The organism is Rouxiella sp. T17 (assembly GCF_036663475.1).
Classification (GTDB): Bacteria; Pseudomonadota; Gammaproteobacteria; order Enterobacterales; family Enterobacteriaceae; genus Rouxiella.
The window spans coordinates 1-115,343 of record NZ_JAWUEA010000011.1; the positions used below are offsets into that span (position 1 = coordinate 1).

Genomic DNA, 115,343 nt, shown 5'->3' on the forward strand with positions numbered 1-115,343 from the left:
AGCCGCAGTGAGACTGGATGCTTCATAATGGTAACCCTTCAGATTCTGGAAGTGTCCAGGATCTGGGGTTCAGTGCATAAAGCGATACCCTCGTTAATTAACAACCTGAAAACATTTTTAACCTGACCTTTATGCCCCGTGGCTCCCCGCGCTTGTTCACAGCGTTGCCCTCGCTTTTTGCTTTTTGCTTATAACTTTATGCTTATCGCTTTTTACTTATAGTTTTTTGCTTATAAAAGACTCATCCCACCGCGCTTAACGTGGCGCTGCGATTGCCGCGGCCCGGAATATGACTCAGCAGCTGACGCGTGTAATCGGTTTGCGGATCCTCAAAAATTTGCTCGACCGCCGCCTGTTCGACCACCTTGCCCTGTTGCATCACCACCACATAATCTGAAATCTGTCTGACCACCGCCAAATCGTGGGAGATAAACAGGTAGCTCAGGCCAAGCTCGCGCTGGAGTTTGTCCAGCAACGTCAGAATTTGCGACTGCACGGCGGCGTCCAGCGCGGAAACCGGTTCGTCGAGCACCACCAGCTCGGGTGAAATGGCCAGCGCACGCGCAATGGCTACGCGCTGACGCTGGCCGCCGGAAAGCGCCGTCGGACGCAGCGCCAGCAGCCGTCGGGGCAGCTCGACGCTGTCCATTAACCACTCTGCCCGCTCGCGCTGGCTCTGACGATTGCCAATTTTAAAGGCTTTCAGCGACTCGGTAATGATCTCCTCCAGCGTCATTTTCGGATTCAACGAGGCATACGGATTTTGATACACCACCTGCACCCGTCGGCGAAACGCCTGCCTTTCCGCGCGACTTGGCGCGCTAAAATCCTGGCCGTCGAATTCAATCCTGCCGCCGTCGGGCGATTCTAGCCCTAACAGCATGCGTACCGTGGTCGATTTCCCCGACCCTGACTCGCCCACCAAACTGGTGGTTCCGCCGCGCACCACCGGAAACGAGACGCTGTCGACGGCGATAAAATGTTCGCCACGGCTTGAGGTGAAGCGTTTGCTGAGGCTTTCGGCGCGCAGCAAGACGGATTGTGAAGCCAACGCAGGACGTCGCGGCACCTCGAAAAATTCCGGTGACGCCTGCAAAAGCTGACGGGTGTAGGCGTGACGCGGCTGACTAAATAGCGTGGCCGCCGGACCCGTTTCGACCACTTTGCCGTGCTGCATCACCATGACGCGATCGGCACGTTCCAGCGCCACCTGCAAATCGTGGGTAATTAGAATCAGCGCAATGCCTTTGCTGCGCACAATGCTGTCGAGCGCGTCGAGCACCTGTTTCTGCACGGTGACGTCGAGCGCGCTGGTCGGCTCGTCGGCAATGATCAGTTTCGGATGGTGGCTCATCGCCATCGCCAGCAGCACTCGCTGACGCATCCCGCCCGAAAGCTGGTGCGGAAAACTGTTTACCACGCGCTGCGCGTCTTGCAGCCCCACGTCGGCGAGCAGCGTTTCTACCCTCAGCGCGGCCTGCTTTTTAGTGACGCCGTGCAGAGTCAGCGCCTCCAGCATCTGCTTGCCGATGCTTTGAATCGGGTTCAGCGATTGGCCCGGATCCTGCGGCACAAAGCCGATTTCCAGCCCGCGCAGCTGCTGCCAGCGGCGTTGACCGGCGTTTTCTAGCGCTTCGCCCGCCAGAAAAATCGAGCCTGACGCGCGCCGCGCCTGCTTGCCGAGCAGCCCAACCAGCGCCGACGCCGTGGTCGATTTCCCAGAGCCGGAGCCGCCCACAATCGCCAGCACTTCGCCCGGCGCAATTTGCAGGTCAAGCTGGTCGACGGCGCGTAGCGTTTGTCCCTCTTTATCAACGTAATCAATGGATAGCTGTTCAACCGACAGCAAGGCTGCGCGAGGGGTTTGGCTTATAAAGTTGCTCGTGGAATGGCTCATGCTTCCTCCGATCTGTCTTGGATAAATCCGGCAACGCGATTGGTTGCCAGCACCGCCAGCACAATCATCAGGCCCGGCAACGAGGTGTACCACCAGGCGGCGGCGATATAATTTCGGCCTTCGGAAACCAGCAGGCCCCATTCAGGCTGCGGCGGCGGTGCGCCAAAGCCAAGGAAGCTCAGCGCCGATACGGAGAGCAGCGCGAAGCCCAGCTCAAGCGCCGCCAGCGACAGCACGGGAGCCAGCGCGTGAGGAATAATATGGCGACGAATAATCGTCAGATGACTCACACCGCCCGCCTGCGCCGCCTCGACAAACAGATTGACCTTGCTTCGCAACACTTCGCCGCGAGAAAGCCGCGCAAAGGTTGCAATCGACGACAGTCCAACCGCAATCGCAATGTGCAGCGTGCCGAAGCCTAAAACGGTAACAATCGCCATCGCCAGCAGCAGGTTCGGAATCGCCATCAACACGTCAATCACGCGCATAAACAGCTGGTCGACCCGTCCACCGACGTAACCCGCGATCACGCCGATGGTCGCGCCTATCACCAACGCGATCGCCACCGAAAACAGCGTCGCTTTTAACGTCAGCGCGGTGCCAAACACGGTGCGGGAATAGATATCACGCCCGAGGTGATCGGTGCCGAACCAGTGTGCAGTGGAAGGTGGTTGCAGCGCCTGCAAAGGGTCACCAATCAGCGGATCCTGATGGGTAAAAATCGCGGGAAAAATTGCCCACAGCGCCACCACCAGCAGAACGCCGAGGCTTAGCCAGAGAGTTACGGCGAAACGTTGACGCCTCGCACGCACGCCGTCGACAGGTAAAATCAGGCTCATTTTCCCCCTCCCGATGAGACAGTGCCCAAACGCGGATCGAGCAGCGGATAGAGTAAATCGACCACAAAATTGACCACCACGAACACCGTCGCCGCCGTCAGCACTACGCCCTGCACCACGGGAATATCCTGCGTTGAGACCGCGCCCTGCGCCAATCGTCCCAGACCTTCGCGCGAGAAAATGGTTTCGGTGACGACCGCGCCCGCCAGCAGATGTCCAAAAATCATGCCGGTTAGCGTCAGCAGCGGAATCGCCGCGTTGGGTAAAACATGGCGCCACAGCAGGTGCGCGGTACTCGCCCCTTTAAGGCGCAGCGCGTCGATAAACGGCCTGCGCCAGACTTCGGCCAGCGAGCGGCTCATCACCTGCGCCAGCGTCGCCGCCGTCGGCACGGCCAGCGTCAAGGTCGGCAAAACCAGCGACTGCCAGCCCTGATTGCCCATCGCGGGGAACCAGGCGTGACTAAACGAGAAGGCCTGCAACAGCAGCAAACCGAGCCAAAAGGTAGGTAGCGCCGCGCCGAGCGAAGGCAGCGCCAGCAGCGCCGATTTCATCCGGCCCGCAGGCATTACGCTGACGCCCGCTGCCAGCCCGCCGCCGATAATAATCGCCAGCAACAGCGCGCAAAACGCCAGCAGCAATGTAGGCGGCAAGGCCTGCAAAATCAGCCGCGTCACGGGGTCACCGCTGACGATAGATTTGCCGAGATCAAAATGCAGTACGTCCCACAGCGACCAGGCGTACTGCACATAAAACGGCTGGTCGAGATGATAAAGCGCCTTGAGCGCGTTGACCTGCGCAAGATCCACCGTGCTCTGCTCGCCCTGATTGAGCATGATGGTGACGGGGTCCGACGGCAGAATATAGAGAATCAGAAACGTCAGCGTGTAGGCCGCCCACAGCACGGCCACGCTCATTAGCACCCTTTTCAGCTGCCAGCGGTGCTTTAACCCGCCTCTGTTTAGCCAATGTGCGTGCGGCGGACGGGCGTTTATCTCGATCGGATTATCTGAAATCCAGCCTTTATCGGTCATCGCGCGGCTCCTTGGTTAAGACTTTGGCGAAAGCCAGGTGTCGTAAAGCTGGAACCGCGACGAGGCGTCGTAACGGAACCCGTGTACGTTGCTGCCCGTGGCGATAACCGTCGCCAGCTCGACCAGCGGCACGGCGTCACCGTCGGCGATCAGCCCTTTGGCCGCGTCAGTGATAAGCTGCTGACGTTTAACGTTATCCAGCGTCTGGCTCGACTGTTGCAGGTAAGTATCGACCTGACCCACCGCGCGTTTATTGACGTTGCGGCCGTTTGGACCCGCATCGAAAACGGTGCGCAGCACGTCGGCGTCGGAGCGCGTCAGGTTGTAAAACTCGGCCTCCTGCGCGCCGCTCGACTGAAGCGCGATCACCTGCCCGATCGGTGCTTTATTCAGCTGCATGTCGATGCCCACCTTTTTCAACTGCTGCTGCACCAGCTCGATAAACGGCGCGGACTGCCAGTAAGTCAGCGTAAAGCTCAGCCGCTTGCCCTCTTTTACGCGCACGCCGTCAGGTCCGGTAATCCAGCCACTGTTTTGCAGCAGCGTTTCGGCGGCCTGCGGATCGTATTTTAATTCGCTGCCAAGGTCCTGATACAACGGCGTCGTTTTCGCCAGCACGGAGCTGGCCGGAGACTGGTAGCGCGACAAAATCGGTTGCAGCGCGGCGCGATCGATAGCCAGGTTCAGCGCCTGACGCACGATTTTATCGCCCATCAACGGCTTGGACTGATTCGGATAGAGGCTGTAAACCAGCCCCGGATTGCTGCGCGCAATAATCGGCAATTTTTTAGCCAGAATCAGCGGCTCATCCTGCGGCGTCACGCCCGCGTTAAGGTCAAGCTGACCCGAAACCAGACTGCCAAATCGCACGCCGGACTCTGGGATCACGCGATATTCGATGCCATCGAGATAGCTATCACCCTGATGTTTTGCCAGCGACGAAGGCCACTTGTAGCCCGTGCGGCGGGCAATATCGACCTTCTGATTGTGAACGAAAGTTGAGAGTACAAACGGCCCGGTGCCGACCAGATTGCCCTGACAGCGCGCCTCGGGCGTGGCCTTGACCGTTTTATCGGCGAAAAAGCCCAAGCTCATGGTTGAGGTGGCCTGCAAGAACTGCGCGTTCGGCTGGGCGAAGACTATGGTGACGTGCTGCGGGTCGGGCGTCTCAACCTGGGTCAGCCCTTTGAGATAGGTCGACGCCAGCGAGGCGCGCGCGCCCATCGCCACAATGGCGTTCAGATTGTCTTTCACCGACTGGGCATTGAACGCCGTGCCGTCGCTAAAGGTCACGCCTTCGCGCAGGGTAAAAGTAAAGCGGCGATTGTCGTCGCTGACCTGCCAATCGGTGGCTAACCACGGCACGATTTTACCGGTAGCGGGGTCCTGATCGGTCAGCGAATCGGTTAACTGGCGGCCAATGTTCAGCGAATTATTGTTGCCGACCTGTTGCGGATCGAGACAGTTTGGATCGGTGTCGATAGCCACCACCAGCTTGCCGCCGGAATGCGGCGCGTCGGGCGCGGGTTGACTGGCATGGGCGGCGGCTTCGGGCTTGTCGCAGCCTGCCAGCGCCGTGGCGATTAAAAGGGGCAAAACTAACTGGCGCAAACGCGCGCCAGCTTTTGAAGAGGTATTGAAATAACCTTGGGAAGAAGTATTGAAATGACCTTGCACGTCGCTATCCTTATTATTTTCCGTAGCTGGCCGCTACATTGTCGGCATCGGCGTTAGCGACTGAATTCACGACACTTTTGCTCTTGGCGGAATAGCGGTTGGTTTTGAACGGAATATCCAGACGTTCGCGCAACGTTTTAGCTTCGGTAGTCGGATGCCAGTAGCCGCGCTCGGCCAGAATTGGCAACACAAGGCGAGTGACGTCGTCCAGCGCTTCGGTCAATACCGGGCCGCTGATGATAAAGCCGCTCGCGCCGCCCTCTTCGACCCAGCGAATAAAGGTGTCGGCGACCTGTTCCGGCGTGCCGAAGAATTCGCCTTTTGGCAGCGTGGTCTGGAAGGCGATGTCGCGCAGCGAAAGGTTCTCTTCTTTGGCGCGGCGTTTAATCTGGTCGGTGGTGGAGCGGAAGGTATTTTGTCCCAAATCGCCGACGTCGGGGAAAGGTCCGTCAATCGGATACTGTGAAAAATCATGGTGATCGAAGAAGCGGCCGAGGTACGCCAGCGCGTCTTCTACCGACAGCAGCGACAGCAAATACTGATATTTGGCTTCGGCTTCTTCTTCCGTGCGGCCGACGATTGGGCTGATGCCCGGGAAAATCCCGACCGGATGACGATGATTTTTCGCCACTTCGCTCTGCAATTTGGCCGAATATTCCCTCGCTTCTTCGAGAGTGCGTGCGTTGGTAAACACCGCGTCGGCAGATTTCCCGGCCAATCCGATGCCGGTATCGGACGCGCCTGCCTGGAAGATTACCGGCTGTCCCTGCGGCGAACGTTGAATATTTAGCGGACCCGCGACGGAGAAGAAGCGGCCCTCATGGTTGAGTTTATGCAGCTTGGAGGCGTCGAAAAACACCCCGCTTTCGCGGTCGCGAGTGAAGGCGTCGTCCTCCCACGAATCCCATAAACCCTGCACCACGTTGATATATTCCTCAGCAATCTGATAGCGCAGCGCGTGTTCAGGATGCTCCTTGCCAAAGTTTTTCGCCGAACCGGCCAAGGGCGAAGTCACCACGTTCCAGCCTGCGCGACCGCCGCTGATATTGTCCACCGACGCCAGCTGGCGCGCGACGGTAAAGGGATCGCTATAGGAGGTGGAAATCGTCCCTGCAAGGCCGATGCTATGGGTCGCCGAGGCCAGCGCAGAAAGCAGCGCAATCGGCTCGAAACGATTCAGAAAATGCGGCAGTGATTTTTCATTGATGTGCAAACCGTCGGCCACAAACAGGAAGTCAAAATTGGCCGCTTCGGCACGCAGCGCCAAATCGCGAAAATACGGGAAGTTCACGCTGGCGTCGGCCGGCGCTTTGTTGTGACGCCATGAGTTCATGTGTCCACCCGCGCCGTGCAGCATCAGGCCCAATTTAATACTTTTTTTTGACTGGCTCTTTTTTGACTGGCTCATAGTAAGCGTCCTTATACGGAGAGGTTTTATCTGATATTTCCATAAAACCGGATGCCCGCTAAATATAAAAACCGCCTTACTAATCCCTCTATTTAGCTTTAGACCTCAGCCCTCCTTTTGACGCATTTTCAGCCTTTTTCACTTTCTCAATTTAGATAGTTAATTTTGTTGTTTTACTTCGAGTTAGGGCTCGGGAATAGTGCCATCAACAGCGTAATCAGTTAGCAAACAGGATAAATAATAACAATGACACATCGCGTAAGAACGTTTAGAACAGCCACGGCTGTTGCCGCGTTACTGAGTATTTCGTCGCTCGCCAATGCGGCGACCACGGGTATTGACCTTGTCGCTAACGAAACGCCGATTAATACGCCAAAAAGCGCCGCCGCCGCCGCGAAAATTCCGGCCAACTTTAAATTCGTTAATCCGGGATATTTAACCGTCGCCGTTGCCGTGCTCGGCAGCTCGCCGCCTTTTGGCCTGTTTGCCCGCGATAACAAAACCGTGATTGGCAGTGAGGCGGATATCGCCCGTCTCGTCGCCGATGGCCTCGGATTGAAAGTCAAACTGGTGCCCGCCTCGTGGGAAGACTGGCCGCTCGGCGTGACCTCCGGCAAATACGATGCCGCCGCCTATAACATTACCGTCACCAAAGAACGCAAACAGAAATACGATTTCGCCACTTATCGACTAGATACGCTCGGCTTTTATGTCAAATCCACCAGCGACATTACCTCGATTAAGTCCGCGCCGGACATCGCCGGAAAACGCATCATTTTGACCTCGGGCACCAATCAGGAATCGGTCCTGCTGGCGTGGGATAAAGAGAATCAGGCGAAAGGGCTGAAGCCGTTTACGCCGGTTTATGTCACTGACGATGCTGCCGCCACGCTGGCGCTGCAATCGGGCCGTGCCGATGCCACTTTCGGGCCTAACGTTGCGGCGGCTTATAAGGCCAAGCTGACAGGCAAAACCAAACTGGTCGGCATCGTGCCGGGCGGCTGGCCGAAAACTGCCAACATTGCCTTCACGTTGAAAAAGGGCAACGGGTTGGTTGACGCCGTACAGACCTCGATTGATAGCGCGATTGCCAGCGGCAGCTATTTGAAAGTGCTGGATCGCTGGGGTGAAAGCGATGAAAAAATCGATCATTCAGAAATAAACCCGCCGGGCCTCGGCGACTGATTGCAGGAGTAAAGCCATGAGCCAGGATAAATTTATTCACACGCGACCTGACGACGCTTTGATTGTGCCGGTCATTGAAGGCCTGTTTGGCGAATACAGCGCCCGCTACGGCGACTATTTTGCCAAGCACAAAGAGGAAGATCCGTTAAGCGCCTATGCCCAGCCCGACGGCGATTTTATTGTGCTGCTGCGCGACGGCCGCCCCATTGCGATGGGTGCTTACAAACGTTATGACGAAACTACCGCCGAGTTAAAACGCATCTGGACCGACAGCACTCTGCGTCGTCAGGGTCTGGCGCAAAAAGTGGTGCAGGAATTGGAAACGCTGGCGCTAAATAATGGCTACACGCGCGTCTATTTAACCACCGGTTTCCGCCAGCCCGAGGCGGTGCAGCTTTATCTGTCTCTCAGCTATGAGCCGCAGTTTGATATCAACGCCGACAGGGAGTCGCTGGCGTTGCCGCCTCACGACGGCCGTTTACGCTTTATCAAGCCGCTAACCCGCGTCGCGGCGGCAGTAGAGTTAGCGACCCACCAGCCCGACGTTGCTGCCGTTGCTGATTTAACTGATGTTGCTGATAACGCTGATGTTATTGACCCTGCTATTGACCATAAAGTCAGCCACAAGAGTGTCACGGAGAAGGCCTATGAGTGATCTCACTTCCCGCTCCCTTACCTCCGCGCCGCTGAAAGTCGTGCCGGCGCGCTACCCGCTGCGGCTGCTGGGCGGTGCATTTGCGGTGTTTATCCTGCTGGCGATTGTGCAATCTATCGCCACCAATCCGCGCTGGGAATGGAACGTTTTCCGCCAATACTTCTTTGAGCCAGCGATCCTGTCCGGCCTCTATCGCACGCTGCTGCTCACGCTGCTGGGCACCTTTTTCGGGGTGATTTTCGGCACGCTGCTGGCGCTGGCGCGGCTGTCGAAATCTTATCTGCTGAATTCGCTGGCGTGGGGTTACATTTGGCTGTTTCGCTCGCTGCCGCTGCTGCTGGTGTTGATCGTGCTCTACAACTTTTCGTATCTGTACGACAGCCTGTCGCTCGGCATTCCGTTTACTCATCTTGAATTCTTTAAACATCCGACCGTCGTTCTGCTCGACCAATTCACCGTCGCCGTGCTCGGGCTTTCGCTGGTGCAATCGGCGTATACCGCCGAAATTATTCGTGGTGGCATCGTTGGCGTTGAGCAAGGTCAGCACGAAGCCGCCGCCGCGCTGGGTTTACCGGCCTATCGCCGCACCTTCCGCATTATTTTGCCGCAGGCGCTGCGCGCCATTATTCCGACCGGCTTCAATGAGGTGATCGGTCTCGCGAAAGGCACGGCGATCGTTTATGTGATTTCAATGCCCGAGCTGTTTTACACCGTGCAGATTCTCTATAACCGCAACCAAGAGGTGATTCCGCTGCTGATGGTGGCGACGGTGTGGTATCTGGTGATCACCACCGTGCTGTCGGTGCTGCAATATTACGTCGAGCGCTATTTTGCCCGTGGCACTACGCGTCAGGTCGCCCTGACTCCTCTGCAACGCCTGCTGCAATGGCGCACGGTTAAACCTTAACGGGTGTAACGTCCTGTTTATTTAGGCAAAAAACCAGGTTACTGGAGCAAAATACCATGTCTGAAGCCTTTGATCTTTTTGTGAAGCCGCCAGCGAAATCATCGCTACACCCTTTCACGCGCCCTGCCCCGTCTCAACAAAAAGCGGGCCGCATCGAAATCAGCAATTTGGGTAAATCCTATGGCCAGTTTAAAGCGCTAAATAATGTCAGCCTGACCATCGAACCCGGCACGGTTACAGTGATCCTTGGCCCTTCCGGCTCGGGTAAATCCACCCTACTGCGCACCATTAATCATCTGGAACGCGCCGATGAAGGCTTTATCCAGATTGACGGCGAGTACGTGGGTTATCGTCGCAAGGGCGACAAACTTTACGAGCTGAAAGAGAAAGCGATTCTGAAACAACGCATCAACTGCGGTTACGTGTTCCAGAACTTTAATCTGTTTCCCCATATGACGGTGCTGGATAACATCATTGAAGCGCCGATTGTCCATGGCTTATTGACGCGCAAGCAGGCGATTGAACGCGCCTACGAGCTGCTCGATACCGTTGGACTGCGCGACAAGGCCAACGCCTGGCCGCGTCATCTCTCAGGAGGACAGCAGCAGCGAATTGCCATTGCACGCGCGCTGGCGTTGAATCCGAAGGTGATGCTGTTTGATGAACCGACCTCCGCGCTGGACCCCGAGTTAGTCGGCGAAGTGCTGGACGTAATCAAAAAACTGGCCGAATCGGGCGTGACGTTGGTGGTCGTAACGCATGAAATCGGCTTTGCACGCCAAGTTGCGGATCGGGTGGTATTTATGGTCGACGGTGCCGTGGTGGAAACCGGCAGCGCCTCGCAGGTGCTGGATAGTCCGCGTCACCAACGCACCCGCCGTTTTTTAGAAAAAGTGCTGTAAAAAGGTTTTCCCAAAACCACGGTAGAAAGTGGCATACAGGTCTAAAAAGCCAGCGCGCTACGTTAGGGGCTGGCCTTCAAATACTAAATCCCCATTCTCATTTTTGCCTGCCCCTTTTATTAAGATATTTTCAATATATAGATAAGAAGTGTATTTATATTATTGATAGTCTATAGTCCTATCCTATTTGATCAGGGATAGAAACATAATGAATACATCATTTTTCAAAAATGAAAACATCAATAATATTATCAAGGATTATCTAGATAAAAGATTGAGGGATTTCGCAGGAATAAATTATGCTTATGCCATAGTCAGTAAAAAAGAACCCGCAAACACCACCATTATTACTAATAAGAGCGATTGGGCTGAAATTTATATCGAGAACAAATATCAGCTGACTGACCCTGTTATCATCACGGCTGCTAGTAGAATCCTGCCTTTTACCTGGGATGAAAATATCGTCCTCACCTCAGGTTTAAAACTTCCAAAAGTATTCAACATGGCAAAAGACTATAACATCGTCAGCGGTTATACTTTCGTCGTGCATGATGTTAATAATAACTTTGGTTTACTTTCTTTAATGATTTACGATTTTAGCGATCCTGATTTAGATAAAAAGATAGTAAACCAGCAAGAAAGACTGCAAATGTTACTTATGCAGGTTCACGATAAACTGCTTTCGCTCTATAAAGAAATGCGTAGCATTGGCGAAAAACCAGAACTTCACCCCATGGTATTTTCCAAACGAGAAAGTGAAGTTCTTTATTTTGCCAGCGTAGGTAAGACGTATAAACAAATTGCTGTATTACTCGGAATTCAATTGACTACCGTGAAGTTTCATTCACGTAATGCACTGAAAAAGCTGGGGGTTAGCAATATCCGTCAGGGTATAAAAATTGCTCATGAATTAAAACTTATCACGCTATCGTCCTGTGAGTAGAAGCATAACGGAACGGCTGCAAGATCCTTTGTGTCCAGGAGCGTTTTACTGTACACCTCTGCGCAAAGGATCTGCTGATTTATCTTATCTGTTGGCAGGAAAATTAAATAGACTCGCTGACGCTTCTCGGAAATTCCTTTTTCAACTACCGATATTTGCCAACCTGACTTTTTGATAATCATCATCATCGAGTGACTGACGATGGCATAAATACCTTCATACTTATTTTCTATGGCATAATTAATTACTGTTAAATAGAGCATCGTAGTGACAGGTTCTTTAGAGATATTTAATTCTTTAATTTTTGTCTTATCTACGAAAAAACGACTCGCTTCGATAAAGTGACCGGTAGGAAGAGTAATATTATTAAAAAAAGAGAGGAAGGTTCCCATAATCATGGTCGGGAATTTAGTTTCAATTAAACGTAGACTGCATGCCACTTCTTCCTCACACACCCCCATAATATACGTCGTGTTTTCATTATCGTATTCGTCAAATTCCATATCCTCCGTACATTTAACCTGCCAGTTTAAACGGTCTTTAAATACTTTCTTTCTTAGTGAATATATTTCCGTTGAAGTTTCATTTGTTAAGTCGCGGTAATTAATAGCTTTAAATTCTATCATATTGTCTTCCATTCCATAATGACTGTGTGGGTTTGCGTGAAGACAATATCCGAGTATCAATAAAACAGCCAGTAAAAATACGCGTTATAATTAATTGGCATCCTTAAAGGTTTAGATATTTAGCCAAACAATAAATACAATTAATTTAATTAAATAAATAGGCGAACCCTCTTATCTTAATTAAATAATTTCTTAAACAAAGAAGCCAATTAATGAGTTTTGGTAGCTCATTAATTGGCTTCTTTGAAACAGACTTCGACCTTAATTTTTTCTTTGTACGCTTAACTGACCGCCAGCAACGGACGAACCTCTTCGCGTTCGCGGTTATTCGCCACCAGCGCCAGCAGGATTTTTTGCACGGCTTGCGCAGGCTGGGAAAGCGGCAGGTGATCGGAAACACAAAGTGACAACGGTGCCTGAATCGACGGACTGCCAATGCAAGACATCCAGGCATTGGCCGGTCCGACAATCGCCCGCGCGGCAGACTCGGGCAGAATCGTTGCGCCTAATCCGCTGGCAATCGCCGCTGTCAACGTGGTGGCAGACTCAATCTCGCCAATCACTTTTGCCGACAAGCGGCGCAGCGCCATCGCGTCGTCTACCAGTTTGCGCAGCACGTCGTTGGTGCGCGGCAAGAATAAATTCAGCTTGGCGACTTCGGAGAGCTCAATATATTTGCCCGGATTTGGCACCGAATGGGTGGCGACCAGATAGAGATCTTCTTTAATCAAGGGCACAAAAGAGAGGCCCGGAATCGCTTTGTTTCCATATAGCACCGCCATGTCCATGCGGCCATTGACAGTTTGATCGGTTAATTCGCTGCCGAAATTTTCATTTAAATAGAGCAGGATACCCGGATGCTGCTCGCGCACTGCCTGAAGCAGCGGCAGAGCCAGCATCGACGCCGCCGTGCCGGGCGCCATGCCCACAGAAACCTGTCCATTCAGCGCCAAACCTGCGCAGTTAACCGCGCTGTGCGCCTGTTCACACTGGCGTAAAATAGTTTGCGCATGAGCATACAAAATGTTGCCCGCTTCCGTGGGCGTTACGCCACGTTTAGTGCGCACTAGAAGCTGCTGTTTTAATTCCCCTTCAAGCGTAGCAAGTTGCTGGCTCAGGGCCGGCTGGGCGATATGCAGCACGTCTGCGGCCTGCGTGAGACTGCCAATATCGACGATTTTCACGAAGTACTTCAAGCGTCTGAGATTCATCTCTGTCTCCATCGAACCTGGTAGCGATAACCTTGAAAAGGGTTGCCCCTAAAGGAAGCAAAACATCTTTATCATAACTTCCGCGAATACTTCATTCGTCGGAGTCTGTCTTACCCTGTCATTGTAAGAAGCAAGATCAGGGCCAATTACCGACCTGATTAAGCAATCCTCAGGAAAAAATCAGGTAATACTCTCTTTTTTAAGTAAAAATCAGGTTATACGTTGCAGGAAAGGGGCAGAAAGATGGCGAGCAAGATAGGTTAAATAAATAGCGGCAAACGGTGGCGAACTAAAATTGCAGCGTCTATGCACCATCATAATGCAATCTTATGGATAGCTTTCAGCTGTGAAACGTCGGCAGGTAGAAAATTGACAGTCATTAAGATGAACAACGCTGCCGTAAAATAAATACGGCAGCGAGAGGCAGATTATATAGAAGGGATCATGCCGCCATCGACGCGAATCACCGAGCCGGTCATATAAGATGCCTGACGGCTGGCAAGGAAAGCGGCGACGGCACCATACTCTTCCGGCTCGCCGTAACGCCCAACGGGAATGGTCGCGGCACTTTTTTCTGCCACCTGTTCAACAGAAAGACCTTCGCGCCCTGCCCGTGCTTCATCCAGTTGTCCGAGGCGCTTAGTGGAAATACGGCCCGGCAAGATAACGTTTACGGTAATGCCTTCGCTGGCAACTTCGCCCGCCAGCGTTTTCGACCAGCCGACCAGCGCCATGCGCAAAGTATTGGACATCCCAAGATTTGGAATCGGCGTCACTACACCGGATGAGGTGCTGGTAATAATGCGCCCCCACTTGAGGCTGCGCATGTCCGGCAACACTTTGTCGGTAAGCAGAATCAGCGAGCTAACCATGGTTGCAAACTGGCTTGCCCACGTCTCGGGTGCAACACCGCTGGCTTTCGACGGCGGCGGTCCACCCGAATTATTGACCAAAATGCCAATCGGGCCGAGATATTGATGGATCCCGGCTAAAACGTCGTCAAATTTCTCCGGCTGGGTTAAATCCATCACAAAAGCCTTGGCCTTGCCGCCGTTGGCTTTGATCATGTCTGCCGTTTCAATTAACGAAGCCTCGGTACGGCCACAGACCGCCACCACTGCGCCCTCTGCGGCCAGCGAAAGCGCCATCGCGCGCCCTAAACCACTTCCGGCACCGCTAACCAGCGCCACGCGTCCCGTAATACCAAAATCCATCACATTCCCCTGTCGTTTGATTTACTGACTTTGTTTAAAACCATTTGATACGCCGATTGAAGGTGATGGCGCATCATCTCCGCCGCCTCACTCATCCGCTCTTCAAGCACGGCGTCGATAATGGCGACATGCTCCTGACACCACTCGCGCACGCGCTGCTTGTTGGTATAAGTGCCAAATTCCAGCAGGCGGCGCAGGCGGTTTTGCTGTTGAATCGCCTGTAAAACAAAAATATTGCCGCTGAATTCGGCGAGCATTTCATGGAAGGTGGCGTCGGTTTCAAAGATCTGACGACTGTCCACTGCCAAGATATCCGGATGATTAATGAGATAAATATGCTGTAAACGCAGGCGTTTTAGCGCGCTTTTGTCCGCTCTGAAACTGGTAGAAACCAGCCCGCCCGGCTCAATCATCAACCTGAAACCGTAGCCATTGCTTAATGCCACGTCGCTGTTGAGCGTTGGTAAAAATGACCACCCATGGCCTTTATTTCGCGCAATTAATCCATCTTCGGCGAGGCGCAACAGCGTGCGAGACATCACGCCGCGATCGGCATCATAACGCTGAGCAATTTCGATTTGAGTCAACGAATCAGGCAGTTTGCCCGCAATCCGGTCTTTAACTAATTGCTCGTACAGCTCCTGGTCACTGCTGGTCGGCACATCAATGCTGATTCGTTGCAGCTGATCGTAGGCTTTAAGCAGGAAAAACCCCTGATTCCGCCGTGCTTCGATAATGCCCAATTCGCTTAATAGTTTGAGCGCCGCGCGAACCGGCGTACGGGAAACGCCCGCCATATCGGCCAGCTGTTGCTCACGAAGATGGTGGCCTGGCTCAAATTTTGCTTCGCGTATCAGGTCGAGGATCTGGTTTGCCAAGCGCCTTCCACTGGCGGTTGCTGTTTGTGTCATAAAAGCAGGCACCTAAAGTATTTATTGCGATAAAAATACAATATCACACTGTTTCACATTGGTGAAGCTTGTGCGTAAATCCCCCAAATCGTGCATTTATGCACCAAAAAAGAGCCTTGACTCACAAATTTAATTGTATTTAATGATACACAAAGAGCAATCATGCTCACCTCAAAATGGAGTCTGTCATGCTGAAAAGAACTTTTTTGCGTCGATATGCCACCGCCTCTCTGGCCACTTTTTGCCTGAGCTTTCCGCTGTTGAGTCACGCGGCTTCTCCCGCAATGGTGACCAAAGGTGAATTGACCTACGGCACCGCCGCGACCTTTATGCCTTTCGAATTCACCAAAAATGGCACGCTAACCGGTTTTGATATCGATCTGATGACCGCACTTTCTCAAAAGCTTTCGCTGAAACCTGCGCCGATGTCAATGGAGTTCAAGGGGTTGATCCCCGCCTTGCAAGGCAAACGTCTAGACGTAATTAACTCCGCGATGTACATCAATCCGACTCGCGCCGAACAGGTGGATTTCGTGCCGTACCTCAAAATCGGCAGCCGCGTCATCGTTGCAAAAGGCAATCCCGAGAAGATTACTGGCCGCGACCTTTCGCTGTGCGGCAAGAATATTGCGGTGACGCTGGGCGGCATCGAAGAGAGCCAGGCGCGCGTCGATAATCAAAAATGCCTTGATGCCAAAAAACCGGCCATTACCGTGCTGACCTTCCCAGCGGCAACCGATTCTGCCGTGGCCGTGGCGCAAAAACGCGCTGACGCGGAATTTCTGTCAACGCCGGGTGCTGTTGCGCTGTTAAGTGAAAAAGGTGACACCTTCGAGACCACCGGACCGGAATTCGAAGCTGATACGCACATCGGTTTTGCGGTGCGTAAAGGAGATAACGAAATGAAAACGCTGCTGGAAACTGGCCTGAAAGAGATGGTTGCCGACGGAAGTTATCAGCAATTAATCAAGAAATGGCAATTCCCGGCGTCTGTTTCGATTTTCTAATTATCATTTTGTATTTTTTGCAGCAAAGCGCACACCTGCTCATTTTAAATGCACGTGCTGCTTTCGGACATTGAGGAAAGTTCATGTCTTTTGACTTGGTCTGGCAATATTTGTTATCACCGGCATTCTTTCAGGGTGCCTTGATGACGCTATTAATTACCGTATGTTCGCTGTTTTTCGGCATCGTGACGGGATTAATATTGGCGTTATTACAGGAGTCGCGCTTTCGGGCAGGCACACTCCTCGCGTTCTTCTATTTATGGTTATTCCGCGGTACGCCCGTGCTGTTTCAAATCATTTTTGTTTACAACGTACTGCCAAGTTTTGGCCTGCGTTTTACCGCTTTTACCTGCGCCGTACTTGCACTTTCACTTAATGAAGGCGCGTACATGGCAGAGATCCTGCGTTCAGGCTTGCAGGCCGTAAGAAGCGGGCAACGCACGGCGGGTATGGCGCTTGGCATGACCAAAGGCCAGATCATGCGCAAGATAGTGCTACCTCAAGCAGCGCGCATCGTGCTTCCTCCAATGGGTAACCAGATGATTAGTATGCTGAAATCCAGTGCACTCGTGTCTGTTATCGCCGTACAGGAACTGTTGCTGATAGCGAATCAGACCGCCAGCGCCAGCTTCCGTTATTTCGAATCGCTCTGTGCTGCCGGTATTTATTACCTCGCGTTAACCACGATTTTCATGATGGGTCAGGCATGGCTCGAACGCGCTCTGGATCCCAAAAAACGTAAGAAACCCGCCCTCTCCATGACAGAACGCCTGCTGCGCAGCAGCACGCCCCACTGAGGAAAGCAGATGAAAAATGCAAAACCGCTGCTGGAGATCATCGGCGTCGATAAACATTTCGGTAACCAGCAGGTGCTTAAAAATTGCAGCCTCAGCGTCAATGAGGGCGAAACCGTGGTGCTGATTGGTCCTTCGGGTTCCGGCAAGTCCACCCTGCTGCGCTGCGTCAATTTGCTGGAAACGATTGAAGGCGGCAGCATATTTTTCCGGGAAAACAACATCACCCAAAAGAGCACCGAACCGCACCGTTTGCGTCAGGAAATCGGCATGGTTTTTCAAAACTATGAGCTGTTTTCACACCTGACCGCGGCTGAAAACATCATGCTCGCGCCCATGACCGTGCTCGGCGTGAGCCGCGCGGAAGCCGAAGCGCAGGCGTTGACATTGCTGGGCAAGGTGCGCATTCCGGACAAGGCCGACAGTTTTCCCGACGAGCTTTCAGGCGGACAGCAGCAACGCGTCGCTATTGCCCGCGCACTGGCCATGAAACCGCGCCTGATGCTGTTTGACGAGCCCACCTCTGCATTGGATCCAGAAATGATCCGTGAAGTGATCGACGTGATGGCTGACCTGAGCGCCGAAGGAATGACCAGCATTGTGGTAACGCACGAGATGGGCTTTGCCCGCCGCGCCGCCAATCACATCGTGTTTATGGAAAACGGTGAAATTATTGAGAACGCGCCAAGCGACCAATTTTTTGGAGGAGAAGTTAGCCAGCGAGCTCAACGTTTCCTCGACCAGATCCTGCACTGATGTGTATTTAAATTTTTATATTGCTGCCGAAACGTGTGCCTCACCAGGGCAACTAAACCAGATGGAGACGCCGATGAATTGCTCATCGCCAGATATAAATAGAATGAAACGTGACCTCGCCGCGCTGGTGGCGATCAATACTGAAAACCCGCCCGGCCGCGAACGCGAAGCCGCCGAACTGATAAGCGCGTGGCTCGAAGCGGCGGGCTTTGACCTTACGCTGAGTGAATATCAACCCGGCCGCACCAACGTGATTGCTCGTTTCGAAAATGGCGAAGGTCCCTGTTTCGCCTTCAACACGCATATAGATGTGGTGCCCGCCGGCGGCGGCTGGAGTCAGGACCCATTCACGTTAACCGAGCGTGACGGCAAGCTGTTTGGCCGTGGAGCCTGCGATGCAAAAGGCCCGCTGGTGGCAATGATTGAAGCCATGCGCATGCTGGTGGCCAACGCGAAAAACTGGTCTGGCACATTGATGGGTATTTTTGTCGCCGACGAAGAGGTTGCCAGCGAAGGGGCCAAGTTTTACGTGCGTGAAGCGCCGGCCAAAATCGATTATGCGGTGATCGGTGAACCGACCTCAAACACCACTTTTTCGGCACATAAAGGCAGTCTGCGTCCGCTGGTCCGCGTGCACGGGGTAACCGCGCATTCTGGTACGCCGGAATTGGGTGAAAACGCGATTTTTCGCGCGGCGCAACTGCTCGGACTCGTTGAACAGCAGCATGAGCAGAGTGTGCGCTGCCGCTGCCATCCGCTGGTCGGATCGGCCAGCCTGACCGTGACACGCATTTCAGGCGGTCATGCCGACAACGTGCTGCCCGACAGCTGCGAACTGTTGCTGGATCGTCGCATGGTCCCCGGGGAAGATGAAGAACAGGTCAAACAGGAGCTGCGCGATCTGCTGGCGCTTGCCGAAGAGAAGTTTGGCGTGCGCAGTGAAATTGTGACCTTTAAACCCACCACCGGCGGCGCAACGGAAACGGCAGTAGACGAGGCTATCGTGTTGGCGGGCCTCGACGCCTGTCGGGCGCAGGGCCAGACAGAGCCGGGTCCTTTCGGCTTTCAGGGCGGATGCGATTTAGTGCATTTTCGCAGTTTAGGGACCAAAGGGATTGTTATTGGTCCGGGTTCGCTCTCCGTGGCGCATAAACCCGACGAATTCGTCCCCGTCGATGAGTTTATTGCCGCCAGCGATATTTACTGCGACGTCGCATTAACGCTGTTGAAAAAGGGCTAAGCCTGTGAAAGCTTCGCTTTTTCGTGCCGACCTACGTTATCCACATCTGCAACTGCATACTGCCTCGTCAGGCAGTATTAACGGACTGGATGAGCTCTATTTACTGCTGGAAGATAAAAACTGCGTGGGTATTGGCGAGGTGCGAATCAATATCGCTTACCTCAACGGTTACAGCGCGAAGTTAGTGTTAGGTGATGTGATCCACAGCCTGCGCCAGCTGGATTTGCAACGTTCAGCCAGTGAAATTCTGCTCACGCTTGAAACTTTGCTGGCAGACCGACTGGCGCCGACGCGCATGTTATTTGATATGGCGTTTCACGACCTCATTGCCCGTCAGAATGGCTGTAGTGTGGCAAAACTTATCGGATCCGACTTTCCGAATCCGGTCTGCTACGCAACGAATCAAACGCTGTTCTGGTCTTCGCAGGAACAGATGCTAAGTCAGGCCACGGCCTATATGGAACGCGGTTTTAACCATCTTAAACTGCGCATCGGCATTGGTTCGCTGGAAGAAGATTGCGATCGCATGGCTGCCCTGCGCCGTCGTTTTGGCAGCGAAGTGCATCTTTCGGCCGATGCCAATGGCCAATGGCATCCTGAACAGGCGCGTAGCAATCTCCTTGCCTTGCAAAAGTTTGAATTAAGTTATCTCGAGCAGCCTGTTGCGGATACTTACGCGCACTATTATCCCGCCCTCGCCGACGCCAGCCCGATTCCGTTAATGCTGGACGAAAGCATGAGCACGGCTGCCGATCTCGAACGCATTCTAGCCATGAAAGGAAAAGTCTGGGCGCATCTCAAGTTGGTGAAAATGGGCGGGATTGCGCCTACCGTCCGCGCCGCGCGTCGTCTCCATGCTGCCGGTGTTCCTTTCATGGTGGGTCAAATGAATGAAGGCGCAGCAGCGACAGCGGCCGCGCTTCACGTTGCCTACGCCTGCCAACCGGCTCATGCCGAACTCTATGGCGCAGACGGCTTAAGTAATGATCCTGTCTCCGGTTTGAATTATCAACAGGGACTGGTTAGCAGCAGCGACATTTCCGGCTTGGGCATCGAATTCGATCCTGATTGTGCCGAGCTAATACAAACCTTTTCTTCTTAAAAACCTGATTTTTATCTGAGAATGAGAGTTGATGATGAATAAAATTGAATTGCCAGACCTTGGCCGCGTTGTGCCAGGCGCTGAGTCGGCCTTTGCCGAGTCGGAATATAGGCTGCGCATTGAGCGCGCCCGTCAGTTATTAACTGACGCGGGTCTGGATCTGATGATCATTACCAGTCCAGAGAATATTTTTTATCTCACCGGACAACAAACTCCGGGCTATTACACCTTCCAAACGCTGGTTTTGCCGGTTGAAGGCGATCCGGTGTTTGTTATCCGCCAACTCGAATACTTTAACTTTATCTCAAATACTTTTATTCGCGATGCTGCGATTTATACCGACGGTGATAATCCGGTAAATTTCCTGCTCGACGTTTTAAAAGCTCGTGGCTGGACAAAAAAACGCATCGGTATCGACAAGCGTGGCTGGTTCTTGCCGATCGCGGTATATGAAGCCTTACAGACAGAATTGGGCACAATTCACGACGCAGCAGGCGTTATCGAGCAGCTGCGCGCCGTTAAATCCGCCGCAGAATTGGAAAAAATGGCCCACGCTGCACGCTACGTCGACGCAGGAATGTTAGCAGGACGTCAGGCCATTGCCGCCGGGGCGACCGAAAATGATCTGGTTGCCGCCATGATGGGCGCAGCGATTGGCGCTGGCTCTGAATATATGGGCATGGAACCGCTGGTTTCTTCGGGTCCGCGCACCGGCGTACCGCACGGCACCTGGCGTCGTCGTCGCATTGTCGAGGGTGATCCCATTTTTCTCGAAATGGCCGCTACGCACGACCGCTATCACGCCGCGCTGATGCGCTCTGCCTGGCTGGGCAAGCCCCCTGCCGCCGCTGTCGACATGGAAAAAGTTTGTCAGGAAGCCTTGCAGGCAGCGCTTGATGCCATTAAACCGGGCGCAACCTGTGAAACGCCCCACCTTGCCTGCCAGAAGGTTATCGACCGCGCGGGATATACCGATAATTTCAAAAAACGTACCGGCTATTCAATAGGCGTTTCTTTCGCACCCGACTGGGGCGAAGGCGCGATCCTCAGCTTGTATAGCGGCATTAAAACCGAGCTGCAACCGGGCATGACCTTCCATATTCCACCAGCACTGCGGATTTACGGCGAGTTCACGGTCGGAGTAAGTGAAACCATCGTGGTGACGGAAAGCGGCTATCGCGTTTTGGGCTCCATCGACCGTCCGCTGTTATTACTTTAGTCAGTATTGAATCAGGCAAGGAACAAGAGAATGAAAGATATTTTTGAAAGTCAGGCGCGTCTAAAGGGCATTTTTAACATTACCGTGACGCCTTTTACCGCGAGCGGCGAATTCGATTTTGACGGGCTGGCGCGCAACATCGAACGCGTTATCGCATTAGGTTACGACGGAATTTTGATCGGCGGCACTTATGGCGAATTCCCGGCCATGACCACCGACGAACGCGCGATGATGTTCCGTAAAGTGATGGCCGTAGTGGGCGATCGGGTGCCGGTGATGTTGTGCAGCGCAGGTTCCGACGCGCGCGCCGTAAGTGAATTGACCACGTTGGCAGGCGAACTTGGCGGATTACCCATGGTAACCCCGCCGTTTGTTTCAGAAGTCACGGACGCGCAAATTGTCAGCTTTTTCCGCAAGATGGCTCCTCTTTCACGTACCGGCATTCTGGTTTACAACGCGCCGGGTATCGGCATTACCCTGCCGCCTGCCGTGCTTGAACAGCTTGCAGATATAGAAGGCGTCGTTGGCATCAAACAGGGCGACTTGAATCCTACGGCTATTGATCAAATTGCTAACCGTCTGGGTGGCCGCATTCGCCTGTTCTGCGCCTCGGACCTGGCTTTCCTCGGTCCGATGATGTGCGGTTTCGACGGCATCAGCACCACCAACAGCGGCGCGCTGCCCGAGCTGATTCTCGCCACCTATCGCGCTTTGGAAAAAGGCGATGCCGCCACGGCGCGTGAGTTGCACCAACTGTGGTATCCGTATCGCGCGCTGGCGCGTCGTCACGGCCAGCCTCAATTAGTTAAGGCCGCAATGAATTTACGAGGATTTGATGGTCAGCACGTGCGTGCGCCGTTAATCGACCTTGAAGGTTTGGTCATTGAAGACGTTAAGACTGAACTGCTGCGTCTGGCGGCGGATCCGCGCACGGGCGTAACCCTCGCATAAAAACCCTGGTAATTTGTCACCTTAATAGCCTCGCTGTTCACCACAGAGAGGCTTTTTTATGACTGTCTACCCCAATTTTTTACTGCAAATCTGCTGCCGCTCGCAGAAAAGCGCTGATTAATGGATGCGGCTGCTCAACGCTTGAGGTCAATTCTGGATGACCTTGCACGCCAAGATAGAAAGGATGCGCTGCGTGCTCAATGCCGTCGGCAATTGTCCCGCTCCTGTCTGTTCCTGAAATAATCAGTCCGCTACGGGCCAAATCGTCTTTAAAAAGCGGGTTCAGATGGAAACGGTGGTTATAGCGCAGTTGAGTGTTGTTGCCCAAAACGGCGGCTAAATGCGTTCCGGCGGCAAGAAACATGTTGTCGTCACCCAGTCGATGAACGGGATTTCCGGGCATCGCGGCTAAAGGGACAAACGTTTTAAATGCAGCCTGCGGATCGGCCTCGGCCAAATTAGCCTGTGTGTTACCTAGCATTTGCTGAATGGCGGCCGTGGCCATCGTTTGCATTCCCAGACACAGGCCAAGTATCGGTTTTTTATGGTTTAAACAGTAATGCGCCACCCTAATTTGTCCGGCGACGTTGCGCATGTCGGACCCACCGGGCAGCACAACACCGTCAACGGACGCTAACGTATTGGCGAGAGTTTGCGCCGAACTTTGCGGCGGTAGAAAGATAACCTCGACATTAAGCGCCATAGCATCGATGGCATCTCCCAACGCGGCCAGCGTAGCGGGATAACTGCCTTTCTGATCCTGATAACTGCCGACCAGCGCAATTCTCAGACGATGAGCAGAGGTTGAATTAACCAAACGTTGATGGGTAATAAAACGACCATAGCGATCGCGCCTCCAAATTTTGCTGATTTCTCCCTCTTTAGCAGAATTAAAATGAAATCCTTTGGCAGACTCTGAAATTTCAATCACCTGATAATCAATAGAAAAATCTCTTGCGAGCTGCGCAAAACGATTGAAGGTTACCTGCTGCGACGGTGCAAGCGGCACGATTAAATCCTGGCTGCTGGACGAATTTATAAGAGATTCCAGCGGCCAGAAATTTTCCGCTGATTTGCCGTTTAGCCGCTCATGCCACAGCAGTCCACTGGTTACCAAGTGGCCGTTAGCCGTCACGTGCTGACAGGCATCCGCATAGGCTGCCTTATTCCAGTCCACGGCCAAATGCGCTAACGGTTTACCTTGCTGCCCGGCCAAAATCGCTGCCATCGCCCCATAAAGCGCGGGTTCAGGCGTATCGTGTGACACAAAAGTTAAGGTCATAACATTTTCCTAAGCAATATCTGAAGAAAACCTGAGCAAAACCTGAAGAACATCTGATCTAAACCTGAGTAAAACCTGAGTAAAAACTGAATAAGTCAGGTAGAAACCATGAGCAATATTTTATCAGCCATGATAGTTTAAATTGGTTTTATTGATACAGATAATACAATAAATTGTTCATTCTTATTTCTCGAATCTCTTCGAAATACAATATTTTTCTTAAAACAATATAGGGGTAAAAGATGTCAGCTGAATTTACTGCGTCTCGTCTGCGACGTGTACGCCCTTCGCCAACGGCGGTTATTGCCGATCGCGTGCGCGCGCTAACGGCGGCGGGAATTGATGTTATCAATCTTGGCGAGGGGGAACTGGATTTTGATACACCGCCTCATATCAAGCAGGCTGGCATCGATGCGATTGTACAAGGTGACACAAAATACACGGCGGTAGCAGGCACGGCTCAGCTGAAAACGGCGATCATCAACAAGTTTGCGCGTGAAAATCAGTTAACTTATCAGGCCAACGAAGTCATTGCCGGTAGTGGTGCCAAGCAGCTGATATTCAATGCCTTCATGGCAACAGTTTCAGCGGGTGACGAGGTGATAATTCCTGCACCGTATTGGGTTTCCTATCCTGATATGGTATCGCTTGCCGACGGCGAATTCCGCCTCGTTCCTTGCCTCGAACAAAATGGCTGGAAACTGCAGGCTGCCGATCTTGCTGCGGCAATTACCCCCAAAACACGCTGGCTGATTCTCAATTCGCCTAACAATCCGACGGGTGCAATTTACAGCGCCGACGAACTGCGCGCCCTGGCCGAGGTATTGCTGCAACGCCCTCACGTGCTCATCATGGCCGACGATATTTATGAACACATCAGCCATCCACCGGCACTGTTTGCTACGCTCGCGGAGGTTGAACCGCGCCTTAAGGATCGCATTTTGACCGTCAACGGCGTCTCAAAGGGTTATTCGATGACCGGCTGGCGAATTGGTTACGCCGGAGGCCCTGCCTGGCTTATTTCCGCCATGCAAATTTTACAGTCGCAAAGTACCTCGAACCCGAGCTCGATTTCTCAGGCAGCGGCCGTCGCAGCGCTGGAACAGGACAGCAGTTTCCTTGCGCAGTGGCGGGGCATTCTGGCGACGCGCCGTCAAAAGATTATGCAATGCATTGAAAGTATCGACGGACTGCATGCCGATCTGCCGCCGGGCGCGTTTTATGTTTTTGCCAACTGCACGGGCATGATCGGCAAGAGAACGCCAAAGGGGCAAACCATTAACAACGACGTCGATTTCGTTGAGTATCTGCTTGATTCCGCTCATGTTGCGACGCTACAAGGCTCGGCATTCGGCGCTTCGCCCTATCTGCGTATCGCTTATGCTATCGATGATGCGCGTCTCGACGAAGCCTGCGCTCGAATAATCCGCGCTTGTGCTGCGTTAGCGTAAAATATTGTAGATTCAAGAACGATTAACTCTGGCGATTGATGAGCGTACACAATGCTGAATTGGACAATTAATGGACTACTGCGGATGAAAAAGCCGATGATTCGGCAAAAATCTCAACAACTTGTGCAAACTATCAGCAGTCGAACACAATATTGCAGTTGTCCTTTGACATGCACCGCAGCAATCGCTATTATTCGCCCCGTTCAAACGATTCCTCTGTAGTTCAGTCGGTAGAACGGCGGACTGTTAATCCGTATGTCACTGGTTCGAGTCCAGTCAGAGGAGCCAAATTTAGAGAAGCCCGCATCAGGAAACTGACGCGGGCTTTTTGTTTTCTATCGCACGCCTCGCTACGTTAGCTTGAAACAGCTGCCGATTCCCTTCTCGGTTATCCCCTACGCAAAAACTCTCAAAATAAACCCCTTACTTTTCAATGTCTTTATGTAAGAAAACTCCTAATTGTAATCAATAATCATTCTCATTATAATTCTGCTTCTTATTTACATCGTTTTTAACACAGGGCAGGTGTTGGCTATTATGGGGAAAGTTACCTTTAAATATTCGCTTTTGAGTTCGCTCATTGCGGGAATTCTGGTCGTACCTTTGGCGCAGGCAGATGAAATTAGCGCCGGAACAACTCAGGTACAGCCGCAAACGAATGTGAACGATCAGCAGAAACAGGGGAATGTTTCCACGACAGGTGAATCAAAGAAAAAATCGGTGGTTGCCGACGATAAGAGCAGTCATGAAGATACGATGGTGGTTACCGCCCGAGAGCAGACGCTGCAAGCGCCGGGGGTGTCAATCATCGACAGCGAAGCTATCAAAAAGCACCCTATCCAGCGCGACGTTTCAGAAATTATTCGTACCATGCCGGGCGTGAATCTCACCGGTAACTCCAGCAGTGGTCAGCGTGGTAACAATCGCCAGATAGATATTCGCGGCATGGGGCCGGAGAATACGTTGATTCTGGTGGACGGCATGCCGGTGAGCAGTAAAAACTCTGTGCGCTATGGCTGGCGAGGTGATCGCGATACCCGTGGTGACAGCAACTGGGTGCCGCCCGAAATGATTGACCGCATCGAAGTTATCCGTGGTCCGGCGGCAGCGCTGTATGGCAACGGTGCCATGGGCGGCGTAGTAAATATCATCACTAAACAGGCGGAACCTGCGTGGCACGGTAATTTCAATACCTATTACAACGTGCCGGAACATAAAGAGGAAGGCGCGACAAAACGCTATAACGCCAGCCTGAGCGGTGCGCTGGCGGACAATCTGACCATGCGCCTCTACGGCAACTGGAGCAAGACGCAGGCAGATGGTCAAAACATCAACGCTGGCCACGCGGCGGAACGTACCGGTAAATATGCCGGCCAAATTCCGGCGGGTCGCGAAGGGGTAATTAACAAAAATATCAATGGGGTATTGCGCTGGGACTTCGCGCGCATGCAGGCGCTGGAGCTTTCTGCCGGGTTCAGCCGTCAGGGGAATTTGTACGCCGGGGACACGCAGAACACCAACAGCAGCACGCTGGTGAAAGCCAACTACGGTAAAGAAACCAATATTATCTATCGCCAGTCGCTGTCGCTGAAATATACCGGCGCGTGGGACAACGGCATCACCACCAGTAACTATATCCAGTTTGAAAAAACGCGGAATACGCGTCTGAATGAGGGGCTGTCAGGCGGGCTGGAAGGGCTGTTCAGCACCACTGATCCGGGCTTCTCGACCATCACGCTGAACGATACCAACCTGCATTCCGAAGTCAATATCCCGTTCGAACTTGGGGTTCCTCAGACCGTCACCTTCGGCGCGGAAATGAACCATCAAACGATGGCGGACCCGACCTCCAATACTGTGACCACGACCTCGACGGTAGAAGGCGTCTCCAGCACGGATCGCAGCGACTACAGTTCGGCGGATATCTACGGTATTTATACCGAGGATAATATCGACCTGACCGACTCGACACGTCTGACGCCAGGAATTCGTTTTAACCACCAGACTTACACCGGCGGCAACGTTAGCCCTTCATTGAATCTGTCGCAGGATCTGGGCGATAATTTCACGCTGAAAATGGGCATCGCGCGGGCATGGAAAGCGCCAAACCTATATCAAACCAATCCTAACTACCTGTTATACAGCAGCGGCAACGGCTGTTACGCCAGCTCCGTAAGCTGTTATTTGCAGGGCAACAAGGATTTAAAAGCAGAGACCAGCGTCAATAAAGAGATAGGTATCGAGTTCCATCATGACGGCGTTCAGGCAGGTCTGACGTGGTATCGCAATGACTATCACAACAAGATTGAAGCAGGTTACTCTCCAGAATATGACAACGGCACTTCTGACGTCTACAAGTGGGAAAACGTGCCTAAATCGATCGTGCAGGGGCTGGAAGGAACCTTAAACTTCCCGATAAGCGATACGATCACGATGAACAACAACTTCACTTACATCATCGACAACAAGAACGATTCCACCGGCGATTACCTGACCATTATTCCGAAATTTACCATTAACTCGACCCTCGACTGGCAGGCCACCAGCGATCTGGCGGTAGAAGGGACGATGACGTGGTATGGCAGGCAAAAACCGCAGAAATATAACTCTCAGGGCGGCGACACGTCAGACACGGAAACCTGGCAAGTCTCCCCTTATGCGATATTTGGCATGAGCGCGGTTTACAGCGTTAACAAGGATATCGACGTCACGGCGGGTGTCGATAATATTCTGGATGAACGTCACTTCCGCGAGGGTAACGCCCTGACTTCAGGCACCTCTCCTACCTACGCCTATGGTGCGGGCGCGCGAACCTACAATGAGTCGGGTCGCACCTTCTATATGGAGCTGGGCATGCACTTCTGATAGTTCGTTCCGTTAGCCAAAGGCCGCCTTGTTGACAGCAAGGCGGGCTTTGCTGTTGAACTGATAACGTTATTCGTCACGCATTAGTGCCGTTAAAATTGCAAAAAACTAAAATTACTATCCCATTGAATTAATTGAGAATTTTTTATGAGCAAAGTTTATATGAGCAAAGTATTGTATCGCTGGAGAAACCGGCGCATCGCGAGTCAGCTTGTTGCCCTCTTTTTAACGCTCCTCTGTGCCGTAAACAGTGATGCCCGCCCCAACATGACGCCTCTCGGTCCGAATATTGCCGAAAAAGGTTCTGCTTATTATCATTTTTCAGTGAGCACGTTTGACTCAGTTGATGGTAGAAGACATTACAAGGTGTGGACGGGCGTGCCCGATAAACGTCCGCCGCCTTCGGGTTATCCCGTGCTTTATCTGCTCGACGGTAACGCGGCGATGGACAAACTTTCGGAACCTCTTCTCAAGCAGCTTTCAGCGAGTACGCCGCCGGTAATCGTGGCCATCGGCTATCAAACTGCCCTGCCTTTTGACGTGATCGCCCGAGCGTATGATTACACGCCGCCCGTGACGAAAATGCAGTCCCCTGACTTGCATGGCCGCGAGAATGGCGGCGCGCGTCTCTTTCGTGATTTGCTGGAAAAGACTCTTGTGCCAGCCGTCGAAAAGGGTTTGAAAATCGATTCGGCTAAAAGGGGTATATGGGGGCATTCCTACGGCGGGGTGTTTGTTCTGGATACTTACCTCTCCTCCTCCTCGCTGTTTAACCTTTATTATTCAGCCAGCCCGTCATTGAATCAAAATTATGCTGTTTTGGTCGATAGACTCGGGGAAATCAACAGCGCGGAACGCTGCGACAAGCAGATGTATCTTTATGAAGGGGACGACACGCCGGGCAAAAATATCAGGTCTGAAACCGCGCCGGACGTTCTGCTCAAGCTTCACAGCACGCTTGAAACCCTGCATAGCCAAGGTCTGCCGGTCTCCTATTGGTCAGATCCCGCGCTCAGCCATGGTCAAATGTTTACCGCCTCTCTTCCGCGCGCGCTGTTAAATATCGCCATGCAGCAGCCGAGCAACATAATGACGCCCTGCCCGAAATGATTCTTAACCCGACATTGCCAGCGTGGCAATGTCGGGTATCAGATAGCCTACTCGTTACGCGATCACTTCTGCCTCATCATCGATTACTTCAGACGGCTTAATGTCGGAAGCCTGATTTCCCGTGCTGTCACGCCACAGTCGCGCATACATTCCGTCTTTCGCCAGCAGCGCGTCGTGGGTGCCATATTCGGCGACGCGCCCGGCTTCCATCACGGCTATTGCATCGCAGCGGCGGGCCGTGGTGAGGCGGTGCGCAACCACCAGCGCCGTTCGTCCGTCGCGATGCGCGCCCTCGGCGAGTGAGGTCATCAGGGTCTCCTCAGAAGCGCGATCAAGACGGGCCGTCGCTTCGTCGAGCAGCAGAACGTGGGCATTGGCAAGCTGCGCACGCGCCAGAGCAACCAGCTGACGCTGTCCCGAAGAGAGATCTGCCCCGCCGTTATTAACCGGTGTGCGGAATCCTCGCGGCAAGTTTCGTACCGTGTCGAAAAGCCCTGCCTGTTTTGCCGCACGTTCAACTTCCGCGTCGCTGCTTGATGGGCGCGGATAGCGGATGTTTCCGGCGATATCGCCGCTGAACAGTGCCACATCCTGTTCAACTAAGCCGACCTGAGCGCGATAGTCGGCGAGCAGAGTCTCTTCGATAGTACGTTTCCCGATACGAATCTTGCCTTCGGTTGGCGTATAAAGCCCGGCGATGAGCTTAACCAGCGTAGATTTCCCCGCCCCGCTGCGTCCGACAACGGCGACCACCGCGCCCTCGGGAATCGACAGGCTAAGCTTGTCCAGAGCAAGATCGCTGCTGCCCGGATAACGAAACGTGACGTTTTCCAGCGTCAGCGCACCTTTTAAAGGAACGAGTGACGACGGGTCGGACGGCCGCACATCTTCAGCACCTTCGGTCGCCAGTAGGTCATCGATATGTCTGGCACTGGCCGAGGCCTGCTGATAAGCGTCGACAATGCCCGACAGCTGCTGTATCGGTCCGTAAAACTGACCCAGCAACAGGAAGAAGGCCGCCATTACACCGGCCGTCATCTCACCCTCAGCCACGCGCGATGCACCCACCAACAGCACGGCCGCATAGGCCGCTTCAGTACAAAACGTCAAGAACGGGAAGTAGACGGCGAGATATTTTTGCGCCCGTACGCGGGTGGCTCGGAAACGATCGGATAGCGAACGCAAGCGCGCCGCCTCTGCACCCTGCTGCCCGTGAGACTGCACCACGCGCAGCCCCGTAACTTTCTCCTGCAAGCTGCTGTTTACTTTGCCAATCTCGATACGCGCCTTTGCATAGGCGGGCGAACTTAAACGGCGATAAACCAGCGTCGCCAGAATCACCACGGGAACGGCGCTCAGCGCCACACAGGCCAGAACCGGATCGAGCCAGAACATGGCAATCGCGATCGCCAGCATAGTAATCAAACTGGTTGCTGCACCGGCGAGACCGTTTTGCAGGAAACGCGCCAGCGCGTCAACGTCGACGGTCATGCGAGTCAGGCGAGTATCGGCATGCTGTTCGTGGTAAGGCATGCCCAGTCGCAACAAATGTCCAAAGCTGCGTAGGCGAACCGTATGCTGCACGGTTTCCGCCGCGCGCGACGACACCACGGTCTGCAAGGAATAACAGCACCAGCTAATCGCCACCAGCACCAGAGCAAACGCCGCGCAGGTGCCGATAACAGCCAGATTGCCCGCCGCGACGCCCATATCAATGCCTCGTTGCAGCAGCACCAGTACGCCCACGCTCGCCGCCGAATCCACGGCAATCAGCAAGGCGGCAACAATGTACATCCAGGCGACGGGAGATAATAGCGAAGCAACGCGTCTACCCTGACCGTCCTGTGCCATCTGCACTGCCCGTTCCGGCACGCAGCTCATGCGTTCGCGGAACCCCTCGCGGCTTTTGGCAGGCTCGGCGTTGTTATTCTCATTTTCCTGCGAAGAGGCAGGCTCCGGCCACAGCTGCGCGTGAGAAGAGAGCGGCTTCTCGAGTAAATCACTCGCGCCGGACATCAAGGCACGGAACGCCGGACAGCGCGCCTCAAGCTCCTCCTGCGTGCCGACATCGGCAACGCGCCCTTCTTCCAGCACCACAATTATGCTGGCTAACTTCAGAGTCGAACGTCGGCGCGCGATAACCAGCAGCATGTGGCTTTCATCGGCATAGTGCCCGAGCGCGGCGTTGATCTCGGACTCGGTCCCGGCATCCACCGCTGAGGTAGTGTCATCCAGAATCAGCAGGCTAGGTGCGGTAAGCAGCGCGCGGGCCAGCCCAATACGCTGACGTTGTCCGCCGGAAAGATTGGAAGCACGCTCGGCGAGACGGGTTTTGAAACCGTTGGGCAACGCCGAAATAAAGCCCGTTGCACCAGCGGCATCGGCCGCACGACGAATGCTCTCTTCCGTCGCCTCGGGGTGACCGTAGGCGATATTTTCCGCTACCGTGCCCGCAAACAGGAAGGTATCTTCAAACACAACGCCAACGGCACGGCGCAGCGACTCGAGTTGTAAATCAGCAATGTTCTGCTTTCCACGCGAGGTGTCGAGCCACAGCGTGCCCTGGGCCGGGTCATAGAAGCGCGCGAGCAGCATCGACAAGGTCGATTTCCCCGAGCCGGATGCCCCAACGACGGCAATCGTCTCTCCCGCCCTGATAGAAAACGAGACGTTGCTCAGCACGTTGGCACCCTTGCCGTAGCCGAATCCGACATCGTCCAGCGTCAATCCGACGACGTTACCGTCAACTGTCTGCGTGCCGTCCTGCATCTGCGATTCGGTGTCAATCAGAGTGAAAACACGCTCGGCCGACGCCTGCGTGCGTTGACCAATGACCAAAAACGAGGCCAGCACGCGGGTTGGCCCAGTGAGCATGGCGAGGAAACTGGCAAAGGCCACGAAAGTACCGAGGTCGATACGCCCCGCCATCACCGACCAGCCGCCAAATCCGAGCAGCACAATCTGCCCGAGCACCGGCAGTGCCAGCATGGTCGCCCCAGGCATCGCCTGTGCGATGGCCGCGCCGATACGCACCCGCACCATGTGACGCGACTGACTGTCCAGCCAGCGCATCTCACGCAGTTCCGCAACGCAAGATTTAACAATGGAAATCTGCGCCAACACTTCGCGCATGTGTTCTGTCAGGTTGGCAAGCTTGTCGGAGGCCATGCCCGTCTGGGCAAAAACGCGGCGGCGGGCACGCAGCGCGGTAGTGGCTAAACCTGCCAGCACCAGCACGACGATAAGCGTCATCGACGGCGACATCCACAGCATCACGGCAAGTCCCGCGACGTAATAGGTCAGTACGGCCAGCGGAACCGGGCACATTTGAAGCAGCATATGCACCTGTTGCAGGTCACTGTTGGTTCGCGAAATCACCTGCCCGGTACGCAACGCATCTTGCCCGGCGCCATCCAGTTTCTGGATGCTGTCGAAGACGCGGCCCCGCAGCGTGTGCTGGACCCAGAGCGAAAGTTCTCCCGCGTAGCCACGACGTACATAGTTGCCGACGAAATCGAACAGTGCGATGAAAAGCAGTCCACCGGCGAGCCACGGCAACTGTGCCGAATTGCCCGCTAAGGCGTCGTTAACCGCCTGTCGGGTTAATAAAGGCGCTAACGCAGCCAGAAGAATAGTACTGACCGAGGCCAGCACGACGATGAGACTGAGCTTTTTGCGTTCCCAGCACACGCCAGCAAGACGGACTATCCATGAGCCCGCTGGCGTTGAAGAATGAGTAGTGGGCATCAACCCTCCTTTTAATGAGTTGTAAACTAACCAGAAGTAAATGATCAGAATTTGATAATTAGAATTTGATGATCAGAATTTGATGATCAATAGAAAAAAACCCATGACCTGCGCCATGGGACGACTGCAATCAGCCGATTTTCACTTTTATTAGTGGGGCAACAAGGCCACAAGACGTTCCGCTACTTCTGACGGCGTGGCCTGCGCTGCCATCTCTGCGGCGACCTGTACCGATGCCGCGCGAAGTTTGGTGTCACACAGGAAAGTATTAATGAGGTCGCTGCTTAAGCCGTTCTCGCCGGGAATTATCCCGCAGCCTCGATCCACCACCGTTTTGGCATTCACAGGACGATCTGCCCCTTCGCCAAACACTATCTGCGGGATCCCTGCGTGCAGTGCTGTCAGCGTATTTCCCGCGCCTCCGTGATGGATAAACCCATCGGCACCATTAAGAAATACGCCCATCGGGATCCAGTCAACGAGGCGCACGTTGGGCGGCAGCTCTCGCAAATCGGCGCGCGCATTGGCGGAAAGGTGCAGGATGATTTCGGCATCTACCTCGTGGGCCGAATCCATGACCCACGAAATCAAGTCCAGCCCATCAACCATCGGTTTGACAGTGCCTAAACTCACCAACAGACGTTTGCGGCCCGGCGTCCTGTCCCACCACGTTTCCCACACTGCGCCCCCGTTGTACGGCACATACTGCATGGAGATAACCGGCTCACCGTCATTTTGAAGAATGCTCATACTGGGTGGCGTGACGTCTATCCACGCCAGATCGCGCGGCGGCATATCAACGCCGTGACGTGCGTAGGCATCTGAAAGAGAACGGGTTACGCCTTTGATGTGCCAGGGAGTGTGTGCGAAGCCGACGCTTTGCATGACCACGGGGATGTTGAACTTGGCCCCAATTAGAGGCCCGACCACGCCAAGGGGCGGGTAGACAATCAAATCGGGTTTCCACTGGCCCGCAAATTCAATCAGCCGGTCAGCCATTTCTTCACTGAAGAAAGAAAAATTCCCCATTTTAGTGCCGGCGTTACTTTGCTTACGCAGATCTTCGCGACGCCGGTAATCCGCCTCCGAATCAAAGCCGGGGGCGGCATCGAAGGCCACCAGTCCGGCCTCGGCCGCCTTCTGGGCAAATTTCCCTGAACTTGCGATCAGGACCTCATGTCCGTTAACGCGAAAACCCTGAGCCAGAGAAAGCACTGGATATAACAAACCATATAAAGGTGGACCAACAAAAAGAATACGCATGAGAAAATCCCTCTCCTGCCTGACGTACTTATTAGGCAATATTACAAAACCTCACCCCTGCGGAGGCTGCAATACTTTCGCCAGGCTATTATTCGAAAAATAGACATTCCGCCCCCGTTGAATTAAAGAAAATAATCCTTCGATGACGTAAAAGCCTTAAACAATGTAAGCTATTTCTTTTTAACCTGATAAAACCCCTTCCAAGAATAGGTTTAATTATTCCTGTCTACCTACTTATAAAGAGTAATAAAGCTACTTATAAAGAGTAATAAAGTCACCCTATGCTAATGATGATGGTTTCAACGTACGGCACAGAAGGCCGCAACAGGTGAAGCCACGTCAAAGCAAAGCCCAGACTCGCTATCTCGGCATTTATTAATGCAGCAATAATAACGAGACAAAGTGTGAGGAAAATATTTCTTCCGCGCGCTTAATTCTGGACTTCGCTTATTACGCTAGCATAGGACTAGACCGCGTGTAAAAGGTATATCGGCATTATTATTTAATTTCTTAATATTAACCTTTTATTACCGCAGGTTTTTATTTTTATTATTAACCCACTCCCAAAACCGTTATTACCCCTTTATTTACTCGGGGTAATAAATAAAACCCGCTTTTTATTTACATTTAGCAATAAAAGGAAATAACCCTGCTGTTTATCTACTAATTAGATTATCTGCCTATCCCGTTTAAAAAGCACAGCGTTGCATTTTCACGTGACATCGCCCTTCGAACGTTATTTAATAACGCAACGGACGGTTTCTATTTCCGGCCTGAAGTTTTTAACGCCATTACTTTTAATGCAATAATTATTAACGCGCTATTTGTTAATAAGATAAATAACCTTAACGATTTCATGGATGATCAAAATGAGTCATATCCCGCTTTTTCCCCCTCATGATGCCGTCGCGGCTGCACGCTTTATTAAACAGCTGGCAACGCAGAGCTCACTGGATATTGCTCAATTTTGGCATGACGTGGAGTCAGTCGACGTGCCGCTGGTGACTAAAGTTCAGGATAGCCACGATGAACGCGACGTCACCTTTTTATGGCGCTCTTCAAACTCGCTGCAAGGCGTTTATGTTTTCCTGAATCGAGTGACCGATAAAATCAACGTGCCTAAAGGGATGATGACGCGCGTCCCTTCCAGCGATATCTGGACGTTAACGCTGCGGCTGCCCGCGACTTATCGCGGCACATACACCATCACGGAAATTCCACTCGGAACATCACCTGAAATTGTCGCCACGATAGGCGGACGTTTTACGCCGTTTGTGGGTCAACCCGATCCGCTAAATAAGAGCGGAAAAATTAACGTTCGCGGCATTGCAGAAGAATCGATTATTGCGCTCGATAAAGCGCCCGCGCAGCCCGAATGGGCAGAATCACCCCTAACTCCTCGCGGTAAGTTGGTCACGTCCAATCCCGTGGTGGCCGGTCATCAGCGCCGCGTTCGTCTCTATCTCCCAGAGGTTGCAGACACCGCGCCACTGGCGCTGCTGGTGTTGCTCGATGCAGAGAAGTGGTTTGATCACGTCGGTATACTCGGCGCCCTTGACGTTGCTCTGACCAATGGCCGCATCGGACCAACCGCCGTGCTCGGCATCGATAATCTGGATGAGGCCGATCGCGCGGCAATCCTCGGCGGTCAGAGCGAGTTGGTGCTCGACATTGCCGAAAAACTGGTGCCACAGGTCATGGCCGATCACCGGGATATAATCTGGGCGGGCCGTCCAAAAACCGTGCTTTGCGGCCAAAGTCTCGGGGGCGTCACTGCGCTGATGGCCGCGATGCATGCCTCCGACGTTTTTGGCACGGTGCTAAGCCACTCGCCTTCCATGTGGTGGATGCCACAAAAACGTAAGCGTGATCTCGGCTTTAGCGAAAATGATACCTCTTGGGTCAGTGAATATTTGCTCACTACGCCGCCAAAAGAGGTGCGCGTCAGACTCTGCGTCGGATCGTTAGAAGGCTTCACTGTGCCGCATCTCGAGCAGCTGCACCAACGCTTACTCGCCGCTGGCGTTGATAGCCATCTTTCTGTTTACACCGGCGGCCATGATTTTGCATGGTGGCGCGGCGCGATTATCGACGGGCTGGCGGCTTTATAATGCCTTTAATTGTCCTAAGCATTGTCCTAAGCATTGTCCTAAGCATTGTCCTAAGCATTGTCCTAAGCATTGTCCTAAGCATTCCCCTCCGCATTCCCTGCCTATGAACCACCCAATCCGTCACATTAAATTCACAGTTAAATCTTTCTGAAAACATGCTCGTCACATTTGCTGTGATGAGCGAAAAACATCAACGATATTGCCCATTTAAGGCAAAAAATGAACGACACAGGTTCATTTGTGAATGTAGAATGTTCATCACGTGCTTTAGATCACACTTTTATCTGCTACGCTCTTTCTTTAACTCGCTTAACCTGAAGCGGAAAAGCCTAATTTTCCAGCAGAATCATAGTAGAGCTTGACCCTTGGGTTAGAGTTCAGGTTTTTTTATTCATAATTTTCTGGTTTTCATTTATGCAAAATACAATGTCTACTCGTTCAGAAGGCTGGTTCAGAGTACTCAGCCTGGCTCTGGCAGCATTTATCTTTAACACCACTGAATTTGCCCCGGTCGGTTTGCTGACGGACATCGCGCAAAGCTTCTCCATGACGGCGGCGCAGGTCGGCATCATGCTCACCGTTTATGCGTGGGTCGTGGCGCTGCTGTCACTGCCCCTGATGCTGTTGACCGGCAAAATGGAACGTCGCAAGCTGTTGATTGGCGTGTTCGTGGTGTTTATTTCGAGCCACATTCTTTCCGGTTTCGCCTGGAACTTCATGACGCTGATGGTCTCCCGTATCGGCATCGCGACCTCGCACGCCGTCTTCTGGTCGATTACCGCGTCACTGGCGCTGCGCGTTGCGCCTCCGGGTAAAAAGGCGCAGGCGTTGGGGCTATTAACTACCGGTACCGCGCTGGCCATGGTATTGGGCCTGCCGCTTGGCCGTGTTATCGGACAGCTACTCGGCTGGCGCGCGACGTTTCTCATTATCGCGGGCGGTGCTTTTATCACGATGATTTTAATCATCAAGCTGCTGCCTCCGCTGCCAAGCAACAACTCCGGCTCGTTGAAAAGCGTGCCCGAGCTGTTTAAACGCCCTGCGCTGGTGCTGATATATCTGCTGACGGTGCTGGTCTTCGCGGCGCATTACACGGCTTACAGTTATATCGAACCTTTCCTGCAGAAGGTCGCGGGCTTTGGTGAAAACTTTACTACCCTGCTGTTGCTGCTGTTTGGCTTGGCCGGCATCGTGGGCAGTTATATCTTTACGCGCCTTAATAATAGCTTCCCGTCGGGCGTGTTGATCACGGCATTGGTGGTGTTGATGCTCAGTCTGGTGCTGCTGTTGCCGCTGTCATCCAGCTCCACCAGTCTGGTAATTATGTCGCTGTTCTGGGGCATGGCTATGACCATGATTGGCCTGAGCTTGCAGGTTAAAGTCCTCTCTATGGCACCCGATGCGACTGACGTTGCGATGTCATTGCTGTCGGCGATTATCAACATTGCCATTGGTGGCGGCGCGTTGATCGGCAGTCAGGTCAGTACTTATCTCAACATGGAAGACGTCGGCTTTGCCGGTGGCGTTTTCGGGCTGATTGCGCTTGGCGTGGCGATTTACACCCTGCGTCGCTACAGCAAAAACTTTGCCGAATCTGCCATGACTGAAGGTAGCGTGCTGCACTGATACACGGTCCCTTTCGCCTGCTCCCTTATTCGCCAGCGGAGCAGGCGTTTCTTCCGCTATCTCCCCCAAAACTTGATAAACCTTCTCAATGTCGATGTTGGAACCGTCTACTTCACGGTGCCATTTGCAATAGCTCCGAGTGAAAAACACCATCGCAGATTCAAGTTTCTCAAAGATTAATGGCGTTTTATCGGCTATATCTTTGATGACAAACAGATCAGAAATAGGAATGCCCATCCTGTAACACTCGCAAACCGCCAGCCGTTCAAATAATCCATCGTAATTGCGCGCTCTTGGCTGGGTATAAAGCCTGCCGGTTCGTTCAAACATTTGCCAATAAATCTGCTTTCGTTCTTCGCAGGGTTTCTGCAAAAACTTGCCGACATGACAGCTTTCACCTTCGTTGCTAGTGGAGGTAACAGACGCGCCCGCCTCTGAGCCAAGGCGTTTAGCCAAAGGCGAATGCGGTCTTTTGAAGGCGTCAAAAAGGTCAGAAGTCGCGGTTCTCTTTCCTAAAAGCGAACGAGAAGGCGATAGATAAGGTAAATAGCGAGTAGTCGCGCGCGAGCTGTCGGGTTGTCTGGACGAATTTCCCACCTCAAAAATCGACGCAGGCCTGCCATGCTGGGGTTGAGCGAGCAATTGACGGATCATAAAGCTGTCCGAGTTTGACGAGGGAGTGACAGATAAGGAGTTTGGCATAGGTTTAATTTTTTTAACTTATCGATGATTTTCAATGAGCTAACATAAACCTTGGGCGCGATCCGAAACTATTAAATATCAATCATTGCCGATTTGAAGGTTAAATTTGCGAGGGCTATCGTAAATGCATAAAAAAAGCCCGACCAGAAAGTCAGGCTTCGATTTGCGTTTTAGCAACAATAATTTTTAGGGCAATACGTTAATGCACGCGGTGCCGATTAGTTAAAATCGACACCCTGCTCGGCAATATCCATCGCGAAGTAAGAGAGGATAATATCTGCGCCAGCGCGTTTGATTGCACCCAGCGATTCACGCACCACTTTACGCTCGTCGATAGCGCCGGCCTGCGCCGCAAACTTGATCATCGCGTATTCGCCGCTCACCTGATAGGCCGCCAGCGGCAGGCGTGATGCCGCACGAATGTCGCTAATCACGTCAAGATAAGCACCCGCCGGTTTAACCATCAGCGCGTCGGCACCTTCGTGCTCGTCCATCAATGATTCGCGTACCGCTTCACGACGGTTCATCGGATTCATTTGATAGTTTTTACGATTGCCCTGCAACACGCTGCCGCCTGCTTCACGGAAAGGTCCGTAGAGAGAAGAGGCAAATTTGGTTGAGTAGGCCATGATGGAGGTGTCGATAAATCCGGCTTCGTCGAGCGCGCGGCGAATCGCCTGCACCTGACCGTCGGCCGCCGCAGAAGGCGCGATAAAATCAGCACCCGCCGCCGCTGCAACCACGGCTTGACGGCCAAGATTGATGAGCGTTGCGTCGTTATCTACGCCGTGATCATGCAACACGCCACAGTGTCCGTGCGAGGTATATTCGCAGAAACAGGTGTCTGACATGACAATCATTTCTGGCACCGTGTCTTTGCAAATCCGCGCCATGCGGGCCACGAGGCCGTTTTCGTTCCAGGTATCGCTACCGGTCGCATCCATATGATGGGAGATACCAAAGGTCATGACCGAGCGGATCCCCGCTTTGGCGTAACGTTCGATTTCATACGCCAGCTTTGACTCAGGAATACGCAGCACGCCCGGCATGGTCTCAATGACAGCATATTCCGAGGTTTCTTCTTCAACGAAAATAGGCAACACGAGGTCATCAACGCTGAATTGATTCTCCTGAAACAGCGCGCGCAAAGAGTCAGACTGACGAAGACGACGAGGGCGTAAACTTGGAAACTGATTTGACATGACTACTCCAGCAAAAAGCGATTTAAAACTCACTGCGGCTTGAACAGCACGCATTAAGGCGTCAGCGTAACGATCGTTGTGTTAACAAGACTGACCCTGATTTGATGGCGCATATTGTAGAATAATTTTAGACCCGCGCTTTATCTTTACGTAGCAACTTTTGGATTAATTCCCCGTCGCCAATACCCAATGATCGTCGCTGATTTGCCGATAATCGCGCGCGGGCGGCTGATAACCCAGCGGACGCACCGGACTCTTCAACTCCTCCACTTTTTGCTGGCGTCTGATGCCTCGCCTAGCTGGATCAGGCACCGGCACGGAGGCAATAAGCTTGCGGGTATAGGCGTGCTGCGGATTATCAAAAATTGCCGCACGCGGGCCGATTTCGACGATTTCGCCCAGATACATCACCGCCACGCGATGACTCACCCGCTCGACCACCGCCATATCGTGGGAGATAAACAGATAGGAAAGGTTCATGCTTTCCTGCAAATCCAGCAGCAGATTGACCACCTGCGCTTTGACAGAGACATCCAGCGCCGACACCGATTCGTCGGCAACAATCATTTTTGGATTTAACGTCAGCGCGCGTGCGATGCAAATTCGTTGGCGCTGACCGCCAGAAAATTCGTGCGGATAACGCTGCATCATGTCAGGCGACAGGCCGACCTTTTTCAGCAAGTCGGCCGCTCTTTCGCGCGCTTCGACCTTGCCCGCCAGCCGATGCTGAAGGATAGGTTCGACCAGCGCGTCGCCAATTTTCATTCGCGGATTCAAGCTGGCGAAAGGGTCCTGAAAAATCATCTGCACCCGCTGGCGCAGGGTTTGCAGCTCGGGACGGCTAAGATTCATGACGTCAAAACCGTCAAAGGTAATCTCCCCGGCGTGCGGATTCATTAAACGAGTGATCGCCCGCCCCGTGGTCGATTTACCACAGCCAGACTCCCCCACCAGCGACAGCGTTTCGCCCTGATAGAGGTCAAAACTGATATTTTCCACGGCGTGAACCGCGCCAACCGGACGGGAGAAAATCCCGCCCAACACCGGAAATCGCGCCGAAAGATTTTTGACTGAGAGCAAAGGTGCAGTTTGCGTTTCAACCTTGACCCGACTCTCGCGCGGCGGCGTCGACACGCCAGTTTGCATATCAAGGGCCGGAAAACGCAGCGGATATTCGCGGCCACGCATCTCGCCCAGACGCGGCACGGCGGCCAGCAGCGCACGGGTATAAGGATGCTGCGGCGCGGCAAACAGCGTCGCCGTGTCACCACTTTCGACACACTCGCCGCGATACATCACCAACGTGCGATCGGCAATTTCGGCCACCACGCCCATGTCGTGAGTAATAAACAGCACCGCCATGCCCTCTTCCTGTTGCAGAGTCTTGATAAGGTCGAGAATCTGCCCCTGAATCGTGACGTCCAGCGCGGTGGTCGGCTCGTCGGCAATCAGCAGTTTGGGTTTGAGCGCCAGCGCCATGGCAATCATGACCCGCTGGCGCATGCCGCCCGAAAATTGGTGCGGATATTCGTTAAAACGCGCGCTGGCGTTGGGAATGCGCACTTTTTCCAGCAGCCGTAACGTCTCTTCACGCGCCGCTTTTTTACCCATTCCGCGATGCGCCCTGAGCGTTTCGGCAATCTGACGGCCAATGGTAAACGTCGGATTCAGCGAGGTCATCGGCTCCTGAAAAATCATCGCGATGTCGTTGCCGCGCACCTCGCGCATCTGCTTCTCGGAGAGGCCCAGCAAACTGCGCTGATTTAATAGCACCTTGCCGTCAATTTTGCTGCCGCGCGCGTTTAGCAGCCGCATTATTGACAGCGAGGTCACGCTTTTACCCGATCCTGATTCACCCACAATCGCCAGCGTTTCGCCCGGATAAACCTCGAAAGAGAGATTGCGCACCACTGGCAACCACGCCTCGTCGCCTTGAAACGAGGTGGTCAGATTCTCAACCTGCAAAACGGGCTGCGCAGCGGTCATAGTGGTTATCCTTTATAGGCGGAAAGAGACGAGCGGGCCGACAGCAAAACCTTGGGTTCAAAGGCAAAGTCTCTGTCAAAGGGGAAGGTCGGCACGGTTTTTCGCAGGCGCGGCAGGCGTTCGACGAACTGATCGACCACGCCGTTGGAGAGCGCCATCAGGTTAGGTTGGGCGATAGGCGCCAGCTCGGGCGAAAGGTAGCCCGACTTGACCACCACGATTTTCGCCTGCTGCGGCGATAACCCGAGCTGGGTGAAATCGGCAATGTTGTGATAAGGCCTGCGGCGAGCAGAGACCACGACATTGATGCCGTCAATGCGCAGCACGGCCTGACGATCGGCGGCGTTGGCTCCATGATGTAAACGTAGTACGGTAAATTCGCCACTCACCTGTGGGCTTGACGGGTCAAGCGATGCGCCTAGCGTCACATTAAGTTTTGCGCCCTCGCCCGCCTCGAAAGCCGCGTCGGTGGCAGGCAAATCGGTGATTCCCGCCACCAGCGTTTCCGTCGCGCCCTGCGTAATCAATTCGGCCAGCACATCGGCGCGATCGCCCACGCCGCCGCCCGTCGGGTTATCGCCCGAATCGGCCAGCACCACGGGACGCGTCTGGCTGGCAATGGCCTCTCTTACGCAAGCTTCCGGCGTGTCGGTTTGGCAGCCAAAAACAAAATCTTCCCGCGCGTCCCAGTAGGCCTGCGCCAGTGTAGTCGCCTGCTGTTCAAGCACGGCGCGATCGGTGCCGGTAAAAATCGTCGCCGCCGTGGCGCGTGGCTCATCGGCCCACACGTAACCGACCATTAACGAGCTGTCCCAAACGCCGTCAAGCTGGTCAATTTCCGGCAATCGCGCATAAAGGCTTTTCGCGGGTTCATCCTCCGTACTAGTGCGTTCGCCCGGCAACACCACGGGGATCGGCACCCATAACAGCGTCGGTTTCACGCCGGTTTGCAGACTTTTCACCAGCATCGTGACCGAACGCCGCATTGTTTCTTCAACATCTATATGGGGCGCAGTGCGGTAAGTCGAAAACATATCAATCGCATCAATGATTTGCTGCGACACGTTACCGTGCAAATCGTAGCTCACGCTGATGGGGCAGTCTGCACCTGCGACTGCACGCGCGGCGGCTATCCAGTCGCCTTCGGCATCTTCCATGCCTTCCACATACATCGCACCGTGCATCGCTAAATAGATGCCGTCGTACGGTTTTTGCGCTTCCAAACCTGCCAGCATTTCGGCTTTGAAAGCCTCATAAGTGGCGCGGGAAACGGGTCCACCGGCAATAGCGCGGGCATGCACGGTGGGCAGAAAAGTAGCCGGATAATCTTTTAAAAATTCAAAATACGAGGCGGCCAACAGCGCGTCACCACGCACCACGCGAAAATCTTTTTCTTCATTAAGAACAGGATTATAGGTGCTGCATTCTATGTGGATACCGCCTACTGCAATACGCATGATTACCTCAACGAAAGTTCAGGGCCATCCAGAAAACGGTGGGCAGCAATACTCGCCGCAGCGCGCACCCAGGTCTCTTCATCGATGGCAAAAGTTTTCACCGGCGTTAGGCCAGCAAATCCGGGCAAGACGTTGTTTTCAATCGATTGTTGCACCACCGTGCCAAGCAGTCCGTCAAAGGCGGCGGGCTGGTGGGCAATTAAAATCAGGCTGGGGTCGATAATCTGGATTAAATGCGCAATCGCTAAACCCAACGCCGACCCGGCACGATGCAAAATTCTTATCGCCGCCGCCGAGCCGCCTACGGCCAGCTGTTCCAGCGCGAGTAAATTATCTATTTCCAGGCCCTCTTCACGCGCCATATCCGTAATGGCGTTGAGCGAGGCAAGGGTGTCGAGGCAGCCACGTTTGCCGCAGCGGCAGGGCGTGCCGTTTAATTCCATCGTGCAGTGCGCGATTTCGCCCGCACCACCGTGCAGGCCGCGATGCAGTTTTCCGGCGATAAACGAGGCGCTGCCGATACCCGCGCCGTGGCTCACCAGCGTGAAGGTTTCCAGCTCTTTTGCCTGTCCGAAACGTTTTTCACTGACCGCCAGCGCTTTGGCATCGTTTTCAATAAATACGTCGATGCCGGTGGCCTCTGTCACCAGCTCGGCCAGGGGCACGTTTCGCCAGCCCAATAGCGCCGACTGTACGCAAATCGCCTGATTTTCATCGATAAAACCTGAAAGCGTGACGCCCATGCCCTGCACATTTGCGTTGGCGTGTGGATGTTCACGCAGCAGCTCGGGCAAAGTCCTGGCAATATTTTCGGCCAACAATTGGGGATCACGGCTCAGCGCGCCCATTTCAAACTCTGCGCGGGCCAAAATATCGCCGTCTAGATTGATAAGCGCCAGCTGCGCGGGATCCTGCAACAGCGAAACGCCAATAAAATAGGCGCCTTCCGCGCGCAGCAGCAGCTTCACGGCGGGCCTGCCCTGCCCCGTTCCGTTAACCGTCGACGCTTCCCGCAGATATCCGGCCTCCAGCATCTCGCGAATAATTCCGCTCATTGCCGCCTTGCTGAGGCCACAGCGCTGTGCCAATTCGGTGCGGCTTAAGCCACCAGCGGCACTGATCGCACTGAGAATTTGTCGCTGTAGCGAAGTTAGCATTCTGTTTTCTGACTCTCATTTTTAGCTCATCTGCCTTGACATTAAACACCTAAAATGAATATATCAAGGTTAATTAGTTCACAAATTTAACTAAAGAATCATACATAAGCATTTCATATGAAATAAACATCATGACTTTGTAGAGAATGTCTCAAAGGCAATTTTCGCCTCTCCCCTTGGCAAGGAAAATCTATGACAGGTTTCAATACTCTAGGCACTCCGCGTCGTTTAACGCTGCTCGGCTGCGCGCTTTTTGCCGCTCTCGCTTCTCCTTTGCAGGCCGCCACGCTTACGGTGATGCAAAATGAAGCGCCCCGCAGCATGGATCCGGGTAATCAAACCGCCACTTTTACCGCGACGGTGCTGGATCCGATGTATGAAGGATTGCTGAAGATGTCACCCGAGCTGAAGCTGGAGCCGGCGCTCGCCACGGCCTGGAGCAGCGACGCCAGCGGATTGGTGTGGACCTTTACCTTGCGCAGCGGCGTCACGTTTCACGATGGCACGCCGTTTAATGCCGATGCCGTGGTTGCCAACTTTGCCCGCCATCTGGATGTAAAACGCGGGCTTGCGGCCAGCGGACGATTACGCACTTTTATCGACAGCGTCAGTAAAGTCGATGACAACAAAGTGGTATTCAAGCTCAAAAAACCTTATCCCGCGTTTCTAAATCTGCTGACCACCGGCGCATGTTTAATGGTGAGTCCGACGGCGGACAAGGCCGGTACGCTTGACAGCAAGGCGGTCGGCACCGGCCCGTATGAAATGGCGCAATACAAAAGCGGCGAGTTCGTACTGGAACAGAAAAACCCTCATTACTGGGGCAAATCCGCCGGCCCGGATGACATAAAATGGACGTGGAGCGCGGAATCCTCCGTGATGAATATGGCGCTTCAGGCCGGTGAAGCCGACGTTATCAATCCTGTGCCGCCGCAGTTTGCTCGCGTATTGAAAAACAATCCGAAATTCCAGCTGCACGAAAGCCCGGGCGCGTCCGTTTTCTGGGTGGCGCTCAACACTCAGCTCAAGCCATTGGATGACGTGCGCGTGCGTCAGGCGCTTAACTTCGCGACCGACCGCGACGGATTAGTGCGGGCGATCATGTCCGGTTTCGCCACGCCAGCCAACTCGCCGCTCGCGCCTATCACGCCGGGATACGACAAAACGCTCAACCCTTATCCGCTCAATCTCGACAAGGCAAAAGCGCTGCTGAAAGAGGCCGGTTACGCCGACGGTTTCACCATGTCGATCGCCGTGCAGGGCGCTGATGCGCGCATTGGTCAGGTTCTGCAAAGCATGTGGGCCAAGATTGGCGTCAAACTTGACGTTCGCCAGATGGAAAGCGGCGTGTGGACCAAAGCCGCCTTCGCCGACGCGGCCGGTAAAAAAGCCGATGCAACAGGCGCGGTGCTGGCTTCGTGGTCATCCGGCGTAAACGGCGCGGATCTCCAATTGCGCCCGCTTTACTACAGCGGCAGCTTTGCACCGACCGGGGCCAATCTCGGCTTCTTTAGCGATGCCAAACTCGATAAATTGCTCGACGATGCCGCCTCGACGCTCGACGTCAACGCGCGTAATCAGCTTTACGTGCAGGCGCAGCAGGAGATTAACCTTCAGGCGCCGCAGGTGTTGCTCTACTATCAGAACGACCTTTACGCCACCGGTGCCAACGTCTCGAATGTCTGGATGATCCCGGGCGGTAACGTCATCGTCAAAGACGCGCATAAAAGCTAGGACGTGCCATGAAAGCCTATCTCGCCAAAAAACTGCTGGCTTTTCCGGTGATCCTCATCGGCGTGTCGCTCCTGATTTTTGTGTCGATCCGCGCGCTGCCGGGCGATCCTGCGCGCATGATGGCCGGACCGGAGGCCACGCAGGAAGCGGTCGATCATATGCGCACGCGCCTCGGCCTCGATTTGCCGATCGCCGTGCAGTACGGCCATTTTGCCCGCGATATTTTGCACGGTAATCTCGGGCTTTCATTGCAATCACAGCAGCCGGTGACGCAGGAGATTGGCGAGCGACTGCCCTACACGCTGGCGCTGGCGGTGCTGGCCTATTTTCTGGCTATCGTAATTGGCGTGCCAGCGGGCATGGTGGGCGCGGTTTATCGCAATCGCTGGCCGGATTACGGCGTCATGCTGCTGGCCATTGCCGGTGCCTCGATAGCGAATTTCTGGCTGGGGCTGATGGCGATGAACACCTTTTCGGTGCAGCTCGGCTGGTTGCCTTTGCTCGGCGCAACCTCCTGGAAAAGCTACATTTTACCCTCCATTACGCTGGCGGTGCTGCCGATGGCGGTGATGGCGCGCATGACCCGCTCGAGCATGCTCGACGTGCTGTCGGAGGATTATATCCGCACCGCGCGCGCCAAAGGGCTGTCGGCGATGCGCATCTATTGCAGCCACGCGTTTCGCAACGCGCTGATCCCGATTGTGACTATTGTCGCGCTTAACTTTGGCAGTCTGGTCGGCGGCGCGGTGGTCACCGAATCCGTGTTCAACTGGCCCGGAATTGGCCGGCTGCTGGTAGATTCGGTGCGCTATCGCGACTATCCGGTGATTCAGGGCGTTGCGCTGGTGGCCGTCTGCGGCGTGGTCATCATGAACCTGCTGGGCGAACTGATGATCGCCCTGCTCAATCCCAAAATAAGGTTTGATTGATGAGCGCAGTCACTGCTGTCGAAACGAAAAGAAAAAGCCGCAGTCAGCTGTTTTTGCGCTGGTTATGGCGTCATCCGGCCATCACTTTTGGCGGCGCGCTGGTGGCCGCTATCGTGCTACTCGGCCTGTTCGCCCCCTTTATTACTCATTATTCGCCTTACACACAGGATTTGATCGACACCCTGCTACCGCCGTCTGCCGATCACCTTTTTGGAACCGATGACTATGGCCGCGACATCTTTGCCCGCGTGATTTATGGCGCGCGGATATCCATTATCGAGGTGGTGCTTTCAGTCGGGTTGGCGATGATCATCGGCATTCCTCTGGGTGTGCTGTCTGGCATGGCGGGACGCTATATTGACTTGATTATCATGTGGTTGATGGACATGCTGTTTGCCTTTCCGGGCATCGTGCTGGCTATTTTGGTGGTCAGTATTCTTGGCGGCGGACTGATTAATTTACTGATTGCCATCTCGCTGTTTGCGATTCCGGTTTATGCGCGACTGAGCCGTAATCTGACGCTCGGCCTGAAACGCATGGAATACGTCGAAGCCGCGCAGGCGCTGGGCCTGTCATGGTATCGCATCGTGGTTCATTATATTCTACGCAACGCCATCGGGCCGATTATAGTCCAGTCAACGCTGACCGCCGGTACTGTCATTCTTGCCGCCGCCAGCCTCTCTTTTCTTGGGTTGGGCGTACAGCCGCCGCTGCCGGAATGGGGTACAATGATGAGCGATGGTCGAAACTTTCTCGGCATAAATATTTATCTCTCGCTGTTCCCCGGTCTGGCTATCATGCTGACCGTGCTAGGATTTAACGTCTTGGGCGACGGGTTACGCGACTTACTGGACAAGCGTTCATGATGGTTAATACAGGCACGGTGGTATTTTGTGCCGATATCGGTGGTTCATTTATCAAGTTTGGAATTTCGCGTCAGCAGGGTGAAGTCACCGTGCTGGCTAAAGTCGCGACGCCTACCCAATCCTGGGACGAATTTGTGCTCGCGCTGCAAATGTTGCTGACCGAGCACGGCAGCGACGTGCCTGAAGATACGCCGCTGGCGATTTCAACCGCCGGACTGGTGTCGCCGCAAAGTGGTGAGGTGATGGCCAGCAATATTCCGTGTTTTGCCGAACACAATCTTGCCGCCGAATTGACTCAGCAGCTTAAGCGCAGGGTCAGCGTCGCCAATGACGCCGACTGTTTTGCCTTGGCCGAAGCGCACGTCGGCGAAGCGATGGGCATGCCGGTAGTGATTGGCATTATTCTCGGCACGGGCGTGGGCGGCGGCGTGGTATTTAACGGCCAGCTGGTGCGCGGACACGGCGGCGTGACCGGCGAATGGGGTCATGGCGCAATCACTCGCACCGAACTGGTTATCGATAACGAATTAGTCAAGATCCCGCGCCTGCCCTGCGGCTGCGGACAGGTCGGATGCCTGGATATGCTTGGCGGCGCGCGCGGAATCGAGCGTTTACATTTCGAACTCCACCAGCAAACGCTCGACAGCTTTGAGATAATTAGCGGCTGGGAAGAAGGCAACGTGCAGGCCGCACAGACCTTCAAAGCGTGGGTGATGCTGGTCGGCGAGCCGCTGGCGCTGATGGTGAATATTCTCGGCCCCACAAAAGTCGTCGTCGGCGGCGGCCTTGCTACAGTCGTTCCGCTCATCGCCGCCCTCGACCAGCAGGTTCGCGGCGCAACGTTGCACAACTACCCTTCTCCCCTGATCGTCCCCGGCAAATACGCCACCCAAGGCGGCCTCGTCGGCGCATCCGTATTGGGCCGCCAGCGCTGATTACAAGAGTCACAATTTCCTTGCAAGGCTGACTGCCTTTATTACTTCAAATCATAAAAGCAGTCGGCATCGAGGGTGATGGAGGCGATTTTCTGTACCGGGCCGCGCATGTTGACCATGAAATCACCCGAGAATGAGATGGCGAGTTGGCCGCCGGGCATGGTGACGGTGACATTGTCGTCAACAAGTCCGAGTTTGCGCATTGCACTGGCGGCGGCGCAGCTGCTGCTTCCCGAAGCCAGCGTGTAACCCGCGCCGCGCTCCCAAATGCCGATGCTGATATTGGCGCGGTCAATCACTTCAACGAACTGCACGTTAGTGCGCTTCGGGAAAATCGCCAGCGTTTCTATCTCTGGCCCGAGCTGATGCACCAGCGGCAAATCGAGTTTTTCAACGCGCACAACACAGTGCGGATTGCCCATCGACACCAGCGTCACGTTAAGTTCATGACCGCCAACCACTAGCGGCTGGTCGAGCATCTCCTCGCCTTCCACATGTGCGGGCAAGGCCGACGGCGTAAATTTTGCCTGCCCCATATCGACAATAATCTGGTGCGCGCCGTCGGTCACTTCGCAGCTAACCTGTCCGCCGAGCGTGTTTACCAGAAAAGGCGCATGACCGACGCGTTTGATATCAAACAGGTAGCGAGCATAAATTCGCAGGCCGTTTCCGCTTTTTTCCGCTTCGGAACCATCAGGATTAATGATACGAACGCGTGGAACCTCTTCGTCGTCAATATCAATCAGCAAGCCATCGGAGCCAATGCCATAATTTCTGTCGCAAATGCGGCTGATCTGCTCAAGAGTAAACTGCGCCGCGACGCTTTGATGACAAACCAGATAGTCGTTACCCAAGCCATGATAACGGTGAAAAAGTGATGAGTTCATAATACGTTTCGCTCATTGTTAAGGTGTTTTTCAGAGATAAAAAGAGAATACACCAAGGTTTCGACAGGAGGTAGCGGCGCCCGTTTTACGGTTTATTCTATTAACGCCACACGGCTATAAGATTAAAAAAGTTGAAAATCTTGCCCAAGATCAATGAAAAGTTGAATGCCCTTAACATTATTTGCACATCTTAGCTTATAGGCGTACACATGATAGCAGCTCACGTAACCGTAGAAAGCACGAATAACCCTACGATTACGCGCAGCCTCCTGAATGAAAAACACAATACACTCATGAGGATAGCGATATGTCTACAAATGGAAAAGTTGCGCTGGTTACCGGTGCGGGTCAGGGAATTGGTCGAGCCATTGCATTGCGTTTAGCCAAAGACGGATTTGCCGTCGCGGTCGTCGATTTCAATGCTGAAACGGCAAGGAAAGTCGCGGAAGAGATTAATCAGTCGGGCGGAAAGGCCATCGCACAGGTTGCCGACGTGTCGGATAGGGATCAGGTTTTCTCCGCCGTCGACGCGGCCAAACAACAGCTGGGCGGCTTTGATGTGATTATCAATAATGCCGGCATTGCGCCAACCACGCTCATCGAAGACATCACCCCCGAGATTGTCGATAAAGTCTACAATATCAACGTCAAAGGCGTTATCTGGGGCATTCAGGCCGCCGTTAAAGCCTTTAAATCCTTGGGTCACGGCGGCAAAATCATCAATGCGTGTTCCCAAGCAGGCCACGTAGGTAATCCGGAACTCGCTGTCTACAGCTCCAGCAAATTTGCCGTGCGTGGGCTGACCCAAACCGCCGCGCGCGACCTGGCTTCGCTGGGCGTCACCGTCAACGCTTACTGTCCCGGCATTGTCAAAACGCCGATGTGGGAAGAGATTGATCGTCAGGTTTCTGCCGCTGCGGGTAAACCGGTAGGTTATGGCACGCAGGAATTTGCCAAAAATATCACCTTGAAACGCCTTTCCGAACCCGAAGACGTCGCCTCGTGCGTCTCTTACCTCGCCAGCTCAGACTCAGATTATATGACAGGCCAATCTTTGCTGATCGACGGCGGTATGGTCTTCAACTAACGTTGAAATTGACCCATTCTGGGCTTTAACGTGTTTAGTCTCTAACAAAAGGTAAGTTGGCAACGCGTTTAACTGATTTTCTCGCGTTGACCTGACATCGTGTTCCTAGCCCGCAGCCCTCACCGGTTGGCGGGCTTTATTTGGCTTGTAAAATTGTTTGGCTTATAAAAACAGTACACGCTGTTTTTGAAAACCGGCCTGATTGAATGTCTCTTATAAAGCGCACAGTTAACTGATTAAAAAAGGTGAAACTTGAAAAGTTGCGCGCAATAAGGCTACACTGCCAAAGTGAATTTTGTGACGGGGATCGATTAAAACCCGCAATGATTGAGAAGAAGTGTTGGGATTCTGTAAGTATCGGACATTACTAAAGATACTATCAGGAAATTCTGAATAATTTGGTCAAGGCGATAATGTTTTTGAGTAACAAATACTCATAGAATTATTACCTGGACTTAATGACGTTTTTATTTTGGGAGTATCATTTTGTGAACAAAAATATGGTGAAAAATATATTATCGCTCTTTATGATTCAGGGTGCTGGATATATTTTACCCCTCATCACGCTCCCCTATCTGGTCAGAGTCCTTGGACCAAGCCAATACGGTATTCTCGGCTTCTCTTTTGCGTTTGTTCAATACTTTACGCTGATCGTTCAGTACGGTTTCGACCTCTCCGCCACCAATAAAATCGCCATTAACAAAGATAACAAGACCTTGGTCAGTCAGGTTTTTTGGGGCGTGCTGTTCTGTAAAACCGTATTGATTGTGTTGAGCGCCATTGCGATGTTTATCATCGTGCAGTTTATTCCCAGTATTAAAGAATACGCTACGGTCATTGTGGTTTCTTATACCTCGGTTATCGGTGCTGCTTATTTACCCGGCTGGCTGTTTCAAGGCATGGAAAAAATGGGCTGGATGGCGATTTCCAATATTGTCGCCAAAGTCGTTACTCTGCCATTTATATTTATTCTCGTGCATTCGCCTGCCGATACCTGGATTGTCGCCCTCGTTACGGGTATGGGATTCATTTTAGGTTCACTGTTCAGTTTTTATATGATCTATCGCGAAAAATGGATTGAATGGAGTCTGCCAAGTTACCCGCAAATAAAAGAGATGATCCACGACGGCCGCTATATTTTCCTGTCAAATATTGCCGGCAGCGTTTATGTCAACAGTATTCCCGTATTCCTCGGCTTTGCCGCCGGTCCGGTAACGGTCGGTATTTATGTTGCGGCAGACAAGATTCGTATGGCGATTCAAGGCCTGATGGGTCCTGTAACGCAGGTGTTTTATCCGCGAATCAGTTCAGTAATGGCGACCAATAAAGAGCAAGGCTTCAAGATGATCCGCAAGCTGCTCTACGGACAAAACGCCATCGTGCTGGCGATTTCGCTGCTGCTGATGGGCTTTGCTCACGAAATTATTACCGTATTTTATGGCCCGACCTATCTTCCTTCCGTGCCGGTTCTGATGATTCTGGCTCCGATGATTTTCTGTATTAGCGTGAGCACCGTGCTCGGCGTTCAGGGTATGTTAATCATTGGCATGAAAAAGGAATTCAGCCAAATACTCTGGTTTGGTGCGGTGCTGAATACCGTGGTTATCTTCCCGCTTATCTGGCTGTCGGGCGCAAGCGGTGCCGCTATTTCCGTGCTCGCTACCGAAGCCATCGTCGCGCTGTTGATTATATATAAAACCAAATCCATATGGAGACGTTCTTAAATGTCGAGTGAACAAGCTAGCGCCCCGTTAACACCTCTGGCTGGCGTAGTGGTTTGGTTTAATCCAACGGCGATAGAAGTCGAGAATATAAAATCTTATTTAGATTTTGTGCAAAACCTGTACGTGGTAGATAACTCCGCGGGGGATAATTCCTCGTTACTGGCCGAGTTGGACCAGCAAACCGGTAAAGTTGTTTATATCGCCAACCGCGATAACCTCGGTATTGCTACGGCGCTAAATAAAGGTTGCCAGCGGGCGTTGGAGAAAGGTTATCAGTGGATCCTAACCATGGACCAAGACTCCAGCTTTAATTCGCAGGCGATGACCACCTTTATCGCAGAGTTTGAAAGCAAGCGCCTAGAAGACCCGTCTATTGCCGTCTTTACGCCGCTCACTAATGAAGAACAGGCGCCAGGATATTCTTTAAGGGTAATAACCTCGGGCAATTTGCTGAGCCTCGACGCTTATAAAAAAATCGGTGGCTTCGATGACGAGCTCTTTATCGACGAGGTAGACCACGACCTTTGCTATAAGGTGACGCAAAACGGCTACAAGATTTTCAGCTTTGCCAACGTCCATATGGAACACAAGCTGGGAAATACGCAGCTTCATCCTTATCTTTTCAAACGCGCCATGTGGGTGATGCATCACGGCGCGGTGAGAAAATATTATATTGTTCGCAACCGCCTGATAATGCGCGATCGCTTTCCGGAATTCACGCAGGATTACGATAAGTTCAATAAACAGCTGCTGATTGGCGTGATCTTCTTCGAAAAACAGAAGCTGCTGAAACTGCGCTACATGTTTAAAGGTTACCGCGACTATAGAAAAAAACGTCTGGGGAAAATGCGTTAAACGCGGGCTCTCACTGATCTCCAGACTGTTTTCCATGCTGATGTCCCCACTGCTGCACCCTACTCCACGCGCAGCGGCGACATTAAATTAAGCAGGTGCTGAGCCGCCTTTCCCTGGGCGGTTCGTCGCCACGCCAGCGCGATTTGGGTGGTGATTCGCTGATTGGCTAACGGCAGACAACAGACGTTGGCGACGTCGATTCTCCCCAAAGATGCGGGCACCAGCGCATAGCCAAAACCGGTCGCCACCATGCTTAAGGACGAGGCAATTTGCGGACATTGCTGGCCCAATTTCGGCGTAAATCCGGCCTCTTCGCAGGCGGCAATCACGGCATCGTGCAGGCCCGGAGACAGTTCGCGCGGAAAAGTAATCAGCGTTTCATGTTGTAATTCAGCCAGCGACACACTCTCGCCGCGACTCAGCGGATGCATTTTCGGCAGCGCCACCACCATCTCTTCGTCATCAATCACCCGCACGTTAAAATCTTTGCTGCGCTCGCACGGCAGGCGCACAAACGCCAAATCAATCACGCCTTCACTCAGCGCCGTCATTAATCCAGACATATCGCGCTCCTGCGGCTCCAGCGTCACGCCGGGATATTTGTCGCGATAACGATGCAACAACGAGAAAACTTGCGGATTAAACGCCGACGAACTGGCAAAGCCAATACGTAAGAATCCTTGCATGCCGCGCGCCACGCTGCGGGTGCGCTCGAGGGCTGCGTCAGACAATTTGAGAATGATTAACGCGTCTTCATAAAGCACCTTGCCGGCTTCCGTAAGCTCGACGCCTCGTGTTAATCGCTTGAGCAACGACGTGCCCACTTCATGCTCAAGCCGTTGTATTTGCTGGCTCAGTGGAGGTTGTGAAATCCCTAGTCTTTCTGCGGCGCGGGTGAAATTTGCCGTTTCGGCGACGGCAACGAAATAGCGCAGATGGCGAAGTTCCATATCAAAAACGTCTCAAAGTAAACATTCTTTAATATTGGAACCTTAAGGCAAATAGCGTCAACCTTAAGTTAATCTAATTAATGTTGCTGGATATTCCGGAGCGCCAAAATGACCCCTCTTTCTGTTTCCGTTCCCAATGTGCTTTACCAAACTTCGCTAATGAGCGCCCTGCTCAGCGGCGTTTACGAGGGCGAAACCACCATGGCGCAGCTGCGCGAGCATGGTGATTTCGGTATCGGGACTTTTAATAAACTCGACGGCGAGCTGATCGCCTTTGACGGCAATATCTTTCAATTACGCGGCGACGGCACCGCGCGCCGCGCCAATCCGCAGCAGCAAACGCCGTTCGCCACCATGACATTCTTTAATCCGACGAATGAATATCGCATCGAGCGTCCTCACACTCGCGAGGAGCTGCATCAGGTGATCGATAACGTCGTCGCCAGCCAAAACGCCTTCTGCGCCATGCGCATTAACGGCAAATTCAGCCGCGTGGATACGCGCACCGTGCCTGAACAAGAGCGCCCGTACAAGCCGATGCTTGAAGCGGTAAAAGAGCAGCCGACCTTCCATTTCGACAATATTGAAGGTGTTTTGATTGGCTTCTTAACGCCGGAATATATGCAGGGCATCAATGTGGCGGGTTACCACGAGCATTTTATCAATGATGCGCGCTGTAGCGGCGGCCACGTGCTGGATTATCAAGTTGACCACGGCACGCTGACGTTCGGCACCGTCGAAAAACTGATGATTGATTTTCCGCATGACAAAGATTTCCTGCGCGCCGACCTGTCGCCCGAGAATTTGCAGGAAGCCATCCGCGCCGTAGAAAGCTAACAGCCGCCGTTTAGGGAGCAGCAAAATGAACAATTCAGACCACACCGACAACCAAAAAAATGAATGGACCTGCGGCGCAGATCTCGTCGTTGCGCAGCTTGAAGCGCAGGGCGTGAAACACGTTTTCGGCATTCCAGGGGCCAAAATTGACCGCGTTTTCGACTCGTTGGTCGATTCAAAAATCGAAACCGTCGTGGTGCGCCACGAGGCCAACGCCGCCTTTATGGCTGGCGCGGTTGGCAGGCTGACCGGAAAAGCGGGCGTCGCGCTAGTCACCTCCGGACCCGGCTGTTCGAACCTCATTACCGGCGTTGCTACCGCCAATTCCGAGGGTGACCCGATGGTCGCGTTAGGCGGTGCCGTTAAACGAGCGGACCATTTAAAACAGGTTCACCAGACTATGGACACGGTTTCAATGTTTCGTCCGGTGACCAAGTATTCGGCGGAAGTAACCTCCTCTTCCGCGCTGGCCGAAGTGGTCGCCAACGGATTTCGCGCCGCGGAATTCGGCAGACCGGGTGCCTCTTTTATCAGCCTGCCGATGGACCTGATTAATAAGCCAACCCGTGGCAAGCTGCTGACCTCTTATTCGCCGACGCTCGGCAGCGCGCCACACGGCGCAATTTTGCAGGTGTCGCGGATGTTGCAACAGGCGAAAAATCCGGTGCTGCTGCTGGGGTTGATGGCGAGCCAGCCGCGCAATGCCGAGGCGATTCGTCGGCTATTGAAGAAGAGTAATTTGCCGGTGACCAGCACCTATCAGGCGGCGGGCGTGATCGACCAAAGCGCGTTTCATCGCTTCGCGGGCCGTGTAGGATTATTTAACAATCAGGCTGGCGATCGCCTGCTGCGCAACGCCGACTTAGTGATCACTATCGGCTACAGCCCGGTGGAGTATGAGCCGGAGAAATGGAGCAACGGCACGGCCGAGCTGGTGCATATTGATGTCACGCCAGCCGAAACTGACAGCCATTACCAGCCAGAGATTGAACTGGTGGGCGATATCGCCGACACCCTCGACCTGCTTAACGACCAAATCGCCGAGCAAATCGTGCTGAGCCCTGCGGCTATCGACATCCTCGAAGAGCGCCGTTTACAGCGCCAACTGCTGGACCAGAAAGGCCGCAGCCTCAATCAGTTCGCCATTCACCCGCTGCGGTTAGTGCGCGCGATGCAGGATATCGTCAACAGCGACGTGACACTTTGCGTCGACATGGGCAGTTTTCACATCTGGATCGCCCGCTATCTGTACAGTTTCCGCGCGCGTCAGGTGCTCATTTCCAACGGCCAGCAGACGATGGGCGTGGCGCTGCCGTGGGCAATCGGCGCGGCATTGGTAGATCCGGGTAAAAAAGTGGTCTCGGTTTCAGGCGATGGCGGTTTTATGCAGTCGAGCATGGAGCTGGAAACCGCGGTCAGGCTTGGCGTCAACCTGCTGCATATCATCTGGGTCGATGAGGCCTACAACATGGTGGCGATTCAGGAGCAGCAGAAATATCAGCGTACTTCAGGCATCCAGTTTGGCCCTATAGATTTCAAAGCCTATGCCGACGCCTTTGGCGCGAAAGGTTTTGCGGTCACCTCGGCCGATTCGCTGGAACGCACGCTCCACGCCGCCATGGACGTTCAGGGCGTGTCAGTGGTCGCCATTCCGGTCGATTACAGCGACAACGCCCTGCTAATGAGCCAGCTGAATATGAATGAAATATTTTAAGGGACCATTTTAAATAACGAGATTGAAATCTGGAATACCGGCCTCTTCTCTCAACGATCTACTCAGTGAAGGGGCCGATTTGGTGTTGGCGAAATATCATCCTCAGCTGGCGCGATGACAGCGCACCGCCGCGCCTGAAAGATTGACCCGCAAATCTTGCGGCAGCTCACAGCCATTGCCGGCGTACGGGCAGCGTTCGCGGAAAAAACAGCCCTGCGGCAAGTTTCGGTTGCTCGGTAGTTCGCCTTTTCTGTCCTCCTGTCCGTCATCCAGCGAACGTCCCGCTTTGGGCACCGAATCGAGCAGCAAACGGGTATACGGATGCTGAGGATGTGTCAGCACTTTTTCTGCCGGACCCAGCTCGACGATTTGTCCGAGATACATCACCGCAACGCGATCACTCATGTGCCGCACCACGGAAACATTGTGAGAAATCAGCACGTAAGTCAGATTGCGTTCGCGCTGAAGCCGCACCAGCAGATTGAGAATTTGCGCCTGAACCGAAATATCCAGCGCCGAGGTCGGCTCGTCGAGCACGATAATATCCGGCTCTGACGACAATGCGCGGGCAATCGAAATTCTTTGCCGCTGTCCGCCGGAAAACTCGTGCGGCAGGCGATCAAGATATTCCTTGCGGATCCCGACCTGCTCCGCCAATTTTTCGGCCAACGCACGGCGCTCGCTGACCGGATTATGTTTTTGCACATACACCGGCTCAGTGATAATTCGCCAAATCGGCAGGCGCGGATCCAGCGAAGACTGAGGATCCTGAAACACCATCTGCATGCCGGATCCGAACCACGATCGGTCAGATCGCGCGCGCAGCAACTCTCCGCTGCTCGGCTTTTGCAGGCCCATCAATAGCTGCGCCAGCGTACTTTTTCCACAGCCAGACTCGCCGACAATGCCCAGCGTTTCGCCGCGCATGATATTGAGATCCAGCCCGTTTAAGGCGTGAACATAGCCTTTCGGCTTGCCGAGCCAGTTATATTGCGCAGCAAAACGCACTCGAATATCTTGAAGTTCAATTAACGCATCGACATTCATCTCAGCGGCTCCTGAGTCATTTCTGCGGCTTCGCGTTGCGGATGCCAACATGCAACCTGTTGTTGCGAATGAATATAAAGCGACTCGACAGTTAGAGGCGACAACGCGGGCGACTGCTGACACTGCGCGTCGCCGTGGGTGCAGCGTCCGCGAAACGCACAGCCGGTAGGCAGTTTTGCCAGATTAGGCACCGTGCCCGCAATCGCTTTCAGTTCGCTGCGCGGCTCGCCGTTTTCGGGCGCGGCCTGCATCAAACCAATTGAATACGGGTGCGCCGGATGGGCAATGACCTCCTCGGTCGCGCCGCTTTCGATGACGTTACCGGCGTACATCACGTAAACGCGGTCGCAAAGTTGCGAAACCACCGCCATATCGTGCGTGATAAACAGCACCGCCGTGCCGCTAGAACGCGCTTTGCGGCGCAGCAGCCGTAATACCTGTCGCTGCACGGTGACGTCGAGCGCGGTAGTCGGTTCGTCGGCAATAATCAGCTCGGGCTCGCAGGAAAAAGCCATGGCAATCAACACTCTCTGGCGCATACCGCCTGAAAGCTCAAACGGATAACGCTGCATCACCTGCGCCGCATCGCCGATTTGCATCTCTTCCAGCAGGTTTTGCGCCTTTTTCTCGGCCTCTTTTTGACTGATTTTTTGATGCAATCGGATCACTTCACACATCTGTCGGCCAATTTTTCGGGTCGGATTCAGCGCATTCATCGGCTCCTGAAAAATCATTGCAACCCGCGCGCCGCGCAGCGTTCGCATCTGTTTGTCGCTGGCGTTGACGACGTCGGTGCCGAGCAGGCGCAGCGCGCCGGATTTAATAATAAAACTGTCGTCGGGCAGCAGGCGCATCGCCATCATCGCCGTCACGGATTTTCCCGAGCCTGATTCTCCCACCACGCCAACAATTTCACCCGCGTTGACCCGTAGCGACACGTCATTCAGGGCGCTAATTTCACCGCCATAAACCGGAAACGCCAGCCGCAGCCCTTCTATTTCCAGCACCGGCCGATTGTGTTGTTCAGTCATCATAATGGTTAGCGCCCTCGGCTTTTTGGATCAAGCAGGTCACGCAACCCGTCACCAAACAGGTTGAAACCCGTCGCGGTAATCAGGATTGCCATGCCCGGAAAGGCGGAATACCACCACTGATCCAGAATATAGTTACGCCCGTTGGAGACCATCGCGCCCCATTCGGCGGTAGGCTGCTGCGCGCCGAGGCCGATAAAGCCCAGCGTGGCGGCCATCAAAATCGAGGTGCCGATATCCAGCGACGCCTGCACCACCAGCGGCGGCAACACGTTTCGTAAAACGTGCCAGGTGATCAGGTGCCAGCGCGACGCACCAAAGGTTCGCGTTGCCTGCATGTAAGCCTGATGGCGCAGCATTAAAGTCTGGCCGCGCGCCAGCCGCACATAAAACGGGATGCGCACAATCGCGATCGCCAGCATGGCATTAAACAGGCTAGGTCCAAGCGCGGCGGCCAGCGCCATGGTTAATACCAGCGACGGCACGGAGAGCATGATATCCATGCAGCGCATGATCAGCGCGTCAACAATGCCGCCCATCACGCCCGAAAAACAGCCCAGCATCGAGCCGATGCTGCCCGCCAGAATCACCACCGCCAGCCCCGCCGCCACCGATTGCTGGCTGCCCATTAACACCCGGCTAAACAGGTCGCGCCCAACTTCATCGGTGCCGAACCAGTGGCTGCTTGAAGGCGCCTGTAGACGCGCGGTGAGATCAATGGCGTTGGGATCGTGAGGCACCAACCACGGCGAAAAAAGCATTAAAAACAGGACGATCAGCATGATCGCCAAGCCAAAAACGGTCAGCGGACTGCGGCCCAGCTGGTGCGCCGTCTTGCGCCACGAGGCGAAACGCGGTTTAACTTCCGGCGGCACGATATCGGCGCGATGATTGTCGACGCCCGGTTCAATCAATGACATTTTCACCCCACTCTGCCAATACGCGGGTCAATCCACACGTAGAGTAAATCCACCAGCAGGTTCACCAACACGTAGGCGAAAGAGACCACCACGGCGAAGCCCATAACGGCTGGGAAATCAAGCGCCTGAATCGAGCTGACCACGTATGCTCCCATTCCCGGCCAGGCAAAGACGGTCTCGGTAAGCACTGCGCCATACAGCAAATCGCCCATCGCCAGCCCTAAAACGGTCACCGACGGAATCAGCGCATTCGGCAGCGCGTGAGACAAAATCACCCGCCATTTCGACAGCCCGTTGGCCCGCGCGGTACGAATATAGTCTTCGCCCATCTGCTCCAGCATGGCCGAACGAATCTGCCGCGCCACCACGCCCATGTGAACAAAAGCCAGCGTCAGCGCAGGCAGCAGCAGGTGTTGCAAGCTGTTCCACAGCGCCTCGTGATTGCCGGTCAGCAGCGAATCAAGAACATAAAATCCGGTAATTGAGGTCGGCGGATCCAGCCAGTCATCCAGCCTTCCACCGCCCGGCAGCAGGTTTAAATGACCGTAAAACAGGATGATAACTCCAAGACCCAGCCAAAAAGCGGGGGTCGAGATGCCGATAACTGACAGCATGCGCACGATGTGGTCGGGAAATTTGTTGCGATAAACCGCCGACAGCACGCCAAGCGGCACGCCGAAGAGAATCGCCAGCAGCAGCGCGCTAAACGCCAGCTCCAGCGTTGCCGGGAAAAACGCCCGCAGATCTTCCAGCACCGGACGGCCAGTACGAATCGAGGTGCCAAGATTGCCGTGCAGCAGATCCACCACATAGCGATAAAATTGTACGTACAGCGGCTGATCGAGACCGAGCTGCTGGCGCATGTGTTGCACCATCTCGTTGCTGGCGCGATCGCCGGCCAGCAGTCTTGCAGGGTCGCCCGGAATCAGGTGCGAGATGATAAAAGTGATCACGCAGACCCCTATCATCACCAGCACCAATCCCCAGCAACGCTGGCGAATAAGGGTCCAGAAAGTCATCGTTAGCCTCTGAAAATCATCGTTACCCCAAACGAGGCACCGAAAACGGGATTTCGGTGCCGTGAGTGACTTACCTTCCTAAATTACTTCCATAACTCGCCTTTTAAAAATAACTATTTCAAATTAGTGAGTTAGCAACAGGTTTCTACTCTTTATGCATCTGCGCGACGTTAAATACCTGCTCAAGCATGGGATTGAAAACGAAGCCTTTCAGATCTTTATTCATCGCCACCTGATAGTTTTTCTGGAACAGATAAACGTAAGCGGCCTCATCAATCACGATTTTCTGCGCCTGCTGGTAGTAGTCAGTGCGCTGTTTCTGATCCGCGACTGACACCGCTTTCTTCAGCAAATCATCAACCTGCGGATTGGAATAGAAAGAACGGTTGCCCGGCAATCCTTTCTTATCTGATTCAAACCAGTAGTTCATAAACATGTACGGGTCGGCGAAATCCGGGCTCCAGTTACCGATCGAAATGTCATAATCGCCCTGCCCGATTCGGTCGCGCATCGTGGCGTTGGCGAGTTTTTCGAGCTTCACTTTCACGCCTGCCGTCGCAAGACTGGCCTGCACGGAGAGCGCGATCGGTTCCCAGTTCGGGTCGCTGTCGGAATAGAGCAGGTCGAGGGTGTCGGGCGCTTTAGCCTTGGCGAGCTCGGCTTTTGCTTTCGCCGGATCGTTGCTGTACTGCATCGCCTGCGGATCGTATCCCCACATGCCATCAGGGATCGGGCCGCGCATCTGCTTGGCGTTGCCACCCAAAATGCCGTCAACGATCCCTTTATAATCCACTGCGTAGGAGACAGCGCGACGTAAATCGACCTGATTCATCGGCCCTTTTGCGTTATTGAGATACAGATAGGTCACACGCAGCGACGGGTATTCGTTAACCGCGACCTTATCTTCTTTCTTCAACGCCGCCAGCTGGTCGATAGGCAGGGAATCGGCGACATCAAGGTCACCGCGCGACAGCTGCAGGCGACGACTCGAACTTTCGCCGATAATTTTTACCGTCACCCGTTTGAACGAAGGTTTTGGCCCGCTGTAATATGTGTTGGGCACCAGCACCAGCTGCTGGCCTTTCTGCCAGTTGCTGAGTTTATAAGGGCCGGAACCGGCGGTATGACTGGAAAGCCAGGCTTTGCCCTCGTCGGCAGGATTGGCCTTGGCGATGGCCGGATTCACAATTCCCGCGCCGTCATTCGCCAAGGTATAAAGGAAAGGCGCGAAGATAGTTTTCAGCGTGAAACGCACGGTCATCGGGTCGACCACCGCCACCTGCATATCTTTCGGGAAGGCTTCCGACGGACCTTGTGCAATTTTCATCAAACGATCAAACGACCATTTCACCGCCTCGGCATTGACCTCGGTTCCATCATCAAATTTAGCGCCCGATTTGAGTTTGAAGGTCCAGACCAGACCATCGGCAGACGAAGTCCAGCTTTCTGCCAGATCGCCCTCAACCTGTGTCGATCCCGTTTTATAACCAACTAAACGTTGATACGCCGGATAGGTCACCGTCCAGTCGTTGTTATCAATGGTGACGGCCGGATCCAGCGTTTGCGGGTCGGCCGCCTTGCCGATCACCAGCATATCTTTTGGCACCGCGGCGTTGGCAGGCAGAGAACTTCCCGCGAGCGCCACCAGCACGGCAGCGGCTACGATTGTTTGAGTAGTGAATATTGTTTTAGTGGTGAATTTAGTTTGAGAGGTGAACACTTTTTTTGCTGTGAAAATAGGCATCGACAAACTCCCGGTGATTGAATGGCAATAAACATTTAATTTGCAGTAAACAGCTTTAAAACATCAAGTTACCGCCAAGAATCAGGCCAGATCGGTGGCGGAATAGCAGTCAAAAATGTCAGTTAGCAACGGATATGAAATCGAATTAGGCAGCTCAAAGTGCCACCATTCCGTCGGCATGCCGATAAATCCACCGGCCGCCATCACGGCATTGAGCAGCAGCCGATTGCGCTGAATCTCGGCGGGTAAATGCGGATAAAACGGGTGCGATCTTTCGGTCATTTCGTCAAAACCCGCGCCCATATCCAGCTCAACGCCGTGCTCGTCGAGCAGTGTCAAGTCAACCGCCACGCCGCGACTATGATGCGAACCGATGCTGATATCCGCCACGTAATCCGGGTCCGGCAGCACGGCCCAAAAGATCTTTTGCGCCTGCTGTGGCCGATAGGCATCCAAAATCTTGAGGGTAAAACCGGCCAGCTGCGCCACCTCGAAGCAGCGGCTCAGCGCCTTGGCGGCGTCGGGATGCAGCAAACAACGATTTTCGCAGTAGACTTTGCGACCCGTGAGGTTGTCATCGGTGGCGTATTTCATGTCAATCACGGCGAGCGGTAATAGCTCGGCGACATCAATCATGGCAATCTCCTGACCGCCTTCGCCCGACGCATTAATCGCACTTTCACTCTTAAGCTGCTCACTCATAATCAGTTTCACTTCCCCTGTTGAATAAAATTTTCTGTCAGGATTCAAATTGCCCGAACTCTTTCTGCAACAGGCGATTGGTCGCTAAACGCTGTTCAACCTCGTCGCCGCGCAGTTCAAGCACGGCGGAACAGAGTAGGTTAAACAGACAGCTGAGCGGTGCCATCGAATCCCAAAACTGGCCGGTGTCATTTTTTATCTGAAGTAAATCAACCGGATAATCATGCGCCCACGGGCAGTAAATATCGGTAATTAACGCCACGCGCAGGCCACGATCACAGGCGGCCTTGCAATATTTTTGCGCGGTAACGGAATAGGCGCGGGTATCAGTCACCACAATGTAAGGCGCGAAGAACTCGGAATTTAACGACTCCACGTACGTGCCAGACTGACCGTCCGCAAAGTAAACCTGTGGCCGCAGATATTCCAGATTGCTGTAAAACGCATTGGCAATGCCGCGAACCGATTGAATACCAAGGATAAAAACCGCATCAGCTTCAGCCAGCCCACGGCTGATACGACTAAAGCTGTCGCTTTGTGTCAGCTGGTAAACGTGCTGAATAGCTTCAAGCTCAAGCGTCAGACCCTGTTCAAACTTCTGCTGTTGTGGCTGCTCGCTTCGTTTTCGATAAGCGCCAAGCCGGTCGGTCACCACCCAAGGTTGATACAGCGCGCCGCTGCTTTGCTGGCGCAACGTCTGTTTAAAATCATCGAGATTGCGATAACCCAGGCTGCGTAGGTAACGCCCAACCGAGATCCCGCTGGTCGCCGCGCTGCGGGCAATGCTATCAGCGGTTTCAAAAGGGATCTGCGCCAGATTCGCCAGCAAATAACTGGCGATGCGCTTCCCCGTTGGCGTTTGTCCGGCCAGCGAGCCTTGGATTTGTGCAATCACATCGAGATTATCGGCCATACGCCCCTGTTGGTTTGTTATCAGAATCACAGATGCTGTTAGTTGATTAACAAAGCAACCGCCGTGCCAATCTAATAAGCACAGTAAACAAAGGGTCATAAAGTATCGATTATCATGAAAAAATCAGGGGGATTCAGGGGTTTTATCAGATCTCGCTCAGGGAAAAACCCCTGATTTAAGATGTTCGCGGAGAGTATGGAAGGAGATTAGTATTAATTGCTGCACATTAAACAAGCAGAGATTCACAACGAAGGTGCAATAACCCCCCAAGCCTTAACAATCAGGCTTGGGGTGAGAGATTGAATTTGTGCGATTGAATTTGTGCGATTGAATTTAGGCGATTGAATTTAGGCGAATGTATTTAAAGGAATGACTTAGGCCGCGCCTGCTGTTTTGGCCTGCTCGACAAGCTCAGCAAGCGCGTGTTCGGCAAGGTGAGCAAAATAGTGGGCGGCGGGCGCGATCAGGGCTTCGTCAGGATTAAATCCTTCGTGATGCAATCCAAATTCGCTGGCGCTGCCAATGCTGACAAAGGCCCCCGGAACCTGCTGCAAGTAGATGGCAAAGTCCTCGCCGCCGAGGTGTAAGTCGGCCGTTTGCACCTTATATCCGCTATTTTTTGCTACTTCAGCACTGACGCTGGCCCAATGTTCATCGTTGATTAACACGGGCGGGCCGGCAGTCCAACTGACTTCCGCCGTTGCACCGCTGGCTTCGACCAACGTCTGAACCAAATGCTTGACCCGTTGCTGCACCTGCTCGCGCACTTTATTGTCGTGAGTGCGCAACGTGCCGCCAAACATCACCTCTTCAGGCAGCACGTTCCAAGTTTTACCCGCGTCGATGCGAGTAATACTCAACACCAGGCTGTCGAGAGTATTAAAGCTGCGGCTGGTCAACGCTTGTAGCGCCTGAATAACCTGACTGGTCAGCACAATGGTATCGATGCCCTGCTCCGGATGCGCGGCGTGCGCCCCTTTGCCGTGAATGCGAATAATAAAACGATCGGCGTTGGCATAAAACGCACCGCCGCGCGTCGCAAAAGTGCCGGTCGGCAAGCCCGGCTCATTGTGCATACCAAAGATAGCCTGCACGCCTTCGAGCGCGCCAGCCTTAATCAACTGCTTCGCGCCCGTGCAGTTTTCTTCGCCCGGCTGGAATAAAAGCCGCACCCGGCCCGGTAATGTGGCCTCGCGCGCCTTGAGTTGCAGCGCCGCGCCAAGTATCACCGAGGTGTGAATATCATGGCCGCAGGCGTGCATCACACCGGCGTTTTTCGAGGCAAAAGGCAGCTGGGTCTGTTCATGAATAGGCAATGCGTCGATGTCGGCACGTAGCGCAATCAGCGGCTCGCCGTGACCTATCTCGGCCACCACGCCCGTGGAAATCGGGTAATCGACCAGTCGAATATCTGCTGCCTGTAGCCACTCGCGAACGCGCGCGGTGGTTGCCAGCTCCTGATTGGAAAGCTCCGGCCAGGTGTGTAAAGTTCTGCGCCATTCAATAAGCTGCGCAGCAAATGGGTCGCTCATGCGTATCCTCCGTATCCGAAATTGAACGAAGCAGGATCCTCCATTCCTTTATCACTGATAGTGAAGGGGGATTTATTGGGAGTAAAACAACAAATTCGCGCAAAGGAATCACAAAATCGGCAATAGGATTAGCTCAAATCTGGCAAAGCTTATGGCAAATTGTTGGTTCACGCGCGGGCAGCAACTTTGGATGATGTCAGCTTCCGCTGAAGCGGTGAATTAACACTTCCTAAATCTCCGCCCAGCCTGAAATCAAACCGCAGCTTGCCATCAACGCGAGGATAATATGACGGACGCATTTACCGAACAGCTGGTTGCCTGGCGGCGCGAGCTTCATCAATACCCCGAGCTTTCCAATCATGAATTCGCCACCACGGAACGTATTACGGCGTGGCTAAAACAGGCAGATATTCGCATTTTGCCGTTTGGATTAAAAACGGGCGTAGTGATTGAAATTGGGCAAGGCGAGCCGCTGATTGCGCTGCGCGCCGACATTGACGCCCTGCCGATCAATGAGGCTACCGACCTGCCCTTTGCGTCGAAAAACGCCGGTGTGATGCACGCCTGCGGACACGACATTCATACCTCAGTCATGCTCGGCGTCGCTTACCAATTGAAAGCATTGGAGAAAACGCTGGCTGGCCGCGTGCGAATTCTTTTCCAGCCCGCAGAAGAGACCTTTAATGGCGCGCAACAACTGATTGATGCAGGCGCGCTGGAAGGCGTGCAGGCTATCTTCGGCCTGCATAATGCGCCCGATTTACCCGTCGGCACGCTGAAAACCCGTGGCGGCGCGTTTTATGCCAACGTAGACAGATTCACCATAGATATCAATGGCAAAGGTGCTCATGCTGCACGGCCGCACGAAGGGATCGATTCTGTCGTGATCGCCAGCCAGATAGTCACTACTCTGCAAACGCTGGCGAGCAGAATTTATAGCTCGCAGGAATCAGTAGTGGTCAGCGTTACGCGTTTTACGGCCGGAAATACCTGGAACGTTCTGCCGCAAACCGTTGAGCTTGAAGGTACGGTGCGAACGCACAATGATGCGATTCGTGCGCAGATCCCCGTTAAAATAGAGTCACTTATTTCCGGCATTGCCAGCGGCTTTGGTGCCAGCGCTACTTTGAACTGGCAGCCGGGTCCGCCTGCACTGGTCAATACTCAACAATGGGCTGACTTTGCACTCGAGCTCGCCGCTGAAAACGGCTATCACACAGAAGTCGCGACGCCCCAAATGGGCGGTGAAGATTTCGCCTTCTATTTGCAGCAGATCCCGGGAGCCTTTGTCAGCATTGGCAGCGCCAGCGACTATGGTTTGCATCATCCCTCTTTTAATCCTGATGAAGCGATTATTGGACAAGCTGTCGACTATTTTACCGAGTTGGCACAACGCGCCTTGAAAGCGATAAAGCCCCGTTAAAGCGCGGTAATCTTTCTTAACCTAAAACAAAGGGCGTCGAGCCCTTTTTGGATAGAGACAAAAGGGGGAATTTGCAATGATGATGAGTATGATATTTTACTGATTTCCCCTTAAAATTGAGGATATAGAGATGTCTGAGAAACCATTGCAGGCCGACCCGCTCGTTTGGGGCCATGGAAAGAACGTATTTGAAGTGTTTCTAGAACCAACCTGTCCGTTCTCCGTTCGCGCATTCAATAAATTTGATGCGCTGCTCGAAGAAGTCGGTGAAGACAATGTGACGTTGAAAATTCATCTTCAGTCTCAGCCGTGGCACATGTATTCCGGCGTGATCGTACGATACATTTTGGCGGCTTCGACTCTGCCAGAAGGCAAGGAAGCGGCCAAAGCGGTACTGAAAGCGGTGGCCGATCATCGTGAAGAGTTTGAGTTTACCGATCACTGTTCGGGTCCAAATATGGACGCGACGCCAAATGACATTCTTAATCGCCTCGAAAGCTACAGCGGCGTTAACGCGCGCGAAGCCTTTGCACGTCCTGAATTGCAAAACGTGATTAAGTGGCACAGCAAATATTCGCGCCAGAACGGCATCCACGTGTCACCCACCTTTATGGTGAATGGCTTGGCACAGCCGGATATTGGCAGCGGCGACGAAATTTCTTCATGGGCCAAGCGAATTCTGGGCTAAAATTTTCACTCGCAATTTCGGTTGAAACACCTGATTGCGGGTGAGATACGGGCTAGATTGTACAAAAAAACGGGGTTTTGCCGGTTTCTTCAGCACTCGAACGAATTTACGCAGAAACCCCTTTGACAAGCCAGCCGCACCCCGTTAATATTCGCCCCGTTCACACGATTCCTCTGTAGTTCAGTCGGTAGAACGGCGGACTGTTAATCCGTATGTCACTGGTTCGAGTCCAGTCAGAGGAGCCAAATTTAGAGAAGCCCGCATCAGGAAACTGACGCGGGCTTTTTGTTTTCTAGCGTTTATCATTTTCCAGCGTGACAACCCCCAGCAATCACCACCCAGCAATCATAAAAAGCTCATCTTTTTTACAGTCCAAGACTTATAAATTCCAATAGGGTAAAGTCATAAAAACTAATACATCACCTATCAATTCGTTTATTTTTAATTAATTACAATGCCTTAGGAAATTAAAAATATTTCAGGGGAAATAGACAATGCCAAGAATAGACGGGATTAACCTTTATTTTGATCAATATAAAATCAACAATGAAAGTAAAATTGATGTTAGCGCTTTATCATCAAATATAAAGCGAGTAGTAATCAGTTCTGAAATTCCGCTTTCCAGCATTCAATCTACAAGTCAGAACTCAGCCGAAAGCATTCCAAAAATAGCCCACTTTCATTTATATTTAACACCCACAATAACAACAGCAGAAGAAAAAAATTCGGCTAAAGCACCTTCAGAAAAACAACAACAGAGTTTTTCATTTGAAAATACGCCGACGGATCGTAAATACTCTATTAACATCTTAAATGCTTTCAGAAACATTATTGATTTTGTCGAAAAAAACCGGACTCATCAAGTTTGCCTGTGGACCGATGACTCCTCTGAGAAAATAATAAAGAAAATCGCATTAGATAATGAAATTAGTCCCGCACTGTTTAAAAAAATCACCCTGTGTGATATTCATAAATTTTTCGATAACTGGAATTATAACGGTGAGCAGAAGAGCCTCCTTTATAAATTTTTCAGGCAAGAGATGACAGGCCCCGGCAAGAATCTCGCTGCGGCAAAAGATATTGCTCAATACGCGGTGCTGGAAGCCTTCGGAGGCTTAGGCATTGATTGCGATGTTGCTGCCAAGAAGGCAATCAGCAACCTCGAAACACCAAGCGGCATGAGAATTTTTCTGACCGACCAGAAAGATAGCTCCCCGATGATAAGTAATGCAGTGATTGCTGCTGCTCCTCATCATAGTACTATTCAAAAAACTATTGAACACATCAACCACACTTACCAAGGTAATTGGCATGATCTCCCCGAATTGAAATTCGAACAATGGCGCAGTTGCTCTATTTATTTAGATTACCAACCTGAAATACAAGAATTAACTCAGCAAGAATCTTTTGCGCTATTACTTAAAAATATAAATTTAAATAAACGCTTCGACACATCGCCCAAACGAGTGGGAGGAAACAAATACAATTCAGCCAGAGTTGGACTTACCGTAGCGGCAACAGGCCCTAGCGCTCTGCGTTGTGGCATGGATCGCACAGTAGGCATTAAACATAATTTAAAGGATTACCGCTTCGAAAATAATAACGAAATATTTGGTCATATTAGCGATAGCGTAAAACCAAATGATAGATTTACAGCATCAAGGAAAAACATTATACAAGTTGAGTTACAAGATGACGGTAAAAGTTGGAATGCCTCAACGACGATTAAACGACGAGGTTCCTTCTAAAGGAAACATCCTTCTCAAAGAGATTAGTAAGTTTGGTATCATTGTAAAATCCAAAACAGCCCGCATCAGGAAGCGTCGCGGGCATTTTCTTTTTGGTCTCTTCTCAATACTATTAAATTATTAAATAATAACCTGCTTATATCCCCGCCACGCCTCAACCGCTAATTCTTCCACATCGATATGTTGCAGCTTCCCTTGATGCTTGAGGATTTTACCGTCAGCAATGACCGTCTCGACATCACTCGGCGTGGCGGATTGAACCACCGCCGCAACAGGATCGGTAAGGGGGAACATGCCAAGCCGTTGTGCATCAATCAATACTAAATCAGCCCGTTTACCCGGCGTAATTGAACCAAACTGATTGCCAAGCCCCATCATATTTGCCCCGCCCTGCGTCGCCCAATACAATACATCGCGGGCGGTGAGCGCCAACTCATTGCCGGTGATGCCGGTCGCAAGATTGAGGGTTGTTTGCATCACCATAAAAGGATTCGCGTTGCCGCTGAGCACCAACGTATCGATTCCCAAAGCCAGCGGAATGTTTGCCCGATGCATCGCCGCAACCGGTGCCAGCCCATAACCCACGCGCATCTCCGTTAGCGGCGTAAAACAAACCGACGCCCTGCTTTGCGCGATGGCGTTAATATCGTCTTCGTCGGCGTGAGTGGCGTGAACTAACTGGACGGATTCATTAAGCAAATCTTGTTGCGCGAGCTGTTGAATTGCCTTCTTCTTTTGCATTTCGCCTGTTACGGCAATATGGGTGGAGATAGGCAGCCCCTGCTGCCTGGCAAAGGCAAACTCCTGCTGCCAAATTGCTGCGCCCGTTCGTTCGGGTCCGCGGATGGCAAGCCCCAGACTAATGGCAGAAGATTTTTCACTCGACAGACTCGCCTGCACGCGTTGGATATCCTTAAAATCCATGGCCGACGTGGCTGCTAAATCCTGCGCGTAGCCATACCACAATCTCGTGCGCAGGCCGCTTGCCGCCATGGCTTTTAACTCTGCGTCGGCAAAAGCGGGATTACGCAAATTGTGCGACCAGTTATTTACCGTGGTAATGCCAGCGTTCAGTGCTTCGGCCAATCCCATGCGCACGCCGAGTGCAGAGAGTTCAGGCGTGAAGCGAGAGCTGGTTTTAAGCTGCGATTTGAAAAACGTTTCTCCCTGCGGCGAGGGCGAACTGTTGCGTAAAAAGCTGTTCCAAAGGTGCCAGTGGGAATCGACGAGTCCCGGGATAACAATTTTCCCTTTGCCTTCAATCACTAAAGCGCCTTGCACACTCAGGTTTTTGCCGACCGCCACTATCTTTCCGTCGCGCACTTCAATGTCTGCTTGCGACATATCACCGAGTTTAGGATCCAGTGTAATGACCGTGGCATTGCGGATTAACAGATGAGAACCACTGCCCGAGAATAACGGACGCGAGGCGGTGCTATCGGCTTTAGCCTGGACGGCGAGACCTGCGGCCAAACCTGCGCCAAGCTTAAGCAGCGTGCGGCGATCGAAACCTGAATGATGACTCATGCGAGCGTTTCCTTATCGTTTGAATTCATTAAGGGTTTTACTAACTATGTTATAGTTTCTTTATTTCGGAGCATAAAATTAATGGAGTATTATCTTTTAGTCCTCGCGAAATTCGTGATTGGATTTTTGATTGTTATCTCTCATTTGAACTTTTCAGGTAAAACCCAGCTGTCGCAAATGACGCCGGTAGACTTCATTGGCAACTTCGTTTTGGGCGGAATTATTGGTGGCGTCATCTATAACGACGTCATCCCGCTTTACCAGTATGTGATTGTCCTGGTGATTGGCGTGCTGCTTATTTCGCTGCTGAATTCCATCAGTAAGCGCTTCTTTATGTTCCGTAATTTCGCGATTGGTAACCCAATACCGATCGTTAAAGATGGCAAGTTCATCATGGAAAACATATTGAAACGCAGGAACAAGATAGACATTCTCAACGTCGCTTCGCAATTGCATACCCAAGGCATCCATTCCTTTCAAAATTTGAAATATGCTCAAATCGAACCGGGAGGTCAGATTACGGCAATCTGTAAAGGTGCCGAGCTGCCTTCGGTAATTTTGATTAAAGATGGCAGAGTGCGGATTTCAGAACTCGAAGCCATCGGAAAAGCTGAAAGCTGGCTGAAAGACAAACTTGATGGGCTTCAGGTCAGTGATTTGAGTGAGGTGTTTCTGGCTGAGTTTTGGAAAGGGGAAATCACTCTGGTGATGGCCGATGGAAAAGTGCGCCGTTAAGCAAAAATAGGATGAGGCGACGCTAACTGTCGAATTCCCATAAGAAGATAATGTTCAAAAAACACGCTCAACTGGTTGAATATTATAATATTTGTTTACTATATCGGCAGTCGAAAACAAAATAGATTTAACCCTTTGACACGGAGCACGACTGCCATTAATATTCGCCTCGTTCACACGATTCCTCTGTAGTTCAGTCGGTAGAACGGCGGACTGTTAATCCGTATGTCACTGGTTCAAGTCCAGTCAGGGGAGCCAAATTAGAGAAGCCCGCATCAGGAAACTGACGCGGGCTTTTTGCTTTTAAAGCTGGCGATTATACTAAATTAGCTGTGCCTTTTAGATTCTCTCTTGAAGCCGTTTTAATCCGTTAAAACGTGTAAATTAACAGGCGTTGATGCGTCTGTATAATTCCAGTCGGTATAACCCTGTTCGTCAGTAATACCCGCCTCCGTTTGACCATTTTGCAGAATAAGCGTGTAACGACAATCTATCATGGGCTGGTTGTTATCATCGGTACAAAGAAAACGAACGCGGTGTTGGTCGGCATTGACCTGAGTTATCACCTCGGTAATACCGCTATTTTTTGAATAAAGGTTTCCCTCTGAGGTACTGGTATATTGCGTGGCCGAACCAAATACATAGTGATCGTGACAATTACACAGCACGCGATCTCCAGTAGCGACATAAGGTTGCTGCTCGCCCCAATCAGCAGCCGAAGCCAAAATTTGAAAAGTGCCCTTACATTTACTACACCAGGCTCTATCAGCTGATTGTGCAATCGGTTTATCATTTTCAAACCAAGAGGCCGAAGCTGAAATAACCTCCCCATAACTCGTTTTATCTCCCAGACAGACTAATGCTCTCGCCATGATTAAATCCTTTTAAATTATATAGTTAGTGATATTGTCATAACATACTCCTCTATGGCATCTAAATACCACATTTTTTATAGGGTGAATTATTGATTGGGTGATTTATTTAAAATATTAAGAAATGCTTTCTGGAAATATTTTATATTCAACGATTTTTCTTTATAATTATTCAACTCAACAATAAATGATTTAAATAAATAGAGTTAACTCGAGTTGCCACAATTCAGTTCTTAATAATTTTTAGTTATGACTAGTTTATCTACTATCTCAATCGGAATAGTAATCTCTACAAAATTTATCCTAATAAGTACTATGGATAAGTACTATGAATAAGCATTCTGAATTAATTTTCATAACTATGATTTTACATGCATTACTTTATAACCGCTCTTCAAGCTATTATAACGAAGTAATAAGTAATCAAACACTCGTACATAATTAAATACTATTTTAAATTCAAAGAGTTAGGCCCAGCCATTCACGCTAAAAATTTTCTCTTATACACTATTTTACTCCATTATTACCTTTTTGATAATTAAGACTATTCTGGCTCACCCGATAACAGTTAACGTGGTAAATATGTCAGATAGGTCTACACTTATTACAATATTTCACAAATTCACGACTTTTCAGATTCACGTCAAAAAATATTCTTTATTACAGAGGTTTTGCTAACAGGAGGAACTATTTTGACCACCGCTTCACAGGATAATTCGACCGCCACGCCGCCCCCCGTTAATTTGGATGACGGAAAATACGCTTTCTTTTTCGACGTAGATGGCACACTCGCAGAGATCCAATCAGAGCCGGATGCAGTCACAATCCCTTCTCAAGTCCGCGATAACCTTAAATTACTTGCCGATCATTGTAATAGCGCTGTCGCGCTTGTTTCCGGCCGCCCTATTGTTCAGCTCGACAAATTGGCCGCGCCTCTCGTTCTGCCGGCAGCGGGTGTTCATGGTGCCGAATTACGCGATGTAGCCGGTAATTTACACCGTGTGCAGTTGGCGGAAGGCGTTGCCAGCGCGCTGCAAGTTAAATTAGAAACTGCAATGGAAGAGATGCCAGGCACGCTTTTAGAAACTAAGGGCATGGCTTTCGCGCTGCATTATCGCCAAGCGCCTCAATTTGAGAAACAAGTGCTCGCCTTGGCGGAATCTGCGGTGGCGGAGTTTCCAGAACTTACGCTTCAGCCCGGAAAATGCGTCGTTGAAATCAAACCGCACGGCATTGATAAAGGCGCTGCGATTACTGCTTTTATGCAACACGCGCCGTTTAATGGGCGCACTCCCGTTTTTGTCGGCGATGACCTGACAGATGAAAAAGGATTTCATGCAGTTAACGGGCTGCAAGGCATTTCAGTCAAAGTGGGTGAAGGGGCTAGTGCTGCGCACTACCATCTCGACCAGGTAACTGATGTTCACGACTGGATTGCGAAAATTTCATTACAATTACAACAAGATAAAACAGGTAAGGAGTTTACGTTATGAGTCGTCTGGTTGTCGTATCTAACCGTGTCGCTATTCCCGATGGGTCGAAATCAACCGCGGGTGGCTTGGCCGTCGGCGTTTTGGACGCCTTGAAAACTACCGGCGGACTGTGGTTCGGCTGGAACGGAGAAATTAGCGAGTTTTCCGGTGAAGAAGATGATGATCTGAATTTGCTGGAAAATGATGGCATCACCTATGCCTCGCTTCCTTTGAATCAAAATGATTACGATCTTTACTACTGCCAATTTTCGAATGCCGTTCTCTGGCCCGCTTTCCATTATCGAATTGATCTGGTGCAATTTCAGCGTGAAGCCTGGGACGTTTATTGCCAAGTTAATGACATGTTGGCGAAAAAGCTGCAAAGCCTGCTTAAACCTGATGATGTACTGTGGATCCACGATTATCATCTGCTGCCATTTGCCGCCGCGCTGCGTAAAATTGGTGTCACCAATCGTATCGGTTTCTTCCTGCACATCCCTTTCCCTACGCCAGAAGTTTTCAATGCTTTGCCGACCCATCAAGAGCTTTTGAAAATGATGTGCGAATACGATTTGCTAGGATTTCAAACGGAAGCCGACCGTTACGCCTTTATCGAAAACCTTAAACAGCAAAACGCTTTTGAAGAGATAGACGAAAATCACCATCGCGGTTACGGCAATACGTTTAAAACTGAAGTCTATCCGATTGGTATTGCGCCAGATGCTATCAAAGAGATGGCGGAAGGCCCTCTGCCACCGAAAATGGCGGCGATGAAAAAAGAGTTGGGCGACGCGCAAAACATTATTTCCTGCGAGCGTCTTGATTACACCAAAGGTCTGCCTGAGCGTTTTCTGGCTTTCGAAGCGCTATTGGAAAACTTTCCGCAGCATCGCGGTAAAGTGCGTTATTCGCAAATTGCCCCAACCTCGCGCGGTGACGTGCTGGCCTATCAGGACCTGCGCCACCAGCTCGAAATGGAAGTAGGCCGTATTAACGGAAAATACGGAACCTTAAACGGAACCCCGCTGTTTTATCTTAATCAGCACTTTGACCGCCGTTTATTGATGAAACTCTTCCGATTAACCGACGTGGGCTTGGTCACGCCGTTGCGTGATGGCATGAATCTGGTGGCGAAAGAGTACGTGGCCGCGCAGAATCCTGAAAATCCGGGCGTGCTGGTGTTGTCACGTTTTGCGGGTGCTGCCAATGAGCTAACGGCGGCGCTGATTGTTAATCCTTACGATCGCGATGAAGTGGCAGCCGCGCTGGATCAGGCGCTGACCATGCCGCTTGAAGAGCGTAAAGCCCGTTACGAAGAGATGATGGCCCTGCTGCATAAAAACGATATTGCACACTGGAGCCAGAGTTACCTCGAAGATTTACAGGCGATTCCGCTGCATCAAAACGGTCAAGGCGCTTCAGCCGAAGCTACGACGACCTAACATTCTTCTTATTTAGCAGGCTATACGGCCCCGAATCCGGGGCTGTTCATATATTCTTTCAAACGAATATTCGAAAATTTCCACCTAGCGCCTCGGTTCAATTGAGCTACTTTTTCTCGACATCACAATCAGTTATAAGCTTTTGCGCTTTTTGTCTATTTTTAAGAATGTGATGAAAAACACACTATGGCTGTTGATGATAGAGCAAAAGTCTACACTTAAAGGAGAGCAGCTCGGGAAAGATCCCGTTTTTTTGTGACTTGATAAAGAGGTTTGTAGCTTATGCACAACTCTAATTTACAGATGGTAGATCCGGTGGAATTTGATAACGATAAAAATAACCAACATGAACTTGAGCCGCTCGAGTTGATTTTGGAAAGAATGATGGATGCCGAGCCTGAACCAGAGATGATTGAAGGCTTGCCCCCTTCCGATGCCCTGACGCCCGCAGACCGTTATTTGGAACTTTTTGAGAACGTGCAAACGGCACGTATTTTCCCTGACAGCAAAACCTTTCCCGACTGTGCGCCCAAAATGGACCCGCTTGATATTCTGATTCGCTATCGGAAAATTAGGAAACACCCGGAGTTCGACCTGAAGATCTTCGTCGATAAACACTTTTGGATGCCTAAAAATTATGGCAGCGATTATGTCGCCAATCCTCAGGATTCGCTTAAAGATCATATCGATAAACTATGGCCTATCCTGACTCGCGAGCCAGAGCATCATATTCCGTGGTCCTCCCTGCTCACCCTGCCGCAGGCCTATATTGTGCCCGGCGGGCGTTTTAGCGAAACATACTACTGGGATTCCTATTTCTCAATGCTCGGCTTGGCAGAAAGCGGACGCCACGATTTGCTGAAAACCATGGCGGACAACTTTGCCTGGCTTATCGAAATTTACGGCCATATTCCGAATGGGAACAGAACCTATTATCTCAGCCGTTCTCAGCCGCCTGTCTTCGCCTTAATGGTTGAACTGTTTGAAGAAGATGGCGTTCGCGGCGCGCGCCGTTATTTGGAACATTTAAAGAAAGAGCACGCATTCTGGATGGACGGTTCTGAATCATTGGCACCGAATCAGGCCTATCGCCACGTGGTGAGAATGCCCGACGGCGAACTGTTAAACCGTTATTGGGATGACAGGGACACGCCGCGTGATGAATCATGGCGTGAGGATGTTGAAACGGCTAAACATTCAAGCCGACCGGCTAACGAAGTTTATCGCGATTTGCGTGCCGGCGCGGCCTCAGGCTGGGACTACTCTTCGCGCTGGCTGCGTGATAAAGATCGCCTTGCGAGTATTCGTACCACTAAATATCTTCCTATCGATCTCAATGCTTTTCTTTTCAAGCTTGAGAACGCGATTGCCAATATTTCGACGCTGGAAGGCGATAAAGAAACGGAAACGTTATATCGCCAGAAAGCCGATGCGCGTCGTGAAGCCGTTAACCGTTATATGTGGGATGAGGAACAGGGCTGTTTCCGCGACTACGATTGGCATCAGCAGGAGATGGCGCTATTTTCGGCCGCCAGCGTCGTGCCGCTGTACGTTGGTTTAGCTTCGCATAAACAAGCTGACCAGTTGGCCGTTGTCATTCGAAAACGTCTGTTGACCAAAGGTGGCCTGATGGCTACCGAATACGAAACTGGCGAGCAGTGGGATAAACCGAATGGCTGGGCGCCGTTACAATGGATGGCGATTCAGGGCTTCAAAATGTATGGCAATGACACGCTTGGCGATGAAATTGCGCGAAACTGGCTGAGAACGGTGAACAGTTTTTATCAGCAGCACCATAAACTGATTGAAAAATATCATATTTCTGGTGATGACGCCAAAGAGGGTGGCGGCGGTGAATATCCACTTCAAGACGGCTTTGGCTGGACCAACGGCGTCGTTCGCCGTCTAATTGGCCTCTATGGTGAAAACTATGACTGAAACTTTGATTGAAACTTTAATTGAAACTTTAATTGGAAATCCGTTGGGCATATAAATCGCTAATTTTGACAATGAGCCACCGAAAGGTGGCTTTTTTGATTTTATAACCGGCAATAATCTTCATCCATCGACTAAGCAATCTCCTGCCCAAACATCATTCTATGGCCATCCGGCGTCGCGACGGTGAACTCTCGCATTCCGTGAGGTTTATCTTCTGGCGATTGCAGGATGATCGCACCCGAGGAGAGATACTCTTCATATAACGCGTCGACGTTATTAACGTTAAAATAGCCGAAATAGTTATGGTCACCGATTTCGGCAGGCGTTACGCCTTTCGGCGAATGGCCTAACATTATTCTGATACTGCCGCGTGATGCCAACTGCCAGCCTAAATCTTCCGGCCAGGCCAAACTAAAACCCAGTGCATCACGAAAATAAGAGGCGCTTGTCTTGAGGTTGGGCACTGCAAGAACAAAAGATGACGAATGAAGCGTGACTGATGAATCTGCCATTAAATATTATCCATAATATTAGCGAAGGTCAGAGGATTTTATAGCCTACCTTGGCGCAATATAGAAGCTCAATGATGAAGCTCAAATGAGAAGCCTTATTACGCCAATAGTTTGGAAAAACAGACAGCTTCTTCACGACCAACATAAGGTCCGTAATTAGCTTTCTGCTTATAGCCGTGTTTTAGATAAAAGTTTACCGCGCCAACGCCACCTTTACCGCTGTCGCCCGTTATCGTTGCCAATGTATCTGACAACGCTTCTATTAACTTTTGTGAGGCGGCGGAAAATGGATCGTCTTTCTCAACAGTGATCGGCATCTTAATTTACTCATACGTTTTTTACTTGATTAGCCTATATGCAGGTAAGTTCCTGCCGCTAATGCTAGGTTTACTGGATTCATGGACAACATAAAAGAGGGAAGCATGAAATTTCAACATATGCGCATTGCTCGACCTGTCAGCAATTTACAGTTGAGTCTGGAGATATACGCTCAGGGACTAGGTATGAAAGAGCTTGGATCTTTTACAAATCATCAGGGTTTTAGTGGCTATATGCTGGGATATGAAGGGACAAGTTGGCACCTCGAATTTACCCAATTTGATGGACATCCTCTTTCCCCCTCTCCTACGGATGAAGATTTACTTGTTCTTTATATACCTGAAAAAAATGAATGGGAATTTACCTGCGCGACTATGCAACAGGCTGGATTTACCAAAGTGCCTTCTTTTAATCCTTATTGGGATATCGCCGGAACGACCTTTGTCGATCACGATGGGTATAGAGTCGTATTACAGAATAACAATTGGGGCTAACCTGAGGGCAGGTGAAAGACCTGCAAGTAACTTTTTAACTGTGCGGCCGTTTTATGACAGACTTTTGTTCTAGGACGTGCCGCTATTGTCATCTTACTGAACGGCAAACCCACGTTAATGCCCATTTTTCACAACATTCATGCCCCTTAACCTTTAACCCTAGCAGCGGGTATCTATTTCCGCATAGCGGCTTTCGGGCTAATTTCGTCTTACCTGTCGAATATGACAGGGCATCCTTACAATCCGCTTTTCTCACTAATCGTCATCACTATACTCGGGTTTATCGGCCAGCAAATCGCCTACGTCACAATTTTGAAAAAGCCTTGAAGATAATTAGACGCCCTATATTGCATTCCCAAGCGACATTATCTCGACAAGCCATCTCGCTAAATTTTGAAAAAAGAATACTGGAATAACCACCGCAATTAATGCATTGACTAACGGAAGAGAGAAAATGAAAACAATCGTTGATTACCTTAATCACAATGCTGCGCTTTACGCTGATAAACACGCCGTCATTATGTTGAATGATAAAGGTGAAGAGGCTGAACGTCTGTCTTATCACGAATTGCATCAAAGGATCTCTACCGTTGCGGCTTATTTGCAGCAGCATTTTAATAAGGGCGATCGTGCATTATTACTCTATCGCACCGGTATCGAATTTATTATCGCTTTTATGGCCTGTGAATTTTCCGGCTTAATTGCGGTGCCGATGTCTCTGTACGCCAAGAAATCCCCGCATTTTCATCGCATCGAACATATTATGCAGGATGCTACCGTCAGTTTGATATTAACGACAGAAAAGCTGCATGCCGAAGTCAGCGAATGGTTGGTTGAAACGGCCTATTCCACCACGCCGTGTCTCGCCTCGGATACTCTCGAGGGCGACTTGCCTTTAGTTTCCAGCGATGTGCAGCCCGACGATTTGGCCTTCCTGCAATACACTTCCGGCTCGACGGGTAATCCGAAAGGCGTAATGGTCAGCCACGGCAATCTGATTCATAACAGCCTGTTAATCAAACAAAAATATGAACACGACAACCATACCGTGATGGGCGGTTGGCTGCCGTTTTATCATGACATGGGGCTGATTGGCCTGATTTTACAGTCGATGTATCTTGGCTCGACGCTAGTGTTAATGTCGCCTGTCGCCTTCGTCAAACATCCGATGAACTGGCTAAAAGCGATCAGTGATTATCGAATTAACACCTCCGGCGGCCCTAATTTCTGCTTTGAACACAGCGTCGAAAAAGTTAACGACGAGAAAATCGCCGATATCGACCTCTCCCACTGGCGCGCCTGCTTCAACGGCTCCGAGCCGATTAAGTCACAAACCCTCGATCTCTTCTCAGAGCGTTTTGCCCGCTACAACTTTGCCCGCGAACAGTTTTATCCGTGCTACGGCATGGCCGAAACCACCCTGTTTGTCACCGGCGGCACTCCCGGCGTGTTGCACGAATCCCTCAGCGTCGACCGTGAAGCGCTGGCGGCCAATAAAATCGTCTTTCAGCCTGCTGATTCTGAATCCGCCATTACTTTAGTCAGCTCAGGACAAGCCTTTGATCTGGATGTTCTTACCGTCGACCCCGTTACCCGCGAGCCTTTACTCGAAGGCAATGTCGGAGAGATTTGGATCCACGGCGAGAGTGTCGCGCAGGGATATTGGAACAAACCGGAGCTGACGCAGGAAGTATTCCACGCGGAAACGGTGCCAACAGACGGCAAACGTTATTTACGCACCGGCGACATGGGCTTCCAGTATCAGGGCGAGCTGTATATTACGGGCCGTCAAAAAGATTTGGTTATCGTTAATGGCCGTAATATCTATCCGCAGGATATCGAGCAGCGCCTTAAGCAGTCAGAACCTTTATTTGCCAACGGCCTGTCGGCGGCGTTTGGATTAGACAGCGATCGCGGTGAGCGGGTTGTCGTGGTACAGGAAATAGATAAGCGCCACGGACTGGAAAGCGAACAGATGACGCAGCTGCTTAATAAAGTACGTTTTGAAATCAGCCGTTATTTCGAAGTGCCGGTGCAGGTCATCACGCTTATTGCTCGCGGCACGCTGCCACGCACCACCAGCGGCAAAGTTCAGCGCCGACGCACCAAAGAACTCTGGCTGAAAGGCGAATTACCGACGTTATTTGGTTTTGATGAAAATCCGTTAGCCAGTAAAGAATAATAAAAATCTGACTGAATAAATCAGCTTCTTTCATTTGTCCTTATTTCGATTGTCATTTTGATTGATAAAAAATTCGCGTCACCTTTTTGTCTATCTATAAGCCGACAATATTTGCTGCACTGGTGATTAACGAGCCTGTTGATCACCAGATTAATTATGAAAAAGGGTATTTATGAATGTTCTCTTTGAACTCACACAGCGCTATGAATCTTATTTTGGTGACCCAGGCAACGGCGAAAACGGTTTTAGTTATCAAGCCTCGCTAAAGGCCGATCGTCATTCTGAATTTCCGCAGCAAATAAATGACCAGCTGAATCAATGGGGCCTGGCGGAGTATTACGTACCGCAAGATCTCGGGGGTAAATTGGTCGGTTACGATGAACTGTTTCATCTGATTCGGCTGACCTCGCGCCGTGACCTGACCGCCGCCATCGGTCACGGTAAAACCATGCTGGGCGCTATCGCCGTGTGGATTGCAGGGTCACAGCCGCAACAGCAACAGTTAGCCGACTCGATTTTAAACCACGACGCCGTGGCATTGGCCTTAACCGAGCAGCCGCACGGCAGCGATATCTCCGCCAGTGACAGCTTTTGCTCCCAAACCGCGACAGGTTATCGACTCAACGGCAGTAAATATTTGATTAACAATGCCCGTCGCGCGGCGGCCCTCACCGTTTATGCACGCACGGCGGCCAACAATAATGCCCGCGATTTCAGCCTGTTTTTGGTCAAAAAATCCACCCTACCGGACAGCGCGCTGAGCTACGTGCCGAAGCTGTTAACCCACGGAATTAAAGGGGCCGACATCAGCGGCATTCGCTTTCATAACGCGCCCCTCGACGCCTCAGCGCTGATTGGTCAGACCGGTCAGGGTTTGGAAATCATGCTTTGCGGCTTTCAGTTAACCCGCACGCTTTGCACTGCGTTATCCTGCGGCGCGGGCGATCACGCGCTGCGTTTAGCGTGGCAATATGCCCACCAGCGCGAGGTCTATCATGCACCGCTAGCCCAGCTTGCCGTAATTCGCCGTCGGTTAGGCAACGCGGCCCTCGACGTGTTGATTGCCGACACCGTTAGCCTGTTTAGCAGCCGCGCCATCAATATTCTGCCCCAACAAATGAGTATTATTTCCGCCGCCGCCAAGGCCTTTGTGCCCGCCAGCATTGAAGCGATGGTCGATGAAATGGTCGACGTGCTCGGCGCGCGCGCGTATTTGGAAAGCGACGGTCCGTTTAGCAGTTTCAGTAAATTACAGCGCGATTGTCGGCTGGTTAGCCTGTTCGACGGCAGCACGGTGATTAATTTGCAGGCGCTGGTGGTTCAGCTGCCGATGCTGGCGCGTCAACGTCGTCGCCAACGCGTTGATCCAGCAATGAATGCGCAGCTTGGCCTGCTGTTTAGCGTCGATGAGCCGCTCGAAGCACTACAACCTGCGCGTCTCAAGCTCTCCAGCAAGGGTCAGGACTTTATCGTGCAGAGCCTGTATGAGGCCGCGCGTCGGCTTTCGGATGTCGAAGGATTCTCTGCTGAAACGCTGCAAAAACTCACTCGCCAGCTCGGTCAGTTGCGCGGCCAGCTCGATGAAATCGATGAGTTTTTCTTGCAATACCTGCCCACCACCCGCATCAGCCCGCGCGCATTTGCCATGGCGCACGACTACACCCGCGTGTTCGCGGCGGCCTGCTGTCTCCAAGCTTTTATTTATTCGCATCGGCTAATGTCGCCGCAGTGGCGCGACGGCCTCGCGCTTTCGGCCTGTCTGGATCGCCTGACTGCCACGCCCGCCAATCTCGACGATCGCGTGCTGGATCAGCTGCAAACCACCTTGGATAAGCATCAGCTGATTTCGTTCTTCCCCCTGCCGCTGGCGACGTCAAATGAGAGAGGCGCGCGATGAATTCTATTGATATCAATAGCTTTACGGATACGATGAACCAGCTTCATCACCTGCTTGACACCTCGCCGAGCCTGCGTCCGGCGGTGATTTTGGCACTGGATGAAGCGGCGCAAACCAACTATCCGGCCGAAGCGGCGCTCGATGCGCTTGGGATGATGTCGGCGTTGGCGACCGACGAAAACGGCCTGCCGGTAGCCTTAATGCCTGAGCTGATGGCCCTGCTGCGCACGCTGTCGCAACGCGATCTGGCGCTTGGTTTAGGTTATATACTCACGACGTTTATGGCCGCGACCAACGTCTGGGTAGCAGGGTCCGCCAAGCAGAAACAGCAGTGCAATGACCTGCTGGCCGACGGCAAAAAAATCTCGATTGCCTATCACGAGTTGGATCACGGCAATGATTTTGGCAGCAACCAGCTGACGGCCGAGCCGGTGCCAGGCGGCTATCTGCTCAACGGTCGTAAACAGGTTATCAATAATATTGGCCGTGCGGGTGCGCTGGTTTTACAGGCTCGAACCGGTGGCGATCAGGGAATGCGCACCCATTCGCTGATGCTGATTGATTTCGCCGACCTCGACGCGGCGCACTATAAGATCCTGCCGCGCTTCACTACGCAGGGCGTGCGCGGCTGCCAGATTGCCGGCATCGAATTCTCAAACTGTTTTGTGGCGGATTCCTGCCTGCTCGGCAAAGATGGCATGGCGTTTAGCTACGCGCTGACCGCGTTTCAAATCACCCGCGCGCTGCTGCCGGGCGTGAGTCTCGGCACTATCGACAGCGCACTCACGATTGCAACGCGCTATTGCAGCCAGCGTCAGCTTTACGGCGCGGATCTGCTGGCGTTGCCACACGTGCGCGGCGAGCTGAGTCACGCGTGGCTCGAATATTCGCTGTGCGACAATCTCTGCTACGCCGTGGCGCGCGGCCTGCACGTTGTACCCGCTGAAATGAGCGTACTGGGTTCGCTGTGCAAGGCGCAGGTGCCGCTCCGCATGCGCGCGGTGCTCAAAAAGCTCGCGCTGGTGCTCGCCTCGCGCTATTACCTGCGCGAAGGCGAAGCCGCGCTGTTTGAGAAAATTGTTCGTGATTATCCGGTGGTCAGTCTGGGCCATGCCAGCAGCTTGACCTGTCAGGCCGCGCTGGCGCCCCAGTTGCCGCTGATTTTCAAACGTTTCGAACAGCCGCGCGACGACCTGCAACAGAGCCTGCAACAGCTGTTTTCCGCCAACCTTTTGCCGCCGTTTTCACCGCGCGCACTCAAGCTAACGTCTGCCGGTAAGGACCTGTTATTCCAGAGTATTCACTATTGGCCGCAGCACATTACCTCCCTTATTAGCGCCGGATCTCTCACCACCACCGAGGGTTTTGGCATCCTGCAACGTTTGACGCGTTTACATACCCACTGCACTCAACTCTGTCAGCAATCTTTTGCTGCCGACAGTCTGCAAGCCTTTGACGCGGTTCAACATTACGCTTGGCTGCAATGCGCGATGGCGACGCTTGGCCGCTGGTGTTTCGATCCGCAAAGCCCGTTCGCCGGAGAGGTCAATTATTTAACCAGCTGTCTGGATTTTGTCTTCGCTCAGCTGACCCAGCGCGCCTTTTTCTTCGACGAGGAGACCGAGAACGCCATCATCAGTTATTTGCAACAGCACAGCGACGTGGCGACACATCGCGCGCTAACCCATTAATTAATCACTTTTATTATTTCGTTAATTAGCGATTAACTCACAAATTACAGGATGTTTTATGTCAGAGACTTTCACTCAATCACGCATCGTCGATTTTATCCTCGACCGTCTCGCCGTGCAGACTCACCTGCCGAAAGAGAGTATCGACATTCAGTCGCCGCTCGCTAATTACGGCGTCGATTCGATTCACGCGCTGAGCCTGTGCGCCGAGCTGGAAGAGTGGCTAGGCATTGAGATTGAACCGACCATCGCCTGGGATTACCCGACGATTGCGCAGATGGCCGAGTTTTTAGAAACAGAGGTGACTGCCGCGTCCCGTTAATTTTATGCAGAGGTTGCTATGACAAACGATCGACTACAGCACGACACGCTAGCCATTACCGGCATGGCCTGCCAGTTTCCGGGTGCCGAAGATCTCGATGCCTATTGGCAGCTGATTAAATACAACAAGATTGCGACGCGCCCATCTTCGCCGTCTGCCCTGCCTGCCGATTATTGCCGCCGCGAGCTGGCCGGCGGTTTTATCAAAGGTGTCGAGCAGTTTGACGCCGAGTTTTTTGGCATCTCCAACCGCGAAGCGCAGCTGATGGACCCGCAGCAGCGCCTGCTGTTGCAAAATATCTGGCACGCCATTGAAGACGCGGGCATTGCGCCGCCGTCGTTGCGGGGCAGTAGAACGGGCGTGTTTGTCGGCGCGATGGCCAACGACTGGGCGGCGCGATCGATTATCGATAATGACGACCTTAACAGTCAGATGATGACGGGGAACGGGCTGGCGCTGCTGGCGAATCGCACCTCTTATCATTATGATTTTAAAGGGCCAAGCTACAGCGTCGACAGCGCCTGTTCAGCCTCGATGGTGGCGCTGAATACCGCGCTGCAAAGTCTGCGCAACGGCGATTGCGACTACGCCATCGTGGCGGGCGTCAACGTGATTGCCACCCCAACCTTGCAGCGTTTTTATCAGCGTTCGGGCATTGCCTCGGTCAAAGGCCAATGTCAGCCGTTTAGCCGTTACAGCGATGGCATCGTGCGCGGCGAAGGCGTGGGCGTGCTGTTTCTCCAGCGCGTGCCGTCGACGGCCAAAACCTACGCCACGCTGGTCGGCAGCACGGTGAATCATAACGGCCAGAGTAATGGCCTCTCCGCGCCAAATCGTTTCTCACAGCAGTCATTACTGACCAATACTTATCAACAGTTTGGCGTGTCGCCCGCCGAAATTGGCTATATCGAATGTCACGGCACGGGCACGGATTTAGGCGATCGCATTGAATTACAGGCGCTGACCAACGTGCTTAACGTGCCCGAGCGCAAAACCCCGTGCCACATCGGCTCGGTTAAAGGGCTGATCGGTCATACAGAGGCCGCCGCCGGTATCGCCGGGGTGATTAAACTGGCGCTGATGCTGCACCACGGCTACATTCCGGCCAGCCTTTACGCCGACACGCCCAATGCGATTCTCGAAAAAAACAGCACGCTTAAACTGCCGCCAATGGGGTATTCACTGCCTGCCGGAGAGGATTTTTATGCCGGGATCAGCAGCTTCGGATTAGGCGGCACCAACGGGCATCTGGTGTTGAAACGCTCGCTCGGCGTAGCGCCTTCGCAAACAGAGGGGGAAGAGCCGCAGCTGATCACCCTTTCAGCCCCCACGCTGGATGCGCTGGCCGATCAGGCGCGTGCTCTGTCGACCTTCCTCGATGGCCATAAAAACCTCTCTCTCCCAGAACTCGCCGCCGCCTCGCGGGAAGTAAAAAGCCAGCAGCGGGTGAAAAAAGCCTGGGTTGCCGCGAGCGCCGAATCACTACACAAGCAGCTGCGTCAGTTTTCGCTCAGCCCCGTCGCGGCTAAAAAAGCGGTGCAACATACCGCGCTCTATTTCAGCGGCGCGGTGGGTGAATCGCAGGTTTTCGGCCAGTCGCTGTTTGACCACGCGCCGACTTTCCGCGAGGCGCTCGAGCGCTGCGACAGCCTGTTTTATCCGCTGCTCGGCCACTCGATTATTTCACTGATGTTTACGGCGGAGACGCCGCTCAACGCCGCGCAGCATAATTTGTGGCTGCCCGCGCTGTTTAGCTGGCACTACGCGCAGGCGAAGTTGCTTATCAATGAAGGCGTTTCGCCGGGTAGTTTGCTGGGCGAAGGCGTTGGCGAATATGTCGCGGCCTGCTTGTCGGGGCTGATTTCGCTGCAAGAAGCGGTGTATCTGGTAGCGCAGCACGCCGAAATCCTGCATTTACAGCAGGTTATCGACGCGCAGGATTTCGTGATGGACGCCACCGCGCCCTACGAAAAGTATCAGCAATTTTATAAGCAGATCCCGCAGCGCGAGCCGCACACGCCGTTTATCTCCTGCGCCCGAGGCAAACAGGTCTCTTCCCTGCGCGACAGCAGCGCGTGGTTGCAGCTGTTTGAAACTTCTGAACAAAGCGACGAACATCGCCAGACTGCGCTCGCTATCAGTCCGGCTGATTTGATTATCGCGACAACGGCTTCTCCCGAACCACGCGGCGATCGTCAATGGCTGGTGTTGAATAGCGGCGATAATGCGGCCTATCAGCAACATCTACACATTATTGCCCAGCTCTATTCCCTTGGTGTGGCGGTGAAATTTACCCGCGCGCAGCAGTACGCCAATCGCGCCGTGCCAAATTACAGTTTCCAAACTACCGGTTTCTGGCTGGCGCCCGTCTCTCACGCGCCGACGGCACAGCCCGTGCAAACGCCTGCCGCTGCGCCGAATTCCATTTCAACTGCTATTTCAAATTCAAGTTCAAGTTCAAGTTCAAGCCCCATTTCAACGTCTGCGCCTGCTGCCACTCACGCGCCTGCCGTCGATCACACCGCCGACGAATTTGTCGCGCGCACGCTGGCGTCGATTCTCGGCTGCGAACCTTCGGCCTTCAAGCTTGAGATGCGGCTGAGCGAAGATCTGGGACTGGACTCGATCGTCGTCATCGAACTTATCGAACGGTTAAACAAAGGCCTGCCGGAAAAACACAAGCTGGCGTTCACCGACACCATGACCATCGTGACCGTCGCCGATTTAAACAAACGCGTTGCCACCCTGATAAGAAACGGCAAAGCCGTTGCGGAGGAGAAAGTATGACGATTTATATCAAAGGATTAGGCCTGTGTACGCCAGGAAAACCCGTCAGCAATGCCGCATTGGCGCAGCGTTTTGCGTTAAACGAAGAGTGGATTTCGCTCTATCTCGGCAATCAGTCGCGCTATTTTGCCACCGATCTTAACAGCGGCGTGCAGCACTATTCGCTGATGGATATCGCCCGTCAGGCGGCGGTCTCGGCGTTGGACAACGCCCAGCTCGACAAGGGAAAAATCGATTTTATTATCATGGCGACCGCCACGCCCGACAAGCTGATGCCCGCGACGGTTAACGAAGTCGCCCATGATTTGGAGCTGTTTAATATCCCGACCTATCAGTTGCAATCGGGCTGCTGCGGCGCGATGCAGGCGCTGCATCTGGCGAATGATTTGCTGTCGAACGGCCACTATCGCTACGGATTAGTGATTGGGGCCGATATCTGCAACAAGTTTATTGACCCGTTAAAAGATTACAGCGATTCGGCGGCCTCGGAAATCATCAACTTTGCGCTGTTTGGCGACGGCGCGGGGGCGGTCGTGCTGACGTCCAACGCCGACGAAAGCCCGCTGGCTATCACTAATTTGCAGTATCGCATCACCGAAAACAGCCTGCCGCCGGGCCAAATCGTTAATTGGCAAGGTAGCCGCGTGCAGGAAATCGAGATGCTGCGCGAAGATTACAAGGCGATTGAAAACACCGTGCCGCAGATGGCCGAAGAGCAAATGCGCCGAATGCTGTGCATGCTGGACGCCGTGCCCGACGACATCGACTGGTTCCTGGTGCCGCAATTGTCGGGTCGAATGACCGCTAAAATCACCGATTTCCTGCAACTTCCGCATGAAAAAACCATTAACTGCGTGGCGGAAACCGGCAATAACGGCAACGCGCTGCTGCTCTTCCAGCTGAGTTATCTGCTCGACGCCATTCAACCCGGCCAACGCGCCGTCGCGCTGACCATCGAGTCTTCGCGCTGGTTAAGCGGCGGTCTGGCGCTGCATCACTGCGGGGTTAAATAATGGAAGCAAACGCCACCTTAACCCCGCTTTCCCACGTTCGCGCGCTGCGCAAAGCGGGCTTTCCGGCTGCCGAACTGCCCGCGCTAAAAGGTTATTTGTCAGTGTTGAACAGCACGGAGGAGCGGCTGCAAGCGGGCGTGGCCTGCCGCGCGCTGGACGCCGACGCCTATACGGCCAGCGGCGGCACGACGTTTAATCTTGCCATCGTCAGTAACTTTTCCTATCAGCCGATCGCCGATGCGCTGCGCAGCCGTTTACTGGCGCGCGGCGTGCTGCCTCGCTTCTATCTCTCTGATTACAATCAGTATCGTTACGAGCTGATGAACGGCGAAAGCGAGCTGTATCGCTCCTCACCCGAGCTGACGCTGTGCCTGCTCGACGGCCATTCGCTGCTCGACGAACTTGGCGATAATTGGCGACACGAAGATCTCGAGCAGGGCCTGCGTAACAAACTTGCCCAGCTGACGCAGTTTGCCGAGCAGTATCATCAATACGCCAGCGGCTTGCTGGTGTTCAATACCCTGCCGCTCTCGGGCAAAACCTTGCAGCAGTGTCTGGATTATCGCGGTCGGGCGCGCGTCAGCCGTTGGTGGGCGCAGTTCAACGCCGACCTCTGTGCGCTGGCCGAGAAGCATCGCCACGTTTTTGTCGTCGATACCCAAACGCTGTTGAGCGCCGATTTTCCACTGCGCGACGACCGGCTTGGATTTTATGCCCGCACGCTGATGAGCAATGAACTGCTCGACGCGCTGGCCGGTGAAGTCGCCGCGATTGTGCTGGCCGCGCGCGGCAAGGCCAAAAAATGTCTGGTGCTGGATCTCGATAACACCCTCTGGGGCGGCATTCTCGGTGACGACGGTATCGACGGCATTCAGCTCAGTAACAGTGCCACCGGCGAGGCGTTTATCTCCTTTCAACAGGTTGTAAAACGGCTAGCGGCGCAGGGCGTTTTGTTGGCTATCAGCAGCAAGAACGATCAGGAAAATGTGCTCGGCCTGTTGCAACAGCGTCAGGATATGGTGCTGAAACAGGAGGATTTTTCGGCCATCGTAGCAAACTGGCAGCCGAAGAGTGACGCGCTGCAAACCATCAGCGAGCTGCTTAATATCGGCAGCGACAGTTTGGTGTTTATCGACGACAGCGCCTTTGAGCGCGAAGAAGTGCGGCTCCAGCATCCGCTCGTCAGCGTGGTGAATCCAGGCAGCGATCCGGCCGAATATACCGCCGCGCTGGTCAAGGGCAACGATTTTTGTCAGCTGGAGCTGAATAAAGAAGATTACCAGCGCAGCAAGCTTTACCAGACCGAAGCGCGGCGCAAGGTGCTGCAAAATGACAGTCCGTCGCTCGAGGCTTTTCTGGCCGAACTACAGCTGAAACTGACGCTTTTCACACCCACCGGCCACGAGCTGACGCGCATTTCGCAGCTCAGCCTGCGCACCAATCAATTTAACATGACCACCCGTCGGATGAGTGAAAGCGAGGTAGATGCCTGGCTGGCGCGGCCGCAGCACGGCATTATCGCGCTACAAAGCAGCGATCGCTTCGGCGAATATGGCCTGATCGGCTGCCTGTTTAACCATCGCGAGCACCACACGCTGTGGATCGACAACTTTTTGCTGAGCTGTCGGGTATTTTCACGCCAGCTTGAAACCGCCGCGCTAAATCACCTGCTCGGCTGGGCGCAGCAGCTCGGTTGCACAGAGATTCGAGCGCGTTACGTGCCGACGCAGAAAAATCACAAGGTGGCGGATTTCTATTTACGTCACGGTTTTACCGCCATTATTTCCGAAACGGACGGCAGCGAGCACGGCTGTGAATACCTTCACCCGCTCGCCAGCGCCGCCGCGATCCCCGCTCATATTGAACTTGTAGCCTCTTATCAGGAGACGTTGTCATGACCTCAACCCACACCTACAGCACCACCGAATTCCTGGCCTTTATCAACGCCTTTATGACTACCGACGCCACCGAAGAGCAGCTGGATCTGCCGCTGGTGAATCTTGAAAACTGGGATTCGATCAACGCCGTGCGCCTGCTAAGCCAGCTGGAAAAAGAGCTGGACGTCCGCCTGCCGGTCGCCGATTACCTACAGGCCAACACGCTGCGCCAACTTTACGAACTGACTCAACGGAGCGTGGCATGAGTCATAAAGCGCAGCGTTTTCCGAGCCATCGACAGCACACGCTGCTGTTTTTAGAACAGTCGCACGCCTATCGGCCAGTGGCTATCGACAGTGAAGTCGAGATGACGCAGGTGGTGCATCATCGCCAGCAGCACGGCCAGCAACAGGGTAAAAAGTTCAGCTATCTGGCCTACTTTATTCAGGCAATGGCCGAAGTGGTGGCGGATTATCCAGAAACCAATACCGTGTTTTTAGGCAAGCTGTTTCCAAAACTGGTCCAGCTTGGCGAAGTTAATGCCAAATTCACGCTGGATAAGCAGGTCGATGGCGCGCGCATTGTGGCCTCAGCCGTGATTGAACGGGCCGATCGGCAGTCGCTCGAAGCGATTCAACAGCAAATTGACTATTACAAGGGGCAAGAGTTGGCAGATTGCCCCGAGTTTGCGCCGATCCGCAAAATTCATAAAGCCCCGCTGCTGCTGGGCCGCCTGCTGTTTCGCTACGCCATGCAGCGCCCTGAAATCAAAAGCCGCGTGCAGGGTTCGTTTACCGTGACCTCGCTCGGCGGGCGCGACGTGAGCCGCTTTATTCCCCTGCCCGGCTCGACGCTTACGCTTGGCGTAAGTGATATTCGCGATCGTCCGCTGGTAAAAAACGGCGAGCTGGTGATTGCTCCCGCCACCACGCTAACGCTGGTGTTTGACCATCGGGTGCTCGACGGCGCGGTCGCTGCGGAAGTGCTATCGAAAATCAAACTCAAGCTGGAGCAATTTTCTCGGCAAACCGAGTTAACTCAACACGCTATGTCCCACTCTGTGCCACAACCGGCCGCTTAGGGCGCTTAACTGGAGAACACCGTCATGACCGATATTTGTATTGTTGGGGCTGGGCCTGCCGGGCTGGTGCTGGCGTTGCAGCTGGCGCGCGCGGGAGCCGATATTGTCGTGGTTGAAAGCTCGCTGACCTATAAACGCTCGTTTCGCGGCGAGTCGATGCAGCCTGATACCGTCAGTATTTTCAAAGAGTTGGGCATTCTTGATGACCTGTTGGCGCACGGCTGTCTTGAAACGCATCAAATGATGCTGACGGAGCGCGGTAAATCGCTGCTGACCATTAACTACACCGGCGTGCCTTATCGCCATAAATTTGTGATGGATATTCCGCAGCCGGTGTTGCTTGAAGCGCTGAAAAAACGACTCGAAACCTATCCCAACTGCAAGATGATTCGGGGCGCGACCTGCGAAGGGTTGCTGTGGGCGGACAACAGCGTAAGCGGCATTTCTTATCGTCTGCACGATGAAAAACAGCCGGTAAACCTGCTCGCCAGACTGGTCATTGGTGCCGACGGACGTTATAGCAAAGTCCGTGATTTCAGCAAGTTGGAATGGAAAAAACACGCCGCCGCCCGCGACGTGCTGTGGTTTAAGGTGCCGCTGCCCGCCAACGCGCCCGACAATACTGCGCGCATTATGATTGATGGCGCGAATCACCTGATTCTGCTGCCGACCTTTCCTGACTATTATCGCGCGGGTATTAACGTGCCGAAAGGCGGCTTTCTGGCGCTGCGACGTCAGGGGCTGGAATCTTTTTATCAGCTGGTTGAAGGGATCGATGCCGAATTCGGTCAGCACGTGCGCGAGCATGTTAAAAGCTGGACCGACGTCCACCTGCTCGACATTTTCACCACTACCATGCCGCAGTGGGGGCGCGAAGGGCTATTGCTGATTGGCGATGCCGCCCACACCGTCACGCCGCTGCTGGGTCAGGGAGTAAATCTTGCCATTCAAGACGCCATGACGCTGGCCCCGATGCTGTCGCGCGCGCTCGAAGAAAACGGCCCCGACATCCGTTTATGTCAGGCGTTTCAGGCCAAACGTCAGGCGGAAGTCGACTTTGTGGTTAATCTCCAGTTCCGTCAGGAAAAACTCCTCGGCGCGCACACGCCTATGCAGCAAATTTTAAGGCGCTTCAATTATTCGCTCCTTAACCAGTTTACTTTCATACAGCGCAAGATTAATAACCGCATCGCCTACCGTCGTCAGCGCCAGCTGCAACTTTTTCAGGAAGGAAGCCAGCCATGAACCCGTCGAATTCATCAAGCTATCTCACTGAATTAAAGAACTTTGTTTTGCTGCATTCTCAGGCACAGCAGCTGGACCAACGCGAGGTTCGGGCAATTTTGGAAACCATTACTCACGCCGAGGGTGAAGATGCCGGAAGCTGGTGCGCGCAATGGTTTAAGGCCGCTGAGCGTGAATCTGCTCGGCAAAACTGGGCCTCGGCGACCAAGCTTTACAGCCTGGCGCGCTTTCCGTATGTCGAAACCGAGTTTCAGCAGCGGGCCCACGAGGGCGCGATCAACAGTTTCGAACAGTCAATGCAGCAGGCTAAGGTGACTTTCGAAACGTTAGAGATCGAAAATGGTGCCTTCAAGGCCTATGCGACAGGCCTCGACAAAGGCTGGCCGCTGCTGGTGGTGTGCGGCGGCATTGTGTCTATCAAAGAGCAGTGGCAGCGATTTTTGCTGCTGGCCGCGCGGATCAAACTTTGCGTGGTAGTCACCGAAATGCCCGGCGTGGGTGAAAATACGCTGCGTTATACGCCGCAGAGCTGGGCGATGTTTCCGCAGCTGATTGATGCCGTTCAGGGCCGCGCCGATACTCGTCAGTGCCATTTGATGGCGCTGAGTTTTAGTGGTCATCTGGCGATGCACGCGGCGGCTAGAGATCCGCGCATTCGCGGCATTACCACCGTCGGTGCGCCGGTTGCCAGCTTTTTCCGCCAGTACAACACGCGTTCGGTGCCGCTGGTGACGCGCCAAACCCTGTCTTATCTAACAGGTTTGAGTGGAGAATCACTGTTTAAACAGATGCCGGACTGGCAGATTACTCAGGAGAATCTGCCGCCGCTAACGATTCCGGTGCACTATTTGCAAAGTCAGTTTGACGAGATTATTCCGCTATCAGAAGTGAATTCGTTGAAGAAGGTGGCGCGCGATATGCGGCTTTACCAGTTGGCCGACGTACACGGTTCGCCCAATTATATGCATCTGGTCGCACCGTGGGCGTTGTCATCGATTCTGTCGAGTTTCCCGTCGCGTCGCAGGCAGGCCGCACTCTTCAGGCTAGTTTGGCAGGTGAAACAGTTTTGGTCGCGACGTCGGGCGGTCAGGCCAAAATCGCCCGCGGTTAACCACGTGGTGGCTGCACCCGTTATGGCAAATGAAAGCAGGAGCGAATAATGATCGAGGGTAAAATGGATGATACCAATCGTTGGCTGGCCCATGAACCGGTGGATGACGGCAGAATAAATCTGGTCTGCTTTCCGTATGCGGGCGGCACCAGCGCAATGTTCACCCGCTGGAGAATGGCGTTGCCGGACTGGATAAACATCTGTCCGGTAGTATTTCCGGGCCGTGAAAGCCTGATAAAACAGCCAGCTGAAACGGATTTCACTACGCTGGCGGACAAACTGGCCACGGGCCTGTTGCCCCAGCTTAAAGGAAAAAGGTTTGCGCTTTATGGCCACAGTATGGGCGCGTGGTTTGCCCACGATTTGGCCATTATGGCCAGCGCGTTGGGCTTTGCGCCAAGCGCGCTGCTGGTTAGCGGTCAGCGTGCGCCGCAGATTGCCTACCCTTTCACACCGAATCGCGAGATGAATGACGCCACGCTGCTGGATTTTATCCTGTCGTTTGGCGGCATCGATACCGAATTGCTAAACAATCAGGCTTGGGTAAGTTGGATGCTGGCGTTGCTGCGCGCCGATCTTTCGCTCTGTGAAACGCATCCTCCTGTCACGATGGATACGCCGCTGGACTGCGAGTTGCATCTGTTTGCCAATGACAGCGATCCGCTGGTCAAGCTCGAGGCGCAAATGGCGTGGCGACAGCAAACCAGCGGCGGTTTTAGCCATACTCAACACAAAGGCGGTCACTTTTTTATTCGCAGCGATACTCGAGAATTTCTTTATCAACTGGCATTCGTGCTTGAACATCTTAATTAGGAAATACCATGCGCTTACAACATCTTATTATTGTCCGGCTGGAGAACTTGCTGCTGCTGCTGGCCGGTATTGGCCTTTATTGGCACCTGCAATATAGCTGGCTGACGCTTTGTTATTTGATTCTGATCCCCGACGTCGCAATGGTGGCCTATTTGGTCAGTAATAAAGCGGGCGCATTGTTTTATAATCTGACCCATACCTTTGTGCTGCCGCTGATTCTGCTCGCCTTTTATCCGCTCTATCCCGCCGTATTATTGGTGGTAATCGCCTGGATAATACATATCAGCTTCGACCGCGCCCTGGGCTATGGATTAAAAAGTCCGCAAGGCTTCAAGATTACCCATCTTGCCGCCGAATCTACTCAATCTATTAAGCCCGTTACCGGCGTTCATCCGGATAAATCTTTGGCCGGATAACATTGCCAAGAATACCTCGTGCGACCGCGTGCTGGCGATTTTTAGCGCCAAATTTCTCGGTCGCATTATTCAAATGAAACATCACCGTGCGTTCGCTAATACAGAGTATCCTCGATATTTCCCACGACGTTTTCCCCTCGCAGGCCCAAAACAGACAATCATATTCGCGCGCGGTGAGTTTTATTTTGTCCAGCGACTGATCTTTATTTAGCCAGTTATTGCGGTTGACGCTGTCAATAAGATGGCTGGTCAGCAGCATGGCGTAGGGCGTCATGGCATTGAAAATATGTTCACTCTTTTCAGGCGCTTGCCGGCTGATCAAGCTTAACATTCCCGCGCCGCCGGAAGGTGTTCTCAGTGGAATACTCAACCCTGAAGTTAAGCCAAAACCCTTGGCGTTGTGCATCATGACCTGATATTGCGAGTCGTTGTATTCGGGAAGTTGAATAAGCTTGTGCCAGAGAATAGGAACGGTATTGGAAAAGCAGTAGGAGGTGACAGGGTCGATACGTTGAAACTCGCGTCGGTGGTAAAATTCGCACCAGTCGCCGGGTAAATTGTCGATAATAAGAATATCGGGATCGGCGAGCGAGGTAGAGTGACAAAGTCCGAACATGAAGTAATCCACCCCAGCCTGTTTAAAGAAACTGGAGCACACGGCAGAAAGCATTTCCTTGCTGTCGGCACGCTGTATTTTCTGAAGAGTATTATTGAGGGATTGAGAAAGTAAATTACTGTCCATTTCCTCTCCTGTTCTTATCGAGGCTTAAGGATCGAGGCTAAAGGAAGAACTTACTATGATACATATAAACTTTTAAACAAGTAATTAAAGTATACATAATGTTACTGAACGACTTTGGGCATTTATTATAAGTCAATAACATAGCCCAAAGAGTTAGGATTAAGCTTAGACGCGACTATTTATAAACCTCTTGATGGAAAATAATCAGGGTCAGGATATTTTTCCCATCAAATAGATACTCTCCCGAAAACCGCATACCACGCGGATAATCGTTATTAATATCTTGAGTGAGTGCGAGTACAAAGCTATTTTCGGCTGCATTAATCGATTCAACTACGGCATATTCGAAACCAAAGAATACCTTTACCAGCGGATAAAGCGCCTTGAATAAACTCTCTTTAGCCGAAAAGGCTAATAATAAGGCAAAATCACTATTAATAGTGAGGGTTTTAATAGCGAGGGTTTTAAGAGAGAGGGTGTTAAGAGAGAAAGTATTGAGCCATTTAGCCTCGGCGGGAGAAACAATGCTGTCGGCTATTTCGCGTAATACCGCCGGATTAAAGGTTTCAATATCTACGCCAGGATAAACGTTCGCCTGATCGGTAATGATTGCGATGGCCTGATTGTCGCCGTGAGAAATAGTCCCCGTGATTCCACGCGGCCAGCACGGTGAGCGATCGCTATTTTTGCCAACTTCTCGACTCGATCCATACTGCTCCAGCAATTGCGCGCAGCAGTAGCGCCCCGCCAAATATTCTGCTTTGCGTTTCACCACGGCGCGATGTAGGTGGTCAACATGTTGCAGATCATGACGAGCAAACTCGGCGTCGCTGTAGGCCTCACGGTTAAATGTTACCTTGCAGTAGCGAACGGCGGCGTTGGCGCTGATGACCCCTTCTTCCGTGTCGAGTATAAATCCGGACTGTGTCGACCGATGCGTTGGGGTCAGCATGCTGTCACTTCCTTTTGCTTGGCGTAATTAATGTCGTTTGAAGGTTAAGGCGCTGCAACAAAAGCCGGCGGCTCGAAGGCGGTTACCTCGGGCAGTGGCTCATTGAAAGGCGTAATCTGCACCCAGCAACTTTGGGCGCTGCATCCCTGCCCTAAACGCGAACTGCCGCGATCTTCGGTTAACACGTTGGGATTACCGTGTTTATCCAAAGAGTTAGGCTGTTGAACATCTAGCGGATCGTACCAGGCGCCGGTCGATATTTGCACCACGCCCCGACGAATATCACTGCTCAAATGCACACCGGCCAGAATCGCGCCGCGATCGTTAAACACTTTAACCACGCTGCCTTCTGTCACGCCACGCGCGGCTGCATCGGCCGGATGCAGCCACAGCGGCTCGCGGTCGTGAATTTTGGTACGGCGACTGACACTGCCGTGATCGTATTGACTATGCAGGCGAGTGCGCGGCTGGCTCGAAAGCAGGTGCAGCGGCCAACGGGCGGCCATCTCCTGTTGCTCGTCGGCATCGGGCTGATACCAGAACGGATGGCCCGGACACTCTTCATAGCCAAAATCGGCCACCGTTTGCGAGAACAGTTCGATTTTGCCAGACGGCGTGGCGAGCGGCGCAGCAAGCGGGTTATCTCGAAACGCCTTCAGGAAAATCTGCGGCTCATCGGGAAGCGCATACTCTAACTTACCCTGCGCCCAGAAATCGTCAAAAGCAGGCAGTTCGATACCGTCGGCCTGCGCGCGCGGCATTGAGCCTTCATACATATGACGGATCCAGCCAGCGGCGTCGCGCCCTTCGGTGAAGCTCTCGCCGAAACCCATCTGCTCAGCCAGCGCGCTGAAAATTGCGTAATCGTCACGCGCCTCAAACTGCGCGGCGAGGTGCTGACGCATGGCAATCATAAAGCCGTCATTGCTCGAGCTGCCAATATCTTCACGTTCAAGCGAGGTGGTGGCCGGAAACACGATGTCGGCAAATTTGGCCTGCGCGGTCCAGTATTGCTCATGCACGATAACGGTGTCGGGCTGGCGCCATGCTTCAATCAAACGGTTGAGATCCTGATGATGGTGGAACGCGTTGCCGCCCGCCCAATAGACCACGCGAATATCGGGATAGGTGCAATCTTTGCCATCAAATTGGTAGGACCCGCCCGGGTTGAGCAGCATGTCGGAGAGGCGCGCCACGGGAATTCTATCGCTGACTGGATTTTTTCCGGCTGGAAAACGCGGGCCGGAGAAGGTCCGGCGATTGGCACCGGCCAGATTGGTCGACGCGTAGGCAAAGCCAAGTCCACCACCCGGCGTGCCGATTTGTCCAATCAATGCTGCCAGCGCGACCGTCGCCCAAAAAGTTTGCTCGCCCTGACGCGCGCGCTGCAACGACCACGCAATATTAATCATGGTGCGCTTGGTGCTCATCTGACGGGCTAGCGTACGAATATAATCAGCCTCGAGTCCGGTCAGTTTGGCCGCCCAATCAGGCGACTTCGCGATGCCGTCTTTCTCACCGAATAAATAGGCTTTATAAGGCGCGAATCCTACCGTATGAGTACTGACAAAATCGGCGTGATAGAGCGATTCTTCAATTAATACATAGCTTAACGCCAGCAACAGCGCGGTGTCGCTACCGGGTTTTAATGAGAGCCATTCAGCATTGGTTACGCCGGAGAGATCGTTTTTTACCGGACTGACGTTAATAAATTGGGTGCCATTCTGCTGCATTTGGCCCAACCAATGTTTGAGCGAATGATCGTTCGCCCCGCCACCGTTGACCTGAGCATTACGCAGCGGTAAACCACCAAAGGCCACAAACAGTTCGCAGTGTTCCGCTAACGAGGACCAATGGGTATGCTGTTTTTGCAGCACGTCGAGGTCGCCAATAATGTGCGGCAACAGACGTTCGGCGGCCGCGAGACTGTAGGTGTTGGTGCTGCCGGTATAGCCGCCCAACTGATTGAAAAAGCGATGCAGTTGGCTTTGCGCGTGGTGAAAACGCCCTGCGCTCGACCAGCCGTACGATCCCGCGTAAAAGGCCTCGTTGCCATAGGTTTTTTTAACGCGCGCCAGCTCATCGGCAGCTAAGGCGATGGCCGTTTCCCAGCTGACTTCGACAAACGGCTCCTTTCCGCGTCCGTGGCGCGAATCGCGGCCATGTTGCAGATAACCTAAACGAACGGCAGGACGCTTAATACGACTCGGACCACTGACCGCGCCGACCAGTGACTGACCAATCTCGGAGGGGTTTTTATCCCATTCGACGGGATCGATCTTTGTCAGCTCACCTTCGGAGGTGGTGACGCGATAGGTGCCCCAATGCATGACGGCAAGGTCGTGTTCACTGTGGTTGTTTTTCGGGATAGTAGTCTTTGGGATCATAAGTCGGGATCGTTTTCTGGTGTGAAGTGTTGAGAAAGTTAATAGCAAAAACATTATCACAGCGGATCTCCCCGCCGTGATGATTTTTATAATATCGAATATTTTATCATATGATTATGCAGGATAAGCATTAAGGCGTGCTGTGGCTTAGCGTTTCGAATCAACCAGTAGACAAGCTCGCTATGCGCGTCATTAAATTGCATAGCGCGACAATTTGTCGCATAATCTACTATAGTGCTTTTAACACTTACGTATCGATTTAACCACTCCAATACCTTACTGGCACGAGTGATGACATAAAGAGGTTTCAAAATGGCAACAAGCATTCGTTTAGACGATGATTTTGTTGAAGAAGTTAAAATACACGCAGAAGCGATGAGTCGTAGCGTGCCAAAGCAAATTGAGCACTGGGCCAAGATTGGCCGCATAGCTGAGGACAACCCCCATCTGCCGTTTTCCTTTATCAATGAAATCCTGCTGGCGAAATCAGAAATGGATAACGGGAGAATGAAGAAATATGTGCGTAGAAAAGACAAAGCAGGAAATTGAGGTTTACCAATCAAGTCGTTTTGAGAAAGCCTTTAACCGCCTGAGCGAACAGGATCAGGATAGTGTGGATGAAGAGATTGAGCGCATCATTGCAAACCCGGAAATAGGCGAACGCAAAAAAGGCATTCTCAGCTATCTTTGGGTGCATAAGTTTTACATCGGGAAGCAGCAATATCAGCTTGATTACACTTGGCTGGACCAAAAACTGAATATCAATCTCCTGAGCCTGGGCGCGCATGAGAATTATTACAGTGACCAGAAGCGGCACCGCAAAGCAGACCTGAAATTAATCGGGTAAAGTCGAGCAAGGAAATATATGGCGTTGAAAACTCAGCGCCGCCTTATCACTCACCACTTAAACCACTACGCCCTATACTGACAAATTGTCATCCAAATTAACCGGTGGAAATTTGTCACAGGTACTTGTCATTAAATTGTCAATCAAGAGTCGCCTAAGAAGCATTTTCAATTACCTATATTACGCACTTTGGCTGGCTGTAGCGTCGGAAGTCTGCCGACGCAAGTCTTGAAAATGCGCCCTATCCCACAAGCCAGTTTGATGAATAGGCGGCACGACCGGCCTCCAGCGTGCCATGGAATGTGTGTTGTTCTCATCAACGGACTACAGTTGCAAAGTTAATTTTGAAACGATTAAATCGCATCCAATATAAGTTCAAATATAATTTCACATATATTTTAAAAAATTAAAGCGTAATTGATGATATTGAAATTTTCAGTGGTTTTTCAGCCAGAGGGTAATGAGGACCTGTGGTTTAATAAATGGATTGAGCGATGATAATTAAATAAAATTAAAATTTTTAAGCACTAGAAAAGAAGTGAGATACAATAGACTGGCCCGCGGTGTTAACCACGGGCCGAGATGGTAAATAAAAATCTTTAAATAATGCTAATTAGCGATTTTTTATGTCTATTCTCTTCGCCTTTTTACCAGCTCCTAACGCTTTTTCATGATCTTCCGCGAAATCAAATAGCAAACAGCAAACAATTTACTTAACCTTTTTTACGGATTAAGTTTAAATAAACTTTAATTAATGCACTTTATTTAAATTTTCTTTACTTAATTATACTTTATAGTGATTCAAATCACATTGTATAAAAATGCTGACACACCAAAGCAGAATAAGTCACAGGGAAACAATGGGTTATTAAGTTCGTTATTATTAAATAATTGCAGTGAATAATAATGATCTCTACATGTTCTATAGTTTCCAGAATTAGACAAGGAGAAACGTGATGAAAATATTATCCAAGACAATACATTTCAGTGAGCAGAATAGAACGGTGCGGTACGAAATCTATACGAACGACGCTCATCCACCACATTATGCCGATTCGATAATTGTGTATGAAGAAGCCGAACTCAATGGATTGAAGATTTGGCATAACAACGGGGCGATAGTGTCTCTCGATCACTTAGGCTTTAATTCCGACAGCTATGCTTCGGGGAGACTCTACCATTCCAGAGCGGGGCGTCATATCTCTTCTGCCGAGAGTGAGTGTCGAAGCCATTGGGAAAAAAATTATCGATAATTAAGAAGAGGTGAATACGGCGAGAGGGGTTGGCGTGAGAATAGACCTTATTTTCAATAGACTACTTGAAAAAATTTATTCATCAATAATCTATAAGGTCTCTTTCGGCCAAGTATGAGGTGGCACGTTGAGATGCACACTTATGATCCCCAGACACTGTTATTACTCTACTTCGTATTACCGATATGGCTTGTCGCTGGCTTTGCCGACTGGATCTGTCATCGAGCCACTAATATCCAAGAAACGTTAATAGCTATTTTGCTTTTGGAAGTGCTGCTCTATTTTGAAGAATATTTGAGTAATAAAAGAGCCCGAAGAAAAGCCTAACCCACGGCTTTTAGCAAGCGCCATAGATTCATTGTAACCGCACCTCTTTTCGTGACAGAAACTATACTTTATTTTCATCAAGATAGTGACACTGGCAGGAGAAGGAATGATTCAACAAAACCGGCAGTTTTCGTTAAAGGTACTAACGATTAATACGCATAAGGGCTTCAATGCGTCTAATAAACGCTTCATTTTACCCGAGTTGCGCGACGCGGTACGCACCGTCAGCGCTGATATTGTCTGCCTGCAAGAAGTGATGGGCGCGCATAAAGTTCATCCGTTACATGTGGAAAACTGGCCGGACCAAACCCATTACGAGTTTCTTGCTGATACCATGTGGAGCGATTTCGCCTACGGTCGCAACGCGGTCTACCCTGAAGGTCATCACGGCAATGCCGTGCTATCTCGTTATCCTATTGAATATTATGAGAATCGTGACGTGTCGGTTGCAGGTAGCGAGAATCGTGGCCTGCTGTACTGCCGTATCGTGCCCCCCCACCTTGATTATCCTATCCATGTAATTTGCGTACATCTGGGCCTGCGAGAAGCGCACCGTCAGGCACAGCTCAACATACTGGCCGAATGGGTTAACGCTTTTCCGGAGGGAGAACCGGTGCTGGTCGCAGGCGATTTCAACGACTGGCGGCAGAAGGCCAACCACCCACTTAAAGCGCAGGCGGGCCTTGACGAGATTTTTACCCGCGCGAAGGGACGCCCGGCGCGCACTTTCCCGGTCAGTTTTCCACTCCTGCGTCTCGACAGAATCTATGTGAAAAATGCCAATGCCAGCGCGCCCTCAGCGCTGCCGCTGCGTAACTGGCGTCATCTGTCGGATCATGCCCCGTTGAGCGCGGAGATCCACCTATGAAACCCACATGGCGAGAAGGCAATCGTGTCCAGCTTCTAGAAAATGGCGACGAATATTATCCGGCTGTATTTAAGGCTATAGATAACGCGCAGCGTAAGGTGATTCTCGAAACCTTTATCTGGTTTGAAGATAAAGTGGGTCGCCAGCTGCATGCCGTGATTCTGCGCGCCGCTCAGCGGGGTGTCGATGTTGAAATGCTGCTTGACGGGTATGGAACGCCTGATTTGAGCGATAATTTCGTCAGTGAACTGACGTCGGCAGGCGTGGTGTTCCGCTATTACGACCCGCGTCCGCGGTTGTTGGGTATGCGAACCAATCTATTCCGACGTATGCACCGTAAAATTGTCGTCGTCGACAATATGGTGGCGTTTGTCGGCGGGATTAATTTCTCCGCCGAGCATATGTCCGACTACGGTCCAGAGTCCAAGCAAGACTACGCCGTGCGGGTAGAAGGCCCGGTTGTGGAAGACATATTACAATTTGAGCTGCAAAACCTGCCCGATCACGCGCAAACCCGCCTATGGTGGCAGCAACGTCGCCGCTATCATCCGGCCGAAAATCGCCAGCCCGGCGAGGCGCAGGCGCTGTTTGTCTGGCGCGATAACGACGATCATAGGGATGATATCGAGCGCCACTATCTGAAAATGCTTGCCAACGCGAAGCGCGAAGTGATTATCGCCAACGCCTATTTCTTTCCGGGTTACCGTCTGCTGCATGCCATGCGCAATGCGGCCCGACGCGGAGTACAGGTGAAGCTTATCGTGCAGGGTGAGCCAGATATGCCGATTGTAAAAGTCGGTGCGGAGCTGCTGTACAACTATCTGCTGAAGGGCGGAGTTCAGGTGTATGAATATCGTCGGCGCCCACTACACGGCAAGGTCGCGCTGATGGACACTCACTGGGCCACCGTCGGCTCCAGCAATCTCGACCCACTAAGCTTGTCGCTTAACCTTGAAGCCAATCTCATTATCCATGACCGTACGTTTAACCAAACGCTGCGTGAGAACCTTAACGGTATTATCGACAAAGATTGCCTGTGTGTAGATGAAACCATGGCCCCGAAACGCACCTGGTGGAATCTGGCGAAAAACGTGGTCGTGTTCCACTTCCTGCGTAAATTTCCGGCAATGGTCGGCTGGCTGCCGGCACACACGCCAAGGCTTGCTCAAGTAAAGCCGCCCGTACAGCCCGAAATTGAAACGCAAGATCGGGTAACGTCAGAAAATTCGGAGGTGAAACCATAATGTCTACATCGCATCTGAGGTGGCGTCTGGCGAAAAAAATCCTCACGTGGATTTTCTTTATTGCCGTGGCCGTGCTGCTGGTGGTTTATGCCCGCACGGTCAATTGGGACGACGTATGGAAGGTCATTCGTAATTACAACAGCACGTCTTTGCTGATATCTGTGGCGCTGGTGATTATCAGCTATCTGCTATACGGCTGTTACGATCTGCTCGCACGCGCTTATTGCGGACACAAACTCGCGGCCCGCCAAGTGATGCTGGTATCATTTATCTGCTACGCCTTTAACCTCACGCTTAGCACCTGGGTGGGCGGCATTGGCATGCGTTATCGGCTTTACTCCCGCCTGGGTCTACCCAACAGCACAATCACGCGCATTTTCTCACTGAGCATTACAACCAACTGGCTTGGTTATATTTTGCTGGGCGGAATTATCTTCACCTCCGGCGTGGTGGAATTGCCTTCGCACTGGTACATCGACAACGGCACATTGCGCATTGTCGGCATCGTGCTGCTGGCGATGGTGGCAGTTTACGTCTGGTTCTGCGCCTTTGCCAAGCGCCGCCATATAAAAGTTAAAGGGCAAAAGCTTGTGCTGCCGTCGTTTAAATTCGCGCTGATGCAGATGGTCATTTCCAGCGCCAACTGGATGGCAATGGGGGCGATTATCTGGCTGCTGCTGGGTCGGGATGTTAACTATTTCTTTGTACTGGGCGTGCTGTTAGTCAGCAGTATTGCCGGGGTAATTGTGCATATTCCCGCGGGGATCGGCGTGCTGGAAGCGGTGTTTATCGCGCTGCTGGCGGGAGAACATACTTCTCAGGGTACGATTATCGCCGCGCTGCTGGCCTATCGCCTGCTCTACTACTTTCTGCCGCTGATGCTGGCGCTGGTGTGCTATTTGCTGCTGGAGAGTCGGGCAAAGAAATTGCGGGCGAAGAACGAGAAGGCAATGGCGAAATAAGTCTTTAGAAAATCATTTAATGACGTAGATATACTCGCCAACACTTCTCTTATTTATCCGATTCTATCTGAATCACATATTACAGCAGTGGAAGCCTTTAAATTACGATTCGCTTGCCCTTTCAAACTAAAATTGGTCCTACCAATCAACTTAATATTTTGACCCGGCTCGCAAAACGATTTTGTGGCTGGGTCTCTGGCTTGCCAATAAGTCACATTTCATTAACTATTCTCCCTATCAACGCATTTATGCCGTATTTGGTCGGACCAAAAACTTACTAGGTTCGTCTCAGGGAGTCGTTAATGGCACCGCTTTATGCCCCCGTCGCCGACAGCCTAATCGGCAGATTGAAAGTGTTTATCGACCAGCGCCAGCTTGAAGCTGGCATGCGTCTCCCTGCCGAACGTCAGTTGGCGCAGGAGCTCGGTGTTTCGCGATCTTCGTTGCGTGAAGCCATTCAAAAGTTGATTAGCGCGGGTCTGCTGGTCAGTAAACGCGGCGGTGGGACTTTTATGCGCGAGCAGACAGCGCCGTGGGCTGAAACACAGCTGGTCGCCCCGCTGCGTGAACTGGTGATCGACGATCCGAATTATCGTTACGATATTCTTGAGGCGCGCCATTCTATTGAAGGCAGCACGGCGTGGTACGCAGCTTTGCGGGCCACACAGTCGGATAAAGATCAGCTGCAATACGCCTTCGACGCCACAATGATGCTAAACGAAAGTGAAAATCCTGACCTCGCCGCGCAGGCCGACGTGCGTTTTCATTTGGCTATCGCTTCAGCCTCCCACAACGTGGTTTTGCTGCAAACGATGCGTGGCTTTTTCGAACTGATGCAAACTTCGATAATGCAAAGCCGTCAGCGGATGTACAGCCAGCAGGCGATTTTCTCCCGTTTGAACGATCAACATCGCAGTCTGCTTCAGGCCATTCTCGACGGTGACGCCGAACGGGCGCGACAGGCGGCCATGGAACACATCGGTTTTGTGCACTCGACCATCAAAACGCTTCATGAAGATGAGGAACGGCAGGCGCGTATTGGACGCCTTCCCGGATAATCCCTTTCCATATCAGACAATGTCACCTTCACATCTCGCACAACAGGGAAATTAGACGATGATTATTTCGGCTTCCAGCGACTATCGCGCCTCCGCGCAGCGAATTCTGCCGCCTTTTTTATTCCATTATATCGACGGCGGTTCTTACACGGAAACGACGCTTAGACGTAACGTTGAAGATTTGTCGCAGATTGCGCTGCGTCAGCGGGTGTTGAAAAACATGTCCGAGCTAAGTCTTGAGACAAAATTGTTTAACGAAACGCTTTCCATGCCGGTGGCGCTGGCTCCTGTCGGACTGTGCGGCATGTACGCACGACGCGGTGAGGTGCAGGCGGCGCGGGCGGCGGCGAAAAAAGGCATTCCGTTTACCCTGTCGACGGTTTCCGTTTGCCCGATTGAAGAGGTCGCGCCCGCTATTAATCGGCCAATGTGGTTTCAGCTTTACGTGTTGAAAGATAGAGGATTTATGCGCAACGCGCTGGAGCGCGCCAAGGCCGCTGGATGCTCGACGCTGGTGTTTACGGTCGATATGCCGACGCCGGGCGCGCGTTATCGCGACGCGCATTCTGGCATGAGCGGGCCAAATGCCGCGATGCGCCGCTATCTGCAATCCGTCACGCATCCGCAGTGGGCGTGGGACGTCGGGCTCAACGGGCGGCCACATGATCTCGGCAATATTTCAACCTATCTGGGCAAACCCACCGGACTTGAAGACTATATTGGCTGGCTGGCGAATAATTTCGACCCGTCGATTTCGTGGAAAGATCTCGAATGGATTAGAGAATTTTGGGACGGCCCGATGGTTATTAAAGGAATTTTGGACGAGGAAGATGCCCGCGACGCCGTGCGTTTTGGTGCCGACGGCATTGTGGTTTCTAATCATGGCGGTCGACAGCTCGACGGCGTGCCTTCCACTGCTCGTGCCCTCCCCGCCATTGCCGACGCGGTCAAAGGCGATATTGCGATTCTGGCCGACAGCGGCATCCGCAACGGGCTAGACGTGGTGCGAATGATAGCGCTCGGCGCAGATACCGTGCTCCTTGGCCGCGCTTTCCTCTATGCTCTGGCGACGCATGGCCAACGCGGAGTCGAAGATTTATTGACGTTAATAGAGAAAGAGATGAAAGTCGCCATGACCCTGACGGGCGCCAAAAACATCAGCCAAATCACCCCGGAATTACTGGTCCGCGGCGGATTGACGGAGTTGGCGGGATAACAAAAGAGATGCCTAATCATTTTAGCGGATTGGGCATGATCAATAATTAATAGACGAACTCAGTTGCGATACCCTACTATCTTCCGCCTTTAAACCGCCTTTAATTTCATTCGAAAATGGCGTTGGCAGCAGGCGAAAGTGACACTACATAAATGAAAATTGAGCATCTTCCTTTAGATCAAAATATCAACGGATGGGCAGCGATTAAGGCGGAGACGCCGCGCTATCCTTCTTTGCGCGGCAACGTGACTGCCGACTGGCTGGTGATTGGCGCGGGTTATGCCGGTTTGGCGTTTGCGCGGCGTATTGCCGAACTACGCCCGCACGAAAAGGTGGTGGTGCTCGACGCCATCAATATTGCCGACAACGCTTCCGCGCGAAACTCTGGCTTTGTGATTGATTTACCCCACACCGTCGGCAGCTCTTCCTCTGAACTGGCGCAGGCCAATACTTATCGTCGGCTGCTGCAATACGGCGTGAAGCATCTTAAAGAGACCGTTGATAATCATCAAATAGATTGCGATTGGTTAAATTCAGGCAAATATCACTGCGCGGTCAGTCCGCAATTTGATGGCGAAATCGATCATTATCAGCAGGAGCTCACCACGCTGGGCGAAAGTCATCAGCTGCTGGAACAGGCCGAGTTAACACAACGTTTGGGCACAGATTTTTATCGCCGCGCGGTCTATACGCCGAACTGTATTCTGGTGAATCCGGCGGCGCTGGTGGGCGGATTGGCCGCCACGCTGCCGGAAAATGTCACCGTTTATGCCAACTCACCCGCACTACAGATTGATACTCAAAACGGTATTTACGCCCAGACGCCGCACGGCGAAATTCGCGCCCGCAAGCTGATGCTGGCGATCAACGGGGCGAGCCGTGGACTCCCTTTGTATAAAGGTAGCGTGTTTGCAATGTCGACCTTTGCGACTCTGACCGAGCCACTTTCGCTGCGCCAACGCGAGCGGCTCGGCAATATCGCGCCGTGGGGGCTTACGCCGGTCAACGCGCTGGCCGGTGCGACGCTGCGCTATACCCACGACCATCGATTCTTGATCCGCGAACATGTGAATTTCGCGCCAAAATTAGTCACTAATGCCGTCGAAACCGGCAAACATGCGCGTCGTCATCAGGCGCTGTTTGCTCGTCTTTATCCGCAGTTAACTGACCTTGATATGGCCTACAGCTGGTCTGGGCTGATTAGCATTACCCGTAACGGCGCGCCGGTGTGGGGCACGCTGGCACCTAATGTTTATTCGGCTGCGGGCTGCAATGGTTCAGGAATTTCCAAGCAAAGCGCGTTCGGTCGCCTGCTGGCAGAACACGCGCTAGGTGAGGATAACCCGCTGCTGGCCGATATGCAGACGGTCGGTCGGGCCAATTATCTGCCGCCGCGTCCGTTTTTAGACTTGGGCGTAAAGAGCTTTATAGCTCGAGAACGCTGGCGTTCAAAAAGGGAGCTTTAACTCAGGCTATCAATCGAAAGCGAAAGCGAACTTGAAAGTGTACTTGTAAGTGAACTTGTTAATGGTAAAAGCCGGTCGTTTATCGCGACCGGCTTTTGCCATTTCAGAAGTGAGCGGAATATCTTGGGTCGTTACAAGTTCGAAAAGGCTAAACGCGGCGTTTATCGACTTTTGCGACGATGCGATCGCCGATCCACTGGATCCCGCAGACCATCACTATCAATACGATAATCACTTCGACCATCACCGCGGTTTCGAATCGCTGGTATCCGTAGCGGATTGCAAGGTCACCCAAGCCGCCTGCGCCAATCGCGCCCGCCATCGCCGAGGCACCAATTAAGGCCACCAGCGTCACAACGAATCCGGAAAGAATGCCGGGCAGCGCTTCGGGGATCAGCACGTCCCAAACGATGCGCAGCTTGCTGGCACCCATCGCGCGCACGGCGTCGATTAATCCGCGGTCAACGTCACGCAGCGAAACCTCGGCGACCCGCGCGAAATAAGGCGTGGCGGTAATCGACAATGGCACCATCGCTGCCCATGTCCCGAGGGAGGTGCCAACCAAAAAACGCGTCACGGGGATAAGCGCCACCAGCAAAATGATAAACGGCAGTGAACGAAAACCGTTAATCACCAAGCCAAGCGAGCGATTGATCCAATGATTTTCGGCGATGCCGCCGGGCGCGGTCATCACCAGAATCAGGCCCAGCGGCAGGCCCGCAACCAGTGAAAACAGGCCGGAAACCGCCGTCATCAACAGCGTTTCTTCAATGGCATTAATAAGCAAATCAAGCATGACCGGTGACATAACCTATCAACTCCACATGTGCCTGCTGCTGTTGCAGCCAGTGTAAAATATTTTGCTCGGACTCGGCATTCGCCACCGGCACGGAAAAGAAGAATCGCACCACGGCGTAATGCTGAATGTGGTCGACGCCGCCCTGAATCAGGCGAAACTGTCCGGCCAGCTCGGCGGCCATCAGAGTAAGAATTTCGCCCTGCCTCGCCTGTCCTACGTCATCCTGCGCGGCATAATGCACGCTATAAATCGCCTCGCCCGCACGATGTTGAGAAAGCTTTTCGGCTAACGCCTCTGGCAGCTGCGGCAATAAACCGCTCAACAATGTTCGGGTCAACGCAGACTGTGGATGCGCGAATACTTGCCACACCGGCCCTTCTTCAATAATCTCGCCCCCGTTTAATACGGCAACGCGATGGGCCACCTTTTTGATCACTTCCATCTCGTGGGTAATGAGCAGCACGGTAATGCCGAGTTTCTGATTAAGCGACTGCAAGAGTGCCAAAATAGAACGGGTCGTTTCCGGATCCAGCGCGGAGGTCGCTTCGTCACATAACAGCAGCGCCGGATTGGCCGCCAGCGCGCGGGCTATGCCAACCCGCTGCTTTTGACCCCCCGACAACGCGGCCGGATACTGCGCGGCTTTATCTTCCAACCCGACCAGCGCCAACAGCTCGGCGACCCGCGCTTTGCGCTGCGCTTTATCGTAACCGGCAATCTTTAACGGCAGCGCGACATTCTGCTCCACGGTTTTCGCCGACAGCAGATTAAAGTGCTGAAACACCATGCCCACGCGGCTGCGCACCGATTGCAGCTGTTTTTCGCTGAGACCGGTAATGGGATTGCCTTCAATTTCGATAATCCCGTCGTCCGGCCTTTCCAGCCCGTTCAAACAGCGGATTAGCGTCGATTTACCCGCCCCGCTGCGGCCGATAATGCCCACGATTTCGCCACGTTTTACCGTTAACGACACATCTTTTAGCGCCTGCGTGGTGCCAAAACGGCGGTTAACGTGGTGTAAACGCACCACCTCTTCAGATTCTGCCGACGCGGCGCCAACGGCGTGTTCTGCCTGATTCCGCGTAGCTGGCAGAGGGTGTTTATCTCGCGCTGAGTTGGCGGTGAAATGCGCCTCGGTCTCAGAGATTACAGTCATTTTTTTTCCTTACCCGGCGACAGGCGATTACCAGGTGGTCACACCCGTACCTTTATAGACTTTGTTGAATTCGGTTTTTACTGCGTCGTTTTGATAGGCGCTGACCAACGTTTTCACCCACGTCGCGTTAACGTTTTCTTTCTTCACGGCAATAAAGTTGGTGTAGGGATTGCCCTTGGTCGGCTCCTGCGCGATGCGGTCGACCACGGTCAGGCCACTTTTCAACGCCCAATCGGTGTTAACCACGGCGGCGTCCAGGTCTGGAACGGAACGGCCAATAATGCCGGAATCCAGCTCTTTAATTTTAAGATGACGCGGGTTATCCGTGATGTCGGCGGTGGTGGCCGCAATCCCAACGCCCGGTTTGAGTTTTAACAAACCTTGCTGCTCAAGTAACACCAAAGCGCGCGCTTCGTTTGAAGGATCGTTTGGTACGCCAATAACCGCGCCGTCTTTAAATTCTTTGGCCGTTTTTACTTTTTTGGAATAAAGGCCGATCGGCCACACGGCGGTATCGCCAACGCGTACGATGTCGTAGTGATTGACCTTAATCTGGTTATTAAGGAAAGGCTGATGCTGGAAGGCGTTGGCGTCGACCTCGTTTTCCTGCAACGCTTCGTTTGGCTGGTTGTAATCATTAAACACTACGGTTTTGACCGTTAAGCCTTTCACAGCCGCCTGTTTGATGACTTCGCGCCAAACGTCTTCATCTTCGCCACTCATGATCCCGACTTTAATAGAGGTTTTATCGGCCGCGTAGGCTGCCGAAAGCGGGGCTATAGCGCCAGCGATGAATACTGCCGAAGTCGTGGCCAGCAGAAAGGCGCGATTTAATTTATTTTTAGTCAGGTTGAGCAGAGAGCGCATGAATAAATCCTCAAAAGATTAACGGGCTAAGTTTCTGGCTGCCGATGATAAGGGGATCTAGGCGGCAATTTTGGCAGTATACTCATCCACTTATATCTTAATAATAATATTTGAAGAACCGTTATATTTATTTGGAATATCATTCGTAATCCCTTGGCGTGGCGAGAGATTTATGGAGCGTTGCGATAAACGAGGGAAAATAGGCCGATTTTAGAAACAATTTCTAACATTTACTCACGCAATGAATGATAATGCTTTTCATTCACGGCAGATAATGATAATTATTATCCCCGAAAAAACGCCCCTCTTTACCTGACCGATATTCCAGGCGCCGATTCGGCACGCTCGGAGAAAAGTAAGGCAGGAAGGAAAACCTTACTACTTTGCGAAGAATTATTTTATGGAGAACAAAATGTCATTACGTTTTGCACCAGCGAAAGCAGGCTTCACCTCAGCATTGTTGCTGACCTCCCTTTTCTTCTCTGCTTCGACACTGGCAGAAAGCCACGTGTCGATGGAAAGAAAAGCCGTCGGCAAAGGCGTTTACGAGTTGGCGTACAGCGCGGACCAGAAAGCGCTGTTCGTGGCCTCTTCACAGGGTCGCGCGGAAAAAACCGGCATGCTTTATCGTTTGGATCCGACCAGCCTTGCCGTGAATAAGGCGATTACCACTAACCTCAAGCCTTTTGGCGTCGCAATTAACCACAAGACTGATACCGTTTTTCTGGGTAACACCACCAACAGCGCCGTAACCTCGGTTGATGCGAAAACCAATCAGGTGAAAAAAGAGCTGGTGCTGGATAGCCGTCCGCGCACTGAAAAAGAGCGCCCATTGGCACCGCGCGAGCTGGTAGTTAATGAAGAAACCAACAACGTTTACATTGGCGGTTTAGGTAAAGAGAGCGTGATTTGGGTGGTTAACGGTGAAAACCTGACGCTGACTCACACTATCGAAGGCGTCGGTAAAATGGCGACCGGCCTGGCTATCGATGCGAAAGCGTCCCGTCTTTACATCACCAACGGTGATAACGAATTCGTGACTGTAGATACCAAGACCAACAAAGTGTTATCGAAAGTGAAAATCGATAACGAAGGCGAGCACTTCTATCTGAATATGAGCCTGGACACTGCCAAGCATCGCGCATTCGTTACCGATTCGAAAGCCGACGACCTGCTGGTTCTGGATACTCAAAACGGCAAAGTGTTGCAGAAAATCGCCCTGCCAGCCTCTTTGGCGGTGCTGTTCAACCCAGCGCGCAACGAAGTCTACGTGACTCATCGCAACGCGGGTAAAGTCAGCATCATCAATGCCGACAGCTATAAAGTGCTGGAAACTCTGGATATGCCAACGCATCCGCAGAGCCTCGCGCTGGCAGACGATGGCCAGACGCTGTTTGTTTCCGTTAAACAGGAATCAAGCCGTCAGAAAGAAGCCACCGATCCTGATGAAGTGGTACGCGTTACCTTTAAATAAAGCGTAACCTTTCCCGCCTGCGGTGAGTCAGCGCCCGGGCGGGGAAACTTATTTTCAATGTTTTATGTAGTAAACAGTTTTATGCTGTAAACGGTTTTATGCTGTGAACGGTTTTATTAAGTAACATTTTTATCCTATAAACATTTTCATCTCCTTTTAATCGGGGGAGAGTACGCCACATATTGTGGGCCAGAATCAATTAATAAGGCCTGACAATAAAAATAATAATTATGACATCCTAAAAATATTTCTATTTTATATCGGACAATTTAATGAATACCTCAACAATTTTTGAAAGTAAGGCTTTTAAACAAAAAGCTTATAAAGAAAAGGCCTATAAAAAAACGGCGCTCGCGCTGATATTAATGGGCTTTGTAGGCGGCACCAGCGCCGCTTCTGTTAATGAAGAGAAAGAGCGCGAGAATGACAGCGAAGATACGCTGATTATTCGCGAAACCGCCGAGCAGGAATTAAAACAGCAGGCCGGTGTATCTATTATTAATTCTGAAGATTTAAAACGTACGCCACCCGTCAACGATTTATCAGACATTATCCGTAAGATGCCGGGCGTTAATCTGACCGGCAATACCGCTTCCGGTAGCCGCGGCAATAATCGCCAAATAGACATTCGCGGCATGGGGCCGGAAAATACCTTAATTCTGATCGACGGTAATCCGGTTAAATCCCGTGATAGCGTGCGATACAGCTGGCGTGGCGAGCGCGATACGCGCGGTGATACCAACTGGGTGCCACCAGAAATGGTTGAACGTATTGAAGTTATTCGCGGCCCGGCGGCGGCGCACTACGGGTCCGGCGCGGCGGGCGGCGTGGTGAATATCATCACTAAACGTCCTACCAATAAATGGGGCGGCTCGTTGTCATTATTTACCAATCAGCCAGAGAGCGATAAAGAAGGTGCCACCAAGCGCGCCAACTTTAGTCTCAGCGGCCCATTGAGTAATGACGACAGCCTGACTATGCGTCTTTACGGCAATATTAATAAGACCGATGCCGACAGCTGGGATATTAATAGCGCCCAAAATGGTTCACAGGCAGCAGGTCGCGAAGGGGTGCGTAATCGCGATATTAATAGCGTCGTGTCGTGGAAAATGACGCCGAATCAAATAATAGATTTTGAATTTGGTTACAGCCGTCAGGGTAATATTTACACCGGCGACACGCAGTACAGCAGCAGCAGTAATACCACGCAAGATCTGGCGCAGTCCGGCGCGGAAACCAACCGGCTTTACCGCCAGAATTATGGCCTGACCCACAACGGTATTTGGGATTGGGGCCAGTCTAAACTGACTTTCTCCTACGAGAAAACCAATAATACCCGTCTCGATGAAGGCATGGCCGGCAGTGGCGAAGGCCGAATTACCGATGCGCAAACTTATTCCACCAGCCGATTAGAGAATTATCGCGGCAACGGCGAGCTCTATATTCCGTTTGAATTTTACACGGATAACACGCTGACCGTCGGCACCGAATGGACCCGTGAAGAGCTAAACGATCCGGCGTCGATGGGCTTTAGCTCCTCTTCCGACACCACCGTCGGAGGCGTTTCGGCCAACGGCGCAGGCCGCAGCAGCAAAAACAGTGCTAGCCTCGGCGCGCTGTACCTTGAAGACAACATGGATTTCGCGGGCGGCGCAACCAAGCTTATTCCGGGTATTCGCTTTGATCATCACAGTCAGTTTGGCAATAACTTCAGCCCAAGCCTGAACCTCCAGCAGGACCTCGGCGATAAATTCAAGCTGAAAGCCGGTATTGCACGCGTGTTTAAAGCGCCGAATCTCTATCAATCCAGCGGCGGCTATTTGATGCAAACGCGCGGCAACGGCTGCCCGACCTCAATTGCCACAGGCAGTTGTTATCTGCTGGGCAACGACGACCTTGATGCTGAAGTCAGCATCAACAAAGAGGTCGGCATTCAGTTCAGCGACAACGGCTATAACGCAGGCTTAACCTATTTTCGTAACGATTATCGAAACAAAATCGTTGCAGGCGATGACCTGATTTCCAAAACGGCGTCGGGTGCCAACGTGCTGCAATGGGAAAATGGCGGCAAAGCCCTGCTCGACGGTCTTGAAGCCAACCTGCAAGTGCCGGTGCTGGAAGACGTGCTGAACTGGAATACCAACGCGACCTACATGTTTCGTTCGAAACAGAAATCGACGGGCAATCCGCTGTCGATTATTCCGAAATACACCATTAATACGGCGCTCGACTGGCAGGTCAACGACAAGCTGGCGCTC

General features: G+C 52.4%; 92 protein-coding genes, 3 tRNA genes and 1 pseudogene (1 of these 96 running past the window's edge). 60 read left to right on the plus strand and 36 right to left on the minus strand.

Annotated features, from left to right (window positions below):
* Positions 1-241: 241 nt before the first annotated feature.
* Genes SC206_RS03240 through SC206_RS03260 form a run of 5 tightly spaced genes read right to left on the minus strand, consistent with a single transcriptional unit; the run spans position 242 to position 6,855 of the window.
* Positions 242-1,897 (minus strand): ABC transporter ATP-binding protein, encoded by a 1,656-nt coding sequence (locus SC206_RS03240; RefSeq protein WP_332734124.1) that lies wholly within the window; start codon positions 1,895-1,897, stop codon positions 242-244.
* Entirely contained in the window at positions 1,894-2,736 is an 843-nt protein-coding gene (locus SC206_RS03245) for an ABC transporter permease (protein ID WP_332734126.1), read from the minus strand. The genes SC206_RS03240 and SC206_RS03245 overlap by 4 nt, the downstream gene beginning before the upstream one ends.
* Entirely contained in the window at positions 2,733-3,770 is a 1,038-nt protein-coding gene (locus SC206_RS03250) for an ABC transporter permease (protein WP_332734128.1), read from the minus strand. Before SC206_RS03250 ends, SC206_RS03245 begins: the two co-directional genes overlap by 4 nt.
* A gap of 15 nt (positions 3,771-3,785) precedes the next feature.
* Entirely contained in the window at positions 3,786-5,447 is a 1,662-nt protein-coding gene (locus tag SC206_RS03255) for an ABC transporter substrate-binding protein (RefSeq protein ID WP_332734130.1), read from the minus strand.
* Positions 5,448-5,460: 13 nt separating this feature from the next.
* Positions 5,461-6,855, minus strand: coding sequence for an LLM class flavin-dependent oxidoreductase (locus SC206_RS03260; RefSeq protein WP_332734131.1), 1,395 nt, complete (start codon positions 6,853-6,855; stop codon positions 5,461-5,463).
* A gap of 246 nt (positions 6,856-7,101) precedes the next feature.
* On the opposite strand from SC206_RS03260, the gene SC206_RS03265 reads away from it, so the two are divergent.
* The 5 genes and pseudogenes from SC206_RS03265 (at position 7,102) to SC206_RS03285 (ending at position 11,447) form a co-directional block, all read left to right on the plus strand.
* On the plus strand, positions 7,102-8,040 hold the full coding sequence (locus tag SC206_RS03265) for an ABC transporter substrate-binding protein (protein WP_332734133.1): 939 nt from the start codon (positions 7,102-7,104) through the stop codon (positions 8,038-8,040).
* Positions 8,041-8,056: 16 nt separating this feature from the next.
* Positions 8,057-8,554 (plus strand): annotated as a pseudogene (locus tag SC206_RS03270) (GNAT family N-acetyltransferase); the annotation flags it as partial.
* 133 nt (positions 8,555-8,687) lie between these two features.
* On the plus strand, positions 8,688-9,602 hold the full coding sequence (locus tag SC206_RS03275; RefSeq protein WP_332734135.1) for an amino acid ABC transporter permease: 915 nt from the start codon (positions 8,688-8,690) through the stop codon (positions 9,600-9,602).
* Positions 9,603-9,658: 56 nt separating this feature from the next.
* Complete coding sequence (locus SC206_RS03280; RefSeq protein ID WP_332734138.1) at positions 9,659-10,504, plus strand: amino acid ABC transporter ATP-binding protein; 846 nt, start codon at positions 9,659-9,661, stop codon at positions 10,502-10,504.
* A 208-nt stretch (positions 10,505-10,712) separates the two neighbouring features.
* Positions 10,713-11,447: a LuxR family transcriptional regulator gene (locus tag SC206_RS03285; protein WP_332734140.1), complete on the plus strand. Its 735-nt coding sequence runs from the start codon at positions 10,713-10,715 to the stop codon at positions 11,445-11,447.
* On the opposite strand, the gene SC206_RS03290 is transcribed toward SC206_RS03285, so the two are convergent.
* The 4 genes from SC206_RS03290 to SC206_RS03305 all read right to left on the minus strand — a co-directional run bounded on the left by SC206_RS03290 (position 11,408) and on the right by SC206_RS03305 (position 15,409).
* Positions 11,408-12,073, minus strand: a complete 666-nt coding sequence (locus SC206_RS03290) for an acyl-homoserine-lactone synthase (protein ID WP_332734142.1) — start codon at positions 12,071-12,073, stop codon at positions 11,408-11,410. The genes SC206_RS03285 and SC206_RS03290 overlap by 40 nt on opposite strands.
* Positions 12,074-12,354: 281 nt before the next feature.
* Entirely contained in the window at positions 12,355-13,284 is a 930-nt protein-coding gene (gene nac / locus SC206_RS03295) for a nitrogen assimilation transcriptional regulator NAC (RefSeq protein ID WP_332734144.1), read from the minus strand.
* Positions 13,285-13,712: 428 nt separating this feature from the next.
* Entirely contained in the window at positions 13,713-14,498 is a 786-nt protein-coding gene (locus tag SC206_RS03300) for an SDR family oxidoreductase (protein ID WP_332734146.1), read from the minus strand.
* Entirely contained in the window at positions 14,498-15,409 is a 912-nt protein-coding gene (locus SC206_RS03305; protein WP_332734148.1) for a GntR family transcriptional regulator, read from the minus strand. The genes SC206_RS03300 and SC206_RS03305 overlap by 1 nt, the downstream gene beginning before the upstream one ends.
* Before the next feature lie 188 nt (positions 15,410-15,597).
* Here SC206_RS03305 and SC206_RS03310 point away from each other — a divergent pair, with 188 nt between their 5' ends.
* The 7 genes from SC206_RS03310 (at position 15,598) to SC206_RS03340 (ending at position 22,478) form a co-directional block, all read left to right on the plus strand.
* Positions 15,598-16,416, plus strand: coding sequence for an ABC transporter substrate-binding protein (locus SC206_RS03310; RefSeq protein WP_332734150.1), 819 nt, complete (start codon positions 15,598-15,600; stop codon positions 16,414-16,416).
* An 83-nt stretch (positions 16,417-16,499) separates the two neighbouring features.
* Positions 16,500-17,213: an amino acid ABC transporter permease gene (locus SC206_RS03315; RefSeq protein WP_332734152.1), complete on the plus strand. Its 714-nt coding sequence runs from the start codon at positions 16,500-16,502 to the stop codon at positions 17,211-17,213.
* Positions 17,214-17,222: 9 nt separating this feature from the next.
* A complete protein-coding gene (locus SC206_RS03320; RefSeq protein WP_332734153.1) occupies positions 17,223-17,966 on the plus strand; it encodes an amino acid ABC transporter ATP-binding protein in 744 nt (247 codons plus the stop codon).
* Positions 17,967-18,039: 73 nt separating this feature from the next.
* Entirely contained in the window at positions 18,040-19,206 is a 1,167-nt protein-coding gene (locus SC206_RS03325) for a M20 family metallopeptidase (RefSeq protein ID WP_332734155.1), read from the plus strand.
* 4 nt (positions 19,207-19,210) lie between these two features.
* Positions 19,211-20,308: a mandelate racemase/muconate lactonizing enzyme family protein gene (locus SC206_RS03330; RefSeq protein ID WP_332734157.1), complete on the plus strand. Its 1,098-nt coding sequence runs from the start codon at positions 19,211-19,213 to the stop codon at positions 20,306-20,308.
* A 34-nt stretch (positions 20,309-20,342) separates the two neighbouring features.
* Entirely contained in the window at positions 20,343-21,527 is a 1,185-nt protein-coding gene (locus tag SC206_RS03335; protein ID WP_442976029.1) for a M24 family metallopeptidase, read from the plus strand.
* 30 nt (positions 21,528-21,557) lie between these two features.
* The gene (locus SC206_RS03340; RefSeq protein WP_332734159.1) at positions 21,558-22,478 is read left to right on the plus strand and encodes a dihydrodipicolinate synthase family protein; all 921 of its coding nucleotides are present in this window, start codon (positions 21,558-21,560) and stop codon (positions 22,476-22,478) included.
* 79 nt (positions 22,479-22,557) lie between these two features.
* Here the strand turns inward: SC206_RS03340 and SC206_RS03345 are convergent, their stop codons facing one another.
* Positions 22,558-23,760 (minus strand): glutamine amidotransferase-related protein, encoded by a 1,203-nt coding sequence (locus SC206_RS03345; protein ID WP_332734161.1) that lies wholly within the window; start codon positions 23,758-23,760, stop codon positions 22,558-22,560.
* Positions 23,761-24,002: 242 nt separating this feature from the next.
* On the opposite strand from SC206_RS03345, the gene SC206_RS03350 reads away from it, so the two are divergent.
* The 4 genes from SC206_RS03350 to SC206_RS03365 all read left to right on the plus strand — a co-directional run bounded on the left by SC206_RS03350 (position 24,003) and on the right by SC206_RS03365 (position 29,186).
* Positions 24,003-25,211, plus strand: coding sequence for an aminotransferase class I/II-fold pyridoxal phosphate-dependent enzyme (locus tag SC206_RS03350; protein WP_332734163.1), 1,209 nt, complete (start codon positions 24,003-24,005; stop codon positions 25,209-25,211).
* Positions 25,212-25,423: 212 nt separating this feature from the next.
* Positions 25,424-25,499, plus strand: a tRNA-Asn gene (locus tag SC206_RS03355).
* 249 nt (positions 25,500-25,748) lie between these two features.
* Positions 25,749-28,076, plus strand: coding sequence for a TonB-dependent siderophore receptor (locus SC206_RS03360; protein WP_332734165.1), 2,328 nt, complete (start codon positions 25,749-25,751; stop codon positions 28,074-28,076).
* 147 nt (positions 28,077-28,223) lie between these two features.
* The gene (locus SC206_RS03365) at positions 28,224-29,186 is read left to right on the plus strand and encodes an alpha/beta hydrolase (RefSeq protein WP_332734167.1); all 963 of its coding nucleotides are present in this window, start codon (positions 28,224-28,226) and stop codon (positions 29,184-29,186) included.
* Positions 29,187-29,240: 54 nt separating this feature from the next.
* On the opposite strand, the gene iroC is transcribed toward SC206_RS03365, so the two are convergent.
* Both iroC and SC206_RS03375 read right to left on the minus strand, forming a co-directional pair.
* Positions 29,241-32,933 (minus strand): salmochelin/enterobactin export ABC transporter IroC, encoded by a 3,693-nt coding sequence (iroC, locus tag SC206_RS03370; RefSeq protein ID WP_332734169.1) that lies wholly within the window; start codon positions 32,931-32,933, stop codon positions 29,241-29,243.
* A gap of 150 nt (positions 32,934-33,083) precedes the next feature.
* A complete protein-coding gene (locus SC206_RS03375; protein WP_332734171.1) occupies positions 33,084-34,196 on the minus strand; it encodes a glycosyltransferase in 1,113 nt (370 codons plus the stop codon).
* An 860-nt stretch (positions 34,197-35,056) separates the two neighbouring features.
* Here SC206_RS03375 and SC206_RS03380 point away from each other — a divergent pair.
* Together SC206_RS03380 and SC206_RS03385 are read left to right on the plus strand one after the other, a co-directional pair.
* Positions 35,057-36,307: an alpha/beta hydrolase-fold protein gene (locus SC206_RS03380; RefSeq protein WP_442976028.1), complete on the plus strand. Its 1,251-nt coding sequence runs from the start codon at positions 35,057-35,059 to the stop codon at positions 36,305-36,307.
* A gap of 414 nt (positions 36,308-36,721) precedes the next feature.
* Entirely contained in the window at positions 36,722-37,933 is a 1,212-nt protein-coding gene (locus tag SC206_RS03385) for a sugar transporter (protein ID WP_332734175.1), read from the plus strand.
* A gap of 920 nt (positions 37,934-38,853) precedes the next feature.
* Here the strand turns inward: SC206_RS03385 and hemB are convergent.
* The 4 genes from hemB to SC206_RS03405 all read right to left on the minus strand — a co-directional run bounded on the left by hemB (position 38,854) and on the right by SC206_RS03405 (position 44,437).
* Positions 38,854-39,837, minus strand: coding sequence for a porphobilinogen synthase (hemB, locus tag SC206_RS03390; RefSeq protein WP_332734177.1), 984 nt, complete (start codon positions 39,835-39,837; stop codon positions 38,854-38,856).
* 165 nt (positions 39,838-40,002) lie between these two features.
* Positions 40,003-41,823: an ABC transporter ATP-binding protein gene (locus tag SC206_RS03395; protein ID WP_332734179.1), complete on the minus strand. Its 1,821-nt coding sequence runs from the start codon at positions 41,821-41,823 to the stop codon at positions 40,003-40,005.
* Between the two features lie 5 nt (positions 41,824-41,828).
* Entirely contained in the window at positions 41,829-43,280 is a 1,452-nt protein-coding gene (locus SC206_RS03400) for a M81 family metallopeptidase (RefSeq protein ID WP_332734181.1), read from the minus strand.
* A gap of 2 nt (positions 43,281-43,282) precedes the next feature.
* Complete coding sequence (locus SC206_RS03405; protein WP_332734184.1) at positions 43,283-44,437, minus strand: ROK family transcriptional regulator; 1,155 nt, start codon at positions 44,435-44,437, stop codon at positions 43,283-43,285.
* A 192-nt stretch (positions 44,438-44,629) separates the two neighbouring features.
* Between SC206_RS03405 and SC206_RS03410 the strand changes: the two genes are divergently transcribed.
* From SC206_RS03410 to SC206_RS03425, 4 genes are read left to right on the plus strand one after another with little or no spacing between them, the layout of a single operon-like run.
* The gene (locus SC206_RS03410; RefSeq protein WP_332734186.1) at positions 44,630-46,171 is read left to right on the plus strand and encodes an ABC transporter substrate-binding protein; all 1,542 of its coding nucleotides are present in this window, start codon (positions 44,630-44,632) and stop codon (positions 46,169-46,171) included.
* Positions 46,172-46,179: 8 nt separating this feature from the next.
* On the plus strand, positions 46,180-47,100 hold the full coding sequence (locus tag SC206_RS03415; RefSeq protein ID WP_332734188.1) for an ABC transporter permease: 921 nt from the start codon (positions 46,180-46,182) through the stop codon (positions 47,098-47,100).
* Positions 47,100-47,966, plus strand: coding sequence for an ABC transporter permease (locus SC206_RS03420; protein ID WP_332734190.1), 867 nt, complete (start codon positions 47,100-47,102; stop codon positions 47,964-47,966). Before SC206_RS03415 ends, SC206_RS03420 begins: the two co-directional genes overlap by 1 nt.
* Complete coding sequence (locus SC206_RS03425) at positions 47,963-48,901, plus strand: ROK family protein (protein WP_332734192.1); 939 nt, start codon at positions 47,963-47,965, stop codon at positions 48,899-48,901. The genes SC206_RS03420 and SC206_RS03425 overlap by 4 nt, the downstream gene beginning before the upstream one ends.
* A 41-nt stretch (positions 48,902-48,942) precedes the next feature.
* Here SC206_RS03425 and dapF read toward each other — a convergent pair whose 3' ends face one another.
* A complete protein-coding gene (dapF, locus tag SC206_RS03430; RefSeq protein WP_332734194.1) occupies positions 48,943-49,788 on the minus strand; it encodes a diaminopimelate epimerase in 846 nt (281 codons plus the stop codon).
* Between the two features lie 307 nt (positions 49,789-50,095).
* Between dapF and SC206_RS03435 the strand changes: the two genes are divergently transcribed.
* From SC206_RS03435 to SC206_RS03445, 3 genes are all read left to right on the plus strand, one after another.
* A complete protein-coding gene (locus SC206_RS03435) occupies positions 50,096-50,875 on the plus strand; it encodes a (S)-acetoin forming diacetyl reductase (protein WP_332734196.1) in 780 nt (259 codons plus the stop codon).
* Between the two features lie 488 nt (positions 50,876-51,363).
* Entirely contained in the window at positions 51,364-52,599 is a 1,236-nt protein-coding gene (locus SC206_RS03440; RefSeq protein ID WP_332734198.1) for a flippase, read from the plus strand.
* Complete coding sequence (locus SC206_RS03445; RefSeq protein ID WP_332734200.1) at positions 52,600-53,454, plus strand: glycosyltransferase; 855 nt, start codon at positions 52,600-52,602, stop codon at positions 53,452-53,454.
* Between the two features lie 59 nt (positions 53,455-53,513).
* Here SC206_RS03445 and SC206_RS03450 read toward each other — a convergent pair whose 3' ends face one another.
* On the minus strand, positions 53,514-54,404 hold the full coding sequence (locus SC206_RS03450) for a LysR family transcriptional regulator (RefSeq protein WP_332734202.1): 891 nt from the start codon (positions 54,402-54,404) through the stop codon (positions 53,514-53,516).
* A gap of 108 nt (positions 54,405-54,512) precedes the next feature.
* On the opposite strand from SC206_RS03450, the gene budA reads away from it, so the two are divergent.
* Both budA and alsS read left to right on the plus strand, forming a co-directional pair.
* On the plus strand, positions 54,513-55,241 hold the full coding sequence (gene budA, locus SC206_RS03455; protein WP_332734204.1) for an acetolactate decarboxylase: 729 nt from the start codon (positions 54,513-54,515) through the stop codon (positions 55,239-55,241).
* A gap of 25 nt (positions 55,242-55,266) precedes the next feature.
* A complete protein-coding gene (alsS, locus tag SC206_RS03460; RefSeq protein WP_332734206.1) occupies positions 55,267-56,955 on the plus strand; it encodes an acetolactate synthase AlsS in 1,689 nt (562 codons plus the stop codon).
* Positions 56,956-57,057: 102 nt separating this feature from the next.
* On the opposite strand, the gene SC206_RS03465 is transcribed toward alsS, so the two are convergent.
* The 8 genes from SC206_RS03465 to SC206_RS03500 form a co-directional block, all read right to left on the minus strand.
* On the minus strand, positions 57,058-58,002 hold the full coding sequence (locus tag SC206_RS03465; RefSeq protein ID WP_332734208.1) for an ABC transporter ATP-binding protein: 945 nt from the start codon (positions 58,000-58,002) through the stop codon (positions 57,058-57,060).
* Positions 57,999-59,033, minus strand: coding sequence for an ABC transporter ATP-binding protein (locus tag SC206_RS03470; RefSeq protein ID WP_332734419.1), 1,035 nt, complete (start codon positions 59,031-59,033; stop codon positions 57,999-58,001). Before SC206_RS03470 ends, SC206_RS03465 begins: the two co-directional genes overlap by 4 nt.
* Positions 59,034-59,041: 8 nt before the next feature.
* Complete coding sequence (gene ddpC / locus SC206_RS03475; RefSeq protein ID WP_332734210.1) at positions 59,042-59,953, minus strand: D,D-dipeptide ABC transporter permease; 912 nt, start codon at positions 59,951-59,953, stop codon at positions 59,042-59,044.
* A 2-nt stretch (positions 59,954-59,955) separates the two neighbouring features.
* Positions 59,956-60,972: an ABC transporter permease gene (locus SC206_RS03480; RefSeq protein WP_332734212.1), complete on the minus strand. Its 1,017-nt coding sequence runs from the start codon at positions 60,970-60,972 to the stop codon at positions 59,956-59,958.
* A gap of 145 nt (positions 60,973-61,117) precedes the next feature.
* On the minus strand, positions 61,118-62,716 hold the full coding sequence (locus SC206_RS03485) for an ABC transporter substrate-binding protein (protein WP_332734214.1): 1,599 nt from the start codon (positions 62,714-62,716) through the stop codon (positions 61,118-61,120).
* A gap of 81 nt (positions 62,717-62,797) precedes the next feature.
* Positions 62,798-63,418 carry a D-alanyl-D-alanine dipeptidase gene (gene ddpX / locus SC206_RS03490; protein ID WP_332734217.1) on the minus strand — a complete coding sequence of 207 codons (621 nt, stop codon included), beginning with the start codon at positions 63,416-63,418 and terminating at the stop codon, positions 62,798-62,800.
* Positions 63,419-63,455: 37 nt separating this feature from the next.
* Positions 63,456-64,331: a MurR/RpiR family transcriptional regulator gene (locus SC206_RS03495; protein WP_332734219.1), complete on the minus strand. Its 876-nt coding sequence runs from the start codon at positions 64,329-64,331 to the stop codon at positions 63,456-63,458.
* A 374-nt stretch (positions 64,332-64,705) separates the two neighbouring features.
* The gene (locus SC206_RS03500; protein ID WP_332734221.1) at positions 64,706-65,863 is read right to left on the minus strand and encodes an amidohydrolase; all 1,158 of its coding nucleotides are present in this window, start codon (positions 65,861-65,863) and stop codon (positions 64,706-64,708) included.
* Positions 65,864-66,149: 286 nt separating this feature from the next.
* Here SC206_RS03500 and SC206_RS03505 point away from each other — a divergent pair, with 286 nt between their 5' ends.
* The 4 genes from SC206_RS03505 to SC206_RS03520 all read left to right on the plus strand — a co-directional run bounded on the left by SC206_RS03505 (position 66,150) and on the right by SC206_RS03520 (position 69,722).
* Positions 66,150-67,286, plus strand: a complete 1,137-nt coding sequence (locus SC206_RS03505) for an amidohydrolase (RefSeq protein WP_332734223.1) — start codon at positions 66,150-66,152, stop codon at positions 67,284-67,286.
* Positions 67,287-67,416: 130 nt separating this feature from the next.
* Complete coding sequence (locus SC206_RS03510; protein WP_332734225.1) at positions 67,417-67,974, plus strand: DsbA family protein; 558 nt, start codon at positions 67,417-67,419, stop codon at positions 67,972-67,974.
* A gap of 169 nt (positions 67,975-68,143) precedes the next feature.
* Positions 68,144-68,219 (plus strand) — tRNA-Asn (locus SC206_RS03515).
* A gap of 249 nt (positions 68,220-68,468) precedes the next feature.
* Complete coding sequence (locus SC206_RS03520; RefSeq protein ID WP_332734227.1) at positions 68,469-69,722, plus strand: hypothetical protein; 1,254 nt, start codon at positions 68,469-68,471, stop codon at positions 69,720-69,722.
* 120 nt (positions 69,723-69,842) lie between these two features.
* Here SC206_RS03520 and SC206_RS03525 read toward each other — a convergent pair whose 3' ends face one another.
* On the minus strand, positions 69,843-71,249 hold the full coding sequence (locus tag SC206_RS03525; RefSeq protein WP_332734229.1) for an amidohydrolase family protein: 1,407 nt from the start codon (positions 71,247-71,249) through the stop codon (positions 69,843-69,845).
* An 81-nt stretch (positions 71,250-71,330) separates the two neighbouring features.
* Between SC206_RS03525 and SC206_RS03530 the strand changes: the two genes are divergently transcribed.
* Together SC206_RS03530 and SC206_RS03535 are read left to right on the plus strand one after the other, a co-directional pair.
* Entirely contained in the window at positions 71,331-71,984 is a 654-nt protein-coding gene (locus SC206_RS03530; protein WP_332734231.1) for a DUF421 domain-containing protein, read from the plus strand.
* Between the two features lie 182 nt (positions 71,985-72,166).
* Positions 72,167-72,242 (plus strand) — tRNA-Asn (locus SC206_RS03535).
* 104 nt (positions 72,243-72,346) lie between these two features.
* Here the strand turns inward: SC206_RS03535 and SC206_RS03540 are convergent.
* A complete protein-coding gene (locus SC206_RS03540) occupies positions 72,347-72,856 on the minus strand; it encodes a PAAR domain-containing protein (protein WP_332734233.1) in 510 nt (169 codons plus the stop codon).
* A 692-nt stretch (positions 72,857-73,548) separates the two neighbouring features.
* Between SC206_RS03540 and otsB the strand changes: the two genes are divergently transcribed.
* The 3 genes from otsB (at position 73,549) to SC206_RS03555 (ending at position 77,708) form a co-directional block, all read left to right on the plus strand.
* Positions 73,549-74,349 carry a trehalose-phosphatase gene (otsB, locus tag SC206_RS03545; RefSeq protein ID WP_332734235.1) on the plus strand — a complete coding sequence of 267 codons (801 nt, stop codon included), beginning with the start codon at positions 73,549-73,551 and terminating at the stop codon, positions 74,347-74,349.
* Positions 74,346-75,770, plus strand: coding sequence for an alpha,alpha-trehalose-phosphate synthase (gene otsA / locus SC206_RS03550; RefSeq protein ID WP_332734236.1), 1,425 nt, complete (start codon positions 74,346-74,348; stop codon positions 75,768-75,770). The genes otsB and otsA overlap by 4 nt, the downstream gene beginning before the upstream one ends.
* A 282-nt stretch (positions 75,771-76,052) precedes the next feature.
* Positions 76,053-77,708 (plus strand): alpha,alpha-trehalase, encoded by a 1,656-nt coding sequence (locus SC206_RS03555; protein WP_332734237.1) that lies wholly within the window; start codon positions 76,053-76,055, stop codon positions 77,706-77,708.
* A gap of 131 nt (positions 77,709-77,839) precedes the next feature.
* Here SC206_RS03555 and SC206_RS03560 read toward each other — a convergent pair whose 3' ends face one another.
* Positions 77,840-78,220, minus strand: a complete 381-nt coding sequence (locus tag SC206_RS03560; protein ID WP_332734238.1) for a VOC family protein — start codon at positions 78,218-78,220, stop codon at positions 77,840-77,842.
* Positions 78,221-78,318: 98 nt separating this feature from the next.
* Positions 78,319-78,537, minus strand: a complete 219-nt coding sequence (locus tag SC206_RS03565) for a hypothetical protein (RefSeq protein WP_332734240.1) — start codon at positions 78,535-78,537, stop codon at positions 78,319-78,321.
* A 105-nt stretch (positions 78,538-78,642) separates the two neighbouring features.
* On the opposite strand from SC206_RS03565, the gene SC206_RS03570 reads away from it, so the two are divergent.
* The 14 genes from SC206_RS03570 to SC206_RS03635 all read left to right on the plus strand — a co-directional run bounded on the left by SC206_RS03570 (position 78,643) and on the right by SC206_RS03635 (position 95,467).
* Positions 78,643-79,032 carry a VOC family protein gene (locus SC206_RS03570; RefSeq protein ID WP_332734242.1) on the plus strand — a complete coding sequence of 130 codons (390 nt, stop codon included), beginning with the start codon at positions 78,643-78,645 and terminating at the stop codon, positions 79,030-79,032.
* Between the two features lie 454 nt (positions 79,033-79,486).
* Complete coding sequence (locus SC206_RS03575; protein WP_332734244.1) at positions 79,487-81,214, plus strand: fatty acyl-AMP ligase; 1,728 nt, start codon at positions 79,487-79,489, stop codon at positions 81,212-81,214.
* Between the two features lie 172 nt (positions 81,215-81,386).
* Positions 81,387-83,111, plus strand: a complete 1,725-nt coding sequence (locus tag SC206_RS03580) for an acyl-CoA dehydrogenase (RefSeq protein WP_332734246.1) — start codon at positions 81,387-81,389, stop codon at positions 83,109-83,111.
* On the plus strand, positions 83,108-84,802 hold the full coding sequence (locus tag SC206_RS03585) for an acyl-CoA dehydrogenase (protein WP_332734248.1): 1,695 nt from the start codon (positions 83,108-83,110) through the stop codon (positions 84,800-84,802). Before SC206_RS03580 ends, SC206_RS03585 begins: the two co-directional genes overlap by 4 nt.
* Positions 84,803-84,860: 58 nt before the next feature.
* Entirely contained in the window at positions 84,861-85,124 is a 264-nt protein-coding gene (locus SC206_RS03590; protein ID WP_332734250.1) for an acyl carrier protein, read from the plus strand.
* An 18-nt stretch (positions 85,125-85,142) separates the two neighbouring features.
* On the plus strand, positions 85,143-87,911 hold the full coding sequence (locus SC206_RS03595) for a type I polyketide synthase (RefSeq protein WP_332734252.1): 2,769 nt from the start codon (positions 85,143-85,145) through the stop codon (positions 87,909-87,911).
* The gene (locus tag SC206_RS03600; protein ID WP_332734254.1) at positions 87,908-88,924 is read left to right on the plus strand and encodes a 3-oxoacyl-ACP synthase III family protein; all 1,017 of its coding nucleotides are present in this window, start codon (positions 87,908-87,910) and stop codon (positions 88,922-88,924) included. The genes SC206_RS03595 and SC206_RS03600 overlap by 4 nt, the downstream gene beginning before the upstream one ends.
* Positions 88,924-90,822 (plus strand): HAD-IIIC family phosphatase, encoded by a 1,899-nt coding sequence (locus SC206_RS03605; RefSeq protein ID WP_332734256.1) that lies wholly within the window; start codon positions 88,924-88,926, stop codon positions 90,820-90,822. The genes SC206_RS03600 and SC206_RS03605 overlap by 1 nt, the downstream gene beginning before the upstream one ends.
* Positions 90,819-91,067, plus strand: coding sequence for an acyl carrier protein (locus SC206_RS03610; protein ID WP_332734258.1), 249 nt, complete (start codon positions 90,819-90,821; stop codon positions 91,065-91,067). Before SC206_RS03605 ends, SC206_RS03610 begins: the two co-directional genes overlap by 4 nt.
* On the plus strand, positions 91,064-91,882 hold the full coding sequence (locus SC206_RS03615) for a 2-oxo acid dehydrogenase subunit E2 (RefSeq protein ID WP_332734260.1): 819 nt from the start codon (positions 91,064-91,066) through the stop codon (positions 91,880-91,882). The genes SC206_RS03610 and SC206_RS03615 overlap by 4 nt, the downstream gene beginning before the upstream one ends.
* 24 nt (positions 91,883-91,906) lie before the next feature.
* The gene (locus SC206_RS03620) at positions 91,907-93,127 is read left to right on the plus strand and encodes an FAD-dependent monooxygenase (protein ID WP_332734262.1); all 1,221 of its coding nucleotides are present in this window, start codon (positions 91,907-91,909) and stop codon (positions 93,125-93,127) included.
* Complete coding sequence (locus tag SC206_RS03625) at positions 93,124-94,287, plus strand: alpha/beta fold hydrolase (protein ID WP_332734264.1); 1,164 nt, start codon at positions 93,124-93,126, stop codon at positions 94,285-94,287. Before SC206_RS03620 ends, SC206_RS03625 begins: the two co-directional genes overlap by 4 nt.
* Positions 94,287-95,051, plus strand: a complete 765-nt coding sequence (locus SC206_RS03630) for a thioesterase II family protein (RefSeq protein ID WP_332734266.1) — start codon at positions 94,287-94,289, stop codon at positions 95,049-95,051. The genes SC206_RS03625 and SC206_RS03630 overlap by 1 nt, the downstream gene beginning before the upstream one ends.
* Positions 95,052-95,059: 8 nt before the next feature.
* Positions 95,060-95,467, plus strand: a complete 408-nt coding sequence (locus SC206_RS03635; protein WP_332734268.1) for a DUF4260 domain-containing protein — start codon at positions 95,060-95,062, stop codon at positions 95,465-95,467.
* Here the strand turns inward: SC206_RS03635 and SC206_RS03640 are convergent.
* The 3 genes from SC206_RS03640 to SC206_RS03650 form a co-directional block, all read right to left on the minus strand.
* Positions 95,430-96,209 carry a LuxR family transcriptional regulator gene (locus tag SC206_RS03640; RefSeq protein WP_332734270.1) on the minus strand — a complete coding sequence of 260 codons (780 nt, stop codon included), beginning with the start codon at positions 96,207-96,209 and terminating at the stop codon, positions 95,430-95,432. The genes SC206_RS03635 and SC206_RS03640 overlap by 38 nt on opposite strands.
* A 175-nt stretch (positions 96,210-96,384) precedes the next feature.
* Positions 96,385-97,161, minus strand: coding sequence for a 4'-phosphopantetheinyl transferase family protein (locus SC206_RS03645; protein WP_332734272.1), 777 nt, complete (start codon positions 97,159-97,161; stop codon positions 96,385-96,387).
* Positions 97,162-97,205: 44 nt separating this feature from the next.
* The gene (locus SC206_RS03650; RefSeq protein WP_332734275.1) at positions 97,206-99,548 is read right to left on the minus strand and encodes a molybdopterin-dependent oxidoreductase; all 2,343 of its coding nucleotides are present in this window, start codon (positions 99,546-99,548) and stop codon (positions 97,206-97,208) included.
* A 312-nt stretch (positions 99,549-99,860) separates the two neighbouring features.
* Here SC206_RS03650 and SC206_RS03655 point away from each other — a divergent pair, with 312 nt between their 5' ends.
* The 8 genes from SC206_RS03655 (at position 99,861) to SC206_RS03690 (ending at position 108,789) form a co-directional block, all read left to right on the plus strand.
* Positions 99,861-100,097: a ParD-like family protein gene (locus tag SC206_RS03655; protein ID WP_332734277.1), complete on the plus strand. Its 237-nt coding sequence runs from the start codon at positions 99,861-99,863 to the stop codon at positions 100,095-100,097.
* Positions 100,066-100,395: a type II toxin-antitoxin system RelE/ParE family toxin gene (locus tag SC206_RS03660; protein WP_332734278.1), complete on the plus strand. Its 330-nt coding sequence runs from the start codon at positions 100,066-100,068 to the stop codon at positions 100,393-100,395. The genes SC206_RS03655 and SC206_RS03660 overlap by 32 nt, the downstream gene beginning before the upstream one ends.
* A 1,686-nt stretch (positions 100,396-102,081) precedes the next feature.
* The gene (locus tag SC206_RS03665) at positions 102,082-102,843 is read left to right on the plus strand and encodes an endonuclease/exonuclease/phosphatase family protein (RefSeq protein ID WP_332734280.1); all 762 of its coding nucleotides are present in this window, start codon (positions 102,082-102,084) and stop codon (positions 102,841-102,843) included.
* Complete coding sequence (clsB, locus tag SC206_RS03670; RefSeq protein ID WP_332734282.1) at positions 102,840-104,087, plus strand: cardiolipin synthase ClsB; 1,248 nt, start codon at positions 102,840-102,842, stop codon at positions 104,085-104,087. The genes SC206_RS03665 and clsB overlap by 4 nt, the downstream gene beginning before the upstream one ends.
* Complete coding sequence (locus SC206_RS03675; RefSeq protein ID WP_332734284.1) at positions 104,087-105,049, plus strand: lysylphosphatidylglycerol synthase domain-containing protein; 963 nt, start codon at positions 104,087-104,089, stop codon at positions 105,047-105,049. The genes clsB and SC206_RS03675 overlap by 1 nt, the downstream gene beginning before the upstream one ends.
* Positions 105,050-105,351: 302 nt before the next feature.
* The gene (gene lldR, locus SC206_RS03680) at positions 105,352-106,107 is read left to right on the plus strand and encodes a transcriptional regulator LldR (protein WP_332734286.1); all 756 of its coding nucleotides are present in this window, start codon (positions 105,352-105,354) and stop codon (positions 106,105-106,107) included.
* 58 nt (positions 106,108-106,165) lie between these two features.
* Positions 106,166-107,323, plus strand: coding sequence for an FMN-dependent L-lactate dehydrogenase LldD (gene lldD / locus SC206_RS03685; protein ID WP_332734288.1), 1,158 nt, complete (start codon positions 106,166-106,168; stop codon positions 107,321-107,323).
* Between the two features lie 152 nt (positions 107,324-107,475).
* Positions 107,476-108,789 (plus strand): NAD(P)/FAD-dependent oxidoreductase, encoded by a 1,314-nt coding sequence (locus SC206_RS03690; protein WP_332734290.1) that lies wholly within the window; start codon positions 107,476-107,478, stop codon positions 108,787-108,789.
* 148 nt (positions 108,790-108,937) lie between these two features.
* Here SC206_RS03690 and SC206_RS03695 read toward each other — a convergent pair whose 3' ends face one another.
* Genes SC206_RS03695 through SC206_RS03705 form a run of 3 tightly spaced genes read right to left on the minus strand, consistent with a single transcriptional unit; the run spans position 108,938 to position 111,611 of the window.
* A complete protein-coding gene (locus SC206_RS03695; RefSeq protein WP_332734292.1) occupies positions 108,938-109,597 on the minus strand; it encodes a methionine ABC transporter permease in 660 nt (219 codons plus the stop codon).
* Positions 109,578-110,744, minus strand: coding sequence for a methionine ABC transporter ATP-binding protein (locus SC206_RS03700; protein ID WP_332734294.1), 1,167 nt, complete (start codon positions 110,742-110,744; stop codon positions 109,578-109,580). The genes SC206_RS03695 and SC206_RS03700 overlap by 20 nt, the downstream gene beginning before the upstream one ends.
* A gap of 27 nt (positions 110,745-110,771) precedes the next feature.
* Positions 110,772-111,611 carry a MetQ/NlpA family ABC transporter substrate-binding protein gene (locus SC206_RS03705; protein ID WP_332734297.1) on the minus strand — a complete coding sequence of 280 codons (840 nt, stop codon included), beginning with the start codon at positions 111,609-111,611 and terminating at the stop codon, positions 110,772-110,774.
* Between the two features lie 412 nt (positions 111,612-112,023).
* Here SC206_RS03705 and yncE point away from each other — a divergent pair, with 412 nt between their 5' ends.
* Entirely contained in the window at positions 112,024-113,085 is a 1,062-nt protein-coding gene (gene yncE / locus SC206_RS03710) for a 7-bladed beta-propeller protein YncE (protein ID WP_332734299.1), read from the plus strand.
* Between the two features lie 365 nt (positions 113,086-113,450).
* On the plus strand, positions 113,451-115,343 hold the 5' portion of the coding sequence (locus SC206_RS03715) for a TonB-dependent siderophore receptor (protein WP_332734421.1). The gene runs 267 nt beyond the window's last position; the window shows 1,893 of its 2,160 coding nt (coding positions 1-1,893); its start codon is at positions 113,451-113,453; the stop codon falls past the right edge of the window.

Bases quoted from the DNA above. Each gene is read 5' to 3' on its own strand.
- SC206_RS03240 (WP_332734124.1), bottom strand. From the start codon at position 1,897: ATGAGCCATTCCACGAGCAACTTTATAAGCCAAACCCCTCGCGCAGCC.
- SC206_RS03245 (WP_332734126.1), bottom strand. From the start codon at position 2,736: ATGAGCCTGATTTTACCTGTCGACGGCGTGCGTGCGAGGCGTCAACGT.
- SC206_RS03250 (WP_332734128.1), bottom strand. From the start codon at position 3,770: ATGACCGATAAAGGCTGGATTTCAGATAATCCGATCGAGATAAACGCC.
- SC206_RS03260 (WP_332734131.1), bottom strand. From the start codon at position 6,855: ATGAGCCAGTCAAAAAAGAGCCAGTCAAAAAAAAGTATTAAATTGGGC.
- SC206_RS03265 (WP_332734133.1), top strand. From the start codon at position 7,102: ATGACACATCGCGTAAGAACGTTTAGAACAGCCACGGCTGTTGCCGCG.
- SC206_RS03275 (WP_332734135.1), top strand. From the start codon at position 8,688: ATGAGTGATCTCACTTCCCGCTCCCTTACCTCCGCGCCGCTGAAAGTC.
- SC206_RS03280 (WP_332734138.1), top strand. From the start codon at position 9,659: ATGTCTGAAGCCTTTGATCTTTTTGTGAAGCCGCCAGCGAAATCATCG.
- SC206_RS03285 (WP_332734140.1), top strand. From the start codon at position 10,713: ATGAATACATCATTTTTCAAAAATGAAAACATCAATAATATTATCAAG.
- SC206_RS03290 (WP_332734142.1), bottom strand. From the start codon at position 12,073: ATGATAGAATTTAAAGCTATTAATTACCGCGACTTAACAAATGAAACT.
- nac (WP_332734144.1), bottom strand. From the start codon at position 13,284: ATGAATCTCAGACGCTTGAAGTACTTCGTGAAAATCGTCGATATTGGC.
- SC206_RS03300 (WP_332734146.1), bottom strand. From the start codon at position 14,498: ATGGATTTTGGTATTACGGGACGCGTGGCGCTGGTTAGCGGTGCCGGA.
- SC206_RS03305 (WP_332734148.1), bottom strand. From the start codon at position 15,409: ATGACACAAACAGCAACCGCCAGTGGAAGGCGCTTGGCAAACCAGATC.
- SC206_RS03310 (WP_332734150.1), top strand. From the start codon at position 15,598: ATGCTGAAAAGAACTTTTTTGCGTCGATATGCCACCGCCTCTCTGGCC.
- SC206_RS03315 (WP_332734152.1), top strand. From the start codon at position 16,500: ATGTCTTTTGACTTGGTCTGGCAATATTTGTTATCACCGGCATTCTTT.
- SC206_RS03320 (WP_332734153.1), top strand. From the start codon at position 17,223: ATGAAAAATGCAAAACCGCTGCTGGAGATCATCGGCGTCGATAAACAT.
- SC206_RS03325 (WP_332734155.1), top strand. From the start codon at position 18,040: ATGAATTGCTCATCGCCAGATATAAATAGAATGAAACGTGACCTCGCC.
- SC206_RS03335 (WP_442976029.1), top strand. From the start codon at position 20,343: ATGAATAAAATTGAATTGCCAGACCTTGGCCGCGTTGTGCCAGGCGCT.
- SC206_RS03340 (WP_332734159.1), top strand. From the start codon at position 21,558: ATGAAAGATATTTTTGAAAGTCAGGCGCGTCTAAAGGGCATTTTTAAC.
- SC206_RS03345 (WP_332734161.1), bottom strand. From the start codon at position 23,760: ATGACCTTAACTTTTGTGTCACACGATACGCCTGAACCCGCGCTTTAT.
- SC206_RS03350 (WP_332734163.1), top strand. From the start codon at position 24,003: ATGTCAGCTGAATTTACTGCGTCTCGTCTGCGACGTGTACGCCCTTCG.
- SC206_RS03360 (WP_332734165.1), top strand. From the start codon at position 25,749: ATGGGGAAAGTTACCTTTAAATATTCGCTTTTGAGTTCGCTCATTGCG.
- SC206_RS03365 (WP_332734167.1), top strand. From the start codon at position 28,224: ATGAGCAAAGTTTATATGAGCAAAGTATTGTATCGCTGGAGAAACCGG.
- iroC (WP_332734169.1), bottom strand. From the start codon at position 32,933: ATGCCCACTACTCATTCTTCAACGCCAGCGGGCTCATGGATAGTCCGT.
- SC206_RS03375 (WP_332734171.1), bottom strand. From the start codon at position 34,196: ATGCGTATTCTTTTTGTTGGTCCACCTTTATATGGTTTGTTATATCCA.
- SC206_RS03380 (WP_442976028.1), top strand. From the start codon at position 35,057: ATGATCAAAATGAGTCATATCCCGCTTTTTCCCCCTCATGATGCCGTC.
- SC206_RS03385 (WP_332734175.1), top strand. From the start codon at position 36,722: ATGCAAAATACAATGTCTACTCGTTCAGAAGGCTGGTTCAGAGTACTC.
- hemB (WP_332734177.1), bottom strand. From the start codon at position 39,837: ATGTCAAATCAGTTTCCAAGTTTACGCCCTCGTCGTCTTCGTCAGTCT.
- SC206_RS03395 (WP_332734179.1), bottom strand. From the start codon at position 41,823: ATGACCGCTGCGCAGCCCGTTTTGCAGGTTGAGAATCTGACCACCTCG.
- SC206_RS03400 (WP_332734181.1), bottom strand. From the start codon at position 43,280: ATGCGTATTGCAGTAGGCGGTATCCACATAGAATGCAGCACCTATAAT.
- SC206_RS03405 (WP_332734184.1), bottom strand. From the start codon at position 44,437: ATGCTAACTTCGCTACAGCGACAAATTCTCAGTGCGATCAGTGCCGCT.
- SC206_RS03410 (WP_332734186.1), top strand. From the start codon at position 44,630: ATGACAGGTTTCAATACTCTAGGCACTCCGCGTCGTTTAACGCTGCTC.
- SC206_RS03415 (WP_332734188.1), top strand. From the start codon at position 46,180: ATGAAAGCCTATCTCGCCAAAAAACTGCTGGCTTTTCCGGTGATCCTC.
- SC206_RS03420 (WP_332734190.1), top strand. From the start codon at position 47,100: ATGAGCGCAGTCACTGCTGTCGAAACGAAAAGAAAAAGCCGCAGTCAG.
- SC206_RS03425 (WP_332734192.1), top strand. From the start codon at position 47,963: ATGATGGTTAATACAGGCACGGTGGTATTTTGTGCCGATATCGGTGGT.
- dapF (WP_332734194.1), bottom strand. From the start codon at position 49,788: ATGAACTCATCACTTTTTCACCGTTATCATGGCTTGGGTAACGACTAT.
- SC206_RS03435 (WP_332734196.1), top strand. From the start codon at position 50,096: ATGTCTACAAATGGAAAAGTTGCGCTGGTTACCGGTGCGGGTCAGGGA.
- SC206_RS03445 (WP_332734200.1), top strand. From the start codon at position 52,600: ATGTCGAGTGAACAAGCTAGCGCCCCGTTAACACCTCTGGCTGGCGTA.
- SC206_RS03450 (WP_332734202.1), bottom strand. From the start codon at position 54,404: ATGGAACTTCGCCATCTGCGCTATTTCGTTGCCGTCGCCGAAACGGCA.
- budA (WP_332734204.1), top strand. From the start codon at position 54,513: ATGACCCCTCTTTCTGTTTCCGTTCCCAATGTGCTTTACCAAACTTCG.
- alsS (WP_332734206.1), top strand. From the start codon at position 55,267: ATGAACAATTCAGACCACACCGACAACCAAAAAAATGAATGGACCTGC.
- SC206_RS03465 (WP_332734208.1), bottom strand. From the start codon at position 58,002: ATGAATGTCGATGCGTTAATTGAACTTCAAGATATTCGAGTGCGTTTT.
- SC206_RS03470 (WP_332734419.1), bottom strand. From the start codon at position 59,033: ATGACTGAACAACACAATCGGCCGGTGCTGGAAATAGAAGGGCTGCGG.
- ddpC (WP_332734210.1), bottom strand. From the start codon at position 59,953: ATGTCATTGATTGAACCGGGCGTCGACAATCATCGCGCCGATATCGTG.
- SC206_RS03480 (WP_332734212.1), bottom strand. From the start codon at position 60,972: ATGACTTTCTGGACCCTTATTCGCCAGCGTTGCTGGGGATTGGTGCTG.
- SC206_RS03485 (WP_332734214.1), bottom strand. From the start codon at position 62,716: ATGCCTATTTTCACAGCAAAAAAAGTGTTCACCTCTCAAACTAAATTC.
- ddpX (WP_332734217.1), bottom strand. From the start codon at position 63,418: ATGAGTGAGCAGCTTAAGAGTGAAAGTGCGATTAATGCGTCGGGCGAA.
- SC206_RS03495 (WP_332734219.1), bottom strand. From the start codon at position 64,331: ATGGCCGATAATCTCGATGTGATTGCACAAATCCAAGGCTCGCTGGCC.
- SC206_RS03500 (WP_332734221.1), bottom strand. From the start codon at position 65,863: ATGAGCGACCCATTTGCTGCGCAGCTTATTGAATGGCGCAGAACTTTA.
- SC206_RS03505 (WP_332734223.1), top strand. From the start codon at position 66,150: ATGACGGACGCATTTACCGAACAGCTGGTTGCCTGGCGGCGCGAGCTT.
- SC206_RS03510 (WP_332734225.1), top strand. From the start codon at position 67,417: ATGTCTGAGAAACCATTGCAGGCCGACCCGCTCGTTTGGGGCCATGGA.
- SC206_RS03520 (WP_332734227.1), top strand. From the start codon at position 68,469: ATGCCAAGAATAGACGGGATTAACCTTTATTTTGATCAATATAAAATC.
- SC206_RS03525 (WP_332734229.1), bottom strand. From the start codon at position 71,249: ATGAGTCATCATTCAGGTTTCGATCGCCGCACGCTGCTTAAGCTTGGC.
- SC206_RS03530 (WP_332734231.1), top strand. From the start codon at position 71,331: ATGGAGTATTATCTTTTAGTCCTCGCGAAATTCGTGATTGGATTTTTG.
- SC206_RS03540 (WP_332734233.1), bottom strand. From the start codon at position 72,856: ATGGCGAGAGCATTAGTCTGTCTGGGAGATAAAACGAGTTATGGGGAG.
- otsA (WP_332734236.1), top strand. From the start codon at position 74,346: ATGAGTCGTCTGGTTGTCGTATCTAACCGTGTCGCTATTCCCGATGGG.
- SC206_RS03555 (WP_332734237.1), top strand. From the start codon at position 76,053: ATGCACAACTCTAATTTACAGATGGTAGATCCGGTGGAATTTGATAAC.
- SC206_RS03560 (WP_332734238.1), bottom strand. From the start codon at position 78,220: ATGGCAGATTCATCAGTCACGCTTCATTCGTCATCTTTTGTTCTTGCA.
- SC206_RS03565 (WP_332734240.1), bottom strand. From the start codon at position 78,537: ATGCCGATCACTGTTGAGAAAGACGATCCATTTTCCGCCGCCTCACAA.
- SC206_RS03570 (WP_332734242.1), top strand. From the start codon at position 78,643: ATGAAATTTCAACATATGCGCATTGCTCGACCTGTCAGCAATTTACAG.
- SC206_RS03575 (WP_332734244.1), top strand. From the start codon at position 79,487: ATGAAAACAATCGTTGATTACCTTAATCACAATGCTGCGCTTTACGCT.
- SC206_RS03580 (WP_332734246.1), top strand. From the start codon at position 81,387: ATGAATGTTCTCTTTGAACTCACACAGCGCTATGAATCTTATTTTGGT.
- SC206_RS03585 (WP_332734248.1), top strand. From the start codon at position 83,108: ATGAATTCTATTGATATCAATAGCTTTACGGATACGATGAACCAGCTT.
- SC206_RS03590 (WP_332734250.1), top strand. From the start codon at position 84,861: ATGTCAGAGACTTTCACTCAATCACGCATCGTCGATTTTATCCTCGAC.
- SC206_RS03595 (WP_332734252.1), top strand. From the start codon at position 85,143: ATGACAAACGATCGACTACAGCACGACACGCTAGCCATTACCGGCATG.
- SC206_RS03600 (WP_332734254.1), top strand. From the start codon at position 87,908: ATGACGATTTATATCAAAGGATTAGGCCTGTGTACGCCAGGAAAACCC.
- SC206_RS03605 (WP_332734256.1), top strand. From the start codon at position 88,924: ATGGAAGCAAACGCCACCTTAACCCCGCTTTCCCACGTTCGCGCGCTG.
- SC206_RS03610 (WP_332734258.1), top strand. From the start codon at position 90,819: ATGACCTCAACCCACACCTACAGCACCACCGAATTCCTGGCCTTTATC.
- SC206_RS03615 (WP_332734260.1), top strand. From the start codon at position 91,064: ATGAGTCATAAAGCGCAGCGTTTTCCGAGCCATCGACAGCACACGCTG.
- SC206_RS03620 (WP_332734262.1), top strand. From the start codon at position 91,907: ATGACCGATATTTGTATTGTTGGGGCTGGGCCTGCCGGGCTGGTGCTG.
- SC206_RS03625 (WP_332734264.1), top strand. From the start codon at position 93,124: ATGAACCCGTCGAATTCATCAAGCTATCTCACTGAATTAAAGAACTTT.
- SC206_RS03630 (WP_332734266.1), top strand. From the start codon at position 94,287: ATGATCGAGGGTAAAATGGATGATACCAATCGTTGGCTGGCCCATGAA.
- SC206_RS03635 (WP_332734268.1), top strand. From the start codon at position 95,060: ATGCGCTTACAACATCTTATTATTGTCCGGCTGGAGAACTTGCTGCTG.
- SC206_RS03640 (WP_332734270.1), bottom strand. From the start codon at position 96,209: ATGGACAGTAATTTACTTTCTCAATCCCTCAATAATACTCTTCAGAAA.
- SC206_RS03645 (WP_332734272.1), bottom strand. From the start codon at position 97,161: ATGCTGACCCCAACGCATCGGTCGACACAGTCCGGATTTATACTCGAC.
- SC206_RS03650 (WP_332734275.1), bottom strand. From the start codon at position 99,548: ATGATCCCAAAGACTACTATCCCGAAAAACAACCACAGTGAACACGAC.
- SC206_RS03655 (WP_332734277.1), top strand. From the start codon at position 99,861: ATGGCAACAAGCATTCGTTTAGACGATGATTTTGTTGAAGAAGTTAAA.
- SC206_RS03660 (WP_332734278.1), top strand. From the start codon at position 100,066: ATGTGCGTAGAAAAGACAAAGCAGGAAATTGAGGTTTACCAATCAAGT.
- SC206_RS03665 (WP_332734280.1), top strand. From the start codon at position 102,082: ATGATTCAACAAAACCGGCAGTTTTCGTTAAAGGTACTAACGATTAAT.
- clsB (WP_332734282.1), top strand. From the start codon at position 102,840: ATGAAACCCACATGGCGAGAAGGCAATCGTGTCCAGCTTCTAGAAAAT.
- SC206_RS03675 (WP_332734284.1), top strand. From the start codon at position 104,087: ATGTCTACATCGCATCTGAGGTGGCGTCTGGCGAAAAAAATCCTCACG.
- lldR (WP_332734286.1), top strand. From the start codon at position 105,352: ATGGCACCGCTTTATGCCCCCGTCGCCGACAGCCTAATCGGCAGATTG.
- lldD (WP_332734288.1), top strand. From the start codon at position 106,166: ATGATTATTTCGGCTTCCAGCGACTATCGCGCCTCCGCGCAGCGAATT.
- SC206_RS03690 (WP_332734290.1), top strand. From the start codon at position 107,476: ATGAAAATTGAGCATCTTCCTTTAGATCAAAATATCAACGGATGGGCA.
- SC206_RS03695 (WP_332734292.1), bottom strand. From the start codon at position 109,597: ATGTCACCGGTCATGCTTGATTTGCTTATTAATGCCATTGAAGAAACG.
- SC206_RS03700 (WP_332734294.1), bottom strand. From the start codon at position 110,744: ATGACTGTAATCTCTGAGACCGAGGCGCATTTCACCGCCAACTCAGCG.
- SC206_RS03705 (WP_332734297.1), bottom strand. From the start codon at position 111,611: ATGCGCTCTCTGCTCAACCTGACTAAAAATAAATTAAATCGCGCCTTT.
- yncE (WP_332734299.1), top strand. From the start codon at position 112,024: ATGTCATTACGTTTTGCACCAGCGAAAGCAGGCTTCACCTCAGCATTG.